Below are 115,111 nucleotides of genomic sequence, written 5' to 3'. Positions count from 1 at the left end.
GAGATCGGCTCCTTGGCGATCTTGAGGACTTTCCGCACCTTCTCCAGCGGCATGGCAAGCTTCTCGGCCAGCTCCTCCGGGGTCGGCTCGCGGCCGATCTCGTGCAGCATCTGGCGGCTGGTGCGGACGATCTTGTTGATCGTCTCGATCATGTGCACCGGGATGCGGATGGTGCGGGCCTGGTCGGCGATCGAACGGGTGATCGCCTGCCGGATCCACCAGGTCGCGTAGGTCGAGAACTTGTAGCCGCGGCGATACTCGAACTTGTCGACCGCCTTCATCAGGCCGATGTTGCCCTCCTGGATCAGGTCCAGGAACTGCAGGCCGCGGTTGGTGTATTTCTTGGCGATCGAGATCACGAGACGCAGGTTCGCCTCGACCATCTCCTTCTTCGCCTGCCGGGCCTCGCGCTCGCCCTTCTGCACCATCTGGACGATGCGGCGGAACTCCTGGATCTCGAGGCCCGTCTCGGTCGCGAGATTGTGGATCTCGCCGCGGATGTCGCGCACGAGGTCCTTTTCGGCGGCGACGACGTTCTTCCAGCCCTTCGAGCCGAGATTGGCGACGCGGCGGATCCAGTTCGGGTCGAGCTCGTAGCCCTGATACTGCTTCAGGAAATCCGAGCGCTCGACGCCGTAGGACTCGCAGAGCCGCATCAGCCGGCCTTCGAGGGCGACCAGCCGCTTGTTGATGTCGTAAAGCTGCTCGACAAGGTTGTCGATGCGGTGCTGATTGAGCGACAAGGATTTGACATTCGCGATGATGTCGTCCTTGAGCTTCTTGTACTTGCGGTCCTGCGCCGGGGATAACGTCTTGTTCTGAAGACGGTTCTCGACGTTCTGGTCCTGCAGGCGGCGAAGCTTCTTGTAGTCGTCGGCGACGGCGCCGAACGTCTCCAGAACCTTAGGCTTGAGCTCGCTCTCCATGGCCGAGAGCGAGACATTGTTCTCCATGTCGTCGTCGTCGAGGTCGCCCTCGGGCGCCGGCGTCTCCGCTTCGGGTTCGGCTTCCAGCTCGCCGGCCGCCTCCCCGCCCTCGGTCGCAGCGCCGTCGCTTGGCGCTGCGGCGCCGTTCTTGGCGTCGGGACCGGCGTAGGTCGCCTCGAGGTCGATGACCTCGCGCAGCAGAATCTTGGCGTCGTTGAGTTCGTCGCGCCAGATGATGATGGCCTGGAAGGTCAGCGGGCTCTCGCAGAGCCCCGCGATCATCGCCTCGCGGCCGGCCTCGATGCGCTTGGCGATCGCGATCTCGCCCTCGCGCGACAGCAGCTCGACCGAGCCCATCTCGCGCAGATACATGCGCACGGGGTCGTCGGTGCGGTCGGTCGGTTCGGACTTCTGCGTCACCGCGACGGCGGTCGGCCGCGCGGTCTCGACGAGATCGCCGCCCTCGGGCTCCTCGTCCTCGGTCGCGGCGCCCTCTTCGCGCTCGGTCTTCTCGGCCTCGTCCTCGCTGTCGATGACGTTGATGCCCATCTCGTTGAGCATCGCCATGATGTCCTCGATCTGGTCCGCCGTGTTCTGGTCGGACGGGAGGACGTCGTTCAGCTCGTCATTGGTGACGTAGCCGCGCTTCTTCGCGGCCTTGATCATGCGGCGGACGGCCTGGTCGTTCAGGTCGAGCAGCGGCCCGGCTTCCGTCTCCGGAGCCGCGGTCTCGGTTTCGTCCTTTGATTGCAACTTCGTCGCCATGTCGTCCAGTCTCCGAGCCGACCCGCCGTCCGGCTCCTGCAACCCATTACCTCAAACGCCGCCGAGACGGCGAATCAGCGCCAACCCACATAACGCGCCGCAGCTTTACGCCCACGTTAAGCATGCCCGGCGCCTCGGAGCGCCGCGGCGGCGCCATTCAGATGCGCCATCCTCGCCGAATTCGCCGGCCGCCGACGCCGCGTCACATCGAGCGGAGGGTTCGTCCGGACGCGCCGCCGAACCCGTCGATCGACGCCTCCGACCCCTCGACAGTGGAAAGCTGACGCTGGATTTCGACGATGCGACGAAAATTCTCGTCGGTGAAATCGCGTCCGAAATCCTGCTCCGCAGCACGGAGCTCTCTATGTAGCGCTCGCACCTTTGTGTGCAAGGCGGACGCGTGCCTCCAGCCTACCGCCGCGTCGGCCGGATCAGCTTCCATCACCCACCAGTTGCTGGAAAGCAACGCCTGATCCGCCCGTTCCAGCAGTTCGCCATGGCCAGACGCCGCGAGCGCCGCCCTCATCGCCTCGCGGTCGGCGGCGCCGTCGGCGTAGGCGTCGAGCGTCGCGCGCCGCAGGCGGTCGAGCTCGCGCGCGGTGAATTCGAGCTCCGCATAGGTCTCGGCGAGCTCGTCGAGCAGGTCGGGGTGGTTGACCATGGCGAGCGCCAGCGCCGTCTCGCGGCCGGGAAGGCGGCCGGCGCCCGTCCCCATCATCGGGCTCGCCCGGAGCGTGGCGGACGCCGCCAGCGACGGCGCCGGCGGCGTCCACGGTCCGCCGCGGCCCTGCCCGCCGCGGGGCGGCCGCGCGCCGCCGCGGGGCTGGCGCTCGCGCCGACCGCCGGACGCCGGGCGCCCGAAACTCGCGAGCCGGTTCTCTACGGCCGTCTGATAATGCCGCTTCACCGTCTCGTCCCGGATCGAGCCGAGCGCGTCCCGCAGCCGGCGCTCGAAGGCGGCGGCCCTCTCCGGCGTGTCGGTGGGGCCTGCGTCGAACTCGCGCGCCCACAGCATATCGACCAGCGGCGCCGCGCCGGCGAGCACGGCGTCGACCGCGCTCCGGCCTTCCGCGCGCACGAGGTCGTCCGGATCCTGCCCCTCCGGGAGGAAGGCGAAGCGCAGCGAGCGGCCGGGCTGCAGCAGCGGCAGGGCGGTCTCGATCGCGCGGAAGCCCGCCCGGCGGCCCGCCTTGTCGCCGTCGAAGCAGAGGATCGGCTCCGCCGCCATCTTCCACATCAGTTCGAGCTGGTCGGCGGTCAGCGCGGTGCCGAGCGGCGCCACGACATGGCCGATCCCGGCCGCCGCCAGCGCGATCACGTCGACATAGCCCTCCACCGCCACGACGGCGCCCGCCGCCTGCGCCGCGGCGCGCGCGCGGTGATGGTTGTAGAGCGTCGCGCCCTTGTGGAAGAGCGGCGTCTCCGGCGAATTCAGGTACTTCGCCTGCGCGTCGGCCGACATCGCGCGGCCGCCGAAGGCGATGATGCGGCCGCGCGCGTCCTGGATGGGGAACATCACCCGGTCGCGGAACCGGTCGAACGGCTCGGCCACGTCTTCGCCGGACACCAGAAGCCCGGCCTCGACCATGTCGGCGACCGGCACGCCCTGCTTGCGAAGATGGCCGCGCAACGCGCCGCGGTCGTTCGGCGCATAGCCCATGCGGAAGTCGGCCTGCGTCTGCGGGCTGATCGCGCGGCCTGCGAGATAGCCGCGCGCGGACGCCCCCGCCCGGCCCTGCAACTCGCCTTCGAAGAAACGCGCCGCCATCTCCATGATCTCGACCAGCCCGGCGCGCGCCTCCGCGCGGCGGGCCTCCTCCGGGCTTTCCTTGGGGATGGGCACGCCCGCCATGTCGGCGATCCGCTCGACCGCCTCGGGGAAGCTGACGCCCTCCGTCTCCATCAGGAACTTGAAGACGTCGCCATGCTTGCCGGAGGAGAAGCAGTGATAGAAGCCCTTCTGGTCGTTGACGAAGAAGGACGGCGTCTTCTCGGCGTTGAAGGGCGACAGGCCGGCATATTCGCGCCCCTGCCGCCTCAGCTTGACGCGCCGCCCCACCACCTCCGACACGGGGAGGCGTTCGCGAAGATCGTCGAGAAAGGCTGGCGTGAAGCGCATGGGGCGCGGAATCGGGCTCGAAAACGGCTGACGGACCGACCCTTATACACTAGGACCGTTCGCCGATTCCCGCCCGGCCTTTCGCGCCGCCCGCTATTCACAGCCCGCGCCTGTCCCCGATCCCCATGAAACTCAAGATTCTCGGCTGCGGCGACGCGTTCGGCTCCGGCGGCCGCTTCAACACCTGCTTCGACGTGACCGCGCGGGACATGCGCTTCCTAGTCGACTGCGGCGCCTCGTCCATGGTCGCGATGCGGCGGTTCGGCACGGCGCCGAACGACATCGACGCGATCATGCTCAGCCATCTCCACGGCGATCATTTCGCGGGCCTGCCGTTCTTCATCCTCGACGCCCAGTTCGTCAGCCGGCGCCAGCGCCCGCTGACGATCGCCGGGCCCGTGGGCCTCAAGGCGCGGCTTCCGGCGACGATGGAGGCGCTGTTTCCGGGCTCCAGCACGGTCGAGCGGCGCTTCGCGCTCGACATCGTCGAGATGGCGCAAGGGACGACCGCCGAGCTCGGCGCGGCGACCGTCACGCCCTTCGAGGTGCGCCACCCGTCCGGCGCGCCGTCGCACGCGCTGAGGATCGCCTGCGACGGCACGGTCCTGAGCTACAGCGGCGACACCGAATGGGTCGAGGCTCTGATTCCCGCCGGGCGCGACGCCGATCTCATGATCTGCGAGTGCTACCTCTACGACCGAAAGGCCCCCTACCATCTCGACTGGGGGACGCTGAAGACCAACCTGCCCCGGATCGGCGCGAAGCGGGTGCTGCTGACGCATTTGGGGCCGTCGATGCTGGCCCAGCCGGGCGCGACCTTCGACGGCGTGGAGCTCGCGGAAGACGGTCTGGAGCTTGATGTCTGAAGCCCCCAGCGCCGCCTTGATTGACAGCGCGGCCCTCGGCCTCTAGAGACCAGCCCGCGTCGTGCGGGACTTCGATGAGTCCCCTGCGCGCGTTTTAGCGCACCCGTGGCCCGGCGTTCTCGCGACGACCGGTCCTGTCGGCCCCGGCATGGGGCAGTAGGAGGGCGCGTTCCTCGACCTTGAACAGGAGGACGCGATGTCGAAGCGACACGCCTCGAAGTACAAAATCGATCGCCGTATGGGCGAGAACATCTGGGGTCGTCCGAAGAGCCCGGTCAACCGCCGCGAATACGGCCCCGGCCAGCACGGCCAGCGCCGCAAGGGCAAGCTCTCCGACTTCGGCGTGCAGCTGCGCGCCAAGCAGAAGCTCAAGGGCTATTACGCCAACATCACCGAGAAGCAGTTCCGCCGGATCTACGCCGAGGCCACCCGCCTCAAGGGCGACACGTCGGCCAATCTGATCGGCCTGCTCGAGCGCCGGCTCGACGCCGTCGTCTACCGCTCGAAGTTCGTGCCGACCCCCTTCGCGGCCCGTCAGTTCGTGAACCATGGCCACGTCACGGTGAACGGCCGTCGCGTCAACATCCCGAGCTACCTCGTCAAGGTCGACGACGTGGTCGAGGTGAAGGCCGCGTCGAAGCAGCTCGCGCTCGTGATCGAGGCCGCCGCCTCCGGCGAGCGCGACGTGCCGGACTATCTCGAGGTCGACCACAACAAGATGACCGCGAAATATGTCCGCGTGCCGGGCCTGACCGAAGTGCCCTACCCCGTGCACATGGAGCCGAACCTGGTCGTCGAGTACTACTCGCGCTGACCGGTCGCTTCGCGACATGCGACAAGGCCGCCTCCGGGCGGCCTTTTTCGTATCCGGCGGAGGATGCGGCGAAGCGGTCTCCGTCGACGAAGCCGTGGATACCGTTCTTGCGGCGCGTGATGGCGGTTCTTTTCGCGACGCCGCTTCTCTATGACGCTCCAGCCGAGCCCGGACGACGGAGGACATGACGTGACCGCAACCCCGCCAGCCCCGGCCCGCGACGTCCCGTCAAACATGGCCGACCGGTTGATCGTCGCGCTCGACGTGAAGACGCCGGAGGCCGCGAGCGATCTCGTCGACCGGCTCGACGGGACCGCGACCTTCTTCAAGATCGGCATGTGGCTGCTGTTCGCGAAGGGGACCGACGCGCTGATCGATCGTCTGGTCGACAAGGGAAATAACGTCTTCCTCGACTACAAGATGTACGACATCGGCCAGACCGTGAAGGAAGGCGTGGCGCGGGCGCGGGAGCGCGGCGCGAAGATCGTCACCATTCACGGCGACGACGCGATCATGAAGGCCGCGGTCGAGGGCAAGGGCGGCGACGCCAAGCTCAAGCTGTTCGCCATCACCGTGCTGACCAGCATGAATGACGACGATCTCGCGGGCATGGGCTATCGGCTGACCGTGCCGGAGCTCGTCGAGCTGCGCGTGAGGAAGGCCGCCGAATGCGGCGTCGACGGCGTGATCGCCTCGGCCGCCGACAATCCCGCGGAATTGCGCCGGCGCGCCGGAGCTCCCGGCCTGCTGATCGGCACGCCCGGCGTCCGCTCGCCCGGCGTCGCGGTCCATGATCAGAAGCGTGTCGCGACGCCGGAAGGCGCGATCCGCGCGGGCGCCGACTACATCGTCATGGGCCGCCAGATCACCGAAGCGGCCGACCCGGCGGCGGAGGCGCGCAAGGTGATCGCCGAAATGGAGCGCGGCGCGGCGCCGGCCGCCTGAGCTCCGCGTCTCGTCGCTGCGCCGGGCTCAGACCGCCGCGGACCGGCCGCCGAGCCGCACCCGCACGATCTCCGGCGGCACGCCGAAGCGCACGGGGACCGTGGACATGCCGATCCCACCCGAGACGATCATGTGCCGGCCGTCCTCGACGATGTGCCCGTAGCGGAATCGGTCGCCATAGGCGGACGGGATGAACGGGTTCGGCAATCCCGGGATATGGATCTGGCCGCCATGGGTGTGGCCGGCGAGCGTCAGCGAGACGCGTTGCGAGACGTTCACGAAGGCGTCCGGCTCGTGGATGAGCAGCAGCAGCGGATCGTCGGTCGTGACCTTGGCCATGGTTCCCGGCAGGTCGTCCACGCCGCGGAAGCCGCCACGCCCGATCCAGTGCGCGAGCTGGTCGCCCAGGCCCGCGAGCCAGAACCGGCGGCCGCGGTGCTCGATCAACTCCGCCTCGTTCTCCATGACGCGGATCCGGGCGCCGTCGAGGGCGCTGCGGATTTCGATCTCGTTGTGCCACCAGTCGTGGTTGCCGAGGATCGTGTAGAGCCCGAGCGGCGCCGACAGATCGGCGAGCGCCGCGGCCCACTCGGTCGACGGCACGCGCTTCTGCACGAAGCGGTGCGACGCCTCGTGATCGCCGAGATGGACGATCAGGTCGGGCTGCAATGCGTTGACGGTCTCGACGACGCGCGCCACGCGGGCGAGCGGGACATAGGGCTCGCAGGCGTGCACGTCGGTCACCACCGCGATGTCGAGCGGAAAGTCGGCCGGCCAGCCGGGCGGCGTGAGGTCGTAGGTCGTGACGCCGAGCAGCACTGTCGGCTCGATGTAGCCGGCGTAAGCCCCGCCCGAGAGCGAGGCCAGAAAGCCGGCGCCTGCGGCGGCGACCAGGCTGCGGCGGGTGATCAGCGTCATGCGGCTCTCGATTGCGGAATGCGGCCGCGACGTCCGCCGCGCGGAGGGGGCCGGGAGCGCCACGCTCCGTGCTCCCGTCATGACCTGTCGATGACGGCAGGATGATGATGACGCGCCCTTGAATGCGCGCGCTCGCCGGATTGTGAGGCTGACGCCTAAAAACGCGGCGAAACGGTAACCTTCGCCGGCGCTTTAATGTCGCAAGTCGGATCCCGGCGGCTCTGTCGACGTAGGACCGCATATGTCGCAACGCACCGTTCCTCAGGCGCTCAACCCGTCCGGCGTCGTCGTCTTCGGGACGCTCGTCCTCGCGACGACGTTCGCCCTGTCCTGTTGGTGGGAGTACGGGCTCGAACAGCTCATCTTCGAGAGCCTCAGCCTGCCGTATGAGCCTGGACATGAGGACGAGGCGCGGTTGCGCTTCATCCTCACCTCGACCGGCTTCGCCGCCATGTCCCTGATCTTGCCCTGCGTCGTGCTGGCGCTGCTGGTCCGTCGCTTGAACCGCGCCAATCACAAGCTGTTTTCGGCGCAAGCGGAAACCGCGGCGCTCGCCCGCTTCGATCCCCTGACCGGCCTCGTGAACCGCCGCGTGTTTTCCGATGAGCTGAAACGGCTGTGCGGGCCGGGCGGAACGGAATTCGCCCTGTTCCTGATCGACATGGACGACTTCAAGTCGGTGAACGACCTCTTCGGCCACGCCGCAGGCGATGCGGTGCTGTGCGCGACGGCGTCGCGGCTGACGCAGATCCTCCATGACGGAGGGATTGCGGCGCGCCTCGGCGGAGACGAATTCGCCGCCCTGCTGCCGTGCGACAGTTCCGGCCACGAAGTTCCTCTTCTGGCGGAGCGGCTGGCCCAGGAGCTCGCGAAGCCGATCGAGTTTGGCGGCGAGCCTATCGCGGTGTCCGCGAGCCTCGGCGTCGCGCTGCGGCGCGGCTCGGACAAGGACGATGAGGCCGTGCTGCGGTCGGCCGACATCGCGCTGTACCGCGCGAAGCGAGAGGGCCACGGAACGTTTCGGTTCTTCGAGCAGCGTATGGAGGCGGAGATCGAAGACCGGCGGCGGCTGGAGGACGACATCCGCAGCTCAGTCAGGGTCGGCCGGTTCAAGCCGTATTTCCAGCCCCTGATCCGCTTCTCCGATTCGAACCTGCACGGGTTTGAGGTGCTCGCGCGCTGGGACCATCCGGAGCGCGGGCTGCTGCCACCGGCCGCCTTCGTCGGCGTCGCGGAGGAGCTCGGCCTCATCAGCGACCTCACGCTCGGCGTGCTCCGGCAGGCCTGTCTCGCCGCCCGGGACTGGGCCGGCGCGCCGACGCTCTCGGTCAACGTCTCGCCGACCGAGTTGAAGGACCTCTCGCTCGCGCTGCGGATCATGACCGTGCTGAACGATACGGGATTCCCGCCCCGGCGGCTTGAGATCGAGATCACCGAAAGCGCGGTGATGACGAACGTGGACTGCGCCGAGAACTTCATCGCCGCGGTGCGCGCGGTCGGCATGAGCGTCGCGCTCGACGACTTCGGCACCGGCTATTCCAGCCTGTCGAAGCTGCAGCAGCTCAAATTCGACAAGATCAAGATCGACCGCTCGTTCGTCGCCGCGGCCGAACAGAGCCCCGACGGCCGCGCGCTCGTCAACATGATCGTCGCCCTTGGCCGAAGCCTGAACGTCGAGACGACGGCGGAGGGCATCGAAACCTCCGCCATCGCAGCCCGACTGGCCCGGAAGGGCTGCACCTACGGGCAAGGCTATTTCTTCGGTCGGCCTATGCCGGAAGGTGAGGCCCAGAGGTTTGCGCGCGACGGCGCCGCCGGGGGTCCCCCCGCGGCCGCCGTCAGCTGATCACGCCGTCTGCTTCACCGCGACGCCCGCCTCCTTGAGGTGGCTTTGCAGCTCGCCGGCCTGGAACATCTCGCGGACGATGTCGCAACCGCCGACGAACTCGCCCTTCACGTAGAGCTGGGGGATCGTCGGCCAGTTCGAGAACGCCTTGATGCCGTTCCGCATCTCGTCGCTCGCGAGCACGTTCACGCCCTGATACGGCACCCCGAGATAGTCGAGGATCTGGACGACCTGGCCGGAGAACCCGCATTGCGGGAACTGCGGCGTGCCCTTCATGAAGAGCACGACGTCGTTGCTCTGGATCGCCGAGGCGATGTCTTCCTGTGCGCTCATTGTCTCACATGCCTTTCGTGGCGTCTGTCTGGGCGACGGGACCGGCGCTGGTCTGCAGAGCGAGCGCGTGCAACGCGCCGCCCATCTGGCCCTTCAGGGCCTGATAGACGAGCTGGTGCTGCTGCACCCGGCTCTTGCCGCGAAACGCCTCGGAGACGACGGTCGCGGCGTAGTGGTCGCCGTCGCCGGCGAGGTCGCGGATCGTCACCTCGGCGTCGGGCAGCGCGGCGCGGATCAGCGTCTCGATCTCGCGGGCGTCCATCGGCATCGGTTGAGATCCTCTCGTCAGTCGGCGGGAGCGGCCTCGACCGCTGGCCCCGCCATGTAGCGCGGGAACCAGCCCTCGTGGAGCTCGCGCACCTCATTCAACAGGATGGGGGCTTCGGACCCCGGAATCAATCGGTCTCCGCCGACGGAGCCGATGCGCGACGCGGTGACGCCGACGCCGGAGGCGGCGTCGATCACCGTGCCGACGTCGGCCTCCGACACCGTCACGACATAGCGGGCCTGGTCTTCGCCGAACCAGTAGCCGTGCGGCGTCGCGCCGGAATAGGGCTCGTCGAGCCGCGCGCCGAGCCGGCCCGCGAGCGCCATCTCGGCGATCGCGACCAGCAGGCCGCCGTCGGAGACGTCGTGGACCGCGGTCGCGACGCCGGCCTGGATCAGGCTGCGCACGAAATCGCCGTTGCGCTTTTCGGCCGAAAGGTCGACCGGCGGGGGCGCGCCCTCCTCGCGGCCGGCGACGAGCCAGAGCCAGCAGGAGCGGCCGAGCCAGCCCTTGGCGTCGCCGATGACGAGGACGGCCTCGCCCTCGCGCTTGAAGGCGACGGTCGCGCTCTTCGCGACGTCGTCGAGCTTTCCGACCGCCCCGATCGTCGGCGTCGGCAGGATCGCGCGCCCCTGGGTCTCGTTGTAGAGCGACACGTTGCCGGACACGACGGGGAAGTCGAGCGCCCGGCAGGCCTCGCCGATGCCTTTTATGCAACCGACAAGCTGGCCCATGATCTCGGGCTTCTCGGGATTGCCGAAGTTCAGATTGTCGGTGACGGCGAGCGGCGCGGCGCCCACCGCCGTGAGATTGCGCCAGGCTTCCGCCACCGCCTGCTTGCCGCCTTCGAACGGGTCGGCCTCGCAATAGCGCGGCGTGACGTCGGCGGTGAGCGCAAGCCCCTTCGGGCCGCCCTCGACGCGGATGACGGCGGCGTCACCGCCGGGCTTCTGCACCGTCTCGCCGAGAATGATGTGGTCGTACTGCTCCCACACCCAACGCCGCGAGGAGAGCTCGGCCGAACCCATCAGGGTCAGCAGCGCGTCGCGGGTGGAGGCCGGCGCGTCGATGTTGGCGGCCGCGACCTGCTGCTGCTTCGGCGTGTCGACATAGGGCCGGTCATATTCCGGCGCCTCGTCGCCGAGCTCCTTGATCGGCAGGTCCGCCTTAAGCTCGCCGTGGAGATAGACCTTGAAGCGCAGATCGTCGGTGGTGCGGCCGACCACCGCGAAATCGAGCCCCCATTTCACGAAGATCGCCCGCGCGATATCCTCCTTGGCGGGGTCGAGCACCATGAGCATGCGCTCCTGGCTCTCCGACAGCATCATCTCGTAGGCCGTCATGCCCTCCTCGCGCACCGGCACGTTCTCGAGGTCGAGCCGGATGCCGAGGTCGCCCTTGGCGCCCATCTCGACCGCCGAACAGGTGAGGCCGGCCGCGCCCATGTCCTGGATCGCGACCACCGAGCCCGACGCCATCAGTTCGAGGCAGGCCTCCAGCAGCAGCTTTTCCGCGAAGGGATCCCCGACCTGCACGGTCGGGCGCTTCTCCTCGGAGGCGTCGTCGAACTCGGCGGAGGCCATGGTCGCGCCGTGGATGCCGTCGCGGCCGGTCTTGGAGCCGAGATAGACCACGGGCAGCCCGACGCCGGTCGCCTTGGCGTAGAAGATCGAATCGGCGCGGGCGAGGCCGACCGCCATGGCGTTGACGAGGATGTTGCCGTCGTAGCGCGAGTGGAAGCCGACGAGGCCGCCGACCGTCGGCACGCCGAAGGAGTTGCCGTAGCCGCCGACGCCCGCGACGACGCCCGAGACGAGATGGCGCGTGCGCGGATGTTCGGGCGCGCCGAAGCGCAGCGCGTTCAACGCCGCCACGGGACGCGCGCCCATGGTGAAGACGTCGCGCAGGATTCCGCCGACGCCGGTCGCGGCCCCCTGATAGGGCTCGATGAAGGACGGGTGGTTGTGGCTCTCCATCTTGAAGACCACGGCGTCGCCGTCGCCGATGTCGACCACGCCGGCGTTCTCGCCCGGCCCCTGGATGACGAGCGGCCCCGTGGTCGGCAGCGTCTTCAGCCAGCGCTTGGAGGATTTGTACGAGCAGTGCTCGTTCCACATCGCCGAAAAGATGCCGAGCTCGGTGAAGCTCGGGGTGCGGCCGATGAGCTTGAGGACGCGGTCGTATTCGTCGGGCTTCAGGCCATGGGAGGCGACGAGCTCGGGCGTGATGGCGGGTTCGGCTGAGGACATCGGACTCGGGCTGAAGGCGACGGTTCGGAGGCAGGGCCTTGCTACGCCAATGGACCCGGCCTTTCTAGTGCCCCAACAAGGATGATATTGACGATTGCATCAACCTATAGGAGCATAGCTTAGCTAGAATAGGTGCCATTTCAGTTCAGGAATGAAATGATATCCAATCACGAAGAGCTAAGTGCCGTTTTGGCCGACCTCAAGGCTGGGCGCACAGCGCAACCTGTAACAATACGGACCTTTTTATCATGGTTCGGTTTTCAACGCCGAACCCCCCTCAATGTTCAGTATATAAACTCTAAGTTAGAGCAAATAGGCATCAGAACCGTTCCAGATTACTTGAATATTTGGGTTGAAACACCTATTGCTTTTGAATTAATTGACTCAAAGAGAAGCAGGCAGAAAACGGCAATAATCAATCAAGTTCAATTAAATGAAGTGGTTGCTGAACCTAATGCAGACGACCCGTCGTTTAAAATAGAAAAAATCCGCTCCGCAAACACGCCTCCAACATTTGTAAAGCCTAATGATACACTATTGACCGCTGTTACGTTGATGATGACCAAAAATTTTTCACAGCTTCCGGTAATGACAAATGAGAGAGACGTAAAAGGCATTGTGAGCTGGAAATCAATAGGAACGAGATCAATCACGACTGCGTCAGGCGTAGATGTACAAAAATTTATGGAAGAGCATCAAGAAATACCTGCATCAGCCTCAATGTTCGACGCAATCCGCATTATTGAGGAATATGACTACGTATTGGTAAGAGCTACAGATAGACGAATTACTGGCATTGTTACAGCAACCGACATCGCCCTTCAGTTTGAACTAACAAGTACACCATTTTTGTTGATTAGTGAGATCGAAAATAGCGTGAGATCGCTAATATCGAATAAGCTGCCGATTGAGCAAATCAAAAAGACGCTTGACCCCAATCACACTCCTGAACACTTCACTCACGTATCACAATTGACATTTGGAAACTGCGTTCGTCTTATAGAACATAAAGAAAATTGGAGTGTCATAGGGTTCAATCTAGACCGGACCTCGTTCTGTAGCGCTCTAGACGAGATAAATTCGATCCGAAACGACGTCATGCACTTTGATCCCGACACTCCAGAGGGGGACGACATTATTAAACTCAAAAATATCGCAAAGATGTTTAGACACTTAAAGGAAATTCGCGCCTATTAGGATCGCGCGCTCAAGATTCCCACCCGCTCGATCATCGCCATGGCCGCGGCCGGATTGCGGACCTTCGCGCCGGAGATGAAGAAGGCGAAGACGTCGCGCGGATGCTTCTCCGGCTTGTCGCCCGAAAGCGTCGGCAGGTCGTCCGGAACGCCGCCGGCGGCGTAAGCCTTCAGCCGCTTCGCCCAGGCGTCGAGCTCATCGGCCGTGTAGCCGGTCTCGACGTTCTCCTGGCTGCGCTCGAGGCGGAGATAGACGAAGTCGGCGGTGACGTCGGCGATCGTCGGATGGTCGGGATCGTCGATCACCACCTGCGTGACCTCGGCATTGGCCTCCCGCAGAAGTTCGATGAAAGCAGGGTCGGCGAAGCTGTCGTGGGTCGCCTCGATCACATGGCGGAGCGTGACCCCGTCATGGCTCGCCGGCAGCAGCTTCAGGAAGGCGGCGATGTCGTCCTTCTCGAAGCGCTTGAAGGCGGGCAGCTGCCACAGGATCGGGCCGAGCTTGTCGCCCATCGCGGTGGGCTCGGTCGCGAAGAAGCGCTCGATCGACTCCGCGCCTTCGGCTAGCACGCGCCGGCTGGTCGTGTAGCGCGACGCCTTGAGCGGGAACTTGAATCCGTCCGGGGCCGCTTCCGCCCATTTCCGGAACGTCTCGGGCTTCTGGCCGCGGTAGAAGGTGCCGTTGACCTCGATCGCGGTCAGGCGCTCGGCCATGTAGGCGAGCTCCCGCGTCTTGGGCAGATCGTCGGGAAAGAAGGCGCCGCGCCAGGGCTCGAAGGTCCAGCCGCCGACGCCGACATAGATGCGGCCCGCGCCCGCCATCAGGCGGCCCGCGCCAGCCCTGCGAACAGCGCCGCGCCGTCCGTTCCGCCGACCGCCGCGTCCACGAGGTTCTCGGGGTGCGGCATCATGCCGAGGACGTTCAGCCCCTCGGAGTAGATTCCCGCGATGTCGTTGACCGAGCCGTTGGCGTTGGCGAGGCCGCCGACCTGGCCGGAGGCGTCGCAGTAGCGGAAGGCGACGCGTCCGTCGCCTTCGAGGCGCGCGACCGTCTCGGGGTCGGCGAAATAGTTGCCCTCTCCATGCGCGACGCAGACCTCGATGGTCTGGCCCGCCTCGTAGCCGCGCGTGAAGGCGGTGTCGGCGCGTTCGACCCTGAGATGCTGCGTCTTGCAGATGAAGCGCAGGTCCTTGTTGCGGGTGAGGATGCCCGGCAGCAGGCCGCTCTCGACCAGGATCTGGAAGCCGTTGCAGATGCCGAGCACGAGGCCGCCGCGCGCGGCGTGGGCGCGCACCGCGTCCATCACGGGCGCGCGCGCCGCGATCGCCCCGCAGCGGAGATAGTCGCCATAGGAGAAGCCGCCGGGCAGCACGACGAGGTCGGTGCCCTCGGGCAGCGCGGTTTCGGCGTGCCACACGATCGCCGGCGCCTGTCCGCTCGCCCGCTTCAGGGCGTTGGCGACGTCCCGCTCGCGGTTCGATCCGGGGAAGAGAATGACGGCGGCGTTCATCGGCGGCGTAGCTCTTTCGAGGGCGGCTAGCGGGGAATCTGCAGCGAGGCGAGCAGGGCGTCGATCTTGGGCTTGTGCGTCGCCCACGAGGCGCTCGGCGTCACGCAATTGAAGGCGATCTCATGGGCCTTGGCTTCGGCGAGGAACAGGCCGAATCGCAGCGAGCCCGGCTCGCCCTCGGCTTTGACCTCCGCCCAGCGGCCGGGATTGGCGCCGAAGCGCGCCTCGGCGAACGGCGCGACATACTCCGCCTTGAGCTCCTTCGGCGCGGTCTTCAGCACGCCGTCGCCGAACGCTTGGGCGCTCGCGGCCGACGGCGCGACGCCGGGAAGCGCGTCTTTCGCTGAGCGCGCCTGGATCATGCAGAACACCCGCTCGCCGCCGCAGGCCTTCTCGCTGCAGCGGACGCCGATCGCCCGCACGGTCTGGAACCGCTCCCAGTTTACCCCGTCCGGCTGCAGGCGGAACGCGCCCTCGGGACCCACGATCTCGGTGGTCGGCCCCGGCACTCGGGCGGCCGCGGGGCCGGAGGGCTGCTGCTGGCCGCCAGGGCCCGGCGTCTGCGGGGATGCGGCCGGGCCGTCCGGCGCGGGTCCCTGCGCGATCGCGGGAACGCCCGTCAGCGCAAGGAGCGCTGCGGCGGTCATGAGGATTCGGCGCATGGGGCCTCCCTGTCGTTTTCTTGGTCTTTCAGCCTGCGATCTCGTAGCGGTAGCTCTCGATCACGGTGTTGGCGAGCAGCTTGTCGCACATCGCCTTCAGCGTCGCTTCGGCCTCGGCGGGGTCGGAAGTCGCGAGTTCGACGTCGAACAGCTTGCCCTGCCGCACGCTCTCCACGCCGGCCACGCCGAGCGAGCCGAGCGCGCCCTCGATAGCCTTGCCCTGCGGGTCAAGGACGCCGGTCTTGAGGGTGACGGTGACGCGGGCTTTCATGGCATCTCCGGAGGCTTCAGGATCGCTGCACCGTTTAAGGCCTCGGACGGCGCGACGCCACCCGAAACGAGAACGCCCCGCTCAGGAGCGGGGCGTTGCAATCATGCGGCGTCGGCAGACGATCAGTCCTTCGACGCCACAAGCACCGGGCCGCGGCCGTTGGGCGTGTCGGATTCCGGCAGGATGCCGAGCCGGCGGGCGACTTCGGTGTAGGCCTCGACCAGGCCGCCCATGTCGCGGCGGAAGCGGTCCTTGTCGAGCTTGTCGTTCGACTTGATGTCCCACAGCCGGCACGAATCGGGGCTGATCTCGTCGGCGACGACGATGCGCACCGTGTCGTTCTCCCAGAGCCGCCCGGTCTCCATCTTGAAGTCGACGAGACGGATGCCGACGCCGAGGAACAGGCCGGACAGGAAGTCGTTGACGCGGATGGCGAGCGCCATGATGTCGTCGATCTCCTGCGGGCTCGCCCAGCCGAAGGCCGTGACATGCTCCTCCGACACCATCGGGTCGTTGAGCGCGTCGTTCTTGTAATAGAACTCGATGATCGAGCGCGGCAGCTGCGTGCCTTCCTCGAGACCGAGCTTGGTCGCGAGCGAGCCGGCGGCGACGTTGCGCACCACCACCTCGAGCGGGATGATCTCGACTTCGCGGATGAGCTGCTCGCGCATGTTCAGCCGACGGATGAAATGCGTCGGCACGCCGATGTCGTTCAGGTTCTGAAAGATGAACTCGGAGATGCGGTTGTTCAGCACGCCCTTGCCGTCAATCACCTCGTGCTTCTTCGCGTTGAACGCGGTCGCGTCGTCCTTGAAGTGCTGGATGAGGGTGCCGGGCTCGGGTCCTTCATAGAGGACCTTCGCCTTGCCTTCATAGATGCGGCGGCGGCGGTTCATCGGCGTATACCGTGGCTTGAGGAAATCCATGTCACCTGCCGGTTTTGTCGGGGCTGACCGGGACCGGTCGGTCGTGTCCGGCGCGCATGCGGATCGGATCGTCGTCGCATTGGGCGCGACGCCGCATGCGCGCGGAACCTATCCGATCGCGATCCCGAGCACAACGATGGGGCGTTTCCGCCAGAGGGGGCGCGGCGTCGCGCCCGGCCCGCGCGGAGGCGGCGGGTCTGGCCCGCCGGGCGGAGGGCGGACTAGAATCGGCCCCGGCGCGCCGATCGAAAGGCTTCGGTCGACGGCCGCATCGATGGCCTGAAGTCGCGAGGACGTCGCTCATGACGACGACACGTCTGCCTCTTTCCATGATCCTGTTTCTCGCCGGCGCGGCGCCCGCGCTCGCCGGCCCGCTTTGCCCCGGCGTCGCCGTCACCGGGGGCGCCGCGAGCCCGGCCGAAGCCGCGGCCGTCGGCCGTCAGATCGCCAAGGGCCCGCTGCCGATCGACCGCAAGCTCGCGGTCGGCGCCTGGAGCGTGTTCCACGTCTCGCCCAGGACGTCGGACCCTATCTACCTGTTCTTCAAAGGCGATCCGGCGCGCACCCAGCGCATCTATCTCTCGCCGGGCCAGGGGCGGCCCGATGAATATGCCGACATCAAATCCGAGGTGGAACAGAACGCGCCGGGCATTCCGCCGAGCCTCTCATCCTGCTTCGCGCATCTCGTCACCGGCGGCTGAGCGCGGCGCGGCCGGGCGCGCTTCCGGCCGTCGCCACCGGCGGCCTCGTGTCCCCGGCAGACCTACGCCGGGCGCTCCGCCCTCACATCAGCAGCAGCAGCGAGCGGGCGGCGACGTCGATCGGGTCGGCGCCGGTCTCCTCGCGCGGGTCGTCCTCCGGACGTTCGGTGTCTACGACGACCGACCAGGGTTTGCCGCCTTCGCGCTCCGGCAGGGTGAAGGGCACCGCCCCGTCATGGCTGTTGAAGACGATGATCGCCTCCTCCTCGCCATCCGCCGCCTTGAGATGCAGCCCGAGGCAGTCGGCGCCTTCGTCGGCCCACTGCTCGGGGGTCTGCTCGCCGCCGCCGGGGTTGAGCCAGGTGAGCCCCATGCCGTCGCGGAAGCTCGACCGCCGCAGGATCGGATGCGCGGCGCGCAGCGCGGTCACCTTGCGGGTGAAGGCGAGCAGCTTTTCGTCCTTCTCCGCCAGATCCCAGTTCACCCAGGAGATTTCGTTGTCCTGGCAGTAGCCGTTGTTGTTGCCGCCCTGGGTGCGGCCGAACTCGTCGCCGGCGAGGATCATCGGCGTGCCGTGGGAGAACAGCAGCGTCGCGAGGAAATTGCGCTTCTGGCGTTCGCGGGTCGCCGTGATCCCGGGATCGTCGGTCTCGCCCTCCACGCCGTAATTATAGCTGCGGTTGTCGCCGTGACCGTCCTTGTTGTCCTCGCCGTTCGCCTCGTTGTGCTTCTCATTGTACGAGACCGTGTCGTTCAGCGTGAAGCCGTCATGCGCCGTGATGAAGTTCACGCCGGCCCACGGGCGCCGGCCGCGCTGGTCGTAGACGTCGCCCGAACCGGTGACGCGGGCCGCGAAATCGCCGAGATGGCCGCCCGAGCCCTTCCAGTAGTCGCGCACCTGGTCGCGGTATTTGTCGTTCCATTCCGCCCAGCCGGGGGGAAAGCCGCCGACCTGGTAGCCGCCGGGGCCGATGTCCCAGGGCTCGCCGATCAGCTTCACCTGCCGCAGCGTCGGGTCCTGCCCCACCGCGTCGAAGAAGCCGCCGCGCGGATCGAAGCCCTCGGGCTCGCGGCCGAGAATCGTGCCGAGATCGAAGCGGAAGCCGTCGACATGGCATTCCTCGACCCAATAGCGCAGCGAATCCGTGATCATCTGCAACACCCGGGGGTGGCTGGTGTTCACGGTGTTCCCGGTGCCGGTGTCGTTGATATAATATCGATGGTTGTCCGGCATCGTCCGATAATAGCTGAGGTTGTCGATGCCCTTGAAAGAGAGCGTCGGGCCGAGCTCGTTGCCTTCGGCGGTGTGGTTGTAGACGACGTCCAGGATCACCTCGAGCCCGGCGTTGTGGAACTGCCGGACCATGTGCTTGAAGCTCGCGAGCCGCGCGCGCCCGGATTTGTTGGGACCGCCGGCGTAACGCGCCATCGGCGCGAAGAAGCCGATCGTGTTGTAGCCCCAGAAGTTCTTGAGCCCCTTCGACTCGAGATGCTGGTCGTCGAGGAAGGCGTGGATCGGCAGCAGCTCGACCGACGTCACGCCGAGCGACTTGATGTGGTCGATCACGGCCTTTTGCCCGAGGCCGTCGAAGGTGCCGCGCATGTCCTCGGGCACGTCCGGGTGCAGCATGGTGAAGCCGCGCACATGGGTCTCGTAGAACACGGTGCTGTCCCACGGGACGTTCGGCTTGGAGTCGCCCGACCAGTCGAAGGCGGTGTCCGGCACTTCGCATTTAGGGGTGAAGGGCGCGCTGTCGCGCTCGTCGAAGGACAGATCCTTGTCGTCCGCGTTCAGCGTGTAGCCGAAATGCGCGTCGTTCCAGGCGATCGAGCCGGTGATGGTCTTGGCGTAAGGATCAAGCAGCAGCTTGTTGGGGTTGAAGCGGTGCCCCTCTTCCGGCGCGTAGCGGCCGTGCACGCGATAGCCGTAGAGCTGGCCGGGCACGATTCCCGGCAGATAGCCGTGCCAGATTTCGTCGGAATACTCCGGAAGGGTGACGCGCTCGACCTCGTTCTGGTCGGCGTCGAAGAGACAGAGCTCGACGCGCTCGGCATAGGCCGAAAACAGAGCGAAGTTGGTGCCCTGACCGTCAAAGGTCGCGCCAAGCTGCGTCGGCCGCCCGGCCTCCGCCCGGCGGTCGGTCTTGATGTCGCTCATAAAGCTCTTGATCCCCCTCGTCAGACGCAGCCCAGACGGCGTCCCGTCCGCACCTAACGGGCGGACGGGCCCGCTCGTTCCGCGGGGCCCCCGCGGCCGAGCGCCGCTTAGCGTTTCGACTTGCTCTCGGCGGCCTTCCCGGACCCCGACTTGGCGGGACCGGACTTGACCCCGCCCGACTTGGCCGCATCGGCCTTCGGCTTGGCCTCGGGTTTGACGCCGGTCTTCGCCGCGGCCGCCTTGTCCTTCGGCTTCGCGCCGGCGGGACCCGGCGCGGGCGTCGATACGGCGGCCTCGCCTGAATCCTTTGTCCGCGCGGACTTGCCGCCCTTCGACGCGACGGCCTTGCCGGCGTCGGCCGACGCCATCGCCGCAGGGGACATCGCCGCGGCGGCTTCCTTCTTAGGCTTTTTCGGTCCCGCTCCGCCGGAAGGGGCCTTCGGGGCCTTGGCGGTCTGACCCGCTCCGACGCGACGCTCGGCCTCCAGCCAAAGAGCCTCGTCGCGCCCGGACGGTTCTCCGGCCTCCTTCCACAGCCGATAGGCCTCGTCTCGGATCAGACGCTCTCGTTCGCTCATGTTCGGGTCTCTTCGCCAGGTGAGGGGTTGTCCAGAAGAACCTTTGACCGATGTGTCGAGTTCCGAAAGTCGAACGCCTCCCGCCGAGCGCCCTGCCGAGGGTCGAGCAAAGAGCCTTATGACGCCCTATACGTCGAATCCCGAGAACCGCATGAGCCACCCCCCCCTCGACGCCGCGGAGGCCGCGCGGCTCCCGCGGATCGCGATCGAGGCCGTCGCGCCCACGGTCGACGGGGGCCGCTTTCCCGTCAAAACGATCGTCGGCCGCGTCGTCGCCGTCGAAGCGGACGTCTTCGCGGACGGCCACGAGGTGCTGAAGGCCGACATCGTCTGGCGGGGTCCCGGAGAGACCGGCTGGCGCCGCGCGCCGATGCGCTACCTCGTCAACGACCGCTGGTCGGGCGAATTCACGCCGGACGTCATCGGCCGCCACGAATTCGCGATCGAAGCCTGGTGGGACGATTTCGGCACCTTCCGGCGCGATCTCGGCAAGAAGCGCGCCGCCGGCCTCGACGTCGCGCTGGAGACCGACGAGGGGTTGCTGCTGCTCGAGGAGGCGGCGTCGAACGCCCCCGCCGACGCCGCGCGCGCGCTCGCCGACATCGTGCTCGCCGCTCGGGCGGAGGACACGAAGACGCGCGTCGAGACGCTGCTGTCGCCGGACACGCTGAAGGCCGCGGCCGCCGCGGATCCCAAGGCCTTCGCCACCCAGACCCAGGCCTATCCGCTCGACGTCGAGCGGGTCCTCGCGGAATTCGCGAGCTGGTACGAGCTGTTTCCGCGCTCGGAGAGCGGCGATCCGACGCGGCACGGCACGTTCCGCGACGTGATCAAGCGCCTGCCGCAGATTCGCGACATGGGATTCGACGTCCTCTATTTCCCGCCGATTCATCCGATCGGGACGACCAACCGCAAGGGTCCCAACAACACCCTGACGCCTGGGCCGGAGGATGTCGGATCGCCTTACGCGATCGGCGCGGACGACGGCGGCCACGACGCGCTTCACCAGGCGCTCGGCACGCTCGAGGATTTCCAGGCGCTGGTGCAGGCGGCGAAGGAGCACGATCTCGAACTCGCGCTCGACTTCGCGATCCAGTGCTCGCCGGATCACCCCTGGCTGAAGGAGCATCCCGGCTGGTTCAAATGGCGGCCGGACGGCTCGATGAAATACGCCGAGAACCCGCCGAAGAAGTATCAGGACATCGTCAATGTCGACTTCTACGGGCCGGACGCGATCCCAGGCCTGTGGGTGGCGCTGAGGGACGTCGTTCAGTTCTGGATCGACCAGGGCGTCTCGATCTTCCGGGTCGACAACCCGCACACCAAATCGCTGCCGTTCTGGGAATGGATGATCGGCGACATCCGGGGGCGGCATCCCGAGGCGATGTTCCTCTCCGAGGCGTTCACGCGCCCGAAGGTGATGTATCGCCTCGCCAAGGTCGGCTACTCGCAATCCTACACGTATTTCACGTGGCGCAACCATAAGGCGGAGATCGCGGAGTACCTGACGGAGCTCACCACCACCGCGCCCAAGGACTTCTTCCGGCCGAATTTCTTCGTTAACACGCCCGACATCAACCCGTTCTTCCTGCAGACGTCGGGCCGGCCGGGCTTCCTGATCCGCGCGGCGCTCGCGACGACCCTGTCCGGGCTCTGGGGCATGTATAACGGCTACGAGATCTGCGAATCCGCGCCCCTGCCCGGCAAGGAGGAGTATCTCGACAGCGAGAAATACGAGATCCGCATCCGCAACTGGAACCAGCCGGGCAACATCATAGCCGAGATCACCCGGCTGAACCGCATCCGCCGCGAAAACCCGGCGCTGCAGACCCATCTCGGCGTCCGTTTCTACAACTGCTTTGACGACAACATTCTCTGCTACGGCAAGCCCAGGCTCCGGGACGACGGCTCCGGGCTCGCCGACATGATCTTCTGCTTCGTGACGCTCGATCCGCATTCCGAGCGAAGCGCCGGCTACGAGCTTCCGCTCTGGGAGTTCGGCCTCCCCGACGACGGCACGGTGGCCGTCACCGACCTGATGCGCGGCAACAGCTTCACGCTGACCGGCAAGAGCCACGCGATCTATCTCAACCCGCACGAACTGCCGTTTCATATCTGGCGGCTCACCCCTTCCGCAGGAGCCTCCGCTTGATGAACGCGCCTCTCGCACATGCCGATCTCGCGAAGCCGCAGGGCACGCTCGTCGCCAAGGACGGCATGGACCCGGAGTGGTACAAGGACGCGATCATCTACCAACTGCACGTCAAGTCGTTCATGGACTCGAACGACGACGGCATCGGCGACTTCCCCGGCCTGATCTCGAAGCTCGACTACATCGCCGACCTCGGCGTCAACGTGATCTGGCTGCTGCCGTTCTATCCCTCGCCGCGGCTGGACGACGGCTACGACATCTCCGAATACACCGGCGTGTCGCCGGACTACGGCACGCTCGCGGACGTCAAGCGCTTCATCGCGGAGGCCCATAGGCGCGGCCTCAAGGTGATTTCCGAGCTGGTCATCAACCACACCTCGGACCAGCACCCGTGGTTCCAGCGGGCGCGGACCGCGAAGCCCGGTTCGGCGCACCGAAACTTCTACGTCTGGTCGGACAACGATCAGCTGTATTCCGGCACCCGGATCATCTTCCTCGACACCGAGCGGTCGAACTGGACCTGGGACCCGGTCGCTGGCGCCTATTTTTGGCATCGCTTCTACAGCCACCAGCCGGACCTCAACTTCGACAACCCGCAGGTGCTGAAGGCCGTCTTCAAGGTGATGAAGTTCTGGCTCGATCTCGGCATCGACGGGCTGCGCCTCGACGCCGTGCCCTATCTGATCGAGCGCGACGGGACCTCGAACGAGAACCTTCCCGAGACGCACGAGATCCTGAAGAAAATCCGCGCCGAACTGGACCGGACCTATCCGGACCGCATGCTGCTGGCGGAAGCCAATATGTGGCCGGAGGACACCAAGGACTATTTCGGCGACGGCGACGAATGCCACATGGCGTTCAACTTCCCGCTGATGCCGCGGATGTACATGGCGATCGCGCGCGAGGATCGCTTCCCGATCACCGACATCATGCGGCAGACGCCCGAGATCCCCGAAAACTGCCAATGGGCGATCTTCCTGCGCAACCATGACGAGCTCACGCTCGAGATGGTGACCGACAAGGAGCGTGACTACCTCTGGTCGACCTACGCGACCGACAAGCGGGCGCGCATCAATCTCGGCATCCGGCGCCGCCTCGCCCCGCTCATGGAGCGCGACCGCCGCCGCATCGAGCTGATGAACTTCCTGCTGCTCACCATGCCCGGGACGCCGGTGATCTATTACGGCGACGAGATCGGCATGGGCGACAACATCCATCTCGGCGACCGCGACGGCGTGCGCACGCCGATGCAGTGGTCGATCGACCGGAACGGCGGCTTTTCGCGGGCCGATTTCGCGTCGCTCGTGCTGCCGCCGATCATGGATCCGCTCTACGGCTATTACGCCATCAACGTCGAGGCGCAGGGGCGCGACCCGCATTCCCTGCTCAACTGGCAGCGCCGCATGCTGGCGACGCGCCGCCAGCATCCCGCCTTCGGGCGAGGGACGCAGCGCTTCCTGTTCCCGCAGAACCGGCGGGTGCTCGCCTATCTCCGCGAATATGACGGCGACACGATCCTGTGCGTCGCCAATATGGGCCGCAGCCCTCAGGCGGTGGAGCTGCTGCTCTCGGAGTTCCAGGGGCGCGTGCCCGTCGAGCTGACCGCCGGCTCGCTGTTCCCCCCGATCGGCCAGCTGCCTTATCTGCTGACCCTCCCGCCTTACGGATTCTACTGGTTCACCCTGGCGACCGAGCAGGCGGCGCCGGCTTGGCACGTCCCTGCCCCGGAGCCCATGGCCGATTACGAAACGCTCGTCCTTCGCGCAGGCGTCGACGACGCGATGCAGACGGAGGCCCGCAAGACGCTCGAAGCGGCGGTCCTGCCCAACTACCTCGCCAAGCGGCGGTGGTTCTCCGGCAAGGATCAGAAGAACATCGTGCCGCGCATCAAGGCGATGTCCCGCCTGCCCGGCGGCGCGCAGGACATCGGCCTGATCGAGGTCGAGGTCACCGGCGGAGTCGAGCCGACGCGCTGGCTCCTCCCGCTTGCGGTCGTCTCCGAGGACGAAGCGCTGACCGGACTTGCGAGCCGCCTTGCGCTCGCCCGCGTCCGCAAGGGCCGCGAGGTCCAGCTGCTGACCGACGCCTTCGCGATCCCGAGCTTCGCGTTCGCCATCGCGCACTCGCTCAAGGCGGCCGCGAAGCTGCCGAGCGGGAACGGCGGGTGGATCCAGTTCGAGCCGGCCGAGGGGGTCGAGGTGCCTGCGCTGCCGGAGGGCGCCGAGATCGTCTGGCTGTCGGCGGAGCAGTCGAACTCCTCGCTGATCGCCGGCGACCTGATGATGATCAAGCTTCTGCGCAAGATCGCCCCGGGCGCGCATCCCGAGGCGGAGATGGGTCGTCACCTCACCGGACAGGGCTACGGCAACGCCGCGCCCTTCCTCGGCGAGATGGTGCGCGTCTCGGCCGACGGCGAACGCGCCACGCTCGGCATCATCCAGGGGTTCATCCGCAATCAGGGCGACGCCTGGGGCTGGACGCTCGACCATCTGACCCGGGCGCTTGACGATTTCGGCGCCCGCGGCGGCGGCGACATGAGCGAACAGTATCGCTTCGACGAGTTCGTCAGCTTCGCCGGCGTGCTGGGAACACGGCTCGGCGAGCTCCACGCCGTGCTCGCCCGTCCGAGCGACGACCCCGGCTTCGCGCCGGCGCCCGCCGCGACCCGGGACGTCGAGGCCTGGAAGAAGCGCGCTCTGTCGCTGCTCGACGGAGCGATCCATTCGCTGCAGAGCAAGACATGGGACGCCGACCGCCAGGCCGGACAGGCCCAGTCGCTGATCGCGCGACGCGACCAGCTTCAGGCGGCGATCGGCCGGCTCGCCGACTCCGGGATCGGTTCGCCGATGACGCGCATCCATGGCGACCTGCATCTCGGGCAGATCCTGGTCGCGGGCGGCGACGCCGTGTTCATCGACTTCGAGGGGGAGCCGGCCCGGCCGCTCGAGGAGCGACGCGCAAAGGCGAGCCCGCTTCGCGACGTCGCCGGGGTGCTCCGCTCGTTCGACTATGCTGCGGCCATGGTCGGACGCAACGAGCAGGCCTCCTCGCACGTTTCAGGCAAGCGCCGCGAGGATTTCCTCGAACGGTTCCGCGCCGACGCGGCCGAGGCGTTCCTGAGCGCCTACCGCACCAGCGTGGAGGCCGCAGGCGGCGCCCTTTCGGAGGACCTGCTCGACATGTTCCTGATCGAGAAGGCGGCCTACGAAATCGCTTACGAGGCGGCCAACCGGCCGGCCTGGATCGACGTGCCGCTCGGAGGCCTGCACGCGCTCGCCGCCCGGCTGGCCCCGGATGAAGGAGGCCAGTCATGACGACCGCCCAGACCACGCTCGACCGCGCGACGCTCGACGCCCTCGCCCACGGAGTCCACAGCGACCCCTTTTCCGTCCTTGGTCGCCGCGACGACGGCGAAGGCCTGTTCATCCGCGCGGTGCTGCCGGGGGCGCAGGCCGTCGAGGCGATCGCGCGCGACGGCGGCGAGCGGATCGCCACTCTGACCGAGATCGACGGGACGGGCGTCTTCGAAGGGCCCGCGAAGGGCGTCGACCCCTATCTCCTGCGCATCACCTGGCCGGACGCGACGCAGGAGATCGAAGACCCCTACTCCTTCGGCCTGCTGCTCGGCGATCTCGACCTCCATCTCCTTGGCGAGAGCCGTCATTTCGAGCTGGCCTCGGCGCTTGGCGCCAATGTCGTGACCGTCGGCGGCGTGACCGGCGTGCGTTTCGCGGTGTGGGCGCCGAACGCCCGACGGGTGGCCGTGATCGGCGACTTCAACGCCTGGGACGCGCGGCGCCACCCGATGCGGCTGCGCCAGCCCGCAGGGGTGTGGGAGATCTTCATCCCGCGGATCGGTCCCGGCGAGCGCTACAAATTCGCGCTGATCGGCCCGGACGGCTCGCGGCTGCCCGACAAGGCCGACCCGGTGGCCCGCGCCGCCGAGAAAGCGCCCGCGACGGGCTCCATCGTCGCCTCGCCCGAGCCCTATCGCTGGACCGACGACGCGTGGATGGCGGCGAGGCAAGCCGCTCAGTCGCCGGACAAGCCGCTGTCCTTCTATGAGGTTCACCTCAGCTCCTGGCTCAAGCCGGAGGGACGCGAGGTCGACTGGAGCTTCGCGATCGAGAAGCTCGTCCCCTACGTCTCGGGAATGGGCTTCACGCATATCGAGCTTCTGCCGGTCTCGGAGTATCCGTTCGGCGGCTCCTGGGGCTACCAGCCGCTCGGCCTGTTCGCGCCGACCGGCCGCTACGGCGCCCCGGAGGATTTCGCCCGCTTCGTCGACGCGGCCCATGCGGCGGGCGTCGGGGTCGTGGTCGACTGGGTGCCGGCGCACTTCCCGACCGACAGCCACGGGCTCTATCGCTTCGACGGCACCGCGCTCTACGAGCACGCCGATCCGCGGGAAGGCTTCCACATCGACTGGAACACCGCGATCTACAATTTCGGCCGGCGCGAGGTGCAGAATTTCCTGATCGCGAGCGGACTGCACTGGCTCGAGCAGTTCCATGTCGACGGCCTGCGCGTCGACGCCGTCGCCTCGATGCTCTACCGCGACTACTCGCGGAAGGAGGGCGAGTGGGTGCCGAACCATCTGGGCGGCCGCGAGAACCTCGAGGCGGTCGGCTTCCTGCAGCACTTCAACGCCGTGGTGCGCGAGCGTTCGCCGGGCGCGATCACCATCGCCGAGGAATCGACGGCGTGGCCGGGCGTGACGCGACCGACCTCCGAGAACGGCCTCGGCTTCCACTACAAGTGGAACATGGGCTGGATGCACGACACGCTGCACTACATGGAGCAGGACCCGGTCTACCGGGCCTACAACCATGACGGCATAACCTTCGGGCTGGTCTACGCCTTCTCGGAAAAGTTCGTGCTGCCGCTCAGCCATGACGAGGTCGTGCACGGTAAGGGCTCGCTGCTCGGCAAGATGCCGGGCGACCAGTGGCAGAAGCTCGCAAATCTGCGCGCGCTGTTCGGGCTGATGTGGACCCATCCCGGCAAGAAGCTGCTGTTCATGGGCTGCGAGATCGCGCAGGCCGCGGAGTGGAACCACGACGGTCAGCTTGACTGGGCGGCGCTCGACGATCCCGGACATGCCGGCGTGCAGCGCATGATCCGGGACCTCAACCGCATCTATGCTTCGGAGCCCGCCCTGCACCGCCGGGACGCGGAGCCGTCCGGCTTCCGCTGGGTGATCGGCGACGACCGCGTCAATTCGGTGTTCGCTTTCCTGAGGATCGGCGAAGATGGCGACGCGCCCGTTCTGGTGGTCGCGAACATGACGCCGGTGCCGCGGCACGGATATCGCATCGGCGTGCCCCTCGGGGGGCACTGGACGGAGATCGTCAACACGGATGCGGGGATCTATGGGGGTTCGAACGTCGGGAACGGCGGCGGCTTGGCCGCCGGTGAAACGGAAAGTCACGGCGAGGCGCAGTCGCTCGACCTCACGCTGCCGCCGCTTGGGCTGGTGGCTCTGCGGGCGGGATAAGGCGGCGTCGGCGCGGCGGCTCGCATGAGCGGGCCGCTCGAGGAGGGCGCTCCCTACCCGCTGGGCGCGACCTGGGACGGGCTCGGCGTGAACTTCGCGGTGTTCTCCGCCCACGCCGAGCAGATCGATCTCTGCCTGTTCGATCCCTCCGGGCGCCGCGAGATCGCGCGGATGCCGCTGCCGGAGAAGACCGACGAGGTGTTCCACGGCTATCTGCCGGGCGCGCGCGCCGGCCTGCTCTACGGCTTCCGCGCCCACGGACCCTACGATCCGCAGCACGGCCAGCGCTTCAACCCGAACAAGCTGCTGCTCGACCCTTACGCCAAGCAGATCTCGGGCGAGGTGCGCTGGTCGGACGCGCTCCACGGCTACCGCCTGCACTCGCCGCGCGGCGACCTCTCCTTCGACCGGCGCGACAGCGCTCCCGGGATGCCGAAAGGCGTGGTGGTCGACGACGCCTTCAACTGGGGCGACGACCGGCCGCCGAACGTGCCCTGGCCCAAAACGGTCATCTATGAGGCGCATCTGCGCGGGCTGACGATGCTGCGCGACGACATCCGCGCCCATGAGCGCGGCACCTTCGCGGCGCTGGCGAGCCCGCCGATGATCGCCCACTACAAGCGCCTCGGCGTCACCGCCGTGGAGCTCCTGCCAATCCACGCCTTCGTGCAGGACCGCGTGCTGGTCGAGAAGGGCTTGAGAAACTACTGGGGCTACAACACGCTCGGCTTCTTCGCGCCGGAGCCGCGCTACCTCTCCGACGGTTCGCTCAACGAGGTGAAGGTGGCGATCCGCAGGCTGCACGCGGCCGGGATCGAGGTCATTCTCGACGTCGTCTACAACCACACCGCCGAAGGCAGCGAAGAGGGCCCGACGCTCTCGTTCCGCGGCCTCGACAATGTCAGCTACTACCGCCTGCAGCAGAACGATTGGCGGCTGTGCGTCAACGACACGGGCACCGGCAACACGCTCAACCTGTCGCATCCGCGGGTGCTGCAGATGGTCATGGACTCCCTGCGCTACTGGGTCGAGGCCTATCACGTCGACGGCTTCCGCTTCGACCTCTCCGTCACGCTCGGGCGCGAGGCGGACGGCTTCGATCCCGGCTCCGGCTTCTTCGACGCGTTGCGGCAAGACCCGACGCTATCCCGGGTGAAACTGATCGCGGAGCCCTGGGACATCGGCCCGGGAGGCTACCAGCTCGGCCATCATCCGCCTGGATTCGCCGAGTGGAACGACAGGTTCCGCGACAGCATAAGGCGGTTCTGGCGGGGCGACGAAGGCCAGCGGCCGGAACTTGCCGCCCGTCTCGCCGGCTCGTCCGACCTGTTCGACCGGCGATCCCGCAAGCCCTGGGCGTCGGTGAACTACGCCGCATCCCACGACGGCTTCACGCTGGCCGACGTCACGGCCTATGTGCAGCGCCACAACCTCGCCAATGGCGAGGACAATCGCGACGGCCATGGCGAGAACTACACGTCGAACTGGGGCGTAGAGGGCCCCAGCGACGATCCGGCGATCATCGAGACCCGCCGTCGCGTCGCGCGCGCGCTCCTCGCCACGGTGTTCTTCGCGCAGGGGACGCCGATGCTGCTCGCCGGCGACGAGTTCGGCCGCACCCAGAACGGGAACAACAACGCCTACGCGCAGGACAACCACATCTCTTGGATCGACTGGAGTCTTGCGGCGACGGGCGAGGGAGCGGCGCTGACCGCCTTCGTCGCCCGGCTGATCGCGCTACGCGCGGCGCATCCCGTCCTGCGCTGCAAGCACTTCCTCCATGGCCGCGAGCAGCCGGCGCCGGGCGTGCTGGACATCGCATGGTTCGACGAACGCGGCCGGCCGATCAGCGCGTCCGCCTGGAACGACCCGGGCGAGCGGACGTTAACGCTGCGACGCGCCGCAAAGCGGGACGACGGCGCGGTCCCGATCCTGACGTTGATGCTCAATCCCACAGCCGAAGACCGCATGTTCAAGCTGCCGCCGCCGGCTCTGCCGACGCGGCTGCTGATCGACAGCGCCGACCCGGACGCCCCGGAACGGCCGATCGACGGCGACGTCGTTCGGATCGCGGCGCGCGGGGCTGCGCTGACGATGTCGCTTTATCCCGCGCCGCGCGCGCCTTCGCCTTCGCCCTCGCCATCGAACCTGTCAGGAGCCTGACCGCTTGACCGCATCCTTCGAACGCCGGCTGCCCTTCGGCGCGACGCTCGACCAGACCCGCGTCAGCTTCCGCTTCTGGGCGCCGGCTCATCCCGAGGTGCGGCTCGAGATCCGCGACCGCGATCCCGTCAAGATGGCGCGCGGCGCCGACGGCTGGTTCTCGGCGACCGTGGAGGCGGAGGCCGGAGCGCGCTATCGCTTCCATCTGCCGGACGGGCTCACGGTGCCCGACCCCGCCTCCCGCTTTCAGGACGGGGACATCCACGGCTGGAGCGTGCTGGTCGACCCGAAGGCCTATCAATGGCGGACGGCGGACTGGAAGGGGCGCCCCTGGCATGAGGCGGTCGTCTACGAGCTGCACGCCGGTTGCTTCGGCGGCTTCAAGGGCGTCATGCAGGCGCTGCCGCTGCTGGCCGAGCTCGGGATCACCGCGGTTGAACTGATGCCGATCGCCGATTTTCCCGGCGCCCGGAACTGGGGCTATGACGGCGTGCTGCCCTACGCCCCCGACGCCGCCTATGGCACGCCGGACGAGCTCAAGGCGCTGATCGACCGGGCGCACGAGCTCGGGCTGATGATGCTCCTCGACGTCGTCTACAACCACTTCGGGCCGGACGGAAACTACATCGGGGCCTATGCGCCGAAGGCCTTCCGCGACGATCTGGAGACGCCCTGGGGCGGCGCGATCGATTTCCGCCTGCCAGAGGTGCGGTCGTTCTTCGCCGAGAACGCGCTCTACTGGCTGATGGAGTACCGCTTCGACGGCCTGCGCTTCGACGCCGTGCACGCGATCTCCGAGCAGGACTTCATCGACGACATGGCCGCCCAGATCCGCGCCGCGGAGGAAGAGGGCTTCCAGCGCCATCTGATCCTCGAAAACGAGTTCAACGAGCAGAGCCACCTCGCCAAGGACGTCGACGCGCAGTGGAACGACGACTTCCACCACGTGTTTCACGTCGCTCTGACGAGCGAGAAGGAAGGCTATTACGAGGACTTCGCCGACGATCTCGCGGGCAAGCTCGCCCGCGCTCTCAGCGAGGGTTTCGTCTATCAGGGCGATCCGTCCCCGCATCAGGACGGCAAGCCGCGCGGCACCCCCTCGGCCCATCTCCCCCCGACCGCCTTCGTCAGCTTCATCCAGAACCACGACCAGATCGGCAACCGGGCCTTTGGCGACCGGCTGACGACGCTTGCGCCGCCCGAAGGCGTGGAGGCCGCGACCGCGGCGCTGCTGCTCTGCCCGCACATCCCGATGCTGTTCATGGGCGAGGAGGTCGCGAGCGAGACGCCGTTCCTGTTCTTCACCGACCACAATGACGAACTCGCGCAGGCGGTGCGCGACGGGCGGCGCAAGGAGTTCGCCAAATTCGCGGCCTTCGCCGGCGCGGAGATTCCAGACCCCAACGATCCCGCGACCTTCGACATGTCGATCCCCGAGCCGCATCCGACGCGCGCCGAGGGACGGACCGCGCTGATCCGCCGGCTGCTGGCCATCCGAGCGGCGGAGATCGCGCCCCGCATCCCGGGCGCGAGCTCCCTCGGCGCCGAGCCGGTCGGTCCCAAGGCCGCGATCGCGCGCTGGCGGATGGGCGACGGAGCGATGCTGACGCTCGCCGTCAATCTCGCGGAGCAGCCGACGCCTCTCGCAGACGCGCTTGCCGGGCCCGTTCTGTTCGAGACTACGCCCGGCGCGGCGGACGCCGCGCGCGCCGGAGAGCTTCCGGGCTTCACGGTCGTCGCGCTGATGGAGCGCGCCGCGTGAGCCACGACGAACTCGTCCGTGAGCTCGCGACCAAGGCGGGATTCGCCGTCGACTGGACCGATCAGTCCGGCGCGCGCCAGACGGTGACGCCGGAGACGCTGCGGCCGCTGCTCTCGGCGCTCGGCTTCCCATGCGACAGCGAGGACGCGGCGCGGGAGGCGTTGAAGAGCCTCGACGCGAGCGGCCGCACGACGGATCCGCTCGTGACGGCGACGGTGCGCACGCCGTTCGCCGTCGACGCCAAGCCGGGCGCCGCCGCGCGGCTGACGCGCGAGGACGGCGCGGCGTTCGATCTCACGATCGGCGAAGGCCATGACGGTCGCGGCCAGATGCGGCCGATCCTCGAACCCGGCTACCACCGTCTCGCCGTAGGAGACGCGGAGTTCACGGTGGCGGTCGCGCCGCAGCGCGGGCGCACGATCCTCGACGCCGGGCGCGGCCGAAGGATGTGGGGGCTCGCCGCCCAGGTCTACGGTCTCACCCGCCAAGGCGACGGAGGCGTCGGCGACATGGGAAGCGTCGCGCAGCTCGCCGAGGCGGTCGCGCGCGCCGGAGGCGACGCGCTCGCGCTGTCCCCTCTCCATGCCGGCTTTTCTGCCGACCCCCATCACTTCGGGCCTTATTCGCCCTCGAGCCGGCTGTTCCTGAACCCGCTCAACGCCGATCCCGACTTCCTGTTCGGAGAGGAGCGGGTGCTGGAGGCCATGAGGGTCGCAGGCGTGGCCGACGACCGGGCGCGGCTCGAGCGCGACGCGTTGATCGACTGGCCGGAAGCGGCGAAGGCGAAGCTCGTGACGCTGCGGCGGCTGTTCGACAGTTTCCGCGAGGTCGAGCTCGGAGAGGCCGAGCCCTGCCGTCTGGCGTCGGACTTCGCGGCCTTTCGCGACGAAGGCGGCCAGCTGCTCGAGGAGCACGCGCGCTTCGAGGCGCTGCACGCGGCCCGCTTCGGCGCCGACATGGGCCAGTGGGATTGGCGGAGCTGGCCCGAGCCGCTCCGCGACCCGAACGGGGCCGAGGTCGCCGCATTCGCCGCGAGCCACGCCGAAGAGGTCGATTTTCACGTCTTCCTGCAATGGATCGCGGACCGCTCCTTCGCCGCGGCCCAGTCGGTCGCGAAGCGCGCCGGCATGGAGATCGGCCTGATCTCCGACCTCGCGGTGGGCATGGACGCCGGCGGCAGCCACGCCTGGAGCCGGCAGGAGGACGTGCTGGTCGGCCTCTCCGTCGGCGCGCCGCCGGACCTGTTCAACGCCGAGGGCCAGGCGTGGGGGCTTGCGACCTTCTCGCCGATCGCCCTCAAGCGGCGCGGCTACGGCTCCTTCATCGCCACGCTGCGCGCCTGCATGAAGAACGCCGGCGGCGTGCGGATCGACCACGCGATGGGTCTGACGCGGCTGTGGCTGGTGCCGGAAGGCGGCAGCGCCAAGAACGGCGCCTATCTGAGCTTCCCCGCAGACGACATGCTGCGGCTGATCGCGCTCGAATCCGAACGCAACGCCTGCGTCGTCGTCGGCGAGGACCTGGGCACGGTGCCGGACGGGTTCCGCGAGCGCCTCGCCTCGGCCGGGATCGCCGGCATGCGCGTGCTGCAGTTCGAGCGCGACAAGGACCGCTTCTTCCCCCCTGAGTATTATGCGCCCGACGCGCTCGCCATGACGACCACCCACGACCTTCCGACCATGGCCGGCTGGTGGTCCGGCAGCGACATCGAACTGCGTGGCCGGATCGCCGGCGAGCAGTTCGGCGAGACCGCCGACGACGATCGCGCGCAGGAGCGCGTCGATCTCTGGGAGGCGTTCCGGCTGGCGAAGGTCGCTGAGGGCGATCCGCCGCCGCTGGACGACCCCGAGCCCGCCGTGAACGCCGCCGTGCGGTTTCTGAGCGCGACGCCCTCGAAGCTCGCGCTTCTGCCGCTCGAGGACGCGCTGGCGCTCGTCGAACAGCCGAACCTCCCGGGCACCGGCGACGACGTCCATCCGAACTGGCGGCGTCGCATGCCGCGCCCCGCGCATGAGATGATCGCGGAGCCGGCCGCCGCCGCCCGCCTTGCAAGCCTCGACAGGAGACGAAACGCGTGACGCAAGCGCCTGCGATCGCCGCCCCGCCGCGCGCCACGATGCGCCTGCAATTTCACAAGGACTTTCCGTTCGCCTCCGCGATTCCGCTCGTCCCCTATCTGAAGCGCCTCGGGATCAGCCATCTCTATTCCTCGCCGATCCTGACGGCGCGCGCGGGGTCCAACCACGGTTACGACGTCATCGACCCGACCACGGTGAATCCCGAGCTCGGCGGCGAGGAGGGATTCCGCGCGCTGGTCGCGACGCTCCGGGCGGAGGGGCTCGGCGTCGTGGTCGACATCGTGCCGAACCACATGGCGGTCGGCGGCGACGACAATGAATGGTGGCTCGACGTCCTGACCTACGGCCGGGGCAGCCGCTTCGCGCATTTCTTCGACATCGACTGGGAGCCGGCGGACCCCGCGCTTCACGGCAAGATCCTGCTGCCGACGCTCGGCATGAGCTATGGCGAGGCGCTGGCCTCTGGCGATCTCAAGCTCACCCGGGAAGGCAAGCGCGGCGGGCTCGCGCTGCGCTACGCCGACCATCTGTTTCCTCTCCGCCCCATGGACCGGCAGGCGATTGAGGAGGTCGGCGTCGACGCCTATGACGGGACGACGGAGGACGGTCGCGCCAGGCTCCACGAGCTGCTGGAGAAGCAGAACTGGCGGCTGGCGCACTGGATGGTCGCCGGCGACGAGATCAACTGGCGGCGCTTCTTCGACGTCAACGAGCTCGCGGGGCTCAGGATCGGCGACATCGCCGTGTTCGAGGCGACCCACGAGAAGCTGCTCGGTCTCTACGCCGAAGGGCTGATCGATGGGTTCCGCGTCGATCACATCGACGGTCTCGCCGACCCCGCGCTCTACGCCCGCCGGCTGCGCGAACATCTCGATCGCCTTCAGCCCGAACGCCCCGGAGGGCTTGCGACGCAGAAAGCTTATCTCGTCGTCGAAAAGATTCTGGGCCCCGGCGAAGAGCTCGCCGCCGATTGGGGCGTCGACGGCGCCAGCGGCTACGACTTCATGGACGATGTCAGCCAGCTTCTGCATGACGCTGACGGCGAAGAGAAACTTGGCGCTCTGTGGGCGGAGCTCAGCGGCCGCCCGGCGGATTTCCACGCCGAGGAGGAAATCGCGCGGCGGGAGATCCTGGACCGCTCCTTCTCCGCGCAGCTCGACCAGGCGACCACCGCGCTGCATGCGCTCGCCCGGCTCGACTACCACACGCGCGACACGCCGAAGGCCGCGATCCGGCGCGCTTTGACCGAGCTGCTCGCGCATTTCCCCGCCTACCGCACCTACGCGTCCGGAGGGAGCGGGCGCACCGACTCCGACAAGGCGCTGTTCAGCCGCGCGCTCGCCAAGGCGCGTCAATCGATCATGCCATCCGACGCCCCGGTGCTCGATCTGCTCGACGGCTGGCTCGGAGGCGAGGTCGGGCCGGCCGACCAGCAGGCCCTTCGCGATCGCGCGATCCAGCGCTTTCAGCAGCTCTCGGCCCCCGTCGCCGCCAAGGCGGTGGAGGACACCGCCTTCTACCGCCACGGCAAGCTGCTCTCGCGCACCGACGTCGGCTTCGACGTCGCGACCTTCGCGATCGACGTCGCGACCTTCCACAAGAAGACCGCGGCGCGCCAGGCGCGCTTCCCAAACGCGATGCTCACAACCGCGACCCACGACCACAAGCGCGGAGAGGACGTGCGCGCCCGGCTCGCGGTGCTGAGCGAAATCCCCGACGAGTGGGCGGCCGCCGTCCGGCGCTGGCGCGAAGCCGCGGCGCCGCTGCGCGCGGAGAACGCGCCATCTCCCGGCGACGAGGCGATCCTCTACCAGACGCTGGTCGGCGCGTGGCCGCTCGACCTGTCGCCGGACGATCTCGACGGCTGCAAGGCCTTCGCCGAGCGCGTCGCTGGCTGGCAGGAGAAGGCGCTGCGCGAGGCGAAGCTCGCGACCGACTGGAGCGCGCCGAACGAGCCCTACGAGGCCGCGGCTCGGACGCTTCTTATGACGCTTCTGACCGAGCCCGGGTCGGCGCTGCGGGCCGACGTCGCGGCCTTCGCCCGCCGCATCGGCGCCGCGGGGGCCGCGAACGGGCTCATCCAGACGCTTCTTCGCCTCACCGCTCCCGGCGTGCCGGACAGCTATCAGGGCACCGAGTTCTGGGACCAGTCGCTGGTCGACCCCGACAACCGGCGGCCCGTCGACTACGCCGCCAGGCAGGCCGCGCTTAAGGACGGCGAGACCGTGGCGGACGCGGCGTCGCATTGGCGCGACGGCGCCGTGAAGCAGGCGGTGATGGCGGCCGTTCTCGCCGAGCGCGCGAAGCGCCCCAGGCTGTTTGCGGAAGGCGCCTACACGCCGCTGGTCGCGGAAGGCCCGAACGCCTCCGACGTCGTGGCCTTCGCCCGCACGCTCGGCGACGAATCCGTCGTGATCGTCGCGCTCCGCAACGTCTCCGCGCGGCTGAACGACGGCGACAGCCTCTGGCTGCCGCCCACTCTGTTGCGCGACGACCACATCGCGCCGCCATCGAACCTCTCGGGACGACGCCTGATCGACCGGTTCTCCAAGCGCGCGATCGACCTCCAGGCCAAGACGCCCTTGGGAGAAGCGCTCGCGCTGCCGATCGCTTTCCTCGCCGACCCCGAGTAACCCTAAGTCGTCATGCGTATGTCATTTGCCGCAGTTCGTGGTCCAATGGCGGCGTCGGCGTCGTCGCGCCGGCGTGGACACGAGCCTTCGCTTCCCGGACGTGGGTGAAGCGGGGCGCGAAAGGCAACCGGTGGCGCCGCTTATGGACACGCTGAACCTCTCTTTGTCCCGACATGACGCGGACCTCATCGGACAGGCGCTCGACGTCTATGCGGCGACGCTGGTCTGCGCTCCGCTCGGTCTCGGCATCGACCTGATGATCGCCGCGCGCGCCTTGCGCGACAGGCTCGACGCCGTCGCGCTTCAGGAGGAGACGACGCGCGAGGCCGTCGAGTCTCCGAACGGCAAGGTGGTCCGCTTCGCCCGCGGCTGACGCCGCCACGGATCTCCGCCCGCTCCAATTGTTCCGGCGTCGCCAGGCGCCCCGCCTTGTCAAATGACGCTTGGGACGAAACAATCCCGCATCGCAGCAATCGCCATCGCGGCGGCGCCATGATTGATTGAGCGCGGTCGCGTGTCGACGAGGCCGCATAGGGAGACCGCGCGATGACCGAAGCCGCAGCAGCGACCGCCGAGCCTGCCCGCCGCCCTGTCCGGGCCGCGGCTCCCGCCGGCGCGCCAGAGGCTGGGGTGGACGCCGCGAAGCTTCAGAAGGAAATCCTCGCCGAACTGACCTATTCGGTCGGCCGCACGCCGGAGACCGCGAGCACCCGAGACTGGTTCGTCGCGACCGCGCTCGCCGTCCGCGACCGCATCGTCGATCGCTGGATCGCCGAGCACTCGGGGCCCATCCCCCAGAAGCGCGTCTACTATCTCTCGCTCGAATTCCTGATCGGGCGGATGCTGTTCGACGCGATGAACAATCTCGGCCTCATCGAGACCGCGCGCGAAGCCCTCGACGGTCTCGGCGTCGACATCGACGCGGTGCGGGAGGCGGAGCCCGACGCGGCGCTCGGCAATGGCGGACTGGGCCGCCTCGCCGCCTGCTTCATGGATTCCATGGCCTCGATCGGCGTGCCGGCCTACGGCTACGGCATCCGCTACGACCACGGCCTGTTCCGCCAGGGCATGCGCGACGGCTGGCAGCAGGAATATCCGGAGGACTGGCTGTCCTTCGGCAATCCCTGGGAGTTCGCGCATCCGGAAGTCGACTACCCCATCGGCTTCGGCGGGTTCGTCGAGCAGATCAACGAGGGCGGCAAGCCGAAGCAGATCTGGCGCCCGGCTGAGCGGGTCGAGGCGGTCGCGATCGACACGCCCGTGGTCGGCTGGCGCGGCCGCCACGTCAACACGCTCCGGCTCTGGTCGGCGCGGGCGCCGGACCCGATCAGCCTCGACGCCTTCAACCGCGGCGACTATGTCGGCGCGCTCGCCGACCGGGTGCGGATCGAGTCGATCTCGAAGGTGCTCTACCCGTCCGACGAGACGCCGGCCGGTCAGGAGCTGCGGCTGCGGCAGGAGTTCTTCTTCGCCTCCGCCTCGCTGCAGGACCTGCTGCGCCGGCACATCGAGGAGCGCGGCGACGTCCGCAGCCTGCCCGACCACGTCGCGATCCAGCTGAACGACACCCACCCCGCGATCGCCGTGCCCGAGCTGATGCGCCAACTGTTGGACATCCACGGGCTCGGCTGGGAGGAGAGCTGGGACATCACCGTCCGCACCTTCTCCTACACCAACCACACGCTGCTGCCAGAGGCGCTCGAAAGCTGGCCGGTGCCGCTGATGGAGCGGCTGCTGCCGCGCCACATGCAGATCATCTACCTCATCAACGCCTACGCGCTCGAAGCCGCGCGGGCGAAGAAGCCCTCCGACGACGCGCTGCTCGCCTCGATCTCGCTGATCGACGAGGGCAACGGCCGGCGCGTGCGCATGGGGCATCTCGCCTTCACCGGTTCGCACAAGGTCAACGGCGTGTCCGCGCTGCACACCGACCTCATGAAGCAGACGGTGTTCCGCGATCTGCACAGCCTGCATCCGGACCGCATCGTCAACAAGACCAACGGCATCACCTTCCGGCGCTGGCTCTCCCAGGCCAATCCGGAGATGACCAAGATCCTGATCGACGCGATCGGTCCGGAGCTCCTGGACGACCCCTTCCGCCTCGAGAAGCTCGTGCCGCTCGCCGACGACACCGCGCTGCATGAGCGCCTCGTCGCGGCGCGCCGGCGGAACAAGGAGACGCTCGCGAAGATCATCGCCGAGCGCAACGACGTCTGGGTCGATCCCGACGCGCTGTTCGACGTGCAGATCAAGCGCATCCACGAATACAAGCGCCAGCTGCTCAACCTGCTGGAGACGGTGGCGATCTACAACGCGATGCGCGCCCAGCCGATGCGGCCCTGGATGCCCCGCGTCAAGATCTTCGCCGGCAAGGCGGCTGCGAGCTACCGGCAGGCGAAGCTGACCATCAAGCTCGCGAACGACATCGCGCGGGTGGTCAACTCCGACCCGACGGTGCGCGGCCTGCTCAAGGTCGCCTTCCTGCCGAACTACAACGTCTCGCTCGCCGAGCGGATCATCCCGGCCGCCGACCTGTCCGAGCAGATCTCGACCGCCGGCATGGAGGCGTCGGGCACGGGCAACATGAAGCTCGCGCTGAACGGCGCGCTGACGATCGGCACGCTCGACGGCGCCAATGTCGAGATCAAGGAGCATGTCGGCGACGACAACATCTTCATCTTCGGCCTGACGGCGCAGGAGGTCGAGGCCCGCAAGCGCCGCGGCTTCGACGCGCGCGCGGCCGTCGAAAGCTCGGCCATGCTGCGCGAGGTCCTCGATTCGATCCGCTCAGGCGTGTTTTCGCCCGACGAGCCAGGCCGCTACCGCGACTTCGTCGAGGGGCTTCTCAACAACGACACCTTCCTGGTGACGGCCGATTTCGACGCCTATTTCGCGGCGCAGCGGCGCGTCTACAAGCTGTGGCGGGATCGCGCCGCCTGGATGCGCGCCTCCGTGCTCAACACGGCGAATGTCGGCTGGTTCTCGTCCGACCGGACCATAGGTGAGTACGCCAAAGACATCTGGAACGTGACGCCGGCGGAGGGCTGATATCTTCTCGCAGGGGGCGCGGAACCAGATTCGCGCAGCGCCCGAGGAGACGCATCCATGCCCCCGAAACCCACGCTCGGCCCGCCCTACGCCCGCAGCGCGATGGCGTTCGTGCTCGCGGGCGGGCGCGGCTCCCGTCTGATGGAGCTGACCGACCGGCGCGCCAAGCCCGCAGTCCATTTCGGCGGAAAGGCCCGGATCATCGACTTCGCGCTGTCGAACGCGATGAATTCCGGCATCAGGCGGATCGGCGTCGCGACCCAGTACAAGGCCCACAGCCTGATCCGGCACCTGCAGCGCGGCTGGAATTTCTTCCGCACCGAGCGCAAGGAGAGCTTCGACATCCTCCCCGCGAGCCAGCGCGTGTCGGAGGACGCCTGGTATCTCGGCACGGCGGACGCCGTCTATCAGAACATCGACATCGTCGAGGACTACGCGCCCCGCTACATGGTCATTCTCGCGGGCGACCACGTCTACAAGATGGACTACGAGCAGATGCTCGCCCAGCACGTCGAGAGCGGCGCCGACGTCACCGTCGGCTGCCTCGAGGTCGCGCGCAAGGAGGCCTCGGCCTTCGGCGTGATGCATGTCGACGCGAACGACCGGATCGTCGCCTTCCTGGAGAAGCCGGCCGATCCCCCGGCGATGCCCGGCCGGCCCGACCTGGCGCTGGCCTCGATGGGGATCTACGTCTTCGACACGCCGTTCCTGTTCGACCTGCTGCGCAAGGACGCCGCCGACCCGAACTCGTCGCGCGACTTCGGCCGCGACATCATCCCGGCGATCGTGACGGGCGGCAAAGCGGTCGCCCACCACTTCTCGCGCTCCTGCGTGCGGTCGAAGACCGAGGAGGAGCCCTATTGGCGCGACGTGGGCACGGTCGACGCCTATTTCGAGGCCAATATCGACCTCACCGACTTCGTGCCGGCGCTCGATCTCTACGACAAGGACTGGCCGATCTGGTCGTTCTCCGAGATCACGCCTCCGGCGAAGTTCATCCATGACCGCGACGATCGCCGCGGCCGCGCGATCTCATCGCTCGTCTCCGGCGGCTGCATCGTCTCGGGCGCCGCAGTGAAGGAAGCGCTGCTGTTCACCGGCGTGCGGGTCAACTCCTACTCCGACGTCGAACGCGCCGTGATCCTGCCCGACGCCGACATCGGCCGCTCCGTGCGGCTGAAGAACGTGGTGATCGACAGCCGCGTGAAGATCCCGGAAGGGCTCGTCGTGGGCGAGGACCCCGTCCTTGACGCGCAACGCTTCCGGCGGACCGACAAGGGCGTCTGCCTGATCACCCAGGCGATGATCGATCGGCTGTGAAGGTCGAGAGTCGCCCTCCCAAGGCCGGGCTCGTGCGACGCCGGCCGGAGCGTTAAGAACGGGACGCGGCCGACCGTGGCCGCGCTCGAACCGCTGTCGCGCCCCATGCCCCTCCCCGTCCTCGCCGTCGCCTCCGAATGCTATCCGCTGATCAAGACCGGCGGCCTCGCCGACGTGGTCGGGGCGCTGCCGCGCGCGCTGGCGGCGCATGACGTCGCCGTGACCACGCTGCTGCCGGGCTATCCGCAGGTCATGGCGCAGGCCGGCGCCGGCGAAACGGTCGCGCGGTTCGACGAGCTGTTCGGCGGCCCGGCGACGGTGGTCGCCGCCGAAGCGCACGGGCTCGACCTCCTCATCCTGGACGCGCCGCATCTCTACGACCGTCCGGGCAACCCTTATGTCGGTCCGGACGGCAAGGACTGGCCGGACAACGCGTTCCGGTTCGCGGCTCTCGGCAAGGTCGCGGCGGAGATCGCGCGCGGCGCGGCGGGACTTCCGACGCCTCAAATCGTGCATATGCACGATTGGCAGGCAGGTCTCGCCGCCGCCTATCTCGCTTTCGGTCCCGAACCGCGGCCGAAGACCGTCGCCACCATCCACAACATCGCGTTCCAGGGCTGGTTTCCGCCCTCCCTCGCGGCGCAGCTCGGGCTCCCGGACGCGGCCATGACCATCGACGGCGTCGAATATTACGGCGGCGTCGGCTACCTCAAATCGGCGCTCTATTTCGCCGACCGGATCACCACGGTGTCGCCGACCTACGCCTGCGAGATCCTCGAGCCGGACGGCGGAATCGGCCTCGACGGTCTGCTGAGCGGCCGGGCGGCCACGGTCTCGGGGATCCTCAACGGGATCGACGTCGATGTCTGGAATCCCGCGACCGATCCACGGTTGCCCGCGCGCTACCAGGCGGGGGACCTGGCCGGCCGCAGCGCCTGCAAGCGCGCCCTCAGGGAGCGCTTCGGCCTCGATCCGACCGCCGACCGGCTGACCTTCGGCGTCGTCAGCCGGCTGTCGAGCCAGAAGGGGCTGGACCTGCTCGCCGAGGTCATGCCGACGCTGCTGGGGCTCGACGCGGATCTTGCGCTGATCGGCGCGGGCGAACTCTGGCTCGAGAGCCGCTTCCGCGCGCTCGCGCTCGAAAAGCCCGGCCGCGTGGGCTGCGTCATCGGCTATGACGAGGACCTCGCGCATCTCCTGCAGGCCGGCGCCGACGCGATCCTCGTGCCCTCCCGCTTCGAGCCCTGCGGGCTGACGCAGCTCTGCGCGCTGCGCTACGGCGCCGTGCCCGTGGTCGCCCGTGTGGGCGGCCTCGCCGACACGGTGATCGACGCCAACCCGATGGCGCTCGCGGCCGGATGCGCGACCGGCGTTCAGTTCTCGCCCGTGGCCGCGCCCGCGCTCGAAGCGGCGCTGCGCCGGGCGGCGGCGCTCTATGCCGACAAGACCGCCTGGGCCGCGCTGCAGCGCAACGGCATGGCGACCGACGTGTCGTGGGAAGCCTCGGCCGGGGTTTACGCCGGGCTGTACCGCCAGCTTGCCGGAAACTGAGCGTCAGGTCCGCCAGCGGCAGGAGTAGCGCGCGCGATACCATCCCGGCTCCGACAGCGCGTCGCCCGCGCTGCTCTGGACGCACGCCGTCATGGCGCCGGGATGCCGTTCCCGGCTGATCCGGCAGGAGGACGGCTCGGCCTGAAGGCACAGCGCCACCACGATTTCGATCATGCCCATGCGATGCTCCGATCCGTTGGCCCCGGATGGGGATTGCCACGCAATGCCCATGCCGGCGGGACGCCCCCTGAAGCATAGCGGCCCGCGCATTCTGGAATGGCTCCAATCCGCCGGGCCGAAGGCGACGCGCCACGCGCTTTCGCATTCCGGCGCGGCGCGATAGAACCCCGCGGACCCCAACGCGATCCTCCCTGACGCCATGCTCCCGCCCGTCGACCTCAACCTGTCCGGCCCGCCCTCCGCCACGCGCGTCGTGGTGGCCATGTCGGGCGGCGTGGATTCCTCGGTCGTCGCCGGGCTGCTCGCCCGCGCCGGCTACGACGTCGTCGGCGTCACGCTCCAGCTCTACGACCACGGGGCCGCGACGGCGCGGAAGGGCGCCTGCTGCGCCGGCCGCGACATCCACGACGCGCGCGACGTCGCCGACCGGCTGGGGATTCCGCATTACGTGCTCGACTACGAGGCGCGCTTCCGGAAGGCGGTGATCGAGCCCTTCGCCGACGCCTATCTTAAGGGTGAGACGCCGATCCCTTGCGTCGCCTGCAACCAGACGGTCAAGTTCCTCGACCTGCTCGACATGGCGAAGGATCTGGGCGCCGCGGCGCTCGCGACCGGGCATTACGTCGCCTCGCGGGCGCTTCCTGGCGGCGGTCGCGGCCTCTACCGCGCCGCGGATCCCGAGCGCGACCAGAGCTATTTCCTCTACGGCACGACGCCCGAGCAGCTCGCCATGCTGCGCTTCCCGCTCGGCGACCTCACGAAGCCCGAGGTGCGCGACCTCGCCCGCGAGCTCGGCCTCGCGGTGGCGGACAAGGCCGACAGCCAGGACATCTGCTTCGTCCCCAACGGCTCCTACGCCCAGTTGATCGAAAAGCTGAAGCCCGGCGCCGCCGAGCCCGGCCCGATCGTCGATCTCTCCGGCCGCGAGCTCGGCCGCCATGAGGGCGTGCTCCGCTACACGGTCGGCCAGCGCAAGGGACTGGGAATCGCCGCCGGCGAGCCGCTCTACGTCGTGCGCATCGACGCCGCGGCGAAGACCGTGGTGGTCGGCCCGCGGGAGGCGCTCGCCGTGCGACGGGTCGCCTTGCGCGACCTCAACTGGCTGGGCGACGCCGCGCTGTCCGATCTGCCGGCGGACGGGCTGCCCCTCCTGGCCAAGGTGCGCTCGACGCGTCCCCCGGCGCCCGCGCGGCTGTTCGCGGGGGAGGACGGCGCGGCCGAGGTCGAGCTGGTGGACGGCGAGATGGGCGTCGCGCCAGGCCAGGCCTGCGCGCTCTACGACGAGGCCGGCGAGCGCGTGCTCGGCGGCGGGATCATCCGGGCGTCCTCGGGCGTTTCAGCGCCGGCGAGGCGCATCAGCGAGGCGGCGGCGTGAGCGTTCAGTACGATCTGGAAGGCCAGAAGCGCGCCTATGAGAAATGGGCGCCGATCTACGACAAGGTCTATGTCCGGTTCCTGGCCGACGGCCAGCGCAAGGCGGCGGCGGCGGCCGCGGCCTGCGGGCCGGACATCCTCGAGGTCGGCGTCGGCACCGGGCTGGTGCTGCGCTACTACCCCAAGGGCTCGCGCGTGGTGGGCGTCGACCTGTCCGAGCACATGCTGGCCAAGGCGCGCGAGAAGGTGATCGACCAGGGCCTGACCCAGGTGCGCGGCCTCTGCGCGATGGACGCCTGCCGGCTCGGCCTGCCCGACGCCTCGTTCGACGCCGTCACCGTTCCGTTCGTGATCACGCTGGTGCCGGACCCCGAAGGCGCGCTCGACGAGATGCGCCGCGTTCTGAAGCCCGGCGGCGAAATCGTGATCGCCTCCAAGATGGGCGCGGGCGGGGGCGCGATGGCGGCGGTCGAGGCCGCGGTCGCGCCGCTGGTCGCCAAGATGGGCTGGTCGAGCGACTTCAAGGTCAGTCGTCTGAGCGCCTGGGCCGCCAAGGCCGGCGACATGGCCGTGATCGACGTCGCCCCGGTGTTTCCCGCCGGGTTCTTCAAGATCGTCCGGATCAAGAAGGCGGGCTGAGCTCGCGTCGTCCTTTCCCCGCCCGCGGGCCTCGCATGCGCGGCCCGGGAGGACGATATGTCGTCGGCCCCCGCCGGAACCGACCGGCGCGCTCCGACGTAAAGCCCACATGCCCCCAGACGACATCGAACGAAACCGCTTCTCCGCCCGCGCGGCCCGCTACGCCCGCGTCGGCGTCAATGTCGGCGGGGTCGCCGCGCGGATCGCGCAGGCGCAACTGCTCGGCCGCGCGGCCGGACGCGCCGATCGCGCCGCCGACCTGAGGGCTGCGCTCGGCGGGCTGAAAGGCCCGGTCATGAAGGTCGCGCAGCTGCTCGCGACGATCCCCGACGCGCTGCCGCCGGAATACGCCGAGGAGCTGGCGCAGCTTCAGTCCGACGCCCCAGCGATGGGCTACGGCTTCGTCCGCCGGCGGATGGCTGCGGAGCTCGGGCCGGACTGGATGGCGAGGTTCGGCTCGTTCGAGAAAGAGCCGGCGGCGGCGGCCTCGCTCGGCCAGGTGCACCGCGCGACGGCGCTCGATGGCGCACCGCTCGCGGTCAAGCTGCAATACCCGGACATGGCGTCGGCGGTCGAGGCGGACCTTGGCCAGCTGCGCTTCCTGTTCGACATCCGCCGGCGGTTCGACGCCTCGATCGACACCAGCCAGATCGTCGAGGAGATCGGGGCGCGCATCCGCGAGGAGCTCGACTACCGCCGCGAAGCCAAGCACGCGGCGCTCTACGCGCGGATGCTCGGCCAGACGCCGGAGGTCCGCGTGCCGGGCGTCTGGCCCGATCTCTCGACCGGCCGGCTGCTGACGCTCGACTGGCTCGAAGGCGTCAAGCTGCTCGCCTATAAGGAGGCGCCGCTCGCGGTCCGCAACCGGATCGCGGTCGCCATGTTCAAGGCGTGGTGGGGGCCGTTCTCAAGCCATGGCGTCATTCACGGCGATCCGCATCTCGGCAACTACGCCGCCTTTTCGGAAGACGGAGAGCCACAGGGCATCAACCTGCTCGACTATGGCTGCATCCGGGTGTTTCCGGCGAGCTTCGTCGGCGGCGTGGTCGATCTCTACGAAGGGCTGCGCGACGGCGACGAGTCGCGCGTGGTCCACGCCTATGAGGTCTGGGGCTTCAAGGGACTGAAGCGCGAGCTGATCGACGTGCTCAACATCTGGGCGCGCTTCATCTACGGGCCCTTGCTGGACGACCGCGTTCGCACCATCGCCGACGGCGTCTCGCCCGGCGAATATGGCCGACGCCAAGCGTTCCAGGTGGCGCAGGAGCTGAAGCGCAAAGGCCCCATCACGGTGCCGCGCGAATTCGTCTTCATGGACCGGGCCGCGATCGGGCTCGGCGGCGTGTTCCTGCACCTCGCGGCGGAGCTGAACTTCGCGCAGCTGTTCCGGGACACGATGGCGGATTTCTCGGTTTCGGCGGTGGCCGCGCGCCAGCGGGAAGCGCTTCTCGCGGTCGGCCTCGAGCCGCTCGGCGGCGATCCCGGATCCAGGGGGTAATCGCCTCAATTTTCAGATGATGGAACGCCTCTGTGAATCTGGCATGCCAGACCTTTGGGGGAATTGCCGGGACTGATTCTTTCGGCTACATGGCGAAGGAAGACGCCCACAAGACGCCACTCCGAGGGAACGCCAGAATGGCCGAGCACGTCCACGAATACGCCACCGCGACCGGCAACGACTACGCCGAGCACGAGCGCACTTATGCGATGGTCATGAAGCTCTCGAAGGTCGCGACCGCGGTGCTCGTCGTGATCATGATTTCGCTCGCGATCGGCGGCGTTGCCGGTTCCTGGGGATTGTGCGGACTCGGCATCGTGCTCGCGCTCGTCACCGGCGTCATCGGCGCCATGAGCGAGAAGGGCACGATCGTTCCGGTGATCATCGCGGGCGTCGTCGTGACCGGCCTCTGGGCCGTGCTCGGCTGAGCTGATGCGGATCGCCGTCGCGAAAGAGGTTTTCCCGGGTGAGACGCGCGTCGCGCTCACGCCGGACGTCATCAAGAAGCTGATCGGCCTCGGGGCCGACGTGGCGATCGAATCCGGCGCCGGGCTGACCGCGGGCGTGACCGACGCCGCCTATTCCGAAGCCGGCGCGAAGGTCGCCGGCTCCCGCGCCGACGCCCTGAACGGCGCCGACGTGCTGCTGACGGTGCGCCGGCCGGCGCCGGACGCGCTTCAGGGGCTGAAGCCCGGCGCGCTCGTGATCGGCGTCATGGATCCTTACGGCAAGGCCGCCGAGATCGAGGCCTTGGCGAAGACCGGCGTCACGGCCTTCGCCATGGAGCTGATGCCGCGCATCACGCGCGCGCAGGTGATGGACGTGCTGTCGTCACAGGCGAACCTCGCGGGCTACCGCGCGGTGATCGACGCCGCCGCGGAATATGGCCGCGCGCTGCCGATGATGATGACCGCCGCCGGCACCGTGCCGGCCGCCCGCGCCTTCGTCATGGGCGCCGGCGTCGCCGGCCTTCAGGCGATCGCGACCGCCCGCAGGCTCGGCGCCGTGGTCACCGCGACCGACGTTCGCCCCGCGGCGAAGGAGCAGGTCGAAAGCCTCGGCGCGAAGTTCATCGCGGTCGAGGACGAGGAGTTCAAGCAGGCCGAGACGGCGGCGGGGTACGCCAAGGCGATGTCGGCCGAGTATCAGGCCAAGCAGGCCGAACTCACCGCAAGTCACATCGCCAAGCAGGACATCGTCATCACGACGGCGCTGATCCCCGGACGCCCCGCTCCGCGGCTGGTGACGACGGCGATGGTGAAGTCGATGAAGCCGGGTTCGGTGGTCATCGACCTCGCGGTCGAGCGCGGCGGCAATGTCGAAGGCGCGAAGCCCGACGAGGTCGTCGACGTCGATGGCGTCAAGATCGTCGGCTACGTTAACTGGGCCGGGCGTCTCGCCGCCTCGACCTCCGCGCTCTACGCCAAGAACCTCTCGGCGTTTCTCGAGACGCTGTTCGACAAGGAGACCAAGCAGCTCGCCGTCAAATGGGACGACGAGCTGGTCAAGGCGACCGCGCTCACGCGCGACGGCGCCGTGATCCACCCGGTCGCCAAATCGCCCGACGCGCCGAAGCCGGCGGCTCCCTCGCCTGACGCCGACACGCCGTCCGACACACCGCCTCCGCAGGAAGCCAGCTGATGGCCGAGCTGACCCCCGACCAGGCGCTCGAACGCGCCCGCGCCGCCGCCGACGCCGCACGCGCGTCCGCTGAAGCGGCGCAGTCCTACGTCGACCAGATCGCCGACGCCGCCGGGATGGCGGCGCACGGCGCGACGGGCGGCGTGATCGACCCCTTCGTGTTCCGCCTCGCGATCTTCGTGCTGGCGGTGTTCGTCGGCTATTACGTGGTGTGGAGCGTGACGCCCGCGCTGCACACGCCGCTGATGGCGGTGACCAACGCGATCTCCTCGGTGATCGTGGTCGGCGCGCTGCTCGCGGTCGGCGTCGAGCTCGCCGGCCATCCCGGCGCCGGCTGGGCGCGGGCCTTCGGCTTCGTCGCTCTGATCCTCGCCTCGATCAACATCTTCGGCGGCTTCCTCGTCACCCAGCGCATGCTCGGCATGTACAAGAAGAAGGGCTGACGGCGCCGTGACCGACATCGTCCAGATCCTTTATCTCGTCTCCGGCGTCCTCTTCATCCTTGCGCTGCAAGGCCTGTCGAGCCCCGCCTCTTCGCGTCGCGGCAACCAGATGGGCATCGCGGGCATGACGCTCGCGGTGGTGACGACGCTGTTCGTCTCGCCTCCGACCGACGCCTTCGGCTGGGTCCTCGTGATCGCGGGCCTCGGCATCGGCGGCGCGATCGGCGGCGTGACCGCGAAGCGCATCGCGATGACCGCGATGCCGCAGCTCGTCGCGGCCTTCCACTCGCTCGTCGGCCTCGCCGCCGTGCTGGTGGCGGCGGCCGCGCTCTACGCGCCGGACGCCTTCGGCATCGGCCAGAGCGGCTCGATCCACGGCCAGAGCCTGGTCGAGATGGCGCTCGGCGTCGCGATCGGCGCGATCACCTTCTCGGGCTCGATCATCGCCTTCGCCAAGCTCGACGGACGCATGTCCGGCAAGCCGATCCTGCTGCCGATGCGGCACGTCATCAATATCGGCCTCGCGGCCCTTCTGGTGGTGCTGGTCGTGCTGTTCGTGATGACCGAGAGCCACGTCGTGTTCTGGCTCATCACGCTGGTCGCGCTCGTCTTCGGCTTCCTGCTGATCGTGCCGATCGGCGGCGCGGACATGCCGGTCGTCGTGTCGATGCTCAACTCCTATTCGGGTTGGGCCGCGGCCGGCATCGGCTTCACGCTCGGCAATCTCGCGCTGATCATCACCGGCGCGCTGGTCGGCTCTTCGGGCGCGATCCTCAGCTACATCATGTGCAAGGGCATGAACCGCTCCTTCGTCTCCGTCATCCTCGGCGGCTTCGGCGGGGAGACGGCCGGCGGACCCGCAGGCGCGGTCGAGCAGCGTCCGGTGAAGCAGGGCTCGGCGGAAGACGCCGCCTTCATCATGAAGAACGCGTCCAAGGTCATCATCGTGCCGGGCTACGGCATGGCGGTGGCGCAAGCGCAGCACGCGCTGCGCGAAATGTGCGACAAGCTCAAGGAGGAAGGCGTCGAGATCAAATACGCCATCCACCCGGTCGCAGGCCGCATGCCCGGCCACATGAACGTGCTGCTCGCCGAAGCCCAGGTGCCCTATGACGAGGTGTTCGAGCTCGAGGACATCAATTCGGAGTTCGCCGGCGCTGACGTCGCCTTCGTGATCGGCGCGAACGACGTCACCAACCCGGCCGCCAAGACCGACAAGACCTCGGCGATCTACGGCATGCCGATCCTCGACGTCGAGAAGGCGGGCACGGTGCTGTTCATCAAGCGCGGCATGGGCTCGGGCTATGCGGGCGTCGAGAACGAGCTGTTCTTCCGCGACAACACGATGATGCTGTTCGGCGACGCGAAGAAGATGACGGAGCAGATCGTCAAGGCGCTGTGAGCGACGCGTCCGACAGTCTGACGGCGGACGGCGCTTGCGTCGTCCGCCGCGTTGTTTCCGCAGCCGACGTCGCGGCTGTCGCCGCTGAATTCTTAGACGACTTCAGGGCTGAAGCGGGCGTCCGCGGCGTGGACCGCCAGTCGCGCGCCGGCCGTCTGATCGCAAGCGACGGCGCGCTCGGCCGCCTTGCGAACGCGCTGTCGGGCCGGCCCATGCGCCCGATCCGCGTGGTCCGCTTCGACAAGACCGCCGCGACCAACTGGATGGTCCCCTGGCATCAGGATCGCACGATCGCGGTCACGCGGCGGATCGACGTCGAGGGTTTCGGCCCGTGGACCGTCAAGGACGGCGTCGCCCATGTGGAGCCGCCGGTCGCGCTGCTTGCCGAGATGCTGACGCTGCGTCTGTTCGTCGACGCCTGCGGCGCCGGTCAGGGCCCAGTCAAGGTCGCGCTTGGTTCGCATCGCCTCGGCCGTGTCTCCGCCGCGGAGGCCGCGGCTAAGGCGCGGGCGGCGCCCGTCCTGACCGCGACGGGCGAGGCGGGCGACGTGCTCGCGATGCGTCTGCTCGCGCTCCACGCATCGGCGCGCTCGGCCTCGGACGCGCCTCGACGGGTGCTTCATGTCGACTACGCCGGGGCGGACCTTCCTCCGCCGCTGACATGGGCGGCGTGCTGAGACCCTTTTTTCTGAGCCGCGCGCCGGGGACGCCCTTGTGACACAAAGGGAAAATGCAAACCGGATTTGCACACAGCGCCGTGATTTTGGACTCGCGTAAACTTTCTCCACAATTAACAATCTTTCGTGAGGCCGCCTTGCGGGAGGCGCGCCTTCTACGGAGGCGATCATGGAGAAAGTGCTTGCGCGCATCTTTGCGCGTCTGATCCGGCGCGGCGATCTCGTCGTCACTTTCGCGTCGGGGCGGACGGCGCGTTTCGGCGACGGCTCAGGACGGCGCGTCGCCATTCGACTGACGGACCGGGCGGCGCAATGGGGGCTGGCGCTGGCCCCCGACCTGAAGCTCGGCGAGCTCTACATGGACGGCCGCCTGCTCATGGAGCAGGGCGACATCGCGGAGTTCCTCGACCTCGCGCTCGGCCAGACTCCGAGCGCGCCCGACCCCTGGCCGATACGCGCGCTCGAATGGTTCAGGCTGCGCTGGCGCAGGGTCGCGCAGGCGAACGGGCTCGTCCGGTCGCGCCGCAACGTCGCGCATCATTACGATCTCGACGCCAGGCTCTACTCGCTGTTTCTCGATCCGGACCGGCAGTATTCCTGCGCCTATTACGACAGCCCCGACGCGCCGCTCGACGACGCCCAGCTCGCCAAGCGGCGGCACATCGCGGCGAAGCTTGCGATCCGGCCGGGCGACCGCGTGCTCGACATCGGCTGCGGCTGGGGCGGGCTCGGGCTCTATCTCGCGGGCGTGGCGGGCGCCGGCAATACGCTCGGAATTACGCTCTCTACGGAACAACTGGCGATCGCCCGGCGCCGGGCGGCGGAGTCCGGCCTGCAGAACCAGGTCGACTTCCAGCTCAAGGATTACCGCAAGCTCGACGGCGCCTTTGACCGCATCGTCTCGGTCGGCATGTTCGAGCATGTCGGGATCGGCAACTACCGGACCTTCTTCGAGACCTGCCGCGACCGGCTGACCGAAGACGGCGTGATGCTGCTGCACACGATCGGCCTCTCCGACGGGCCGCATTCGACCAATCCGTTCATCGACAAGTACATCTTCCCCGGCGGGGCGCTGCCCTCGCTGTCGGAGCTGCTGCCGATCATCGAGAAGACGGGGCTCGTCCTCACCGACGTCGAGGTGCTCCGGCTGCATTACGCCTTCACGCTGCGCGACTGGCGGGCGAGCTTCATGGCGCGTCGCGACGAAGCCGTGGCGCTCTACGACGAGCGCTTCTGCCGGATGTGGGAGTACTACCTGGCGGCCTGCGAGGCGGCGTTCCGCTACCGCGGCGTGGTGGTGTTCCAGCTGCAGCTGGCGCGCCGGCAGGACGCCGTGCCGCTGACGCGCGACTACATCCACGAGGCCGAGGCGGCGCTGAAGCGCGCCGAGCAGGCGATGACGGCGCCCGCCGCTCTGGCGGCGGAATAGCCGCGGCCTGAAGTCGTCGACGCTCCGGCGCCCTCGGCGCCGGAGCGTTCAACCTTTCGCCAACCCGCTCGACAAGCTGTTCGACCGCTTCTAACGTCGGCCTCGGTCCGAGGGGCGTCCCGCTGCGATGCGGGGCTGAGATGGCGCTACGCCGATCCCTTAGAACCTGATCCGGGTCATGCCGGCGAAGGGACGGGAACCAGCGAGCGGCTCGCCTATCGAAACGCGTTCGCCCCAGACGTCGTCGAACTCCCGGATCTCCTGAATTCGAGTCTCTCGAGGAGGAGATCCCCCATGAACGTCTATGTTCCGCCGCGCGACGCGAAAGCGGCCCCCGACAGCGTGACGACCGGCCCGATCATGGGCTCGCGCAAGGTCTACGCCGAGCCGAAGGCGCATCCGGGCCTGCGGGTGCCATTCCGCGAGATCCAGCTGACCGACCCGAACGAGCCGCCGGTCCGTGTCTACGACCCGTCCGGCCCCTACACCGAGACCGACGCCCCGATCGATCTGGCGCGCGGCCTGCGCCAAGTGCGCGGAGACTGGATCGCCCGGCGCGGGCTTTCGACCGTCTCCGGCCGCGCGGTGAAGCCGGAGGACAACGGCAACGTCTCCGCCGACCGGCTCGTCGCCCCCTGCCCCGCCGAGCGCGCAATCTTCGAGGCGCCCTCGGGCACGATGGTCACGCAGTACGAATTCGCGCGCGCCGGGATCGTGACGGAGGAGATGGCCTATGTCGCCTTCCGCGAGAATCTCGCCCGCGAGGCGGCGGTCGAGGGCGCCGAGCTTCGCCATGCCGACGGCGACAGCTTCGGCGCGGCGATCCCCGACTTCGTGACGCCCGAGTTCGTGCGCGAGGAGATCGCCCGCGGCCGGGCGATCATTCCGGCGAACGTCAACCATCCCGAGCTCGAGCCGATGGCGATCGGGCGGAATTTCCTCGTCAAGGTCAACGCCAACATCGGCAACTCCGCCGTCACCTCCGGCGCGGCCGAGGAGGTCGAAAAGCTGGTCTGGGCGATCCGCTGGGGCGCGGACACCGTCATGGACCTGTCGACGGGCCGCAACATCCACAACATCCGCTCCTGGATCATCCGCAACTCGCCCGTGCCGATCGGGACGGTGCCGATTTACCAGGCGCTGGAAAAGGTCGACGGCGACCCGCTGAAGCTCGACTGGGAGGTGTTCAAGGACACGCTGATCGAGCAGGCCGAGCAGGGCGTCGACTACTTCACCATCCACGCCGGCGTGAGGCTGCGCCACGTGCCGCTGACCGCCAACCGGGTAACGGGGATTGTCTCCCGCGGCGGCTCGATCATGGCGCGCTGGTGCCTCGCGGGGCACCGCGAGAGCTTCCTCTACGAGCGCTTCGGCGACATCTGCGACATCATGCGGAAATACGACGTGTCGTTCTCGCTCGGCGACGGCCTGCGCCCCGGCTCGATCGCCGACGCCAACGACGCCGCGCAGTTCGCCGAGCTCGACACTCTGGGCGAGCTCACGAAGGTCGCTTGGGGACGGGGCTGCCAGGTCATGATCGAGGGCCCCGGCCATGTGCCGATGCACAAGATCAAGGCCAACATGGACAAGCAGCTCGCCGTCTGCGGCGAGGCGCCCTTCTACACGCTCGGACCGCTCACCACCGACATCGCGCCGGGCTACGACCACATCACCTCGGGCATCGGCGCCGCGATGATCGGCTGGTTCGGCACCGCGATGCTCTGCTACGTCACGCCGAAGGAGCATCTCGGCCTGCCGAACCGCGACGACGTCAAGACCGGCGTCATCACCTACCGGATCGCGGCCCACGCCGCCGATCTCGCCAAGGGCCATCCCGCGGCGAAGATCCGCGACGACGCGGTCAGCCGCGCGCGCTTCGACTTCCGCTGGGAGGACCAGTTCAACCTCTCGCTCGATCCCGACACCGCCCGCGCCTTCCACGACGAGACGCTGCCCAAGGACGCCCACAAGGTCGCGCATTTCTGCTCGATGTGCGGGCCGAAATTCTGCTCCATGCAGATCACCCGCGAGTTGCGCGAGGAAGCCAAGGCCATGGGCGACAACGAGCGCACAGCGCTCGAGGCCGAAGCCGGCATGCAGGCGAAGACGCAGGAGTTTCTGGAGGGCGGCGGGAAGCTCTACGTCGCGGCGGAGTAGGTTCGAGCAGCGAGACCCGGATCGCCGCCGGGCGGGACGGGCGTCCGAGGGTCCCTCTAGCGCGGGATCGGCCGCCCGGACTCGTTCGCCCGCTCGCCCAGTCGTCGTTCCGGGCTCGTCCCGGAACCCATTCCGCCGGGCATCACTACTATGCCTCCGCCCGCGGAAATGGATCCCGGGACGAGCCCGGGATGACAGTCGAGGACATCCGCTTCAAAGCGGGCCGGTCACGCGCTACTCCGCGACCGTGTCCGCCATCCTCGCGCCCCGCAGCCCCATCGGCTTCGGGGCGCCGCGGGTGGAGTCCTTCGCGGTCTGGTGCTCCATCTCCGCGTTGAGCTCGCCGCCGAGCAGCACGACGATCACCGACATCCACATCCACAGCATGAAGCCGATGGCGGCGCCGAGCGGGCCGTAGGTTTTGTCGAAATTCGCGAGATTTTCCGCATACCAGGAAAAGCCGACCGAACCCGCGACCCAGAGCGCCCCGGCGGCGAGCGAGCCCGGCGCCGCCCAGCGCCATTTCGGGCTGCGACGGCTTGGCCCGAACCGGTAGAGCAGCGTCAGGCCGAACAGGACCGAAAGGAACAGCACGGGCCAGCGGCCGAGGCTGATGAGCGTTTCGGCGAAGTCGCCGAGCCAGACGAAGCGCAGCGCGATCGGCAGCACGACGACGGCGTTGAACGCCAGCAGCACGAACAGGATCGCGCCGAGCGTGAACGCCAGCGAGCTCAGGTTCAGCATGATGAAGGAGCGCTTCTCGCGCTCTTCGTAGACGACGTTGAGCGCGTCGAACATCGCCTTCACGCCGGCGTTGGAGCTCCAGAGCGCGGTCGCGAGGCCGAACACGAAGGCGAAGCCCAGCTGGCCGTCGCTCTTGGTGACGATGCGCGCGACCTGTTCGCCGACGAAGTCGATCGCGGCTTTCGGCGCCACCCCGCGGAACGTGTCGAGATGGTCGCGCAGGCTGCCGAGGTCGGCCGTCAGCCCGTAGAGCGAGACCAAGGCGACGATCGCCGGGAACAGCGCGAGCAGGGCGTAGAAGGTGACGCCGGCGGCGACCGCGAGCAGCCGGTCGGAGGCGATTTCGCCATAGACCCTGAGCGCGATGTCCTTCCAGCCCCGCGCCGGTATCTCGACCGGCGTCTCGGCCGCGCGACCCTTGGCTTCGGCGCCGCTCCGCGTCTCCGGGAGGTCCGCCTCCGTCGACGGGAAGCGCGACGCCGCCCCTTTTACCCGGGGCGGAGCGATGGGGCGTCTCGACTGGAGGCCGGCCGCGGCGACCACTGCGAGAGCGACGAGCGCCGATGCGGTCGCGATCAGATCTGGAGATGCGGCGCGCTTCCGCCGCACGGCTGCCGACATGCGCGCCCGTCCCTTGCGATCGATGGATCGGGAGCAGAACGCGCTCAGGGGAAAGTCGTTGCGGCGAAAACAGGGCGCGGCTGCGTTTTCGCCTCAGGGCGCGCGCGGACGCCTGCGCGAAAGATCAGCGCTCGGTGTAGGTCTCGCCCGCCCGGCCGCCGACGCGCTCAAATCCTTCGACGGCGCGCTTGTCGCGGCCGTTCAGGTTCAGCGCCTGCGCGAAGGAGGCGCGCGCATTGCCGAGTTCGTTGCGCTTCTCGAAGGCGAGGCCGCGCCCGATCCAGGCGTCGATGTTCTTCGGCGCAAGCGTGCGGGCGGTGTTGAAATCGTCGATCGCGGCCGCTGCGTCGTTCTGCGCGAGATAGCTGTAGCCGCGGCCGATGTAAGGCTCGGCCGCCGTGACGGAGATCGCGGTCGCCTTGGTGAAGTCATCGATCGCGTCGGCCTGGCGCCCCTGGGCCTGGTGGATCAGGCCACGATTGTGCCAGGCCTGCGCATTGTTCGGATCGAGCTGGATCGCCTGGTCGAAATCGGCGAGCGCGGCGTCGGTGCGGCCCGTCTGGCGGTAGAGATTGCCGCGTCCGACATAGGCCGCGCTGTAGTTCGGGTCGACAGAGATCGCCTGATTGTAGTCCGCGAGCGCCGCGCCGTTGTTGTTCATCGAGCGGTAGGCCAGCGCGCGGTTGGCGTAGGCCTTGGCGAGGCTGGGATTGAGGCGGATCGCCTGGTTGAAGTCCGCGACCGCCTTGTCGTACTGCGTCAGCCGGGCGTAAGCCGAGCCGCGCATGTTCCAGGCTTCCGGATCGTTCGGGTTCCTCTGGACGACCTGAGAGAGCGACCCCAGGTCGGAGGTGCGGGCGGCGTAGACGTCCGGATCGACGGTGCTCGTGGCGCCGCCGACGGATTCGCAGGCCGCGAGCGACAGCGCCAGCGCAGCCACGACGCCTGCGCGCATCATCAGACCCCGGCCCTGCGTCATCGCCTCACCACCTTACCGCTCACCATGCGACGCCCAGAGAGGGGCGGATTGCGGCGAGATTGCGGAGCCGACCGCCCCGTTCGCTACGCCGGAGACCGACCGTGGCGCCGCGGACGCGAAAACGCCCGCCGGCGGACCGTGGCGGGCGTTCCCTTCGTTTCAGTCCGTGGCCGGAACGCCTTCGCGCAGGGTCGCGGGGACCCGAATCAGCAGGCCTTTTCAGGCCTTCTTCTTCATCGGGATCAGGCCTTCGCGCTGGGCGCGCTTGCGAGCGAGCTTGCGGGCGCGGCGGACGGCCTCGGCCTTCTCGCGGGCGCGCTTCTCGGACGGCTTCTCGTAATGGCCGCGGAGCTTCATCTCGCGGAAGATGCCCTCGCGCTGCATCTTCTTCTTGAGGGCCTTGAGGGCCTGGTCGACATTGTTGTCTCGGACGAGAACCTGCACGTGGAGCCTCGCGCTCGGGTTTGGCGGTTTGATCGGATCGGGATTTCGCACCCCGCGAAACCCCTGAAAATGCAAAACGACGACGCCCGCTGGAGCGCGCGCCGCCATCGTCGGCAGGCGGTTTACCAGAGCGTCGGAGGCTTGTCCACGTGCGAAGGAAGCCGAAACGGCGTCGAGGCGGTTCAGCCGCGCCCGTCGAAACGGGAGAGCGCGAAGGGCGCCAGATCCATCTTGCTTCGGCCCGTGGCGGCCCTCTCCGCGAGCGCAAAGCCGATGCCCGCGGAATGCTTGAAGCCATGGCCGGAACAGGCTGAGACGACCGTCACCCGGTCCATCGCCGGATGGTCGTCGATGACGAAGTTAAAGTCCGGGGTCATGACGTACATGCAGGCTGCAGCCTTCACCGCCCGGCTCGTAACGCCGGCGAGCCGTCCGCGCAGGTGCGCCTCGTACATGGCCGCCGATTCGGCGGGCGAGACCGCGCGCTCCACCGCATTGGCCTCGGTCGAAGCCTCGAACTGCTCGGTCGCGACCTTCATGCTTCGGGCGCCGGGCTGGGGCGGAAAGCCATAGAGATAATCGGCGTCGCCGGCCCCATGCATCCAGATGAACACCGGCGAGCCTTCAGGGGCTTCGACCCCCTCCTCCAGCGCGAACCAGTGCAGGACCTGCCGCTTGACCGTCAGCAGTCGGTCGAACGGCGCGCCGAGTAGCGGGCCCGCCCATGCGCCGGCCGCGACGATCGCCCGATCGCAGGCGACGACGCCGTCCGCCGTCTCGATTTCAACGCCCGCGCCGGTCTGGCGGATCGCCCTCGCCGCCGCGCCGGGGACCACCCTGGCGCCGAGCCGGACGGCTTCGCCGAGCTGCGCCGCGATGCAGCGCTCCGGCGCGACGTAGCCGCCCTCCGGCTCGAAATAGGCCTGGACGTCGTCCGCCGCCACGAAATGCGGGAAGCGCCGCCGCACCTCGGCGCCGCCGCACGCCTCGTGAGCGATGCCGAACTCCTCGGCGACCGCGATCGAGCGCGCGACGAAATCCGGCTTGCCGTGATGCGAACTCGGCGCGCCGCCCGGCGCCATCACCAGCGCGCCGCACTGGGTCAGCAGCGTCTCGCCGGTCGCGGCCTCGAGCTCGCGCCAGATCTCGTGCGACCTGCGGACGAAGGGCGCCAGCGCGCCGCCCTCCCCGACCGCAAGGCGGGTGATGCGGGTCTCGCCATGGCTGGACCCGAGGTCATGGGGCGGAGCGAAGCGGTCGATCCCGACACAGGACACCCCGCGTTTCGCGAGCTGGTAGAGCGTCGCGGCGCCCATGGCGCCGAGGCCGACGACGGCGACGTCGGTATGAAGCGCATTCGGCATGGCGGGTGTCCCAAGTTCTGGATAAGCGTCACCTTCATATCTAAATTCGATATGCCATGCCGATTATCAGAGCTGTATATAAGTAATTCATATTCTAAGCTCCTCCCGGCTGCGAGTCGGAAGGCCAGTCCCCGACCAAGCCGCGCCCCTAGGCGGGCGTCGGGCGCCTCCCGGCATGGTTCGACGTTCGCGGCTGGACGCGCGGCGTCGCGTTGGCGGTCCCGGCGACTCTCGAGGGCGCCTGTCGTGCGCGCCCGGTCTCAGACGATCCGGATGTCGGAGGCCGAGAGATCCGGCGCGCCGTTCAGCGCGGCGATCTTGATCGCGGCGTCGCCGCCCGCGCCGTCAAGGTCGAGAGACAGCGTTCCGTCCGTCCGGTCATAGAGGAACTGCGGCTTCGCGCCCGTCGCCTCAGGCGCGTTTCCGGCGCGGAACGAGGCGGCCGCGAGTTCGCCGACGCGCAGATCAAGGTCGAAGGCCGCGGCGTCGACGGCGATCTGGTCGCCCGGCCGGAAGTCGACGATCGTGTCGAAGCTCGACGGATCGTCGAACACGAAGACGTCGTCGCCCGCGCCGCCCGTCAGCCTGTCCCGGCCTCCGCCGCCGACCAGCCGGTCGTCGCCGGCGCCGCCGTCGAGCGTGTCGTTCGCGCCGCCGCCCGTGAGCGTGTCGCGGCCGCCGAAGCCGCGGATCTGGTCGAGCCCGTCCCCGCCGTCCAGCGCATCCTCGCCCTCGGTGCCCTGAAGGGTGTCGGAGCCGCCGCCGCCGCCGACCGTGACGCCTTCCTTGTCCTTCCGGTCACCGACGATCTCGTCGCCGTCGGCGGAGCCAAGAAACTTCTCGATCGAAATCAGCACGTCGGCCTGCGCGCCGCTCGCCGTGTCGATGATCGTGTAGGCGTTCTCGGCCTGGGCGTCGGTCTTGATCTGGATGCGGAGGACAGAGTCGAAGGTCACGACGTCGAAGCCGTCGCCCCCGTCGATCGTGTCCGCGCCGGCCGAGCCGAAGATGGAATCGTTCCCGCCGCCGGCGACGATGCTGTCATTGCCCTTCATGCCGAAGAAGGCTTCGTCCTCGTTCGAACCGGCCAGCACGTCGTTGAAGTTCGTGCCCCGCACGCCCTCCACGGACGTCAGGCGGTCGTTCCCGCCTCCGCCCGTCGCCCGCCCGGCCGCGAGATCGACCTCGACCGCGGACTTCGCCGACTGATAGCTGACGAGGTCGGCGCCCTCGCCGCCGTCGATGACGTCGTTTCCGGCGAGGTCGCCGACGAAGGATTCGATCACGCTCCCGGTCTTCGGGTCGATGACGTCGTAGCCTTCGAAGGCGTCGGCGCCGGCGCCGCCGATCAGCGTGTCGTTTCCGGCGCCGCCGAGCAGGCCGTCCCCGTCACCGCCGCCGGTGAGGCGATCGTCGTCCTTACCGCCGTCCATGCGGTCGGAGCCGGAGCCGCCGGTCAGCGTGTCCTCGCCGGCCTCGCCCTTCATGATGTTGACGCCCTCGACCTCCTGGATCAGGTCGTTCCCGGCGCTGCCCAGCAGGGAGTCGTTTCCGGCGCCGCCGCGGATCGTGTCTTCGCCGGCGCCGCCATACAGCGTGTCGACGCCGCCGAGCCCCTCAAGCACATCGTCGCCCGCTCGGCCCTCGATCTTGTTCGCGACGGACGAGCCGGCGAGCTTGTCGGCGAAGGACGAGCCGGCGAGGTCCTCGAAGCCCGCGATCTTATCGGCGCCCTCGCCGGTCGCTTTGTTCGCGCTGAGCGAGACGGTGACCTTCGTTTCGGAATCGACGTAGCTCAGCTGGTCGCGGCCGTCGCCGCCCTGCAAATCGTCGTCGCCATTGCCGCCGGCGAGCGTGTCGTCGCCGTCGCGTCCGAGGAGTTCATTGTCTCCGTCGCCGCCCGTGATGATGTCGCCACGTTTGGTCCCGCCGACATTCTCGATGGATTTCAGCGTGTCGAGCGCGTCGCCGAGCCGGCCGTCCTCCCGGGCGAGATCGACGACCGCTCCGAGCTTTCCGGCCGGCAGCGGGGCGGCGCCATAGTCGACGCTGTCGGCGCCCTTGCCGCCGTCGAGTTCGCTCTTGCCGCCGCCGCCGGCGAGCGTGTCGTCGCCGTCGCCGCCCCGCAGCGTGTCGTCGGCCGTGGCGAAGCCCGTCAGCGTGTCGGCCTTGGCCGTGCCCACGACGATCTCGACATTGGCGAGCGTGTCCTTGCCGTCGCCGCCTTCGGCCGCGCCCTTGAGCAGCGAGACGACGACCGCCGTCTTGGACTTGGCGAAGGTGACCGTGTCCTCGCCCTGGCCGCCGTCGAATGCGTCGGCGCCGAGGCCGCCGATGAGGGTGTCGTCGCCGGCGCGCCCGGCGAGCGTGTCCGCGCCGAGGCCGCCGGACAATCCGTTGCCCTCGGCGTCGCCTTCCAGGCGATCGGCCTTGTCGGAGCCGACCACGTCTTCGAAATTCCTGAGAGTGTCGGCCCCCTCGCCGGTCGCCTTGCCTGTGGCGAGCGAGACGCGCACGCCGGTCTTCGACGCGGCGTAGCTCACGACGTCGGACTTCAGGCCGCCGTCGAGATCGTCGTCGCCGAGACCGCCGGAGACGACGTCCCTGCCGTCGCCGCCGATCACCGTGTCGTCGTCGCCGCCGCCCGACAATGCGTCGTCGCCCGCCCCGCCGTCGATGCGGTCGTCGTCGTCCCCGCCGGTCGCCTGGTCGGCGTCGCCGCCGCCCGCGATCGAATCCTCGCCTTCGCCGCCTTCGAGCGTGTCCTCGCCCTTGTCGCCGATCAGCGTGTCGTCGCCGCCGCCGGCCTCGATGGCGTCGCCGCCGAACCTGCCGTCGAGCCTGTTCGCGCTGTCGTCGCCCTTGATCTCGTCGCCGAATGTCGAGCCGATCGCGTCGTCTGTGAAGGCGATGCGGTCGGGAAAGTCGTTGTCGTCGTCCTTGGCCTCGCCTGCGGCGATGTCGATGACCACCTTCTGCGCGGCGTCGGAGTAATCGACGGTGATCTTGCGGGCGTCGTCGGGCTCGTCGTCGAGGTCGTAAGAGAGCTGGACGCCGTTGAGCTGGTGCTCGAGCCGTCCGACGAGGATGACGTCGTCGCCGGCGCCCGGCTTGAAGACGTAGGTTCCATAGGTGATGGGGGCGAGAACGTCGGAGCCGTCGCCGCCCTCGATGACATAGTCGACAGGCGTGGAGACGCCGTTGGCGAAATCGCTGCGGAAGCTGTCGGCGCCGTCGCCGAGCTTCACCACGCCGGATGAGCCGGTGAAGCCCTTGACCTGGTCGTCGCCGGCCCCGGCGTCGATGTCGTCGCGGCCCGCGACGTTCTCGACATAGTCGTTGCCGGCGCGCGCGAAGACCTTGTCGTCGCCGGCGCCCGTGGCGATGGCGTCGTCGGTGTAGAAAAAGCCGTTGAGGGCGCCGTTCGCGCCGAGCCCGCCGGTGATGGTGTCGTTTCCGTCGCCGGTTCGAACGGTCACGGGCGCGTCGTCGTTCGCGTAGTTCGCGAGCGTGATTTTGTCGGCGCCCGAGCCGGTGGACAGGGTGCGCACGACCTCCACGCCGCTCAGCCGGACCCCGCCGATGTTGCTGCTTCCGCCCGAGGCGCTGGCGACGAAGGTGACGGCCTTCGAGCCGTAATAATAGATCTCGGCCTCGTCGTAGTCGCCGCCGCCGTCGACGGCGATCGTCCCGCCCTTGTCTTCGAAATAGGACAGCCGGATCCGGTCGTCGCCGGCGCCAGCCTCGACGCGGTCGCCGTTGCGGATCGCCGAGATGCGGTCGGCGCCGCCGCCGCCGATGACGGTGTCGGCCTTGTCCGCCTCGCCGATCTGGTCGTCGAAGCCGATGGCGTCGGCGGCCAGCGTGTCGTCGGCGGCTCCGCCCACGAGGCTGTCGGCGCCGGTCCAGCCCGTGATGTCGTCGTGGCCGTCGCCGCCGAGAATCGTGTCGTCGCCCTCGCCGCCATTGGCGCGGTCGTCGTCGCCGCCGAGGTCGATCCTGTCGTCGCCGCCCTCGCCGGCCGCGTAGTCGTCGCCGGCGCCCGTCGAGATCGTGTCGGCGCCGGTCCCGGTCCTGTAAAGCGTTCCGGATATGTACTGATAGCGATCGCCGTAGACGACGTCGTCCTGGCCCGCCGTCGTGATCCTGTCGGCTCCGCCTCCGGCCCAGACGTCGACCCCGAGCAGCGCGTTCCGCACGGTGATGACGTCGTTCGAGACGGCGTTCTCGTCCTCGTCGCCATACGCCCAGATCAGTTCGTCGCCGTCGCCGTCGCCGGTGAGCGTGACGTCGATCGTCCAGCCGCCTTTGATTGGGCGGTAGATGATGGTGGAGCCGGATCCCGAGCTGCCGTCGGGACGCTCGTCCTCGTCGGTGATCGTCGGCATGGGCGTGGTCTCCCGGCGCGCGCGGCGCGCGCGGAGACTAACGCGTCGGCAGCTCCGACGCGTTCGTAGTTCCCCTTACGGAGCGTGCGTTTTTCTCAGGCGAGACGGGTGACGTGGCCCATCTTCCGGCCGGGCTTCGGTTCGCCCTTGCCGTAGAGGTGCAGCGACGCGCCCGGCTCGGCGAGCAGGTCGCGCCAGCGATCGGCCTCGGCGCCGAGCAGATTCGTCATGGTCACCGTCCCGCGCGTCGCGGTCGAGCCGAGCGGCCAGCCGGCGATCGCCCGCACATGCTGCTCGAACTGGCTGGTGGCCGCGCCCTCGATCGTCCAGTGGCCGGAATTGTGGACCCGCGGGGCGATCTCGTTGACCATCACGCGCTCGCCGGTCGGCCCGTCCACGAGGAAGAGCTCGAGGCCGAGCACGCCGACATATTTGAGCTCGTCGGCGATCTTCTTCGCCATCGCGACCGCGGACGCCGCGGTCTCCGGCCGGATCGAAGCGGGGACGTGGCTGGAGCGCAGGATGTGATTCTCGTGGCGGTTCTCGACCACGTCGTAAGCCGCGAACTCGCCGGACCGACCCCGCGCCGCGATCACAGAGACTTCGGCGCGGAAATGCACGAAAGCCTCAAGGATAGCGGGCTGGCCGCCCATCATGGCGAGCGCGTCGTCGAGAGCGAGCCCCTCGCGCACTAGGCCCTGCCCCTTTCCGTCATAGCCGAAACGGCGGGTCTTCAGCACCGACGGCCGGCCGACGGCCGCGACCGCCGCGACCAGCGTGGCGCGGTCGTCGACATGGGCGAAATTCGGCGTCGGCAGGCCGAGATTGCGCAGAAACGTCTTCTCGTAGAAGCGGTCCTGCGTCGTGGAGAGGGCGCGCGCGTCGGGAAAGAGCGGCTTCCGCCCGGCGACCAGCTTCGCGGTCTCCGCGGGCACGTTCTCGAACTCGTAGGTCACGACGTCGACCGAAGCGGCGAAGCGCGCAAGCGCGGCCTCATCGTCATAGGCGGCGATCGTATGGTCGGCGGCGACGTCGAAGGCCGGACTGTCCGGGTCGGGGCAGTAGACGTGGGTCTTCAGGCCGAGAGGGGCGGCCGCGAGCGCGAGCATGCGGCCGAGCTGGCCGCCGCCGAGCACGCCGATGACGCCGCCGGGCGCGAGGGGCTGGATCGCCATGGGCTTTACGGCTCCTTCACCGGCGTCTCGGCGACGCCGTCGGTCTGCGCCGCGCGGAACGCCTCCAGACGCGCCGCCAGGGCCTCGTCGGAGAGAGCGAGCACGGCGGCGGCGAGCAGAGCGGCGTTGACGGCTCCGGCCTTGCCGATCGCAAGCGTGCCGACCGGAACGCCGGCGGGCATCTGGACGATCGACAGCAGGCTGTCGAGGCCGGACAGCGTGTGGCTCTGGACGGGCACGCCGAACACCGGCAGCGGCGTCATCGCGGCGACCATCCCGGGAAGATGGGCTGCGCCGCCGGCGCCGGCGATCACGACCTTCACGCCGTCGGCCTTCGCGGCCTTTGCGAAGGCGACCAGCCGGTCGGGCGTGCGGTGGGCGGAGACGATGCGCGCCGCATGCGGCACGCCGAGCTTGGTCAGCGTGTCCGCGGCGTGGCTCATGGTCGCCCAGTCGGACTGGCTGCCCATGACGATGGCGACGGGCGTCGTCTCGGCGCGGTCGTCCGCGACCATCTCAGGCGTTCTCCGGAAGGGTCATGAGGTGAGGCCGACCATAGGCGCCGGGCCTGGCGGCCGCAAGCGGACCTCGAGAAATGGCTCGGGCGGAGACGATCCGAGGCGCTGGCGCCGGAACCGTCCCCGCCCGAAAGCGGCGTCCGCCGTCCTCTCCCGTCGCCGGGAGAGGACGATGCGGATCAGTCGTCGGACTCTTCGTTCCGCTTCTTGAGCGCGGCGCCGAGGATGTCGCCGAGGGAGGCGCCGGAGTCGGACGAGCCGTACTGCGCGACGGCCTCCTTCTCTTCGGCGATCTCGAGCGCCTTGATCGACACGTTGACCTTGTGGGCCTTCTTGTCGAACAGCGTGATGCGGGCGTCGAACTTCTCGCCGACGGCGAAGCGCTCGGGGCGCTGGTCGGCGCGGTCGCGGGCGAGATCAGCGCGGCGGATGAAGGCGCTGAGATCGCTGTCGGCGATCTTCACCTCGAGCCCGCCGTCCTTCACCTCGATCACCTCGCAGGTCACGACAGAGCCCTTGCGGATCTCGCCGCTGTCGACGAACGGATCGCCGCCGAGCTGCTTCACGCCGAGCGAGATGCGCTCCTTCTCGACGTCGACGTCGAGCACCTGCGCGCGGACGATGTCGCCCTTCTTGAAGTCCTCGATGACCTGCTCGCCCGGACGGTTCCAGTCGAGGTCGGACAGGTGGACCATGCCGTCGACGTCGCCGTCGAGCCCAAGGAACAGACCGAACTCGGTCTTGTTCTTGACCTCGCCCTCGACCTCGGAGCCGATGGGATGGTTCTCGACGAACTGCTCCCAGGGGTTCTGCATGATCTGCTTGAGGCCGAGCGAGATGCGGCGCTTCACCGGGTCGACCTCGAGCACCATCACGTCGACCTCCTGCGAGGTGGCGACGATCTTGCCCGGATGGACGTTCTTCTTGGTCCAGGACATCTCGGAGACGTGGATCAGGCCTTCGATGCCCGGCTCCAGCTCCACGAACGCGCCGTAGTCGGTGATGTTGGTGACGCGGCCGGTGAACTTGGCGTTCGCCGGATACTTCGCCTCGATGCCCTGCCACGGATCGGCCAGCAGCTGCTTCATGCCGAGCGAGATGCGGTGGGTCTCGTGGTTGATCTTGATGATCTTCACCTTCACCTGCTGCCCGATCTGGAGCAGTTCGGTCGGGTGATTGACGCGACGCCAGGCGATGTCGGTGACGTGCAGCAGGCCGTCGATGCCGCCGAGGTCCACGAACGCGCCGTAGTCGGTGATGTTCTTGACGACGCCCTCGATGACCTGGCCCTCTTCGAGGTTCTGGACCAGCTCCTGGCGCATCTCCGCGCGGCTCTCTTCGAGCACGGTGCGGCGCGACACGACGATGTTGCCGCGGCGGCGATCCATCTTCAGGATCTGGAACGGCTGGGGCGTGCCCATCAGCGGGCCGACGTCGCGCACCGGGCGGATGTCGACCTGGCTGCGCGGCAGGAAGGCGGTCGCGCCTTCGAGGTCAACGGTGAAGCCGCCCTTGACCTGATTGAAGATGACGCCTTCGACCTTCTGATTGTCGTTGAAGGCGACCTCGAGCTTGACCCAGCTCTCCTCGCGGCGCGCCTTGTCGCGCGACAGCACGGCTTCGCCGAGGGCGTTCTCGACGCGCTCGAGATAAACCTCGACGACGTCGCCCACCTTCAGCGGGTTCTCGCGGTTGTGGCCGAACTCCTTGACCGCGACGCGGCCCTCGGTCTTCAGGCCGACGTCGATGACGGCCATGTCCTTCTCGATCGCGGTGATCGTCCCCTGGACGACCGTACCTTCGGCGACGTCGTGCTTTTCGAAGGACTCTTCCAGCATCGCGGCGAAATCGTCGCGCGACGGGGCGGCAGCTACGGCAGTGGCGTTCATAAAGTCTCCTGCCCTCTCATGGGGCCTCAGGCGCCGGCGTTCGTGTTGACGAAAAGGCCATGGTCGCCGCCGTCCGGTGCGCGCCTCCCTGGGGAAGCGGGCCGGCGCCGGGGACGCGGGACGCGACCATGGGCCTTGACCGGAAAAGTCTTGGCTTGAGCGGCTGGCGGACGGACGACATTCGGCCGAACCCGTCTCAGCGCATGCAAGCGAACCGCTTTACCGGACGCGGCTCGTTATCAGATCAGGGGCGAAGGCGCAACGCACGGGCGCGGCGTTCAGCCGCCAATGGCGCGCTGGGGGCGGCGGGTGCGCGCCTCGACGATCGCCACGGCTTCGGCGAAAGCCGCCTCCGCGTCGAGGTCCGTCGTGTCGAGCAGCACCGCGTCGTCGGCCGCCTTCAGCGGAGCGGCGGCGCGGTTGCGGTCGCGCGCGTCGCGGGCCTCGATGTCGGCGAGCACGGCGGCCTCGTCGACCGGCTCGCCCCGCGCGCCGAGTTCGAGCGCACGGCGGCGCGCCCTCTCCTGCGCGGAGGCGGTCACGAAGATCTTCACGTCCGCGTCGGGGCAGATCACCGTGCCGATGTCGCGGCCGTCGATCACCGCGCCGCGCGGCGTCGCGGCGAAGGCGCGCTGGAAGTCGAGCAGCGCCGCGCGCACCTCCGGGTGGACCGAGACGATCGAGGCCCCCTCCCCCGCGTGGCGGCCGCGCAGCGCCGGGTCGTCGAGGTGCTTCGGCTCGATCCCGCGGGCGACCGCGAGCGCCGCCGCGGCGTCGCCGAGATCTTCGCCGCGGATCAGCAGCCGCTGCGCGACCGCGCGATAGAGCAGTCCGGAATCGAGATGCGGCAGCCCGTAATGCCGCGCGATGCGGCGCGCCAGCGTGCCCTTGCCGGAGGCCGCCGGCCCGTCGATCGCGACGATCATGCGTCGGCGCCTCTCATGCTGCGTCGCCCATGTCGATGTCGGCGCCGAGCCCGCGCATCAGCGGCCCGAACGCAGGAAAGCTCGTGGCGATCATCGCGCCGTCGTCGATCGCGACCGGCGCCTCCGCCCCCAGGCCGAGCACGAGGAAGCTCATCGCGATGCGGTGGTCAAGATGGGTCTTCACCGGCGCGCCGCCGCCCGGCGCCCCGCCGCGACCGACCACGATCAGGTCGTCGCCCTCGATTCTCGCCTCGACGCCGGATCGCACGAGCCCGTCATGCACCGCAGCGAGCCGGTCGCTCTCCTTGACCCTCAGTTCATGCAGCCCGCGCATCCGCGTCTCGCCCTCGGCGAAGGCCGCCGCGACGGCGAGCACGGGATACTCGTCGATCATCGAGGGCGCCCTCTCGGGCGGCACGTCGACGCCGACGAGCGGCCCCGCCCGCACGACGAGATCGGAGATCTCCTCCCCGCCCTCTTCGCGGATATTCGTCAGCGTCACGTCGGCGCCCATCTCCTTGAGGGTGGTCAGCAGCCCGGTCCGCAGCGGGTTGGTCATGACGCTGTCGAGCGTCACCTCCGACCCTGCCGCGATCAGCGCCGCGACCAGCGGAAAGGCGGCGGAGGACGGGTCGGCGGGGATCGAAAGGGAGGCGGGCCTCAGTTCGGGCTGGCCGACCAGTCGGATCGTCCGTCCATGCGCGCCGAACGGTTCCACCGTCACGTCCGCGCCGAACGCCCTCAGCATCTTTTCGGTGTGGTCGCGCGTCGCCTCGCGCTCGATCACGGTGGTCGCCCCCGGCGCGTTCAACCCCGCGAGCAGGACCGCGGACTTCACCTGCGCCGACGGCACCGGCGTCTCGTAGGCGATCGGCAGCGTGCGCTCGGGCCCCTGCAGGGTGAGCGGCAGCCGGCCGCCCTCCGCCGACGACAGGACGCTCGCCCCCATCAGCGCGAGAGGATCGAGGATGCGGCGCATGGGGCGGGAGCGCAGCGAGGCGTCGCCGTCGAAGGTCGCCGTGATCGGATGACCGCCCACGACGCCCATCATCAGCCGCGAGCCGGTGCCGGCGTTGCCGAAGTCGAGCGTCTCCGCAGGGCGCTTCAGGCCGCCGACGCCGACGCCGCGGACCCGCCAGCGTCCTTCGCCCAGCCGCTCGATCTCGGCGCCGAGCGCCCGGCAGGCGCGGGCGGTCGCCAGCACGTCCTCGCCCTCGAGGAGCCCTTCGATTCGGGTCTCGCCGACGGCGAGCAGGCCGAAGATCAGCGCGCGGTGCGACATCGACTTGTCGCCGGGCGCGCGCACGCGACCCCGGAGCGGGCCGGATCTCCGCGCGCGGGCCGGGCGGCCGGGGCCGCCATGAGCGGACGGCGAAAGGACTGGGACGGCGGTCGACATGACGCGGACGGCGGGCTCCTGCTGTCGACGAGCCCTGCGCGCGAGCGGCGTCGTCGGGGCGCGGAAAAGGCGGGACGGCGGCGCCGAAGTCCGCTGCAGGCGGCCGGCGCGGACGCATTGGCTCTTGACAGCCGGGCGCCTCCACGTCAATCCGTCGCCTCGCTTCTCCACCTCGGAATGATCGAATTGGCCAAGCCCGAACTCGGCGTCAAGCGGACCTGCCAGGCCTGCGGCGCGAAATATTACGACCTGATGCGCGACCCGATCGTGTGCCCGAAATGCGGGGCGACCTTCGTGGCGACCGTCATTCTGTCGAGCGCCGCGGCCGCCCGCGCCGCCAAGGCCGACGCCGCGCGCGCCCGCAAGGCGGCGGCCGAGGAAGAAGACGACGTCGAAGAGAAGGTCGAGGTCGACGAAGACGTCGAGGCGATCTCGCTCGAGGACGCCGACGAGGAAGTCGCGCCGGAGAAGTCGGTGGTCCGCGTCGTGCGGCCCGACGCCGACGAGGACGAAGACGACGTGGTCGTGGATGACGACGACGACGATGATGACGACGCCGATGAGACGTTTCTCGAGCCGGACGAGGATTCCGACGACGACGTGACGGACATCATCGGCGACCGCGAGAAAGACGACGACACTTGAACCCACGGCGGAATCGTGGTTCTAGCATGCGCCGCGCCGGCCCAGAGTCGGCCGGCCGCTTCGCCTGACGGCGAAGCCGACGTCCGGTCCGACGGCCTTCCCAACGCCGCCTTCGGACCGCACCCCCGGTGGGGCCATAGCTCAGTTGGGAGAGCGCTTGAATGGCATTCAAGAGGTCGGCGGTTCGATTCCGCCTGGCTCCACCAAACACTTTCCGCGAACTCGGTATTTGACCTGCCGCACGGATTGTTACGCTGTGTCCGTGACTTAGCGGGCGGACTGAGCGGCTTTTCCGTCTCTGGCTGACGTTGGACGGCGTAATAGGCCGCGAAACGGCCCCCGTCTCCGCTCTCAAGATGCCATGTCGTACGGGCTCGCGATGTGCTCGCGGAGCGCCGTCTGGGCCGGCCGCGCGAAGAAGCTGATCGATAGCGTGAGAGAAGAATCGTCGAGCGTCAGCTTGCCAGCTGCTCGACCCCGATCATCCGCCATTGCGCCGACCAGAGCATCGGGGCCTCGGCGAGCGCTTTGGCAGAAACGCCACGAGGCAGCCGGCCCTCGGCGATCGCCTTCACGAGGTCCGGAGCGATGAAGGCGTAGTCGATCATTCGCTCGACGTGCCGCCGGCTGCAGCCATGCCGTTCGGCGAACTGATCGAGGTCGACGGATCGTCCACGCTCGAGCTCTGCGACGCACCGCCTGCCGAGCGCGATCCACCTCAGCAGAACGGCGCGAGCCTCCGCCTTCATCGGAAGCGCGGATGCGTCGTTCAGGCCGAGGATGCTTCTGGCGCTCGATCGCCGGGAATGCGAGACGCGAATCACATCGCCGTCAGTCAGGATGAGTTCGACGCCGCCCGTGGAGAGGATCGCCCGGTCCAGATGCGCGGCGATGAGCGTCCGGTCGTCATCATCGCCGCCCAGCTTTGAGCGAAGCGCATCGATCACGCCGATCTCGATCTCCGGCGCGGAGATGCGCTTCACCGATCCCGAATCGCCCCCTGCCCTGCGCGACGACGCTGGAGACATAATAGCGATAGCGGACGCCCTTTTTGTTGGTGACGCTCGGTGTCATCGGGTTGCCGCGGTCGTCGAACAGCCGGCCAAGGAGCAGCGCGCCAGAGGTCGACCGCTTCGTGCGGACGCCGTTGCGGTTCTCCGCGATCTTGGCGGCCACGGCGTCGAACAGCTCTGGCGCCACGATCGCCGGATGCTCGCCCGGATAGCTCAGTCCCTTGTGGTTGATCTCGCCGAGATAGACGCGGTTCGCCAGCAGATAGGCGAGCGGCCCGTTGGTCAGCGGAACTCCGCCGGTGGCCCCGCCGGATGCGAGAGTCCGCGCGCGAGTGACGACGCCTCGCTCTCGCAGTTCCTTCTGCAGGGCCGACAGTGATCCCAGCGCGAGATAGCGCTCGAAAATCTGTCGGACGATCGGGGCCTCCTGTTCATCCACGACCAGCTTCTTGGCTTCGACGCGATAGCCCAGCGGCACGACGCCGCCGACCCACATGCCGCGCTTCTTCGACGCCGCGATCTTGTCCCTTATGCGCTCGCCCGTCACCTCGCGTTCGAACTGCGCGATGGACATGCGAACTTCTCCTTTGCGACTTGCGGCGATCGGCCGTCACTGACGCAACGCAGACGATCGTTTGCTGCGAAGCGTGGGCCCCTTTGCAGCCGGCGGTGCGCCGAATGGCGATATCTCAGCAACCTGGAGCCGCTTCCAACCCGCAGATGCGGCCCACAAAATCGAGGAAGGCGCGCACCTTCGCCGGCGTCTGACGCCGGGAGGGATAGAAGGCATAAAGCGGAGAGCGCTCGTCGACCCAATCCGTCAGTACCTGAGTAAGACGCCCATCGCGAAGCCACGGTGCAAGACCCGATCTAAGCTCTGAAAGAGGCCGGCTCCGGGCGGCCTAAGCTGGCGCGGTTCCTGAAACGTCGCGTCAGGCGCTCGCTGAACCTGACGGCCCGGTGAGGGAACCAAGCGCACTCGGGGCAGAGCTTACGGGCGACACGCAGGACCGGGCCGGGGAAAGCACGCCGCGGTGATCAGGCGTCATATGGCCCTCTGCAGCTTGGCCTGTTCCGACAGCAGCCGCGCGAACAGGGGAGCACCGACGGCTTTTCCGTAGCGGTAGCCTTGGCCTTGCTCGCAACCCAGCAACAGGAGCATGGCTTCCTGTTCTTTGGGCGCGATGGATCATACCCTCTCTGAGGCATCAAATCCGCAAGAGCGCATCGCGTCCACGGCATCCGCCGCACGGAACGGAAACTGCGGGGGTGATCGCCGCAAGCGAGCCTGGCACGAGGCGCTCGTGGCGTTGGGCTACGTCCCGCAGAAGGTGCGGTAGCCTGGCCCGGCCGGCGGCAATCCGTAAAACATTGGATCGCTTGGTCCGTCCTCGAAGGGCTTCATCAACGCCTCAAGGACTTGTTCGAAGACGAGGAAATCCTGCCGATCCACGGCAGCCTCGATGGCCGCCTCGACGAGATGGTTGCGGGGGACCAGCGCGGGATTGACGCGTCGCATCGCGGCTCCACGCGCGGCGGCCTCCCGGCCTTCGACATGGAGCCGGGCGCGCCAGCGGACCGCCCATTCGTCATAGGAGCGCGGATCATCGAACAGAACACGCAGCTCCGCGTCCGCCCGATCATCCTGGGCCGCTGCGCAGAGGCCCCGGAACGTCAGTGTGAAGTCCGCGCGGTTCGCCGACATTCGGTCCAGCAGGTCCTGGGCCAGTCCAAGGTCATCGTCACGCATGTCCGCAAGCCCGAGCTTGGCTCTCACGCCGGCGACATAGGCGTCTTTGAACGCCCGCGGGAATTTCCCGATCTCGTCTTGCGCGATCGTCACGGCCGCCTCCCCGTCTCCCGCCAGGAGAGGCAGCAGAGACTCGGCGAGGCGCGTCAGGTTCCAGTGCGCGATCGCCGGCTGATTGCCATAGGCGTAGCGGCCGTGCGCGTCGATCGAGCTGAAGACCGTCGCCGGATCATAGGCGTCCATGAAGGCGCATGGCCCGTAGTCAATGGTCTCGCCCGCGATCGACATGTTGTCGGTGTTCATGACGCCGTGGATGAAGCCGACCAGCAGCCATTGCGACACGACGCCCGCTTGGCGCCCGATGATCTGCTCCAGCAGCGCCCGGTAAGGTTCGGCGGCGCCGGCCGCCTCCGGATAGTGCCGCGCGATCACGTGATCGGCGAGCGCCCGCAGGTTCTCGACCTCGCCGCGCGCCGCGAAAAACTGGAACGTGCCGACCCGGATGTGGCTTTTCGCGACGCGCGCGAGCACCGCGCCCGGCAGCGCCCGCTCACGAAACACCGTCTCGCCGGTCGTGACCGCCGCGAGCGCGCGCGTCGTCGGAACGCCGAGCGCCGCCATCGCCTCGCTCACGAGATATTCCCGCAGTACCGGGCCAAGCGCGGCGCGGCCGTCGCCGTTCCGCGAGAACGGCGTGCGACCGGACCCCTTCAACTGCAGGTCGCGCCGCGCGCCGTCGCGGCCGATCACCTCGCCAAGCAGGATCGCCCTGCCGTCCCCGAGCCGCGGCACGAAATGGCCGAATTGGTGACCGGCATAGGCTGTGGCGATCGGCTCCGCGCCCCGCGGCACGACGTTGCCTGCGAGCGCCGCGATCCCCTCGGGCGTGGCGAGCGTGTCTGGATCGATCCGGAGCTCCTCCGCAAGCGCGCGGTTCAGCTTGACGAGTTGGGGGCGCGGCGCCGGAGCGGGCAGAACTCTTGCATAAAACGAGCTCGGCAGCCGCACGTAGCTGTTGTCGAACGGGATTGCAGCGGTCATCGGCGCTTTCAGAGTGGTCGGACACCTTAGGTGGGCCGGGAAGGCTGTTCCGGAAAGTGCGCCGTCTTCGGAATGCGCGGTTATGGTCCTCCGAGCTCTCGGGGCCGTGACCAGAGGGCCCTTTCGTCCGGTCCGTCATCAGCCGAAGCCGGGCTCGCATCCTGCACGCAGCACATGCGCGTTCCGAGGGCTGAGCGTGATCGTTCGCCCCGGCTCCGCGCAGCATGACCGTCGGTGACCCGCTGCAGACCTCAATCGAGTCCGCTTTGAGGTGTTCTGTTCATGGCGCGAAGCGGCGGACACGGCTTAAAAGTTTCGGGCGCATGGCGGGGCTGCGCGAGCTTGCAGATCTCGCCTGTCAGCATCCTGAAGAACACCGCGGCCGTGGCTTTCTTATTGCAATGATGTCTATCGAGCTAACCGAGGCGTCATCCACCCAATGGAACGCCTTCGCGTCCTAGTATCGGAGTTGGATTTCTCCGCCTACGAAATGGACAGTCTTGCCCGACCCGGTCTCGCGAAGGAATCGGCCGGGCTCGAACAGGGCGTAGGACGTCTCGAGCGTGACGTTTGGCGTCGCCTCCCACCCCAGGACGACCTCGCCCTGCGTCCCCACATAGCGCGCGCGGCTGCCGGCAGAGGGGCGGACGAGGTTTCCGGGATTGCCGTAGACGCCATCCTCGAGCGACTGCCGCCAATAGAAGACGGCCGCGCCCGACAGCGACCAGCCACTGCCGAGCGACACACCGATAACCGGGTGCAGATTGACGAGGTTCGCCGGGCCGATCAGCCCGATCTCGCCGAAATATTTGCCCTTGGGGAACAGCGCGTTGAACGTGCCGAGACGCCCGCCGGGCTCTCCGTCGCCGCTGATGGCGTTGGCCCTGAGCTCGGCGAAGGGCCGCAGCGGGACGCCCGGGAAGGTGTAGCGCGTTTCGGTCGCGACCGACCATGCAAGGATTCCTTCGCGCCCGAAGGAGCCGAGCTGGAGCATCGCCTCGTGGTTCCAACTCCACCCGTCGAGCGAGCCGAAGAAGCGCGTCCCGAATGTGTGCCGGCGCTCATCCGCAACGCCGCTGTCGAAGCGCGCGTCATCCCGGCCATAGCCAATCCAGTAAAGATCGAGGCCTGACTTCGGGCCGATTTCCGGCAGGGCCCGGGTGGCGTAGAGGCCGAAAGCTTTGCGGCTGCGGTCCGAGCGATCGTTGAAGTCGCCCAGCTCATTGGCGACCGGCCGGTACGCGAAGGCGTCCGCGGTCCACCCGCCGATCTCGAGCCGCGCCCGCGCGCCGTCGAAGGAGAGCGGCACGTTCGGCCCGAAGCGCAGCCCGATGAGCCGCTCGGAGCCATAGGCGACCATCTGCCGGCCCCCACGGATCGACAGTTCGCCCGTTACGATCGGCGCGCTCGCCTCCGCGAAGCCTTGCAGCAGTTCGACGCCGGTCTCGTCGACCGGCCCCTCGGTGAGCGCGCTGCGGTCAGCCCAGGCACCAAGAATCTGGCCGAAGACGCGGATGTTCGGCCCAAGATGCAGATCCGCATACGGCATGACGCGCGACCAGCCATAGGTCTCGTTGGGCTTGGGGCTGTCGAAGTTGTGGGCGTAGCGCTCGAATCTAAGGCGCAGATCCGTACCGAGCGTCAGGTAGCTCTTCCCTGCGGCGTCGAGCGGAATGAACTTGAACGGCTCCCAAGCGGCGCCCGTGCGGTTGGCGGGATCGCGGAGGGCGCTCCAGTCCTCGTCCGCCCGATTGTTTGAGAAGGACGGCTGTTCAGCGACCGCCGCGCCAGCCGTGGCGGTAGCGAGAAGGGAAATGGCGGCCATTCTGAGGTGGCGGAGCATTTTGCCGTCAGCCGCGACCAGCCGTCTTCAGGTCAAGTCCGAGCAGGTGGCGGACCACCGGCGCGTCGGGCCCGGCATGAAAGCGGCGGGTTGCCTGCTGCAGATCCGCGTCGGCGTGGGAGACGCGCTTGTGCTGGCGCAGGTGCTCGGCCCAGCTCTCGACCATGAACCATTCGACGATGCGTTCCGGGTCGCTTGCGTCTTCCGTCACCCCGGACGCGAAGGCCCCGTCGCGTCGCCGTTCTTCGGCGAGCGGCGCGATGGCGTCGAGGAAGGCGGCGCGGTCCTCGCGGCGCACGCGGTACTCGATCTGGATCATCACCGGGCCGCGATCATGCTCCACGGGGTCCGCGGTGAGCGGCTCGGGCCAGTGGTTGGAGGGCGTAAGGTCGGTCTCGCCTTTCGGAAGCGCGCGGCGCCTCAGCAGGAGGCCCGCCACGGCGAGGCAGGCGCTTGCGACCAGCAGGGTCGCGGCGACGCCGAGATGATGCGCGACGAGGCCCCACAGCAGGCTGCCGCCGGTCATCGCGCCGTTGAAAACGGTAAGGTAGACGGCGAGTCCGCGGCCTCGAACCCAGTTCGGCAGGATCGCCTGAGCTGCGCCGTTCAGCGTCGTCAGCGCAACGATCCACGCGACGCCGAGAAGAAGGAGGCCGGCGAGCGCCACCGGCTTCGGCGGCGCAAAGGACAGGCCCGCCATCACGAGCGCGGCGACGATCGCGGCGAACAGCAGAAGGCCGTCGGTTCCGAGCCGCGCGCGCAACCTCGGCATGACCAGCGCGCCAAGGATCGCGCCGAGCCCGACCGCCCCTAGAAGCAGGCCGTAGAAGCTCGCCGTGCCGCTGAGCAGGTCGCGGGCGACGAGCGGAAGCAGAGCCCAGACGGCGCTCGCGCAGGCGAAGAACACGCCCGCATGGAACAGCACGCGGTGCAGCTCGCGGCTTGCTTTGGCGTAGCGCAGTCCGGCCCGGAAGGCGCCCGAGAAGCGCTCGGCCAGCGCGTCATCGGCCGCCTTCGGCCGCTGCCACCAGACAAGAGCTGCGATGACGATCAGGTAGGACGCGACGTCGACGCCGTAAGTCGCAGCCGCTCCAACAGCGCCGAGCAGAAGACCGCCGGCGGCGGGACCGATGGAGCGGGCGATGTTGATGCCGAGCGAGTTCAGCGCGACCGCGTCGCGTAGCTCGCTTCTCGGAACGAGCTCTGGCACGATCGACTGCCAGGTCGGCCCCATCAGGGCGGCGCCGACGCCGCCGACGAAGGTCAGCGCGACGAGCGAATAGACCGTCAGCCCCCCGGTAGCGGCGAGGGCTGCGAGCGTCAGGCTGGTGAGGCCGAGCAGCACCTGAATGGCGATGAGGAGCTTGCGGCGGTCGAGGATGTCGGACAGCACGCCCGCGGGGATCGCCAACAGGAAGATCGGCAGGGTGGCGGCGGCCTGCACCATCGCGACCGCGGCGGGCGACGTGGCGAGGTCCGTCACGAGCCATGCGCTCGCGACGTCCCGCATGAACGAGCCCACATTGCCGACCACGGTCGCGGCCCAGAGCACGGCGAACAGCGGCCGGCGCAGCGGCGCGAAGGCGCTTGGGGCGGGATCGGTCTGGGTCATGTCCGATGCATCTCGTGCGTTGACCGGCCGCCATCCGCGGCTGACGCGCATGGCGGCCGGCGCGTCCTGCAGCGTCAGCTCTGGAGGAAGGCGAGCAGGTCGGCGTTGAGCACGTCCGCGTTGACCGTCAGCATGCCGTGGGAGAAGCCCGGATAGGTCTTCAGCGAGCCGTTCTTCAGCAGCTTGACCGACAGATGAGCGCTGTTGTCGATCGGCACGATCTGATCGTCCTCACCGTGCATCACGAGCGTCGGAACCGAGATAGCCTTCAGGTCCTCGGTCTGGTCGGTCTCCGAGAAGGCCTTGATCCCGTCGTAATGCGCTTTGGCGGATCCCATCATCCCCTGCCGCCACCAGTTCCAGATCGTGCCCTGATGGATCGTCGCTCCGGGCCGATTGAAGCCGTAAAACGGGCCGGTGGGCACGTCGAGGAAGAACTGCGCACGGTTGTCCGCAAGCGCCTTGCGGAACCCGTCAAAAACCTCGATCGGCAGCCCGTTGGGATAGGCCGAGGTTTTGACCATGATCGGCGGTATGGCGCTGACCAGCACGGCCTTGGCGACCCTGCCCTGCGGCTCGCCGTGCTTGGCCACATAGCGGGCCACCTCGCCGCCGCCCGTCGAATGACCAATGTGTATGGCGTTCTTCAGATCGAGGTGCTGAACGACGGCCGCGGCGTCCGCCGCGTAGTTGTCGATCGTATGGCCGTCCGAAACCTGCGAGGACCGGCCGTGGCCGCGCCTGTCATGAGCGACGACGCGAAACCCTTTGGACACGAAGAACAGCATCTGCGCGTCCCAGTCGTCCGACGACAAAGGCCAGCCATGATGAAACACGATCGGCTGAGCGTCTTTCGGTCCCCAGTCCTTGAAGAATATCTCTACGCCATCGTTGGTTTTCACAAATTCGCTCGTCATGAGATCGTCTCCGCGGGTGGATGTTCTGGGGCTGGTTTGATTGGAGTTCGCTGACGTCGGGAGCGCGACAAACGTCGCGGCGCCCGCGGCCGCAACGATGACGGCCCGTCTTGTCGGGCCGACGCACTCGGGCGGCGGAAGATGTGTCACGCGCGTCATCCTTTTGGGTGCTGCCGTGACGTCCACTGGTGCTTTCCGCCCGACGACCATGAAGCTTCGTTCGCCTAGACTGCCCAGCAAGCGCAGCCGAGCGCGCCCCAGAAGGCCTTGAGATCGGCGACAGGGAGTTTGTCGGACGCCGCGCGGGCGTGCTCGTGGCCATGTACGCCGCAGGCGTTGGCGCAGCCGCAGGGGACCGCCTGGAGGCGCAACGCATCGTGTTTTTTCACCTCGGCCCTCCAAGCCCCGTAGCCTCCGAAGGCGCGCACTGGCGACCAGTCCGGCATGGCGGGCGGAACCTCGGTGTCGTCAAGCTTTTGAAAGTCAGCCTTGGCGAAGACGACCTTGCCGCCTACCACCGTAAGGTCTGAGGTGATGGACGAGATCTCGTCGGGCGCGCAGGTGAAGAAGTCGCGATCCGGCACGATAAGGTCGGCCAGCATGCCGGGCGCGATCCGACCCTTCTTGCCGTCCTCGTTCGAGAACCAGGTGACGTTCTCGGTCCACATGCGGAGCGCCGTCTCGCGATCGAGACGAGCGCGCGAGGGATAGAGTTGGAGGCCGCCGACGGTGCGGCCGGTGACGAGCCACGACAGCGAGACCCAAGGATTGTAGGAGGCGACGCGGGTGGCGTCGGTGCCGGCTGAGACCTTCACGCCCTTCTCGAGCATCCGCGCGAAGGGCGGCGTCTCCTCCGCTGCGCCCGCGCCGTAGCGCTCGACGAAATATTCGCCCTGATAGGCCATGCGGTGCTGCACCGCGACGCCGCCGCCAAGCGCCGCCACGCGGTCGATCGAGCGCTCCGAGATCGTCTCGGCGTGGTCGAAGAACCAGTTGAGGCCCTTGAGCGGGATCTCCTGGTCGACCTTCTCAAAGACGTCAAGCGCACGGGAGATGGTCTCGTCATAGGTGGCGTGCAGTCGCCAAGGCCAGCGGTTCTCTGCAAGCACCCGCACCACGCCCTCGAGGTCGCCCTCCATCTCGGACGGCATGTCGGGCCTCGGTTCGCGAAAATCTTCGAAGTCCGCAGCCGAAAACACCAGCATTTCGCCGGCGCCGTTGTGGCGGAAATAGTCGTCGCCCTGCTTGTACTTGGACGTCGCGGTCCAGTTGAGGAAGTCCTCGCGCTCGGCCTTCGGCTTCTGCGTGAAGAGGTTGTAGGCGAGCCTGATGGTGAGCTGCCCCTCGTCGGCGAGCTTCTGCACAACGGCGTAGTCGTCCGGGTAGTTCTGGAAGCCGCCGCCGGCGTCGATGGCTCCGGTGACGCCGAGCCGATTCAGGTCGCGCATGAAGTGGCGCGTGGAGTTGACCTGATATTCGAAGGGCAGCTTGGGGCCCTTCGACAGCGTCGAATAGAGAATGCCGGCGTTGGGTTTGGCGAGAAGGAGGCCGGTCGGTTCGCCCTTGGCGTCCCGGGTGATCTCGCCGCCCGGCGGGTTCGGCGTGTCCTTCGTGTAGCCCACCGCCCGCAGCGCCGCGCCGTTCAGCAGCGCGCGGTCGTAGAGATGAAGGATGAACACCGGCGTCTCGGGGGCGACCTGGTTGAGCTCGTCGATCGTGGGGAGGCGCTTCTCGGAAAACTGGTTCTCGGTGAAGCCGCCGACGACGCGCACCCATTGCGGCGGCGGGGTGATCTCCACCTGGCGACGCAGCATCTCCATGGCCTGGCCGAGCGACGGCACGCCGTCCCACCGAAGCTCCATGTTGAAGTTCAGCCCGCCGCGGATGATGTGCAGGTGGTTGTCGATCAGCCCCGGCAGCACGCGCCGGCCTTTCAAGTCGACGATCCTGGTCTCGGGTCCGCGATGGATCATGACCTCGTTCTCGCGGCCGACGGCGAGGAAGCGGCCGTCTGTGATCGCGACGGCCTCGGCGGTCGGATTGCTGCGGTCGAGGGTCGTGAACAGGCCCTTGATGAAGATCAGGTCGGCGCTCATGGCGTCTGTCCTTTGGCTGTCGGCGCGCGCGCCTGAAGGCAGCGCCGCGGCGAGCGCGGCTGCGGCCGCCGCGAGCGTCGTTTCCCGCCGGGTTGGGCTCATGAGCGAGGATCCTTCCGCTCGGGCTTCGCCGCGTCGTTCAAAGCTGCATGCCGGCCCGGGAGCGCGCCGAAGAGATGCGGCGCGCACTTCGCTTGCGCCCATGCGGCGGCGGGGTTCAGGCCGGCCAGCATCTGCCTGCCCATCGGCACGATCTGCTCGCCCACGAGGATGCCGAGCAGCCCGACCAACGCCACCACCGGCGGCGCCGGCGAACGAATCTGCAGCAGGCTGTAGATGACGCCGACGAGGAGGCCGGCGCCTGCAGCCGCAAGGTACATCTTCATGGGAGCCGCTCCCGCTCGGACCGTCAGTGGCCGCCTTCGGAGGCGCCGAACATGGTCTTTGCGTAAGTCACGCCGAGGCCGTACGCGCCGCCGTACTGCTTCGCGAGCCCGGTCGTGAACTCGTAGGTCTCGGAGCGGGCCCAGTCGCGCTGCAGTTCGAGCACGTATTGCAGCGACGTCATCGGGCGCACGCCGGCCTGGATCATGCGCTCCATGGCGCGCTCATGCGCCTCGTCCGAGACGTCGCCGCAAGCGTCGGCGATCGCGTAGCATTCGAACCCCTGGTCGAGCGCGGACAGCGTCGGACCGACGATGCACACCGACGTCCAGAGTCCGGCGAACACCAGCCGGTTCTTGCCGATCCGGTTGACCTCATCGATGACGGCCGCGTCCTCCCAAGTGTTCATCGACGTGCGGTCGAGCAGCTTCTGGCCGGGGAACGCGTCAGTGATCTCGGAGAACATCGGACCCGAGAAGCTCTTCTCCGCGACCGTCGTCAGGATGGTCGGCACGCCGAAGCCCTTGGCCGCGCGGCTGATCAGCGCCGCGTTGTTGCGCAGCGTTATGGCGTCGATCGATTTCGTGGCGAAGGACATCTGCGACTGAAAGTCGATCAGAACCAACGCGTGGTCAGTGGGGGAGACAAGCAGCTTTCCGGGAGTGGGAGTGGCCGAGATGGGCATGGGAGAGGTCCTTGGGTGGCGTTGAGGGGTGACTGCCCTGCTCAGCTGGCGGACGGGCCGTCCCGACACGCGGAAACGCAGGAGGCGAGATCGTCTCGCGAGACCGGCTTCGCGAGAAAGAACATGACGCCGGCGTTCAAAGCCTGCTGACGGCTGGCGTCGGTCGGGTATGCGGTCATCATCGCGGTCGGGACAGCGACGCCGGACGCCACGAGATGGCGGTGAAGCTCGAGCCCGTTCATTCCGGGCATGCGGTGGTCCGCGATCAACAGCGCTGTCCTTCCCAGACCATCCGACGCAAGAAAGTCGGCGGCGCTGGCGAACGCCACGACGTCGTGACCCATCGAACGAAGCAGACCCGAAACGGCGTCCCGCGAGGCGTCGTCGTCGTCCACGACAGAGATCAGCAAAGCCACGCGCGTCACGCCTCGACCGCCGGCCGGTTCGTCTCCGGCGTGGAGAGGATCGGGCTGTCGAAGGAAAGCGGAGTCAGGAGGTTGGGATCAATTATACAGTGGCGCCGGGGAACCCAACCGCTGCAGCGGCGACGTCCGGAGCCGCGCAATGCGGTCGACCGTTACGTCGGCGCGCTCAGCCTGTCCCACATGCGAACCAGGTCGGGCAGCGTCCCGGCGTTCATCTTCCGCATGAGGTGGCCGCGATGAACCTTGACGGTGATCTCGCTCAACTGAAGATCCGCCGCGATCTGCTTGTTGAGCCGGCCGGCCGCGACCATGCCCATGATCTCGCGCTCGCGCTGCGTTAGGGCGTCGAAACGCTCCTCCAGCGCCTGCAGCTCAGCCGCCGTCGCCCGCCGGACTCGATCGATCTCGAGGGCGCGGTGAACGGCGTCGAGCAGATCCTGATGCCGGAAGGGCTTCGTTAGGAACTCGACCGCGCCGGCCTTCATCGCTGCGACCGACATCGGGATATCGCCATGGCCGCTGATGAAGACGATCGGCAGCCCGGCGCCGGCCAAGGCCAGCTCGCGCTGAAACTCGATGCCGCTCTGGCCCGGCAGCCGCACGTCGAGCACCAGGCAGGCGGACGCGACCGGCGGGTCGGCCAACACGAACGTCTTCGTCGACGCGAAGGTCCGCACGTCTTGTCCCACAGACTTCAGCAGGCTCTCGAGCGAGGCGCGGACCGCCGCGTCGTCGTCGATGACATAGACGACGGATCCAGGCTCCGTCATCGATCCGCCGGGCTCCGCGGCGTCGCGAGGTCGGCGACAGGGAGCGCGACGCTGAACACCGACCCGAACGGTTCATTGGGCACCGCCGATATCCGCCCGCCATGCGCCTCGACGATCGAGCGGCAGATCATCAGGCCCATGCCAAGCCCCGATGGCTTCGATGTGACGAACGGCTCGAACAGCCCTTCTGCATCCTTCGCGCCAAGCCCCTTGCCGGTGTCCGCCACCGAAAGCAGCACATCGCCGGACCCGTGCGCGGCCGTACGGATCATAAGCGTCGCCGGCCGATCCGCCACGTCGCTCATCGCCTCCAAAGCGTTTGCGGCCAGATTTGCCACCACCTGCCGGAGCTGGATGTCGTTCCCGACGACTTCGGGCGGATCCTCGGCGAGGTCCACCTGCACTACGGCGCCGCTGAGGCGCGCGTAACGACGGATTTCAGGCAGCACGCCGGTAACGATGTCGTTCATGTTCACGGCGACGCGCTCGCGTGCGTCCTTGCGGAACAGGGTTCGGACGCTCTCGATCACGTCGCCGGCCCGATGCCCCTCTGCGACGATGCGCGCGAGCGCCCCCCTGCATTCGTCCAGCTCCGGCTGCGCCCTGTCCAGCCACAGAAGACCTGCGTCGGCGTTCGTCACCATGCTGGCGAGCGGCTGATTGAGCTCATGCGCGATCGAAGCCGAGAGCGCCTCGAGGCTGGTCAGGCGCACCTCGTTGGCGCGCCGCTCCACGTCGAGGGAGCGCGCGAGATGGGCGTAGAGGGCGGTGGTTTCCCACAACATCTGCAACAGCACGATGCTGGCGGCCGCGAGGCCGAAACCCCGTCCCGCCCACCATCCAAGGCTCAGGCGCCCGGAACTGATGAAGGACAGGAGCACGATCTCGATCAGCAGCGCGAACAGGACGACGAGAAGCCAAAGATCAAGAACCGAACGGGGCCGGCGCAGCAACGCGACGCCTGCGGCGACATACAGCGCCACCGAGCCCCCGGCCACATAGTTCCAGAGGCTGGAGGCCTCCATTCGCCCCGCCATCAGCTTCGGCATGTCCTGATCGCGGGCGACGATGAGGGCTGTTGCGGCGATCACGACGACGCAGACGGCGACCGCTGTGCCTGCGATGGCCCTCCGGCTCGACCAGAACGGCAGGATCGGCTGGGGAAAAGGAGCGCCGCGGAGCAGCGCGTAGGCCAATACGAAGAGCGGGAAGCCGCACCGCCGGATCGCGGCGATCACCGCGGTGGTCTGTTCACCGGCGTCGAGAAGGCCGCGCTCGGCGAATACGCCCGGAAACGTCAGGACCCAAGGGACGGCGAGCAGGCCGACCACGAGATATCCGATCGCCAGAAACAGCACCCCAAGCGTCGGTTGGGCGGAGAAAACCGCGAGCAGAAGCACCGCCGTCAGCACGTCGTTGATGAAGATGGCTGCAGCGTAAGCCGGCAAGGCAGCCTCGGTGCCCAGCAACTGGACCCGCGCAAAAGGCAGCGCGGCTGCGAACGCCAGGAGCAGGACGGCCGCGATCGCCCAAGCGAGCCGGACCTGCGCGCGGGTCGGCCGCCGATCTGTCAGCAGACACTGCGACACCGCGATCCTGTCGGCGTCGAGAGGATGTCCAACTGCCGCAATCAATCGCGTCCCCGAGGTCGGAGGACAAGCGACGATATGGTGCCCATGCCGTGCGCCCCAGCTGAAGTCGACGGAAAGAGACCTACGGCGCCGGTCGGGATCAGCTCGTACTCGACATTCCCGCGAATTTCCGCGCACCGCCAGTCCGCACCCGCTAACCACAGTGCTTTAAGTGGTTGTGTCCTCCCATTGTCGGCGAAGGCCGGTGGCGGCGCCGATAGGAAGAAGGCTTCGGCCACGACGGCGGCCGCCAGAAGCGTGCCCACCCCGGCGCGCCCATAGCGAACGAACCGCTCGATGCTGGTGCGGTAGATGCTCATGTCCGAGAGGCCGCGGTCGTTTGATCCACCTAGGGCTCAGCCGGCCGCGAGAATGTGCTCGAGGTCCTTGAGCGCGGCCGCAGCAGTCGCGCCGGGCTCCGCTGCGTGGCTGGTCGCGACGATTTCGCCCATCGCGTCGGTGACGATCCGGATCGCCTTGGTCGTGCCCCGCACGAGCGCGAACGGGTCGGTCGCCGGATAGGTCCTGAGCTCAACGCCCGCACGGAGCGTTCCATCGGTCCACGCCACATGGGCGACGAGCCGCGGCGACAGTCCGGCCGCCCGCCACCCGTGGATGTCCGCCGGAGTGACGTGCTGGATGCCGCCGACCGACAGATCGGCCATGGTCAGGGACGCGCCTAGCCCGAAATTCAAAAGGATGAGCAGCTTGCTGGCCGCGTCCCAGCCCTCGACGTCGAGCCTCGGATCAAATTCGGCGAAGCCGGCGTCCTGCGCCCTGGTGAGCGCGTCCGCGAGATTGACGTCGCGGTCCATCATCTCGGTCAGGAGGTGGTTGCTGGTCGCGTTGAGGACGCCTTCGATCGACAGGATATGGCAGCCAGCCAGATTGTGCTGGATGAGATCGATCGTCGGCAACGCGGCCCCGGCGGCGCCGCTGATCTTGAGCCGTGCGCCGTGGCGAGCGGCAAGCGCCCTAAGGCCCGGCCCGTCGTGGACGAGCGCGCCCTTCGAGATCGCCACGACATGCAGGCCGGCGGACAGCGCGGCCTTCATGTAACCATAGCCCGGCCCGCCGGTGCGGAAGTCCGACGGACCGGCCTCGATCAGGACATGCGCCTGCGCAGTATCGAGAAAGTCGTCGCCCGCAGGGACGCCGGCGTCCCAGTCGCCCGGCGCGAGCCCATTCGGATCGACGGACGCCGTGCGCGAGCGTCGGACGCCCGTCAGCCTGATGTCCGCGCCGTAGCGCTCGGCGTAGCGGGCCCTGCGGGCGAGCATCAGGTCCGCGACGGCCCGGCCGACCCCGCCAAAGCCAGTGATTGCGACGTTCCAGCGTTTCACGCCAACATCCCCTCCTCACCAACGGCCGCCTTTGGATCAGGTGCTGATGACGTCGAGCGCCTCGGCGTTGAAGCGGTCGGCGTCGACCTGCGCGAGCCCATGGCCCCCCTCGTAGACCTTGAGCGTCGCCCCTCGGACCAGCTCCGCGGCCTTGACCGCCGACGCCTTGATCGGAACGATCTGGTCGTCGTCGCCGTGGATGATCAAAGCAGGCTTGTCATCGCCTTACCTTGCCAAAGCCGGCGATTGCGACGTTCCGGCGTTTCGCCGAAGGCTCCCTGGTTGACCGAAAGCGCCTTGCGCCTCACGACATCGCCGGCGCGGATGGCGCCGGCTCCTCCGGCAGCGGAATGAACTCCGCGTCGTCGGCGTCGGGCAGTTTCATCCGTCCCGCCTTCCAGTCCGCCGCCGCCTGCGCGAGCCGGTCCTTCGATGAGGACACGAAGTTCCAGTGGATAAACCGCTCGCCGATGGGCTCGCCGCCAAGGACCATCACCGCAGAGCGTTCCAAGGCCCGCACGCGCGAAGCGGCCGAGCCGAGCACCAGCATCTTGCCCGCGTCGTAGCGTGGGCCGTCCAACTCCACAGCTCCGGTCGCGACATAGACCGCGCGCTCGGCATATCCGCCCGGGATCTCCGCGGTCGCGCCCGGCTCCATGTCGAGATGGGCATAGAACAACGGCGAATGCGTCTCGGCGCCGGCGGTCAGGCCATAGGCGCTGCCGGCGATGAGCTGACCGTGGACGCCCACGTCGCTCCATTGCGGCAGATCGCTTCCGGCATGATGCGAGAAGGACGGGGCGATCTCCTCGTGCTCGGTCGGAAGCGCCACCCAGGCCTGGATGCCGTGAAGATGGTCGCCTTGCATCCGCGCGCGCTCGAAACGCTCGCTGTGAGTGATGCCGCGCCCTGCGGTCATCCAGTTCACCTCCTGAGGCCGGATCGCTTGTTCCGAGCCAAGGCTGTCGCGATGCATCACCTCGCCGGAAAACAGGTAAGTGACGGTCGAGAGGCCGATATGGGGATGCGGGCGGACGTCAAGGTTGCGATCGACGCCGGGCGCGAGATCGAGCGGACCCATGTGGTCGAAGAAGATGAAGGGGCCGACCATCCGCCGCTTTGCGAACGGCAGCACACGGCCGACTTCGATTCCGCCGCCGAGGTTTCGCCGGCGCTGTTCGATGACCAGCTCGATCATTGTGTTCCTCCTGCTTCTTCGACGTCGAACATCGAGACCCCTGCCGGGGACCGCCGGCGCCTCGTCTTGCAACACGTCCCCGTGCTCGGCCAGTCTGCCGCCTGCGATCCCGAAGAGATCAACCACCACCTGCGGCGCGTCGGACCAGCCGCGGATGCGGCCATGGATGGCGACCAGATCGCCCTCGGCGACGATGAGGCCTAGTTCGTAATGGACGTCCTTCGACAGCCGGAAGCCGTCGGCGACGCCCGACCGGCGCGGTGGCGACGAGCGGCTAAAAGACCCGTCATCTCGCTTCGGTCAGCGCACGGCTTTCGTCGGGACCGGGGTGTTGAGCAACTGCTGCTCCCACAGGAAGGCGATGCCGGTCGCGCCGGCGTGCTGCTTCAGCACCTCTCCCACCGCAGGGACCGTTTCCGTTCGGGCCCAGTCCCGCTGCCACTCGGCCATCACCGCCAGCCACGTCATCATGTTCACGCCCGCCGCGATCATGCGCTGGATCGCCACCTGATGAGCCTCGACCGAGATGCCGCCCGAGGCGTCGGTGACCACCGTCGTGTCCCATCCTTCGCCGATAGCCTGGATCGCGGGCATCGCCACGCAGACTTCGGTCCAGAGGCCCGCGATGATGAGCTGCTTGCGGCCCGTCGCCTTGACCACGTCAACGACTTTCTGGTCCTCCCACGTGTTGACGAAGGTGCGGTCGATCACCTCCTGGCCGGGGAACACGTCGGTGATCTGCGGAAAAAGGAGCCCGCCCTGAGCCGCGATGACGCTGGTCAAAATGACGGGGACGTCGAACGCCTTGGCGGCCTTCGCCAGAGCAACCGTATTGTTGATCACCATCTGCGGATCGTGGCTATTCAGGTTCGTCAGCTGGAAAGGCTGGTGGTCAATCAGGACGACGACGGAGTCTTCAGGACGAAGAAGCGAAGCAAGGCCGTTACGAAAAGTCACGATGACATCCTCTGCTGCCGATGCGGGTTATCTGCTGGCGCCTACGGCGTTTGCGCCGCCGCCTTGATCGGCACCTTGTCAGTTCCACTTTCTGCGCGGTAGCTCGACTTCGCGCTAAACTGTGTTGCTGAAGGGGGAACGCCAAATGGACGTCGAAGACCTCCGGACATTCGTGGAAGTGGCCGATGCCGGGGGCGTGACGCCCGCCGCACGACGGCTCGGCGTCTCGAAGTCGATCGTCAGCCGGCGGCTCGTTCGGCTCGAGGCGGAGCTCGGCGTTCAGCTTCTGGCGCGTACCACCCGCGGCGCCGCTCTCACGGAGGCCGGCGTCACGTTCCGCGACCACGCGGCCAGGGTCTGCGACGAGATCGATGTGGCGAAGGAAACGATCCTGCCAGCCGGCGAGCTTCGCGGGCGCTTGCGCATTTCCGCGCCGCTGTCGTTCGGGCCGACCCACTTTGCTCCGGTGATCGCGGAAATGGGGCGACTTCATCCCCAACTCCACATCAACAGCTCCTACAGCGACCGCTTCGTCGATCTCATCAGCGAGGGGTTCGATTGCGCTATCCGGGTCGGCAACCTCCAGCCCTCCAGGCTCATCGCAAAGCGCATCGGACCGATGCACGGCCACCTCGTCGCGAGCCCGGACTACATCGAGGCGCACGGTTCACCGGAGACGCCGGAGGAACTCACCCGGCATCAGGCCGTCATGCAGGGCACGGAGGCGTGGCGGCTAATGGACGGCGACCAGATCGTCACGGTGAACCCAAACGGGCGCTTCAAGGCGGACAACGGCGTGGCGCTAGTCTCAGCCGCCGCGGCGGGCCTGGGCGTCGCCGCGCTGCCCGAGTGCCTCGTCGAGGAGCATCTGCGCACCGGCGCGCTCGTTCGCGTCATGACGCGTTATCCGGTGGCCGAAGCCGGCATCTACGTCGTGCGGCCGCCTGGCCTGCACCCAGCGCGGAAGGTGCGTGTTCTCACCGAACTGCTGACCGCGTATTTCGGGCAGCCCCCTCATCTGGCTCAAGAGGTCGCAACATCGACGACGGCGCGCAGCCACATCTCGACCACCCGAACGCAAAGGCGGTCAAAGATTTAAGATCAGGCCAGCGCGGACGAGGCGAGGAAAAGGTCGCGTCTCTCGCCGAGGCGCTCGGTGTCGGGCATCGGATCTTCGCCCTCGACGACGTTGACGCAGTGCGACGGGGACTTGAGGGGATGGACGCGGTCCTAAACTGCGCGGGCCCGTTCGCGCGGACCCGCGAGGCCGCTCTTGGAGGCCTGCATCGCCCTCGGAGCCCACTATCTCGACATCACCGCGGAGTTCCGCGTCTACGAACTCGCCGAGAAGCTCTCAGACCAGGCTGCCGCCCAGGGTGTCATGCTCCTGCCCGGCGTCGGCTGGGACGTCGCCCCGAGCGATTGCCTCGTCCTTCACGTCGCGGGGAAGGTCCGGGAGCCAGTGCGCCTACGCGTCGCGCTGCAGGTCGCGGGGACGATGTCGCGCGGCTCGGCGGCGAGCGCCGGGGAAATCGTCGCCGTGGGACTGCGTGTGCGCACCGACGGCAAGATTGTCTCCGCCCCGGCGGCGCAGCCGGCCACGTTCGACTTCGGCGACGGTCCCGTCGACTGCGCGCCGCTGTCCTTTGGCGACCTCGTAACCGCATGGCGATCGACGGGCATCCCGAACATCGAGATGTTCGTGCACGTCGCCGGGATGGCGTTCCCGGAAGGCGACCTCTCGGCCCTGCCGGACGGACCGACCGCCGAGGAGCGAGCTGCCCACCGCGCCGAAGGTCGTGGCGGAAGTCACCGGAGCAGACGGCTCGACCGCACGCGCCCTGATCGACACCGTGAACGGCTACTCCTACACACCGCTCGCCGCGGTCGAGGCCGCACGCCGCATTCTCGAGGGGGCGGGTCGGCCTGGCTTCCAGACCCCGGCGACCCTGTTCGGAGCCGTGTTTGCCTCCTCGATCTCCGACACCGCCATCATCGACCTATGATGTTGTACGCGTGACCGGCGGGCTAATGGCCGCGCTGGGGCCGGAAGACGGCGCTACCGGTAGTAGCGCGGCCGAGACCGAGGGACGTGCTCCGAGGGTCCAAGCGACCCGATAGATGGGCCAATGATCTGTTCGCCATCGCGGCCCGCCCGGATCGACTCGCCCATGAGCAAGAGCGAGGACGTCCGACGCGTCGGACGCGTCACATCCTCGACCGATCGACCGGCGCGACGTGGTGGCGGAGATCTCCCAACATCCGCGCTTTCACCAGCCGATGCGCGAAACGCCACTCGCCATCGTGCTTCTCGAAGCGATCGAGGTAGCGGCCCGTGCAGATCGGCTGTAGCGGGAACCCGTCCAGCTCCTGGTGGACCGTGAAGTAGGAAGCGGACGTGGCTTTCTCGCCCGACGGATCGAGGTCGATGAGCACGTTCGACACCGAGTGCCAGGTCCGGGGCGTTACGTCCCCATGGCGTTTGACGCCGTTCACGAGGTACTGCTCGATGGCCTCTCGGGTCTCGGCGAATTCGCCCAAGACCTCCAGCGTCGCGTGCTTCAGGAGCTCAGCCGTCTCCGCGAACTTCCCGTCGTCGAGACTGTGGACGTATGACGCGAGCAGGCGGTTGATCGCGCTCTCGGCCTCGAGCCTTGCAAGGGCGTCGGGTGCGGTGATGGTCGAATTCGTCGTCATCTGGTGTTCTTTCGAGGTCGTTCTTGCTCCTCAAGGGAGCGATGGCGTTGACCAGTGTTGGGCGGTCTGAACGGTGGCGTGGTGGCTGTCAGCGAGGGCTGTGGGCCCGGACAGCCCGCGGTGAGATAAGGCCCGCGAGGCCCGCGATCGCGACCGCGGTCGAAGGACGCTCGGCGTCGTTCGGGCCACGCCGTGTGGACGTTGAGACCCGCGAGCACCGCACTGCGCCCTGACGGACACGGGCTGCCATAACCACGAGCGCCCTCCATCAATGGTCGCCATCTCGGCTACCCGTTTCATCGAGCAAGTATGAAGAGGGAGCCGCAGTTACCGCGATGGCGCCCAGGCGGGAGGTCAGGCCTGGGAGGCGCCGCCGTCTGCGAACAGCTCGACGCCGTTGATGTAGCCCGAGGCGGCGCTGGCGAGGAACGCCACCGCCTTCGCGATGTCCTCGGTTTCTCCGAGCCGCCCTACGGTGCTGAGGGACTCAAGGTGAGCAAGGATGTCCTCCGCCTGGTCCGCGGGAAAGACGTCGAGGAGAGACTGCGTCCGCACCGGCCCCGGGCTGACCACGTTGACGCGGATGCCCGAACCCTTGATGTCGAGGATCCAGCTCCGGACGAGGTTGCGGAGAGCGGCCTTGCTGGCGCCATAGACGCTCAGGCCAGGCCCTGGGTTCATGGACGCAGTCGAGCCGACCAGGATCACGGAGCCGCCGGGTCCCATCAGCGGTAGCGCTTTCTGTACCGTGAACACGACCCCTTTGACGTTGGTCGCGAACGTGCGGTCGTATTGGTCCTCGGTGATGGACCCAAGCGGCGCGATCACCCCGCCGCCCGCGTTCGCCACAAGCACGTCGATCTTCCCGTGCCGCGTCTTCACCGCTTCGTAGAACTTGTCGAGCTGCGCCAGGTCGGAGACATCCGCCTGGATCGCGACCCCGTTCGGTCCGATTTCTTGCAGCGCGCCGTCGAGCTTCGCCTGCTGGCGACCTGTGATGATGACGGTCGCGCCCTGGGAGGCGAGTTCCTTGGCGATGCCAAGTCCGATCCCTGATGAACCCCCGGTGACGACTGCCGTCTTGCCCTGAAAAGACATCCGCTTCTTCCTTTTCCCGCGCCACGGCCTGCAGCCGCATATGTAGCGATCACTATATATCGACCACTACAAGCGATGGATCAGCGGCGCAATGCGTTTTTAGCGTTCGATATATAAATCGCGGATTCGCTTGAGCCGCCTTGTAGCGCCCGCTATAAAGCGGCAGAGGTGGCGGGATGGACGAGAAGGTTCGCAAGAGGCGCGCGGCGTTCGACCGCCAGGAGGGAGTGGCGATCGCCCAGTCCCTGTTCCACGCGCGTGGCTACGACGCCGTGAGCGTGGCGGACCTCACCGCTGCGCTCGGGATCAGCCCGCCAAGCCTTTATGCGGCATACGGCAGCAAGGCCGAGTTGTTCGAGCGTGCGATGAAGCGCTACGCGCAGACGGAGGCGCTTTCCCTCGACAAGATCCTGGCTCCGGGCCGCCCTCCGGCCGAGGCGCTGACTTCGCTCTTCATCGCCGCGACCAAACAGTACACGCGCGACAATACATGCCGCGGCTGCATGGTCACTGAGGGGATGCGAGCCGACGATGAGAAGGCGCGCGAAATGGCGGCGGAGATCGCCAGGGGCTCAAGCGAAGCGATCATCCGCTACGTCAAGGAGCACAATCCAAAGAACGCCACGCGAATCTCGGACTACGTGCTCCTGACGCTGCGCGGGATCTCCTCCTACGCCTGCCTTGGCTACTCGCAGAAGCGCCTGATCGAGTGCGCAAAGATGGCCGGCCGAACGCTGGACCAAGAGTTTGGCGACGCCGGCTCAGCATGAAAGAAGGACCGTTGTTTCGATGGACATCATCAACCACGTAGAAATTCCGGTGGTTGATGTCGAAGCGTCGCGGCGCTTCTATGAAGCTGTCCTGGCGCCGCTCGGCATGGGCTTGATCGTCACCATCGATCCGGCTCGCACCGCCCATGGGGGCTACCGACACGGCTTCGGCCGTGACGGATACCCAAGCCTTTGGATCCACGAGCGGCCCGGAGCAAAACTCCCAGTCCACATCGCGTTCACGGTTGCGGACAAGATGAAGGTCGACGCGTTTCACCAAGCGGCGCTGACCGCAGGCGGAACCGATAACGGCGGGCCGGGCGTCCGGGAGCGCTACCATCCGAGCTACTATGCGGCTTACGTGCTCGATCCCGACGGCAATAACGTCGAGGCCGTCTGTCAGACCGAATAGCACTGCCGAGTAAGTTCTCCCTTCGCACTTATCGCGTTCCACAACGCACTCTCGTCCTTCAGACCGCATGGCATGGTGCGAATGTCGAAGGGTGCGGTTGCCGATCGGAGCGCAATGTCCGCCCTTGGCGCCGAGCGGCTGCGGATTTTTGTCCGCAGGCGACCCGAAGTCGACCGACGGGTGACTGCTTTCGGCAAATCAAAGCGGCCGCGCTAAGCCTGCTTTGGACCGAAAAAAGCTAACCCCTCATGGTTTCAGAACGTCTGATCAGGTTGCATCTCTAGTGTCCTCCGCCAACAGTGGCGCCGGGCCGGGAACTCTTCGCGAGCACCACTGCGATCGCCGCCGCCGCCAGCAGGATGCCGACCACGGCGAATGCGTCGCCGAAGCCGAGGATAAGGGACTGTCGACGGACGATCTGGCCGATCTGGGCGATCGCCTTGTGAGTCGCGAGCGCCGGGTCCGTAACGCCGTGTGACATGAAGTAGCCGGTCATCTGGTCGATGCGCTGGCGGACCTCGTCGCGGCCGAGGTTCACCGACTGGCCGATGATGTTGGAGTGGTACTGCTCGCGCTTGGTGATGACGGTTGCAAGCGTCGCCGTGCCGACCGCGCCGCCAAGATTGCGCATCATGTTCGACAGACCCGAGGCAGAGCCGGCATCTTTCGGTGCGATGCCGCTGGTCGTGATCGCGCTGATCGGCGTGATGACCAGGGCCTGTCCGATGGCGCGCACGACGTTCGGGATGAAGAACTGGTCGCCTGAGTTGTCGGCCGAGAGCTGAACATTCATGAAGCAGCTCAGGGCGAACAGCGCGAGGCCGACGAAGCCGATCAGTCGGACGTCGAAGCGCTTCATCAGCATCGGCACGAACGGGATCAAGATGAGCTGCGGCAGGCCGGTCCAGGCGAGCACGGAGCCGATCTGCTCGGCGTTGTAGCGCTGCACCTGGCCAAGATACTGCGGAAGTAAGTAAACGGAGCCGAACAGCGCAAAGCCGAGCAACGAGTTGGCAGCGACGCCGATCATGAAGTTCCGCTCTTTTAAGAGCCTAAGATTTACGAGCGGCTTGGCGGCGGTGAGTTCGATCCAAACAAAAGCGATCAAGAACAGCGCCGCCACGACGCCCAGCCGCAGAATAAGCGGCGAAGCGAACCAATCGCTCTTGTTGCCCTCCTCAAGCACGGTCTGGAACGCCGCAAGCCCGATCGCCATGCACACGATGCCGGCCCAGTCGCCCTCTTTCAGGAGTTCCAGACGCATCGGACTTGTTTCGAGCGTGGCGGCGAGCGCGACGATCATGACGGCGCTAGGAATGACGTTAATATAGAAGATCGATCGCCAACCGTAGTTCTCGGTCATGTATCCGCCGATGGTCGGGCCGATCGCCGGAGCGAAGGTGACCACAAGTGCGAACATTGCGAGCCCGATCGGCTGCTGCGGTTTTGGCAGCTTGGTCAAGATCATCGTGAATGCCATCGGGATCAGCACGCCGCCCGCGAAGCCCTGAAGTCCCCGCATCGCGATCATCGAACCGAGATCGTGGGTGAAGGCGCAGGCGATTGAGAAAGCAGGAAATAGGATCGCGTTCGCCAGCATGTAACGGCGGAAAGAGAACACCCGACTGAGGTAGTCGGTGAGCGGGATCACGATGATCTCGCCAATAAGATATGAGGTCGAGATCCAAGCGCCGTTGTCGACGCCTGTGCCGATGCCGCCCTCGATGTCGAGCAGAGAGGCATTGGTGAGCTGGATGTTGAGGATCGCCATAAAGGCGCCGATCATCGCAGCCGAGACTGCGATCCAGCTCGTCAGACTCGCGCCCTCGGGCGCGGGCGCCGCTCCAGTCGTAGCTGTCACCGCGGACATGATCGGCTCTTGCTCATCGGGCTGCGACGGTCGGCGCCGGCGCCGGTGCTGTGAGCGTGTCTATGCTGGGCACAACCGACATGCCGGGACGTAACTCGGCCGCTTCGACGTCGCCGACGAGCGCGATCCGCACGGGGATGCGTTGGACGACCTTCGTGAAATTGCCGGTGGCGTTGTCGGGAGGCAGCAGCGAGAAGGTCTGGCCGCTCGACGGCGCCAGGCTGTCGACATGGCCGTGAAAGATCCGGCCAGGGAACATGTCGACCTCGATCTCGACGGACTGGCCCGCCTTCACGTCGGTCAGCTGCGTCTCCTTGTAATTCGCGACGATGTAGGCGGCTTTCAGAGGCACGACCGACATCAGCTGCGTGCCGGCCTGGACGTATTGGCCGACACGCAGCGTCCGATTGCCGACCACGCCGTCGGAGGGCGCGACGATCGTTGCGTAGCTCAAGTTGAGCTCCGCCTGGTGCTCGACCGCCCGGTCGTGAAGAAGCTTCGCTTCAGCTTGCGCGAGGTCGGCCTTGAGCTGGTCGACCTGCTTGACGGATGACGCCAGCGCAGCGTCGTCGCGCTGTACGGCGGCTCTCGCGATCGACGTCCGAGACGCCGCGTTCTGGGCGTTTTGGACCGAGCCGTAACCGGACTTCGCTAGCGCGCCGTAGCGTCTGTTTTCCTGCTCGGCAAAGGTAAAGTTCGCCTGGTCGAGCACCAGCGTCGCCCTAGCGGAGTCGACCATCGACCTTTGCGTCTCGATCGCGGCCTTCCTGCTGGCGATGACCGCTTCGGAGACCGCCACATTGGCGCGGGCCTGATCGAGAGCGGTCTGGTAGTCGCGGTCGTCGATCTTGGCGAGCGCCTGGCCGGCATTGACCGACTGGTTATCGCGAACGAGCACCTGAGCGAGGTAGCCGGCGATCTTCGGGGCGATGGTGACGTTGTCGGCCTGGACGTAAGCGTTGTCGGTAGAGATCTGAAAGCGTCCAACCGTCCAGTACCTGTAGCCATAGGAGCCGATGCCGAGCGCTGCGATCGCCGCGCTCGCCATCAGAAGGTTCCTGACCAGTCCGCCGCCCTTCTTTTGGACGGGCGTCTGCTCCTCGACTTGCACCTCCTGCGTCAGGGTCCGCCCGACTTTGCCGTGCGGATCGCTCACGGCCTCGGAGACATCTTCCGCGCGTTTGGCCATGAACTTAGCTTGGTTCGTCGTCATCCCCGTCTCTCTTGGCCTCGAACGCGTCTGCACCTGAATGGGAGACTACGCAGGTCGCGCGATTGCTTTGCCGCCTCCGGCGGATGGCGGAGGTTGGCGGCGCAAGCCGCGCCTGTGGTTAAAAAGGGTTGGGGCTTATTTTCGAGAGCGTGCGTTTTGGGGGGACGCTAGTCGAGCTTTTCCGGGCGCACCTCGCGCCGTCGTTAGTCATGCGTCGGCTTAGGGCGCGAACTCGATCTGCTTGAGCACGCGCCCCCTTACCGGCCCTATCTTCAATAGTCCCAGAAAGCCGGAACCCACCGGAAGGCGTCGCCATCGATCGCCACCCGGCCGACGGACGGGAACGGCAGATGTGTCGCCACCAGCTGTTCTCCCGTCGCAGCCAGTTCACGCAAAAGGCGAAGCCGGACGCGGGCAGCCTCATCGGGGTCGTGCTCGAAGCCGTTGAACCAGTCCGGGTGTTCGAAACCGACCGTGAATACGGCGTCGCCGGCGAATGTCAGGCGGTCGTCGCCGGACGCCACACGAACCACGCTATGCCCAGGGGTATGGCCGCCGGTGCGCTGGACGACTACCCCCGGCGCGACGTCGTGCTCGTCCTCGAACAGACGCAGATGGCGGTGGTACTCCTTCGCAAACCGCGTCGCTGTCGATCGAAGCGCGTCCGGGAACCCATCCGGCATGGCGGTGTGGGTGAAATCGGGCGACTCCCAAAACTTGGCTTCTGCGGCGGCGACGTGGATCCGCAGGTCCTTGCGCAGTTGGTCCCTGACCCCGTCGACGAGCAGCCCCCCCACATGGTCCATGTGCATGTGGGTCAGCACCACGTCGGTCACGGAGGCGAGGTCGATGCCGGCGGCTTCCAGCCGTTTGATCAACTGCCCGGCCCGCGGCAGGTTTAGGTTCGGGTCCAACCCGAGACCAGCGTCGATGAGGATCGTCTGGGCGCCGCTCCTCACCAGGACCACGTTCAGCGACCAGTCGAACGCGTCCCGCGGCAGAAACATGTCGTCCAGCCAGGCCGCGCGGACGGCCGGGTCGGCGTTGTGACCAAGCATCTTGGTGGGGAGCGGCAGGACCCCATCGCTGATGATAAGCACTTCGATTTCGCCGACCCGCACCGCGTAACGCGACGGGACCAATTCGCTGGGACTCGGCCGAGCGGGGCGCGAGGCGTTCTGGATGTTCATGCCTGTCTCCTTCTGAACTCGGCGCTGTTCAAATTTGTAAACTGGCCACCGAAGCAATATTCGTCGTCCTGCGGATGTATCTTTCGGATCTGTACTGTTGTGCAGGTGGACTGGTTTCGTCAGCGCCCGCTCGTGTCGGAAGCGCGGGCGGGCCATGCCGACGCGTGGCCGCTCGAGCGGGCGCGGATGTCCGTCGGCCGGCGCCGATCGGAACGCTGCGGATTGAAGTCAAGGACGGAAGCTCGTGCCGGGGCTCGGAGCGTCGTCAGCTCTCGATGAAGGCCAGCAGGTCAGCGTTGATTGTTTCCGCGTGCGTCGTGCACATGCCGTGCGGAAATCCTTTGTAGACCTTCAGGGAGCTGTTCTTCAGCAGCTTGGCCGAAAGCAACGCCGAATCCGCGATAGGCACGATCTGGTCGTCGTCGCCGTGCATGACGAGGACGGGGACCTCGATCGCCTTCAGGTCTTCGGTGAAGTCGGTCTCCGAAAAGGCCTTGATGGAGTCGTATTGCGCTTTCGCGCCGCCCATCATGCCCTGACGCCACCAGTTGGCGCGGAGCGCCTCGTCGACCGAGGCGCCGTCGCGATTGAAGCCGTAGAATGGGATCGGCACCTGCCGATAGAAGGCGGAGCGGTTGGCCGCGAGCTGGGCGCGGAAGCCGTCGAACACCTCGATCGGCAGACCGCCGGGGTTCTTAAGCGTCTTCACCATGATCGGCGGCACTGCGCCGATCAGCACGGCCTTGGCGACCCGTCCCTTGCCGTACTTCGCCACGTAGCGCGTCAGCTCGCCGCCGCCGGTCGAGTGGCCGACGTGGATCGCGTCGCGCAGGTCGAGCGCCTCGACCAGCGCCGCGACGTCGGCCGCGTAGCCATCCATGTCGTTGCGGGAGGCGGTCTGGGTCGAGCGACCGTGTCCTCGGCGATCATGCGCGATGACCCGAAAACCCTTGTTGAGAAAGAACAACATCTGGGCGTCCCAGTCGTCAGCGCTGAGCGGCCAGCCGTGGTGGAAGACGATCGGTCGCCCGGCGCCCCAATCCTTGTAGAAGATGTCGACGCCGTCCTTGGTTCTGACCGTGCTCATGCTATGCGCTCCATTCATGGCTTCAGAGGGGTTTTTCGGGTGACTTGAGATGTTGGCTGTCACGTCGATCGTCAGCGCGAGCCCTGCAGCGACAGCGCCGCCGGTGAGCAAGACAGCGCGTCGGCTGGGTTGGCTTTGGGGGACGTCCTGGCGTGTCACGTCGTTGCTCCAAGAAGGCGCGGGGATGGGTTTCCGATGGCGGAGAGGCGTGGCGCTCGTGGCTCGGCTAGGCCGCGCCTGGGGCATCACGCCCAGAGGCGGACGTGCCTACGAGTTTCTGGTTCTGGCGCTCTTGCGGCCCGCCTAGCCCAGGAGGCCCAGCAGGTGATGGCCGTCCCAAGAAGGGCTGGAAGCGTCACGGCGGGGAAATCGCGGGCCAGCACGAAGGGCTCGCAGATACCGGCCGCAACCTCCCAGAAATGGAACAGCGCGTGGCACCACAGCCAAAGCGTGGCCGCCGCCCACAGCGCGACGCGCAGCTTCGGCCGCGCGACCCCGAGCAGGAACGCTGTTCCGATGAACAGGAAGATCAGGCCGATGTCGCGGATGAAATGCTGGTTGAACGCGCCCGTGGTGGTCACGCCCGGCACGGCGAAATACCAGTCCGTGGGCGCGACGAGCATGAAGACCCCGTTGGCCTCCGCCGCGACGCCGAGCGTCAGAGCCGTCCCTATGGCCAGTCTGCCGAGCATGTCCGTTTCCTTCGATTGAGGGCGCGCGTCGCCGCTGGGCGCGAAGAGACGCGCCTAGGCCGGGGACGAAGAGGTGCGACGGTTGCGGTTAGCGCTGCGGAGGCGGCGGCGCGTTGGCGAGCCACCAGTCCAGGCGAGTGGAGCCGAGCCGGGGCCTTGGACCCGGGATTAGAGACTGCTCCGTCAGCTCGATGCCGAAATAGCGCGCGGCCGGATCCGCCACGACCCTGCGGGGATCTCTGTCGTGCTTCAGGACCCGTGCGACCAGCTCGTCGAGGAAGAAGGCCTCGGGCCCGGCGATTTCCGCCATGCCGTTCGTGGGCCCGGCGAGCGCCGCTTCGGCCACGGCTGAGGCCACGTCCTCCGCCGCCATCGGCTGGATCGGCGCATGCGGCAGACGGACCAGATCACCCTCGGTCGCGGACTGGGCGATCGCGCGCACGAATTCGAAGAACTGCGTCGCGCGGACCAGCGTGTAGGGGACTGGTGAGCTCCTGACGATGTCTTCCTGGGCGAGCTTGGCCTTGAAGTAGCCCATCGCGGTCAGGCGCTCGGAGCCGACGACCGAGAGCGCCACATGGTGCTGGACGCCCGCGGCGACTTCCGCCTCGATGAGGTTCTTGCCCGCCGCCTGGAAGAACGCCATCGCGGCCCCTTCCTCGAAGGTCGGCGAGTTCGCCACGTCGACCACGACCGCCGCGCCCGACAGCGCCTCCGCGAGCCCTTCGCCCGTGACGGTGTTGACGCCGGTGTTCGGAGCGGCGGCGACCGCCTCATGGCCTCGGGCGCGGAGTTTCGCCGCCACCTTCGATCCAATGAGGCCCGTTCCGCCGATGACGACAATCTTCATGACCTGACCTCTAGTTGAATCTGCCGTTACAGTGGCGCTCAGCACCTTTGGCAGGTTCGGTCTAGCTGTCGTGGTCTAGGGGCGCGAGAACCGAGATCTTCGAAACCCGCTGTACCAAGCCGAAGATCAGGTCTTCGCCGGGCGCCGCCGGCCTGTCTTCACGGCCGCCACACGCGACGCCTCCCGCGCCGCCGTCCGCTCTCCGAACCATCGGGCCGCATCCTCGCCGAACGGCTTTGGGAAGCCGACGGCGTTGACGAGATCGAGAAGCGTCGTGCGGGCAAGTTCCTTGCGCATGCTGTTCTCGGCCCGCAGCATGACCGCGTGGATGGTGCAGGTCCGTCCGGCGGACCATTCCGGCAGATGGCCGTTGAACAGAACGCAACCAGCGCGGATCTCCTTGCAGTCGAAGAGCCGCTTGTCGCGGTCGATCGCCGTGACGACGTCCAGCACCGTGATCTCGTCTGCGCCGCGCGCCAGTCGGTAGCCGCCGTTGATCCCGCCGGACGACGCTACGAGCCCGGCCTTCTCAAGCTTCGGCATGACCTTGGCGAGGAGGCTCGCAGAGATGCCCTGGAACTCCGCCAGGTTGCGGCTGCTGAGAGGCGGCTCGCGGGGCTCGATCAGCCAGAGAAGGCTGTGCAGCGCGTATTCTACCGAGGCCCCGTATAGACCTGTCTTCGACCCCAAGCTGTGCCCTTGCGCCATCCATTCTTCTCGTTTTACCCGGCCGGCTAGATCAACCTACATCTAGGTATAGGAACGTCCATTCTCGACGTGGCGGAGAGCCTTCAGACATAAAGCGCCCACAGGCGTCCGAATTAGGGATGGCTGAACCAACGGGTGTCAACATGCTCCTGTCCCCACAGCGCCAGCCGATCGACATTTCTCTGCAGCGCACCAATGCGGGGCCGCTGGTGGAGCAGATCCGCGGCGCGCTGAGATCCGCGATCGTCGATGGGCGGCTGCAGCCGGGCGATCGGCTGCCGAGCTGGCTCGATCTTGCCAGCCAACTCGGCGTCGCCAGGGGCACGGTCAAATCTGCGTATGATAAACTCGCAGACGAGGCGCTCGTGGTGTCCGCCGGCGCTGCGGGAACCCGGGTGGCGGAGGCGTTAGCCAGGCCGCCCCAACCGCCGGCTATCGTCATTCGGCGACCTCTGGAAGGCTGGACCCACGGCTACGACCTGCGTCCGCTACCGTTCCAGATGGGCGTTCCAGCGCAGGACGCGTTTCCGGCAAAGCAATGGTCTCGGCTTCGCACCCGCATCGTGCGCGACCATGCCCTATCAGTCGGTCAACCCGATCCGAGGGGAGCCCTTAGGCTGCGCGCCAAGATCGCCGGTTATCTGGCCCTCACCCGCGGCATCCGCTGCCTGCCCGACCAGATCATCGTGACGAGCGGCTATCGGAATGGGCTCGCGCTCGCGATCCGCACCCTCGGCCTCAGAGGTCAGTCAGTCTGGATGGAGGAGCCAGGCTACCCGGTCACACGGAAAGGACTCGAGCTTGACGGCATGGTTGTCATTCGGGCGCCCGTGGATAGCGAAGGAATCGACGTGAACCGCGCGATCGAGCTCTGCCCCGATGCGGCGCTTGCGGTTGTGACCCCCGGACAGCAGGCGCCGACCGGCGTCATGCTCTCGTCCGAGCGACGCCGCGCGCTGCTGGACTGGGCGCACGCTAACGGGTCGTGGATCATCGAGGACGACTATCTGAGCGACCTCCAGCTCTCGGGCCGAGCGGCCCCGGCTTTGGCCGCGGAGGACGCCCAAGGCCGGGTCATCCACATCGGCAGCTTCGGGAAGACGCTCAGCCCGTCCCTCGGCCTCGGCTTTCTGGTCGCGCCGCTCGCTCTGGCGGAGCGCTTCGGCGAGGTCACCGCCTGCCTCCAGCCGGCCCCGGACGCCGCCACCCAGATGGCGCTCGCCGAGTTCATGGGCGACGGCTGCTACTTCCGTCACCTGCGGCAGATGAAGCGCCTGTATGGCGAACGCCGCGAGGTTCTGCTCGCCTGCCTGGGCTCCGACGCCTTCGCTCTCCGCAAGTCCGGCGTCGCCCTGATCGTCGACCTTCCCGATGGCGCGGACGACGTCGCGATCGCGCGCCATGCGCTCGATCTCGGGGTGGCCCCGACGCCGCTGTCGGTCTGGTACGGCGACCCGAAGGCCGCGTCGCGGGGGCTGCTCCTCAACGTCACCAACCTGCGCAGCGGCGTGACCGCGAAGGCCTGCGACGCCTTGCGGACAGCCATCCGAGCCGGCCTCTGACGGTCGGACGCAACACGCGCACTTCCCGTCAGCTCGTCTCGAAAAGAGCAAGATATGTCTGAACTGAACGACAAGGTCGTCATCGTCACCGGCGGGAGCTCGGGCATCGGCCGGGCCGCCGCTCTGCGCTGCGCCCGACAGGGCGCGAAGGTGCTTGTGACCGCGCGCCGAAGCGGTCCTCTCGAGGCGGCGGCCTCTGAACACCCGAACATCGTCGGCCTGGTCGCCGATGTGGCTGCGCCCGACGCAGCCCGCCGGATCATCGCGGAGGCGATGGACCGATGGGGCCGGCTGGACGCGCTGGTGAACAACGCCGGCGCGGGCGCGATCTTGCCTCTCGGGGACGCCACCGCGGACCGGATCGAAGCGATCTTCGCCGTGAATTTGGTTGGCCCGAGCCTGCTCGCCGCAGCCGCGATCCCTCATCTGGCGAGCGTGCAGGGAGCGATCGTCAACGTCTCCAGCACGTTCGGCCAGAAGGCCGCCGCCGAGCTTTCTCACTACGCCGCCAGCAAGGCGGCGCTGGACCACCTGACCCGTTGCTGGGCGCTGGAGCTCGCGCCTTTGGGGGTTCGGGTGAACGCCGTCGCCGCCGGTCCGACCGAGTCCGGGGCGCTGACAGGGATGATGGGCCTGTCGCAGGATCAGGCCGACGCGATCAAGCGTGAGGAACGCGAGCAAATCCCGCTCAAACGGCGTGGCGACCCGGACGATGTCGCCCGCTGGATCGTGAGGCTTGTCGAGCCGGAAGCTGCGTGGGTGACGGGGCAGGTCATCGCCGTGGACGGCGGACTGGCGATTGCGTGACCGATCTTGCCGAAGCGCCTCACACGACGCCAATCCCGTCAGATTTCTAACCCGGACGTTGTCGTCTCTGTTATAGATTGGCGCGCCCTTACCAGAGGCCGTGGAGGCGGCGTTGACGCAGCCGGAAGCCATCCGCACGCCGACCGGCTCGAGTTTCGAGGACGCGGCGGCCTCCGACCGACCACTCATCATCGTGGTCGATGACGACCCCGACATCTGCGACGCGCTTTACGAGCTGCTCCGATCCGTCGATCTCGACGCGGTGCGCTTCGGCTCTACGCAGGAGCTGCTCCGCGCGCCGCTGCCGGACCGTCCCGGCTGCTTCATTCTCGATGTTCGCATGCCCGGCCTGAGCGGCCTCGAGCTGCAGAGCCGGCTCGCCGGGAAGGGCGATGGCAAGCCCATCATCTTCCTCACCGGCTATGGCGACGTGCCGATGACCGTTCAGGCCATGAAGGCGGGGGCGGTGGATTTCCTGATCAAGCCCGTCCGGGACCAGGCCTTGCTCGACGCCGTCGCGGCGGCGATCGACGTCGATCGGGCGCGCCGGGCCAGCGCCGCCGTGGCGGCGAGGGCCACCGAACAGTTCGACGCGCTGACACGACGCGAACAACAGGTCTTGCGCGCGGCCGCCGCGGGCATGCTGAACAAGCAGATCGCGTTCGAACTCGGCATCAGCGAGGTCACGGTCAAGCTTCACCGCGGCAGCATGATGAAGAAGATTGGAGCAAGGACCATCGCCGATCTCGTCCGCGCCTGGGAGTCGCTGCCGGCGCCCGTGCGTGATCGCGTAGCAATCTAGACCACGGGATAGCTATCTGGCTCGCACGTTCCGTCCGAGACATAGACCCGAACGAGGCTGGTGGGTCGTGCTGGAATACGCGTGTGTCTGAGACGCCAACTGTTGCGATCGTCGACGACGACATGGCCGTCCGCGAAGCTCTCGCTGATCTGATGGAGGTCATCGATCTGCAGTGCCGGACGTTCGAGGGGTGCGACGACTTTTTTGGGGCATTCGCGCCGGGAGCGTTCGCCTGCGTGATTACCGACGTCAAGCTGATCGGCCCCAGCGGTTTCGAGCTGCAGGCCAGACTGCGCGTCCTCGATCCCGATCTGCCGGTCATCGTTATCACCTCGTTCTCAGACCCGGCGACGAGAGCCCGCGCCCTTCACCTTGGAGCGCTGGCCTTTCTGACGAAACCGGTCAATGACGAGGAGTTGCATCGCTGGCTGACGGCGGCCTTGGGGCAAGGCCGGGCGTCGACATGACCGAGCGGCCGCATCGCGCGCGCGCCCTCGGACCGGACGACGCGCTTGCTGAGTTCGCCTCGGAAAGCATCCTCGTATGCGCCCCGGACGGCACGGTCTCATATTGGAACCGGGCTGCCGAGACCTTGTTCGGCTGGCCGGCCTCCGAGATTGTCGGCCGCAAGATCGATGGCATCGCGATCGCGCCCAAGGGTCAACCGCACGTTCAATTTCTTGCTCACGGCGAATGGCGCGGGCGGGTAGTCCGACGATCGCCGGACGGGCGCGAGATCGCAGCGATGGTGAGGGCGGTGGCGCGCAGAGACGCCGCCGGGACGCTGCTCGAGATCATCGAGTACGCCGTGCTCGACAGCCATCCTCTCGCCGAGTTGCAGGCCAGCGAAGATCGCCTTCGGCGGCTGATCCACCACCTGCCCATCGCCCTTCTGTATGTCGACGCCCGGATCATGGGCGAGACGCTCCAGAAGATAGAGGCCGACGGCGTCACGGACGTCGCGGCCCATCTCGACGCTCATCCCGAGCTTGTGGAGTTTGGAAAGGACGTCGTTCTGATCACAGGCGCGAACAGGCAAGCGGTCGCCCTGTTTGGCTGCGAGGCGCCCGAGGCGTTGATCCGCCCGGTGCGTTTCCTGTTCGAAGCTTCTCCCGCCACGGCAAATCGGGTGATGAGCGCGCACTTCAGGGGCCAGCGAAACTACATCGAAGAGATGAAGATTCGCTCCCTCGACGGCCGGCTTCTCGATGTCCTTCTGCTGGTGACGTACCCGACGCCTTCCGAGGGCCTCGAGACCACGTTCCTCTGCATGCTGGACATCACCGACCGGCTGCGGACCGAGGCCCAACTCCGCCAGCTGCAGGCCGACTTCGCGCACGCCGCCCGCATCTCCACGCTCGGCGAACTTGCGACCTCGATCGCGCACGAAGTCAGGCAGCCGCTCGCGGCGATCATCACGAATGGCGAGACGGGCCTGCGCTGGCTCGCGCGCGACGAGCCGAACCTGCCTAAGCTGAAGCATCTCACCGGCCGGATCGTCGCGAGCGCGACGCGGGCCAACGAAATCATCCAGCGTATCCAGGACATGACGCGGAAGCGCGGCTCGGCGCGCGAGCTCTTGGATTTGAACGAGCTGGTGGAAGAGGCCCTTCTCTTTGTCAGGCACGAAACCGAGAAAAAGGCGCTGACGCTGCGGCTGGATCTGGCGCCCGACCTTCCGGCGCTCGTCGGCGATCGGGTGCAGCTTCAGCAAGTGGTCGTCAATCTGGTGCTGAACGGCATCCAGTCGATCGGCAACGCCGGAAGCGGCGACAACCAGATCATCCTACGCACCGTTCGCGACCCCATGGGCGTCGTCCTTTCAATCAGGGACACCGGCCCTGGCATCGCGGAGGAAAGTCTGGCGGATATCTTCTCCAGCTTCTTCACCACTAAGGAGACGGGGATGGGCATCGGACTGACGATCTGCCAATCGATCATCGCGGCCCATGGCGGCCGCATCGAAGCCGCCAACGACCCCAACGGCGGGGCGATCATCACCGTCGTGCTGCCCGTGGCAGGGGCGATCGGCTGAAAGCCGATTTGGGCCAGTCGCTTTCGCAGGTCTTGGTTCTGACGGCTTTCGGCCCCGTCGCCTAATCTTCGCCGCGTCATACGATATTGCCGCTAGGGATCCGGCGACGCAGGCGGGGCGGACCAAGGCGTCGCCGCCTGCTGAAGAAAACAGCCGGACCCAAATCCCGAGATCCTCAGCGTCTACCTGCAAAGACAATTAGAGCGCCACCCTGGGGGGCGCATTCGCTCCGGCCCTGTCTCCAACACGCAGACCGACTATGGATGCAGGCTACATCTCGGCGATCTCGGCCCTAGCGGGCTCCGCGATCGGCGGGCTTGCCTCCTTCGCGACCACCTGGATCACGCACCATTCGCAAATCCGCGCCGCCCAGCTCGTGCAGGATCGCGCCCGCCGCGAAGCACTCTACGGCGAATTCATCCGCGAAGCGTCCAAGCTCTTTGGCGATGCGTTCGAACATGACCTCGAAGACCCCGCCAAGATGGTCGAGCTCTACGCGATCGTCAGCAAGATCCGGCTTTTTGGCGATGAGCGCACGCTCGAAGAGGCCGAGAAGGTGATGAGGGTAATCGGCGCGACCTATTTTGCGCCGAACAAGGAACTGCGCCAGTTCGCCGACATCGCGCGAGAGGGGGAGCTCGATCCGCTCTATGCCTTCAGCGTCGCGTGTCGCGCCGAACTGAAGCTCGCCCGGCGATGAACCGGTTTCACGCTAAGGCGCGCTTCGTCTTGGTCGCAGCGGCAGCCGTAGCGCTCGCCGCCTGCGCCTCGCGCCCAGGACCCGAGACGGTGAGGCCTCATCCACACGCGCTCGGCGTCGGCAAGGTGGTCACGGTCTTCGTCGCGACGCTGAGAGCGCCCGCGGCCGGGAAGGATGCATCGTTCACCACCGAGCAATCGCAAAAGCTGAGCTATGCGCGCTATGCGATCTCGATCCCGCCGTGCCATCGCCCGGACGTGATCGAATGGCCGAAGGGGCCGCCGGATCCATCGACCGACTTTGTCACTCTCGAGGCGCGGCGCCTCTCGGAGAACGAATTCCGTGCGGAGGTAGGTCGTGGCAAGCCTGTTCGGCTTTTCGTCCACGGCTTTAACAACAGCTTCGAAGAGTCCCTCTATCGCAACGCGCAGCTGGCCGCCGACGTCAGAGACGGGCGGATCTCGGTGTTGTTCGCATGGCCGTCCAAGGGGGACCCCCTGAGCTACGGCGCGGACAGGGCGGCGGCCGCGGCGTCTGTCGATGGTCTTGCCAAGACCATCGACATTCTGGCCGCGAGGCCTCGCGCTCGTCCGCTGCTGCTGGCGCACAGCATGGGAGGATGGCTCACGATCGAAGCGCTAGCGAAACTCAGCCAGGAGCGAGGGCGGGCGGTCTTCGGCAGCCTCTCAGATGTAGTGCTTGCCGCTCCCGACATCGGGGTCGACGAGATGGTCCGTCGCCTCGAGATCATCGGCCCATTTCCGCGCCCGCTGACCGTGCTTGTCGCGGGCGACGACGGCGCGCTCAACCTGTCGCGCATCATTTCGGGCCACCGCCGCGTCGGCTCCGACGACGTGCGAGACCCGCAGGTCCAGGCGGCCGCCAAGCGCTACCACGTCCGCATCATCGACATCTCGGAAGTCAAAGCATCCGACGGGTTTAGGCATGGACGGTTCACCGCGATGGCGGCGCACTACCGGCGGTTTCATGCGCAACTCGAGGATTCGGCCAGCCTGCATTACGCCAAGCCTGGGGTGTTCGTGTTCAAGACCTTGCGCTCGACGTTCGTGCCGCTTGAGCTCGCAGAAAGGTGAAAGAACTTGTGCGAGCTTGCACGCCCTTGTGCATCCTGGTCGTTCGGTCCGTCGAAGTCCAAGGCTCGATTTTTCCGTCGCCTTGAAGGAGGCAGGGTCAGTCGGCAGCAAATCCCCGTCTTGGGCCGCCAAGCTGCGTCTATCGAATGGCTGCTTTTTGCCACCAGCCCAATGGCTTCTTCTGGCGCGACCCCGCAATCGTGGGGCAGGAGAAGATGCGGATAGGCTAGCGCCATCGGTCGCTAGGCTGACTCAGCCTTCCTGCTCTACTTGGATTCCCTATCGGCATGCCGGAGGAGGCTAGCGCTCTGCATGAGATGGTTCGCCTCGTAAAGCAGCGGCTCGATTTCGTGTCGATGTCCATCGCCTCATCGAAGCGTCCGAGCTTCAACAGCTCCTGCGCACCGCGCGCCCGCTCGCCGCTCTCAACCACGCGGTGCATCATTGCCCTCAGACAGACCTTCCCGAGCTTCTTCGACGACACGCCCATACCTCCCTTGCGACGTCGACACTGACGCTCCGTTCGGAAGGCAAGTGAAGTCCTTTCTGGCAGCGGCGAGGAATATTCGAAATGTCCGTCGCTGACCCGTAGCAGCCAGTCGGAAACACTGCTTCTTGGCGTTTGCCCGCTTCAAGCATCAGCCGCTGCCTGCGACGATGCCTAATCGAAGCGGAGGCGCATCGGGGCGACGGGGCGCCCGAACGTTTTTCATATGCGCTGAGCGGTCCGTTCCATCATGACCCGCAGGTTTTGGGCGCTGCTGTATCCCAGCGTGGCCGCAGCCGTGTTCAAAGGGACGCCTTCCGCCTGCTTGATAAGGGCGCGCGCCACTCGAAGGCGTCGACGCCATTCGGCGAAGCTCAATGAGGTCTCTTCCCGGAAGCGGCGCGTGAGCGTCCTTCGGCTAAGCCCGCCCTCGGCCGCCCAATCATCCAGCCCATATTCCAACGCCGGATTGTCAACCAGCGCATCACAGATCTTCCTCAGGCGTGGATCGGAAGGCATTGGCAGCGCGAACGCCGCGTCCTCGGCACGCTCCACCTCATGCACAATGACGCGCGTCAGCAGCCCCGTGCGGCCGTCTTGTTCGAACGCTCCCCGCTCCTCCGCCAAAGCGCGCAGCGCCGAGTCGAGAAGCGACGAGACCCGGACCAACCGGCATCCCTTCGCCGGAAAGACCAGGGCCTCAGGCGTCGATGGATCGACGAAGGCCGTGCACAGACCAAGTGGTCCCTGGCAAGCCGCGTCATGCGGCATGTTCGAGGCGATGAGCAGCGCGTGGCCGGTTGGCACCATCCAGACCTCGCGCTCTGTGGTCACCACCATCAAGCCTTTGGTGGCGTAGAGAAGCTGACTGCGCCGGTGCCGGTGCCAGCCGGTGCGGCCAGCGGCCAGGATCGGGTGCCGAAGCATGTAGATCGGCCCGGGACTTTCGAACCGCTCGTCCATCTGCTCGATGTCGCCCACGGGACGTCGTGTGCTCGCCATGAAGTTTGGCCCGTTCGCATATCACAATGGCCCAACACCATACGGGCCGGACAGTAAAATTACATCAAGAATTCAATAGTTTAGAAGAAATCTAAACGGCTGGATCAAAATGGCGGGGGCCATTTGATCGGGCCTCCTTTGATGGAGCGGATGGTCCGAAATGTCATTGCGTTCGGGGGACTTTGGGCGGCCGGCTGGTATGAGAAAGGCGGCGCTCGTCGCCGCCGCCATCGGCGCCGCGACATATTCCATGGGGTCCGCCGCGGCCCAGCAGGCCGACGGACCGGCCAGTGACCAACCCATCCAGCTCGAGCCGATTAACGTTGAAGGCCGGGGCGCCGGCGTCGACGTGGGCTACGTGGCGCGCCAGGGCAGCGCCGCAACCAAGACCGATACTCCGCTGCTCGAAACCCCGCAGTCCATTTCCGTCATCACCCGAACGCAATTAGACCAGCAGGGCGCGCAGAGCGTGAAGCAGGCGTTGGGCTACACGGCGGGCGTCGCCTCGAACACCCGTGCAGGGTTCGACGGCTTCGACATCATGTATTCGCGCGGCTTTATCCTCGACCGCTATCTCGACGGAACGCGGCTGCTCGGAGGGGCGAACTACACCGCCCCGCAGATCGAAGCCTACGGAGTGCAGCAGTATGAGGTGTTCCGAGGGCCGGCCTCGGTGCTCTACGGCCAGTCCTCGCCAGGTGGCCTCGTCAACGCCGTGACCAAGCGGCCGACCGATTACGCCTTCGGCGAAATCCAAGGGAGTGTCGGCATCGTCGATCGTTGGCAAGGCGCCTTCGACTTCGGCGGTCCGGTGAACGAGGACAAGACGCTGCTCTACCGCTTCACCGGCCTCGCCCGGACCGCGGATTCGCAGGTCGACTTCACCAAACAGGAGCGCTTTTTCTTTGCGCCCGCGGTAACGTGGCGGCCAAACGACTACACGTCGCTGACCGTGATGGCGAACGTCCAGCACGATCCCCATGTCGGTCTCTACAGCGTGCTGCCGGCAGCCGGGACGCTGTTCTCCGACCCCAACGGCAAGATTCCGCGCAGCCGCTATCTGGGCGATCCGGACTACAACTCCTACAGCCGTGACCAGCAGTCGATTTCATACGCCTTCGAGCATCGCTTCGACGACGTTTGGACTGTCCGGCAAAATTTCCGCTACATGCATGTCGAGGGCGAAACCGAGCAGGTCCTGCCGCTGCTAAGGCTCAGCCCGACCTCGATCCTCCGCTACGCGCTTTACGACAAGGTCGACATCGACGCGTTGACGATCGACAATCAGGTTCAGGCGAAGTTCGACACTGGGCCGATGCGCCACACATTCCTCGCGGGGCTCGACTATCAGCGGCTGGCTGAGGGCGACAAGCTCGGCCAGGCCCTCGCCAGCCCAATCGACGTGTTCAACCCGATCTACGGCCCGGGAAGTCCGCGTCCGCCAATCGTGTCCAGCACGATGCAGAAGACGAACCAGGTCGGCCTCTACGCCCAAGACCAAATGAAGTTCGATCGTTTCGCCCTGACCCTGAGCGGCCGGCAGGATTGGGTGGACATCGACACGCGGGACCGGCTCGCGAACACGACCACCAAGGGCGACGAACAGGCCTTCACGTGGCGCGCCGGCTTCGCCTATGTCTTCGACAGCGGTCTTGCGCCCTATGTCAGCTACGCCAAGTCGTTTCAGCCAGCACCAGGCGTGAGCGCCTCCGGCGCGGCGTTCAAGCCGACCACGGGCGAGCAGTACGAGGCTGGCGTGAAATTCGAGCCCGTCGGGATCAACGCCTCGCTGACGCTCGCGGCGTTCCACCTGACGCAGCAGAACGTCGTGACGTCCGATCCAGCGACGCCTGCGCTTCGCACGCAAGTTGGCGAGATCCGCTCGCGGGGCTTCGAGGCCGAAGCGAAGGCCCGGCTGTTCGACGGGCTCGACCTGCTCGCCTCCTACACCCATGCCGATGTCGAGGTGACCAAGAGCCTCAACCCGCTGGAAAAGGGCGGGCGCCCGGTCAATGTCCCGCAGGACATGGCCTCGGTCTGGGCGTTCTACACGCTGAGCGCCGGCGCGATGGACGGCCTCGGCTTCGGTGGCGGCGTGCGCTATGTCGGCAAGACCGCTGGCGATGTGGCCAACACCTTCTTTACAAAGAGCAACACGCTCGTCGACGCCGCGCTGAAATATGATTTCGGCCGCCGCTGGCGTCAGCTCAACGGGGTCAGCCTCGACGTCAACGTCTGGAACCTGTTCGACAAGCGGTACGTGTCCGAGTGCACCAACCTGCTCAACTGCGTGTACGGACCCGGCCGCACGGCGATGGCGACGCTGAAATACCGCTGGTGAGGTCTTGCGGGTTGCTAGTTTCGCGCCGCGCCGTCCTCGCAGCGGGCGCCGCGGCGATCGCTTTGGCGGAGCGACCGGCGCGCGCGTCGTCCCCGGGTCGCGTCGTGGCTCTCGACTGGGGACTGGCCGCGACCGCGACCAACCTCGGGCGCCCGCCGATCTCCGTTCCAGCTCCGGACTGGTATCGCCGCCAGATGGTCGATCCCGCCTTGCCCGCGGGCACGATCGACGCTGGTCTCCTGTTCACGCCGAACATGGAGGTGATTTTCGACCTCAAACCCGATCTGATCCTCATTACGTCCGGACTTCGCGTGGCCCAAAGTTCGCTGGGACGGATCGCCCGCACGGAAGTCGTCGACCTCGCGAAACCTGGGCGGAACGCGCTCGATCAAGCGCGGCAAGGCGCGCGTGAGGTGGCGGCGCTTCTGGAGGTGGATGCCGAACCGGTCATCTCGCGGTTCGCGACCGCCGTGGAAGGGGCGGCGGAAGCCGTCCTGGCCGTCGGCGATCCCGGGCCCGTCCTGCTCGCAAGCCCGATCGACGACCGCCATCTCACCGTCTTTCAACCGGCTAGCCTGCTCGTGGCGACGCTCGAGGCCGTAGGACTCAGGAGCGCGCCCGGGAAATCTGGCCAAGAGTTTAAGATTGTCGGCATCGAGACGCTGGACGCCTTCAGCGGATGCACCGCGCTGCTGATCGACAACGGCGCGCCGGGCCTGGCCGCTCGCGTCAGCCGAAGTCGGCTTTGGTCTGCCTTCGACTTTGTTCGCGACGGCCGTATCGCCGTGTTGCCGCCGATCCTCGGCTCGGGCGGTCTCGCCTCCGCCGATCGGCTCCTGGGCCTGCTTCCCGACGCGCTGAAGGCGGCGCGCCGTGACTGAGACGTCAAGGCGGCCGGGTCCGGCCGCGCTTTTCGTTCTGCTTCTCGGCGTCGGAGCGCTCTCTTTCGCGTGGCGGCTTAACGGGCTGCTCCCAACTGACCAATGGGAAGCGGCGCTGTTCGCGCCGGGGGCGACCTACGCCGAGCTCCTCGTCCATGAAAGCCTCTTTCCGCGCGCGCTGATCGCGCTGATCTGCGGCGCGGCGCTTGCGGTCGCGGGGGCGCTTCTCCAGCAGGCTCTCGCCAATCCGCTGGCCGAGCCTGCGACGCTCGGCGTGTCCTCGGGCGCGTTTCTCGCGCTTGCGCTCGTCGGGGTCTGGGCGCCGGAGCTTGCGGTTTCAGCTCGCGAGATCGTCAGCCTGTGCGGAGCTGGCCTCGCGGCCGCGCTCGTGTTCGTGGCCGCGAGGCCCCAGCGATATTCGCCGCTCTCGCTCGTGCTTTCGGGTCTCGTGATCTCGATGGGATGCGGGGCCGCCGCGGCCGCCGTCGCGTTGTTCTACCAGACCGGGATGCTGTCGCTGTTCGTCTGGGGAAGCGGATCGCTCGCTCAGAACGATTGGACGGCGGTCACGTTTCTTGGGCCGCGGCTTGCGATTCTCATCCCCGTCGCGGCGATCCTTGCTCGGCCGCTCGGCCTGCTTTCTCTTGGCGAGAGCGCCGCGCGATCGCTCGGCCTCTCGCCTCGCGCGCTCCAAATCGCCGCGGTAATGACCGCAACTGCGATAGCGGCCTTGACCGTCAGCGCCGTCGGCGTCGTAGGCTTCATTGGCCTAGCCGCGCCGATGCTCGCAGGGCTGGCCGGGGCGCGGCGATATCCAACGCGCCTCTGCTGGTCTGCGCTCCTCGGCGCCGCGCTCCTTTTCTGCGCCGACGAGGTCGTGCAGCAGATATCGGCGTTCGCCGGCGAGGACATTCCGACCGGTGGCGTCACGGCTGTGCTGGGAGCGCCCTTGCTTCTCGTCATGGCGAGACGCCTTCGACCTGCGGGCATCCCTTCCACTCAAGATGGGCGCCAGCTGGCTCTCGGCCGACCGGGTCTTGTTCTTGGACTGGGAGCCGCGGCGCTCGCTGCCGTGGCGTGGCTGTCGCTCTCGCTCGGTCCTCATCCGGACGGGTGGCGCCTCGTCAGCCTCATGGAGATTAATCCGTACCTGCCGTGGCGCGCAGCTCGTCTTGGCGTCGCGGCCGGAGCTGGCGCGCTGCTCGGATTATCCGGCGTGATCATCCAACGCCTGACCGCTAACCCGATGGCGTCCCCGGAGCTTCTCGGCGTAAGCGCCGGATCGGCCTTTGGTGTGATGGCGATGACGGTCGTGATCGCGTCTCCCGACGCGCTGGCCTGGGCTGGCTCCGCCGGCCTTGGCGCACTCGTCGCCTTCGTGATCGTCGCCGTCATCGCGCGTCGATCGGCCTTCTCGCCGGAGCTTGTCATTCTCGCCGGCGTCGCCATCAACACGCTGCTCGCAGCAGTCATGACGACCTGGCTCGCGACAGGCGACCCCCGGGTCTTCGCGGTTGCGCGCTGGATGTCTGGTTCGACCTATTTCGCAACGTCGGGCGACGCCTTAACAGCGCTGGCGGCCGGCGCCGCGGCTGTTGCCTGCGTCCCACTGGTAGCCCGCTGGCTCGACATCCTTCCGCTAGGAATGCCCTCGGCGCAGGCCCTGGGGGTTGATCCGGCGGCGAGCCGATCGATCCTCATGGTTGCGACCGCGGTCTCCGCCGCGGCAGCCTCAGTGTTCGTCGGACCACTGACCTTTGTGGGGCTGATCGCCCCCCATGTCGCGCGCAGCCTCGGATGCCGCAGGGCGATGACGCATCTTTTCGGTTCCGCGCTGGTCGGTTCGCTCGTGCTCGCGTCCGGAGACTGGATCGCGCGCGTCGCCTTCTATCCGAACCAGCTCCCGCTTGGCGTCGTCGGGACGCTTCTGGGTGGGCTGTATTTCATCGGCCTCGCGATGACGAGGCGCTGAAACCCAGGGAGACCCTCGGATCGAGGCGCAGGTCCGTTTTCGGCTAGCTAATCCGCATCCGGTATTGGCGGGGCCGAGCGGCACTCGGTTGGCTTCGCAATTTCACCCGTTGCGGTCGTCATATGAGGGTCTGGTCCGCGCGCCGCGGCCCCACCCGGAGCATGCTTTGAAGATTCATCTGCCCGCTGAGGGCGCTCGTCGCTTATGAGCTCCCTGCGCCTCGGCGTGTGATCCGGCGTGGAATTTTGACCCCGTAAGTCGGGGGATCGGCGTCCAATTTTGACCCCCTGAGGCGCGCGTTGCGCATGCTGCCTGTCTTTGTCGAGGACGGGCGGCCGGGGGATGAAGGGCGTGGACACGATCGCGCGGATCCGCCGCGAGCATTTTGTGCGCGGCAAGACGATCAAGGAGATCGTGCGCGAGCTGCACGTGTCGCGGAACACGGTGCGGAAGGTGCTGCGGTCTGGGGCGACGGCGTTCGAGTACGAGCGCGAGGTGCAACCGCTCCCGAAGCTCGGGCCCTGGCGAGAGGACCTCGTCGACCGGCTGCTGATGGAGAACGAGGGACGGGCGGCGCGCGAGCGACTGACGCTGATCCGGATCTTCGAGGCGTTGCGGGCGCTGGGCTACGAGGGCGGCTACGACGCGGTCCGGCGTTACGCGCGCGGTCGGCAGCGTGAGCGGTCGTCATCGTCGGCGGCGTTCGTGCCGCTGAGCTTCGATCCGGGCGGCCTACCAGTTCGACTGGAGCCACGAGATCGTCCTGATCAACGGCGTGACCACAACCGTGAAAGTCGCGCACGTCCGGCTCTGTCATTCACGGATGCTGTTCGTGCGGGCTTATCCCCGTGAGAGCCAAGAGATGGTGTTTGACGCCCACGACCGGGCGTTCGCCTTCTTCAAGGGAACCTGCACGCGCGGGATCTACGACAACATGAAGACCGCGGTGGAGACGATCCTCGTCGGCCGCGCTCGCGCCTACAATCGACGCTTCCTGCAGATGTGCAGCCATTACCTGATCGACCCTGTGGCCTGTACGCCGGCGTCAGGCTGGGAGAAGGGTCAGGTCGAGAACCAGGTCGGGCTGGTGCGCGATCGGTTCTTTACGCCGCGCGTCCGGGCGAAGAGCTATGACGAGCTAAACGCCTGGCTGCTCGACCAGGTGATCGCCTACGCCAAGGCGCATCGTCATCCTGAGCTCGCGGATCGGACCGTGTGGGAGGCGTTCGAGGCGGAGCGCCCGAGCTTCGTTCCCTATGCCGGGCGGTTCGACGGCTTCCATGCCGTCCCGGCGTCGGTGTCCAAGACCTGCCTGGTCCGGTTCGACAACAACAAGTACTCCGTCGCCGCGAGCGCGATCGGCCGTCCCGTAGAGATCCGCGCCTACGCCGACCGGATCGAACTGCGCCAGGACGGCCGGATCGTCGGCGACCACCCGCGCTGCTTTGGCCGCGGCCAGACGGTGTTCGATCCCTGGCACTACGTGCCTGTGCTGGCGCGCAAGCCCGGCGCGCTCAGGAACGGAGCGCCGTTCAAGGACTGGGTTCTGCCGGCCGGGCTCGAGAAGGTCCGACGCAAGCTCGCGAGCGTCGAGGACGGCGACCGTCAGATGGTCGCGATCCTGGCCGCGGTGCTGAGCGACGGCCTGTCCGCGGTCGAGGCCGCCTGCGCCGAGACGCTGCGTGAAGGCGTCTGCTCGGCCGACGTCGTCCTGAACAACCTCGCCCGGCGTCGGGACCCCGCGCCGCCGATCACGATCATGACGCCCGAAGCGTTGCGGCTCGCCGTCGAGCCGACCGCCGACTGCGCCCGATACGACGCCCTCAGGAGAGCCGTGTGATGGAGCGCTCCGCGATACTGACCACCATGGGCGAGCTCAAGCTCTACGGCATGAAGGCCGCCTTCGACGAGATCATCGCGACCGCGGTGAAGCGCCAGCACGAACCTCGACGCATCGTCGGCGATCTGCTCACCGCCGAGATCAGCGAGAAGCAGGCGCGCCCGATCAAGTACCAGATCACCATCGCCAAGCTGCCGCTCGCCCGCGACGTCGAGGACTTCGCCTTCGACGGCACGCCGATCAACGACACGCTGATCCGCGCCCTCGCCAGCGGCGAGTTCCTGGCTCACCAGCGCAACGTCGTGCTGGTCGGCGGCACCGGGACCGGCAAGACCCCGCCGACGCTGCGCAACCCCAACCAGCTCCGCGCCGGCGGGATCGACACCGCTCACCAAGCTTCAGGGGGTCAACATTGGACGCCGATATGGAGTGGGCCCTTCGAGGTGGACGGATTGAGCTTTTGGAATTGACCGTAGGCCGGGCTTTCAGAGGATGAGAGCCCATGACACGCCATCGATCCCACAGCATCGCGTTCAAGCGCCAGATCG

The 115,111-nt window shown here is 67.5% G+C and carries 95 protein-coding genes, 1 tRNA gene, 3 pseudogenes and 1 riboswitch (1 of these 100 cut by a window edge); of the genes and pseudogenes, 47 read left to right on the top strand and 52 right to left on the bottom strand.

Annotated elements, in window-relative coordinates; all coding sequences use genetic code 11:
- On the bottom strand, positions 1–1,691 hold the 5' portion of the coding sequence (rpoD, locus tag ACO2RJ_RS00495; RefSeq protein ID WP_423266050.1) for an RNA polymerase sigma factor RpoD. 325 nt of this gene lie to the left of the window's left edge; only the first 1,691 of its 2,016 coding nucleotides appear in the window; its start codon is at positions 1,689–1,691; its stop codon lies beyond the left edge, outside the window.
- A gap of 202 nt (positions 1,692–1,893) precedes the next feature.
- Positions 1,894–3,810 (bottom strand): DNA primase, encoded by a 1,917-nt coding sequence (dnaG, locus tag ACO2RJ_RS00490; protein ID WP_423266049.1) that lies wholly within the window; start codon positions 3,808–3,810, stop codon positions 1,894–1,896.
- Between the two features lie 125 nt (positions 3,811–3,935).
- Between dnaG and ACO2RJ_RS00485 the strand changes: the two genes are divergently transcribed.
- The 3 genes from ACO2RJ_RS00485 (at position 3,936) to pyrF (ending at position 6,435) form a co-directional block, all read left to right on the top strand.
- On the top strand, positions 3,936–4,676 hold the full coding sequence (locus ACO2RJ_RS00485; protein ID WP_423266048.1) for an MBL fold metallo-hydrolase: 741 nt from the start codon (positions 3,936–3,938) through the stop codon (positions 4,674–4,676).
- Positions 4,677–4,872: 196 nt separating this feature from the next.
- Positions 4,873–5,490 carry a 30S ribosomal protein S4 gene (gene rpsD, locus ACO2RJ_RS00480; protein WP_423266047.1) on the top strand — a complete coding sequence of 206 codons (618 nt, stop codon included), beginning with the start codon at positions 4,873–4,875 and terminating at the stop codon, positions 5,488–5,490.
- 189 nt (positions 5,491–5,679) lie between these two features.
- On the top strand, positions 5,680–6,435 hold the full coding sequence (gene pyrF / locus ACO2RJ_RS00475) for an orotidine-5'-phosphate decarboxylase (RefSeq protein WP_423266046.1): 756 nt from the start codon (positions 5,680–5,682) through the stop codon (positions 6,433–6,435).
- A 27-nt stretch (positions 6,436–6,462) separates the two neighbouring features.
- Here the strand turns inward: pyrF and ACO2RJ_RS00470 are convergent, their stop codons facing one another.
- Positions 6,463–7,353, bottom strand: a complete 891-nt coding sequence (locus ACO2RJ_RS00470) for a metallophosphoesterase (RefSeq protein ID WP_423266045.1) — start codon at positions 7,351–7,353, stop codon at positions 6,463–6,465.
- Positions 7,354–7,594: 241 nt separating this feature from the next.
- On the opposite strand from ACO2RJ_RS00470, the gene ACO2RJ_RS00465 reads away from it, so the two are divergent.
- Positions 7,595–9,199: a putative bifunctional diguanylate cyclase/phosphodiesterase gene (locus tag ACO2RJ_RS00465; RefSeq protein WP_423266044.1), complete on the top strand. Its 1,605-nt coding sequence runs from the start codon at positions 7,595–7,597 to the stop codon at positions 9,197–9,199.
- On the opposite strand, the gene grxD is transcribed toward ACO2RJ_RS00465, so the two are convergent.
- The 3 genes from grxD to purL are packed head-to-tail and all read right to left on the bottom strand — an operon-like array spanning position 9,200 to position 12,049.
- On the bottom strand, positions 9,200–9,532 hold the full coding sequence (grxD, locus tag ACO2RJ_RS00460; RefSeq protein ID WP_423266043.1) for a Grx4 family monothiol glutaredoxin: 333 nt from the start codon (positions 9,530–9,532) through the stop codon (positions 9,200–9,202).
- A 4-nt stretch (positions 9,533–9,536) separates the two neighbouring features.
- Positions 9,537–9,800 carry a BolA family protein gene (locus ACO2RJ_RS00455; protein ID WP_423266042.1) on the bottom strand — a complete coding sequence of 88 codons (264 nt, stop codon included), beginning with the start codon at positions 9,798–9,800 and terminating at the stop codon, positions 9,537–9,539.
- A gap of 17 nt (positions 9,801–9,817) precedes the next feature.
- Complete coding sequence (gene purL, locus ACO2RJ_RS00450) at positions 9,818–12,049, bottom strand: phosphoribosylformylglycinamidine synthase subunit PurL (protein ID WP_423266041.1); 2,232 nt, start codon at positions 12,047–12,049, stop codon at positions 9,818–9,820.
- Between the two features lie 156 nt (positions 12,050–12,205).
- Here purL and ACO2RJ_RS00445 point away from each other — a divergent pair, with 156 nt between their 5' ends.
- The gene (locus ACO2RJ_RS00445) at positions 12,206–13,246 is read left to right on the top strand and encodes a CBS domain-containing protein (RefSeq protein WP_423266040.1); all 1,041 of its coding nucleotides are present in this window, start codon (positions 12,206–12,208) and stop codon (positions 13,244–13,246) included.
- On the opposite strand, the gene ACO2RJ_RS00440 is transcribed toward ACO2RJ_RS00445, so the two are convergent.
- From ACO2RJ_RS00440 to purC, 5 genes are all read right to left on the bottom strand, one after another.
- On the bottom strand, positions 13,243–14,067 hold the full coding sequence (locus ACO2RJ_RS00440; protein ID WP_423266039.1) for a DUF72 domain-containing protein: 825 nt from the start codon (positions 14,065–14,067) through the stop codon (positions 13,243–13,245). The two genes, ACO2RJ_RS00445 and ACO2RJ_RS00440, sit on opposite strands and share 4 nt — an antisense overlap.
- On the bottom strand, positions 14,067–14,756 hold the full coding sequence (gene purQ, locus ACO2RJ_RS00435) for a phosphoribosylformylglycinamidine synthase subunit PurQ (protein WP_423266038.1): 690 nt from the start codon (positions 14,754–14,756) through the stop codon (positions 14,067–14,069). The genes ACO2RJ_RS00440 and purQ overlap by 1 nt, the downstream gene beginning before the upstream one ends.
- 26 nt (positions 14,757–14,782) lie before the next feature.
- Complete coding sequence (locus ACO2RJ_RS00430) at positions 14,783–15,418, bottom strand: hypothetical protein (protein ID WP_423266037.1); 636 nt, start codon at positions 15,416–15,418, stop codon at positions 14,783–14,785.
- Between the two features lie 28 nt (positions 15,419–15,446).
- Positions 15,447–15,689, bottom strand: coding sequence for a phosphoribosylformylglycinamidine synthase subunit PurS (purS, locus tag ACO2RJ_RS00425; protein ID WP_423266036.1), 243 nt, complete (start codon positions 15,687–15,689; stop codon positions 15,447–15,449).
- 122 nt (positions 15,690–15,811) lie between these two features.
- Positions 15,812–16,615 carry a phosphoribosylaminoimidazolesuccinocarboxamide synthase gene (gene purC / locus ACO2RJ_RS00420; RefSeq protein ID WP_423266035.1) on the bottom strand — a complete coding sequence of 268 codons (804 nt, stop codon included), beginning with the start codon at positions 16,613–16,615 and terminating at the stop codon, positions 15,812–15,814.
- Between the two features lie 302 nt (positions 16,616–16,917).
- On the opposite strand from purC, the gene ACO2RJ_RS00415 reads away from it, so the two are divergent.
- A complete protein-coding gene (locus ACO2RJ_RS00415) occupies positions 16,918–17,316 on the top strand; it encodes a hypothetical protein (protein WP_423266034.1) in 399 nt (132 codons plus the stop codon).
- An 82-nt stretch (positions 17,317–17,398) separates the two neighbouring features.
- On the opposite strand, the gene glgX (ACO2RJ_RS00410) is transcribed toward ACO2RJ_RS00415, so the two are convergent.
- Both glgX (ACO2RJ_RS00410) and ACO2RJ_RS00405 read right to left on the bottom strand, forming a co-directional pair.
- Positions 17,399–19,474, bottom strand: a complete 2,076-nt coding sequence (glgX, locus tag ACO2RJ_RS00410; protein WP_423266033.1) for a glycogen debranching protein GlgX — start codon at positions 19,472–19,474, stop codon at positions 17,399–17,401.
- A gap of 107 nt (positions 19,475–19,581) precedes the next feature.
- A complete protein-coding gene (locus tag ACO2RJ_RS00405; RefSeq protein ID WP_423266032.1) occupies positions 19,582–20,052 on the bottom strand; it encodes a DUF2934 domain-containing protein in 471 nt (156 codons plus the stop codon).
- A gap of 151 nt (positions 20,053–20,203) precedes the next feature.
- On the opposite strand from ACO2RJ_RS00405, the gene ACO2RJ_RS00400 reads away from it, so the two are divergent.
- The 11 genes from ACO2RJ_RS00400 (at position 20,204) to glgA (ending at position 42,256) form a co-directional block, all read left to right on the top strand.
- On the top strand, positions 20,204–22,204 hold the full coding sequence (locus ACO2RJ_RS00400) for an alpha-1,4-glucan--maltose-1-phosphate maltosyltransferase (protein ID WP_423266031.1): 2,001 nt from the start codon (positions 20,204–20,206) through the stop codon (positions 22,202–22,204).
- On the top strand, positions 22,204–25,518 hold the full coding sequence (gene treS / locus ACO2RJ_RS00395; protein WP_423266030.1) for a maltose alpha-D-glucosyltransferase: 3,315 nt from the start codon (positions 22,204–22,206) through the stop codon (positions 25,516–25,518). Before ACO2RJ_RS00400 ends, treS begins: the two co-directional genes overlap by 1 nt.
- Complete coding sequence (gene glgB, locus ACO2RJ_RS00390; protein ID WP_423266029.1) at positions 25,515–27,701, top strand: 1,4-alpha-glucan branching protein GlgB; 2,187 nt, start codon at positions 25,515–25,517, stop codon at positions 27,699–27,701. The genes treS and glgB overlap by 4 nt, the downstream gene beginning before the upstream one ends.
- Positions 27,702–27,725: 24 nt before the next feature.
- The gene (gene glgX, locus ACO2RJ_RS00385) at positions 27,726–29,864 is read left to right on the top strand and encodes a glycogen debranching protein GlgX (protein ID WP_423266028.1); all 2,139 of its coding nucleotides are present in this window, start codon (positions 27,726–27,728) and stop codon (positions 29,862–29,864) included.
- Positions 29,865–29,868: 4 nt separating this feature from the next.
- Entirely contained in the window at positions 29,869–31,626 is a 1,758-nt protein-coding gene (gene treZ, locus ACO2RJ_RS00380; RefSeq protein ID WP_423266027.1) for a malto-oligosyltrehalose trehalohydrolase, read from the top strand.
- On the top strand, positions 31,623–33,704 hold the full coding sequence (malQ, locus tag ACO2RJ_RS00375; protein ID WP_423266026.1) for a 4-alpha-glucanotransferase: 2,082 nt from the start codon (positions 31,623–31,625) through the stop codon (positions 33,702–33,704). The genes treZ and malQ overlap by 4 nt, the downstream gene beginning before the upstream one ends.
- Positions 33,701–36,337, top strand: a complete 2,637-nt coding sequence (gene treY / locus ACO2RJ_RS00370) for a malto-oligosyltrehalose synthase (RefSeq protein WP_423266025.1) — start codon at positions 33,701–33,703, stop codon at positions 36,335–36,337. The genes malQ and treY overlap by 4 nt, the downstream gene beginning before the upstream one ends.
- A 142-nt stretch (positions 36,338–36,479) precedes the next feature.
- Positions 36,480–36,710, top strand: a complete 231-nt coding sequence (locus ACO2RJ_RS00365) for a hypothetical protein (RefSeq protein WP_423266024.1) — start codon at positions 36,480–36,482, stop codon at positions 36,708–36,710.
- A gap of 173 nt (positions 36,711–36,883) precedes the next feature.
- Positions 36,884–39,385 carry a glycogen/starch/alpha-glucan phosphorylase gene (locus ACO2RJ_RS00360; protein WP_423266023.1) on the top strand — a complete coding sequence of 834 codons (2,502 nt, stop codon included), beginning with the start codon at positions 36,884–36,886 and terminating at the stop codon, positions 39,383–39,385.
- Positions 39,386–39,442: 57 nt separating this feature from the next.
- A complete protein-coding gene (gene glgC / locus ACO2RJ_RS00355) occupies positions 39,443–40,705 on the top strand; it encodes a glucose-1-phosphate adenylyltransferase (RefSeq protein ID WP_423266022.1) in 1,263 nt (420 codons plus the stop codon).
- Between the two features lie 105 nt (positions 40,706–40,810).
- On the top strand, positions 40,811–42,256 hold the full coding sequence (gene glgA, locus ACO2RJ_RS00350) for a glycogen synthase GlgA (protein WP_423266021.1): 1,446 nt from the start codon (positions 40,811–40,813) through the stop codon (positions 42,254–42,256).
- A gap of 3 nt (positions 42,257–42,259) precedes the next feature.
- Here glgA and ACO2RJ_RS00345 read toward each other — a convergent pair whose 3' ends face one another.
- Entirely contained in the window at positions 42,260–42,436 is a 177-nt protein-coding gene (locus tag ACO2RJ_RS00345) for a hypothetical protein (RefSeq protein ID WP_423266020.1), read from the bottom strand.
- Between the two features lie 199 nt (positions 42,437–42,635).
- On the opposite strand from ACO2RJ_RS00345, the gene mnmA reads away from it, so the two are divergent.
- From mnmA to thiC, 10 genes are all read left to right on the top strand, one after another.
- Positions 42,636–43,811, top strand: coding sequence for a tRNA 2-thiouridine(34) synthase MnmA (gene mnmA / locus ACO2RJ_RS00340; protein WP_423266019.1), 1,176 nt, complete (start codon positions 42,636–42,638; stop codon positions 43,809–43,811).
- Positions 43,808–44,449: a class I SAM-dependent methyltransferase gene (locus ACO2RJ_RS00335; protein WP_423266018.1), complete on the top strand. Its 642-nt coding sequence runs from the start codon at positions 43,808–43,810 to the stop codon at positions 44,447–44,449. The genes mnmA and ACO2RJ_RS00335 overlap by 4 nt, the downstream gene beginning before the upstream one ends.
- Before the next feature lie 109 nt (positions 44,450–44,558).
- Complete coding sequence (locus ACO2RJ_RS00330) at positions 44,559–45,947, top strand: ABC1 kinase family protein (protein ID WP_423266017.1); 1,389 nt, start codon at positions 44,559–44,561, stop codon at positions 45,945–45,947.
- Positions 45,948–46,084: 137 nt separating this feature from the next.
- Positions 46,085–46,375, top strand: coding sequence for an aa3-type cytochrome c oxidase subunit IV (locus ACO2RJ_RS00325; protein ID WP_423266016.1), 291 nt, complete (start codon positions 46,085–46,087; stop codon positions 46,373–46,375).
- Positions 46,376–46,379: 4 nt separating this feature from the next.
- Entirely contained in the window at positions 46,380–47,588 is a 1,209-nt protein-coding gene (locus ACO2RJ_RS00320; protein ID WP_423266015.1) for a Re/Si-specific NAD(P)(+) transhydrogenase subunit alpha, read from the top strand.
- The gene (locus ACO2RJ_RS00315) at positions 47,588–48,031 is read left to right on the top strand and encodes a proton-translocating transhydrogenase family protein (RefSeq protein WP_423266014.1); all 444 of its coding nucleotides are present in this window, start codon (positions 47,588–47,590) and stop codon (positions 48,029–48,031) included. Before ACO2RJ_RS00320 ends, ACO2RJ_RS00315 begins: the two co-directional genes overlap by 1 nt.
- A gap of 7 nt (positions 48,032–48,038) precedes the next feature.
- A complete protein-coding gene (locus ACO2RJ_RS00310; RefSeq protein ID WP_423266013.1) occupies positions 48,039–49,433 on the top strand; it encodes an NAD(P)(+) transhydrogenase (Re/Si-specific) subunit beta in 1,395 nt (464 codons plus the stop codon).
- Positions 49,430–50,110: a phytanoyl-CoA dioxygenase family protein gene (locus tag ACO2RJ_RS00305; RefSeq protein WP_423266012.1), complete on the top strand. Its 681-nt coding sequence runs from the start codon at positions 49,430–49,432 to the stop codon at positions 50,108–50,110. The genes ACO2RJ_RS00310 and ACO2RJ_RS00305 overlap by 4 nt, the downstream gene beginning before the upstream one ends.
- 169 nt (positions 50,111–50,279) lie before the next feature.
- On the top strand, positions 50,280–51,539 hold the full coding sequence (locus tag ACO2RJ_RS00300; protein WP_423266011.1) for a class I SAM-dependent methyltransferase: 1,260 nt from the start codon (positions 50,280–50,282) through the stop codon (positions 51,537–51,539).
- Positions 51,540–51,639: 100 nt separating this feature from the next.
- Positions 51,640–51,749: riboswitch (TPP riboswitch) on the top strand.
- 84 nt (positions 51,750–51,833) lie between these two features.
- Positions 51,834–53,696 (top strand): phosphomethylpyrimidine synthase ThiC, encoded by a 1,863-nt coding sequence (gene thiC / locus ACO2RJ_RS00295; protein ID WP_423266010.1) that lies wholly within the window; start codon positions 51,834–51,836, stop codon positions 53,694–53,696.
- A 234-nt stretch (positions 53,697–53,930) separates the two neighbouring features.
- Here thiC and ACO2RJ_RS00290 read toward each other — a convergent pair whose 3' ends face one another.
- From ACO2RJ_RS00290 to aroA, 10 genes are all read right to left on the bottom strand, one after another.
- Positions 53,931–55,061, bottom strand: a complete 1,131-nt coding sequence (locus tag ACO2RJ_RS00290; RefSeq protein ID WP_423266009.1) for a YihY/virulence factor BrkB family protein — start codon at positions 55,059–55,061, stop codon at positions 53,931–53,933.
- 124 nt (positions 55,062–55,185) lie between these two features.
- Entirely contained in the window at positions 55,186–56,040 is an 855-nt protein-coding gene (locus ACO2RJ_RS00285) for a tetratricopeptide repeat protein (protein ID WP_423266008.1), read from the bottom strand.
- A 219-nt stretch (positions 56,041–56,259) separates the two neighbouring features.
- Positions 56,260–56,484, bottom strand: coding sequence for a 30S ribosomal protein S21 (gene rpsU / locus ACO2RJ_RS00280; RefSeq protein ID WP_423266007.1), 225 nt, complete (start codon positions 56,482–56,484; stop codon positions 56,260–56,262).
- A gap of 182 nt (positions 56,485–56,666) precedes the next feature.
- Positions 56,667–57,848, bottom strand: coding sequence for an N-methyl-L-tryptophan oxidase (gene solA / locus ACO2RJ_RS00275; RefSeq protein ID WP_423266006.1), 1,182 nt, complete (start codon positions 57,846–57,848; stop codon positions 56,667–56,669).
- A gap of 260 nt (positions 57,849–58,108) precedes the next feature.
- Entirely contained in the window at positions 58,109–62,236 is a 4,128-nt protein-coding gene (locus tag ACO2RJ_RS00270; RefSeq protein ID WP_423266005.1) for a calcium-binding protein, read from the bottom strand.
- A 95-nt stretch (positions 62,237–62,331) separates the two neighbouring features.
- A complete protein-coding gene (locus ACO2RJ_RS00265; RefSeq protein ID WP_423266004.1) occupies positions 62,332–63,411 on the bottom strand; it encodes a 5-(carboxyamino)imidazole ribonucleotide synthase in 1,080 nt (359 codons plus the stop codon).
- A gap of 5 nt (positions 63,412–63,416) precedes the next feature.
- Positions 63,417–63,926, bottom strand: a complete 510-nt coding sequence (gene purE, locus ACO2RJ_RS00260) for a 5-(carboxyamino)imidazole ribonucleotide mutase (RefSeq protein WP_423266003.1) — start codon at positions 63,924–63,926, stop codon at positions 63,417–63,419.
- 182 nt (positions 63,927–64,108) lie between these two features.
- The gene (gene rpsA / locus ACO2RJ_RS00255; RefSeq protein ID WP_423266002.1) at positions 64,109–65,818 is read right to left on the bottom strand and encodes a 30S ribosomal protein S1; all 1,710 of its coding nucleotides are present in this window, start codon (positions 65,816–65,818) and stop codon (positions 64,109–64,111) included.
- Between the two features lie 278 nt (positions 65,819–66,096).
- Complete coding sequence (gene cmk / locus ACO2RJ_RS00250; RefSeq protein ID WP_423266001.1) at positions 66,097–66,744, bottom strand: (d)CMP kinase; 648 nt, start codon at positions 66,742–66,744, stop codon at positions 66,097–66,099.
- A gap of 13 nt (positions 66,745–66,757) precedes the next feature.
- Entirely contained in the window at positions 66,758–68,143 is a 1,386-nt protein-coding gene (aroA, locus tag ACO2RJ_RS00245) for a 3-phosphoshikimate 1-carboxyvinyltransferase (protein ID WP_423266000.1), read from the bottom strand.
- Positions 68,144–68,320: 177 nt separating this feature from the next.
- Here aroA and ACO2RJ_RS00240 point away from each other — a divergent pair, with 177 nt between their 5' ends.
- Complete coding sequence (locus ACO2RJ_RS00240) at positions 68,321–68,788, top strand: TIGR02300 family protein (protein WP_423265999.1); 468 nt, start codon at positions 68,321–68,323, stop codon at positions 68,786–68,788.
- 130 nt (positions 68,789–68,918) lie between these two features.
- Positions 68,919–68,994: transfer RNA gene (locus tag ACO2RJ_RS00235), tRNA-Ala, on the top strand.
- A gap of 249 nt (positions 68,995–69,243) precedes the next feature.
- Here ACO2RJ_RS00235 and ACO2RJ_RS00230 read toward each other — a convergent pair.
- The 4 genes from ACO2RJ_RS00230 to ACO2RJ_RS00215 form a co-directional block, all read right to left on the bottom strand.
- A complete protein-coding gene (locus ACO2RJ_RS00230; RefSeq protein ID WP_423265998.1) occupies positions 69,244–69,735 on the bottom strand; it encodes a hypothetical protein in 492 nt (163 codons plus the stop codon).
- The gene (locus ACO2RJ_RS00225) at positions 69,698–70,375 is read right to left on the bottom strand and encodes a recombinase family protein (RefSeq protein ID WP_423265997.1); all 678 of its coding nucleotides are present in this window, start codon (positions 70,373–70,375) and stop codon (positions 69,698–69,700) included. Before ACO2RJ_RS00225 ends, ACO2RJ_RS00230 begins: the two co-directional genes overlap by 38 nt.
- A 115-nt stretch (positions 70,376–70,490) precedes the next feature.
- A complete protein-coding gene (locus ACO2RJ_RS00220; RefSeq protein WP_423268879.1) occupies positions 70,491–70,625 on the bottom strand; it encodes a hypothetical protein in 135 nt (44 codons plus the stop codon).
- Between the two features lie 491 nt (positions 70,626–71,116).
- Positions 71,117–72,592 (bottom strand): protein adenylyltransferase SelO, encoded by a 1,476-nt coding sequence (locus tag ACO2RJ_RS00215; RefSeq protein WP_423265996.1) that lies wholly within the window; start codon positions 72,590–72,592, stop codon positions 71,117–71,119.
- 224 nt (positions 72,593–72,816) lie between these two features.
- Between ACO2RJ_RS00215 and ACO2RJ_RS00210 the strand changes: the two genes are divergently transcribed.
- Positions 72,817–73,053: a hypothetical protein gene (locus tag ACO2RJ_RS00210; RefSeq protein WP_423265995.1), complete on the top strand. Its 237-nt coding sequence runs from the start codon at positions 72,817–72,819 to the stop codon at positions 73,051–73,053.
- Here the strand turns inward: ACO2RJ_RS00210 and ACO2RJ_RS00205 are convergent.
- The 13 genes and pseudogenes from ACO2RJ_RS00205 to ACO2RJ_RS00145 form a co-directional block, all read right to left on the bottom strand.
- Positions 73,050–74,417, bottom strand: a complete 1,368-nt coding sequence (locus ACO2RJ_RS00205) for an alginate export family protein (RefSeq protein ID WP_423265994.1) — start codon at positions 74,415–74,417, stop codon at positions 73,050–73,052. The two genes, ACO2RJ_RS00210 and ACO2RJ_RS00205, sit on opposite strands and share 4 nt — an antisense overlap.
- A gap of 25 nt (positions 74,418–74,442) precedes the next feature.
- On the bottom strand, positions 74,443–76,047 hold the full coding sequence (locus ACO2RJ_RS00200) for an MFS transporter (RefSeq protein ID WP_423265993.1): 1,605 nt from the start codon (positions 76,045–76,047) through the stop codon (positions 74,443–74,445).
- A gap of 74 nt (positions 76,048–76,121) precedes the next feature.
- Positions 76,122–76,964: an alpha/beta fold hydrolase gene (locus ACO2RJ_RS00195; protein WP_423268878.1), complete on the bottom strand. Its 843-nt coding sequence runs from the start codon at positions 76,962–76,964 to the stop codon at positions 76,122–76,124.
- Between the two features lie 224 nt (positions 76,965–77,188).
- Positions 77,189–79,162, bottom strand: a complete 1,974-nt coding sequence (locus ACO2RJ_RS00190) for an amidohydrolase (RefSeq protein WP_423265992.1) — start codon at positions 79,160–79,162, stop codon at positions 77,189–77,191.
- Positions 79,159–79,446, bottom strand: a complete 288-nt coding sequence (locus ACO2RJ_RS00185) for a XapX domain-containing protein (RefSeq protein ID WP_423265991.1) — start codon at positions 79,444–79,446, stop codon at positions 79,159–79,161. Before ACO2RJ_RS00185 ends, ACO2RJ_RS00190 begins: the two co-directional genes overlap by 4 nt.
- A 23-nt stretch (positions 79,447–79,469) precedes the next feature.
- A complete protein-coding gene (locus ACO2RJ_RS00180) occupies positions 79,470–80,123 on the bottom strand; it encodes a hydrolase (protein WP_423268877.1) in 654 nt (217 codons plus the stop codon).
- Positions 80,124–80,170: 47 nt separating this feature from the next.
- Positions 80,171–80,545, bottom strand: coding sequence for a response regulator transcription factor (locus ACO2RJ_RS00175; protein WP_423265990.1), 375 nt, complete (start codon positions 80,543–80,545; stop codon positions 80,171–80,173).
- A gap of 161 nt (positions 80,546–80,706) precedes the next feature.
- Positions 80,707–81,324, bottom strand: coding sequence for a response regulator transcription factor (locus ACO2RJ_RS00170; RefSeq protein ID WP_423265989.1), 618 nt, complete (start codon positions 81,322–81,324; stop codon positions 80,707–80,709).
- Positions 81,321–82,913 carry an MASE4 domain-containing protein gene (locus ACO2RJ_RS00165; RefSeq protein ID WP_423265988.1) on the bottom strand — a complete coding sequence of 531 codons (1,593 nt, stop codon included), beginning with the start codon at positions 82,911–82,913 and terminating at the stop codon, positions 81,321–81,323. The genes ACO2RJ_RS00170 and ACO2RJ_RS00165 overlap by 4 nt, the downstream gene beginning before the upstream one ends.
- A gap of 41 nt (positions 82,914–82,954) precedes the next feature.
- Positions 82,955–83,275 carry a hypothetical protein gene (locus ACO2RJ_RS00160; protein ID WP_423265987.1) on the bottom strand — a complete coding sequence of 107 codons (321 nt, stop codon included), beginning with the start codon at positions 83,273–83,275 and terminating at the stop codon, positions 82,955–82,957.
- A gap of 36 nt (positions 83,276–83,311) precedes the next feature.
- On the bottom strand, positions 83,312–84,298 hold the full coding sequence (locus ACO2RJ_RS00155; RefSeq protein WP_423265986.1) for a homoserine dehydrogenase: 987 nt from the start codon (positions 84,296–84,298) through the stop codon (positions 83,312–83,314).
- A 36-nt stretch (positions 84,299–84,334) separates the two neighbouring features.
- A pseudogene (locus ACO2RJ_RS00150) lies at positions 84,335–84,517 on the bottom strand (alpha/beta fold hydrolase); the annotation flags it as partial.
- 85 nt (positions 84,518–84,602) lie between these two features.
- Complete coding sequence (locus ACO2RJ_RS00145; protein WP_423265985.1) at positions 84,603–85,496, bottom strand: pirin family protein; 894 nt, start codon at positions 85,494–85,496, stop codon at positions 84,603–84,605.
- 66 nt (positions 85,497–85,562) lie between these two features.
- On the opposite strand from ACO2RJ_RS00145, the gene ACO2RJ_RS00140 reads away from it, so the two are divergent.
- The gene (locus ACO2RJ_RS00140) at positions 85,563–85,700 is read left to right on the top strand and encodes a hypothetical protein (protein WP_423265984.1); all 138 of its coding nucleotides are present in this window, start codon (positions 85,563–85,565) and stop codon (positions 85,698–85,700) included.
- A gap of 96 nt (positions 85,701–85,796) precedes the next feature.
- On the opposite strand, the gene ACO2RJ_RS00135 is transcribed toward ACO2RJ_RS00140, so the two are convergent.
- Positions 85,797–86,453, bottom strand: coding sequence for a hydrolase (locus ACO2RJ_RS00135; RefSeq protein WP_423265983.1), 657 nt, complete (start codon positions 86,451–86,453; stop codon positions 85,797–85,799).
- Between the two features lie 145 nt (positions 86,454–86,598).
- Between ACO2RJ_RS00135 and ACO2RJ_RS00130 the strand changes: the two genes are divergently transcribed.
- Positions 86,599–87,552, top strand: a complete 954-nt coding sequence (locus ACO2RJ_RS00130) for a LysR family transcriptional regulator (RefSeq protein ID WP_423265982.1) — start codon at positions 86,599–86,601, stop codon at positions 87,550–87,552.
- A 174-nt stretch (positions 87,553–87,726) separates the two neighbouring features.
- Entirely contained in the window at positions 87,727–88,473 is a 747-nt protein-coding gene (locus ACO2RJ_RS00125) for a hypothetical protein (protein WP_423265981.1), read from the top strand.
- A 188-nt stretch (positions 88,474–88,661) separates the two neighbouring features.
- Here the strand turns inward: ACO2RJ_RS00125 and ACO2RJ_RS00120 are convergent, their stop codons facing one another.
- Positions 88,662–89,150, bottom strand: a complete 489-nt coding sequence (locus tag ACO2RJ_RS00120; RefSeq protein ID WP_423265980.1) for a nuclear transport factor 2 family protein — start codon at positions 89,148–89,150, stop codon at positions 88,662–88,664.
- 354 nt (positions 89,151–89,504) lie between these two features.
- Positions 89,505–90,248, bottom strand: coding sequence for an SDR family NAD(P)-dependent oxidoreductase (locus ACO2RJ_RS00115; protein WP_423265979.1), 744 nt, complete (start codon positions 90,246–90,248; stop codon positions 89,505–89,507).
- 176 nt (positions 90,249–90,424) lie between these two features.
- On the opposite strand from ACO2RJ_RS00115, the gene ACO2RJ_RS00110 reads away from it, so the two are divergent.
- Together ACO2RJ_RS00110 and ACO2RJ_RS00105 are read left to right on the top strand one after the other, a co-directional pair.
- Positions 90,425–91,018, top strand: coding sequence for a TetR/AcrR family transcriptional regulator (locus ACO2RJ_RS00110; protein WP_423265978.1), 594 nt, complete (start codon positions 90,425–90,427; stop codon positions 91,016–91,018).
- 19 nt (positions 91,019–91,037) lie between these two features.
- Positions 91,038–91,430, top strand: coding sequence for a VOC family protein (locus tag ACO2RJ_RS00105; RefSeq protein WP_423265977.1), 393 nt, complete (start codon positions 91,038–91,040; stop codon positions 91,428–91,430).
- Positions 91,431–91,710: 280 nt separating this feature from the next.
- Here ACO2RJ_RS00105 and ACO2RJ_RS00100 read toward each other — a convergent pair whose 3' ends face one another.
- The 7 genes from ACO2RJ_RS00100 to ACO2RJ_RS00070 form a co-directional block, all read right to left on the bottom strand.
- The gene (locus ACO2RJ_RS00100; protein WP_423265976.1) at positions 91,711–93,300 is read right to left on the bottom strand and encodes a DHA2 family efflux MFS transporter permease subunit; all 1,590 of its coding nucleotides are present in this window, start codon (positions 93,298–93,300) and stop codon (positions 91,711–91,713) included.
- A 13-nt stretch (positions 93,301–93,313) separates the two neighbouring features.
- Entirely contained in the window at positions 93,314–94,513 is a 1,200-nt protein-coding gene (locus ACO2RJ_RS00095; RefSeq protein WP_423265975.1) for an HlyD family secretion protein, read from the bottom strand.
- Between the two features lie 272 nt (positions 94,514–94,785).
- Positions 94,786–95,703 carry an MBL fold metallo-hydrolase gene (locus tag ACO2RJ_RS00090; protein WP_423265974.1) on the bottom strand — a complete coding sequence of 306 codons (918 nt, stop codon included), beginning with the start codon at positions 95,701–95,703 and terminating at the stop codon, positions 94,786–94,788.
- A gap of 265 nt (positions 95,704–95,968) precedes the next feature.
- Complete coding sequence (locus ACO2RJ_RS00085) at positions 95,969–96,790, bottom strand: alpha/beta fold hydrolase (protein WP_423265973.1); 822 nt, start codon at positions 96,788–96,790, stop codon at positions 95,969–95,971.
- A 245-nt stretch (positions 96,791–97,035) separates the two neighbouring features.
- Positions 97,036–97,482, bottom strand: a complete 447-nt coding sequence (locus ACO2RJ_RS00080; RefSeq protein WP_423265972.1) for a hypothetical protein — start codon at positions 97,480–97,482, stop codon at positions 97,036–97,038.
- A gap of 88 nt (positions 97,483–97,570) precedes the next feature.
- Positions 97,571–98,332 carry an SDR family oxidoreductase gene (locus ACO2RJ_RS00075; RefSeq protein WP_423265971.1) on the bottom strand — a complete coding sequence of 254 codons (762 nt, stop codon included), beginning with the start codon at positions 98,330–98,332 and terminating at the stop codon, positions 97,571–97,573.
- A 126-nt stretch (positions 98,333–98,458) separates the two neighbouring features.
- The gene (locus ACO2RJ_RS00070) at positions 98,459–99,040 is read right to left on the bottom strand and encodes an RrF2 family transcriptional regulator (RefSeq protein ID WP_423265970.1); all 582 of its coding nucleotides are present in this window, start codon (positions 99,038–99,040) and stop codon (positions 98,459–98,461) included.
- Positions 99,041–99,183: 143 nt separating this feature from the next.
- On the opposite strand from ACO2RJ_RS00070, the gene ACO2RJ_RS00065 reads away from it, so the two are divergent.
- The 7 genes from ACO2RJ_RS00065 to ACO2RJ_RS00035 all read left to right on the top strand — a co-directional run bounded on the left by ACO2RJ_RS00065 (position 99,184) and on the right by ACO2RJ_RS00035 (position 106,040).
- A complete protein-coding gene (locus ACO2RJ_RS00065; protein ID WP_423265969.1) occupies positions 99,184–100,602 on the top strand; it encodes a PLP-dependent aminotransferase family protein in 1,419 nt (472 codons plus the stop codon).
- A gap of 54 nt (positions 100,603–100,656) precedes the next feature.
- Positions 100,657–101,409: an SDR family NAD(P)-dependent oxidoreductase gene (locus ACO2RJ_RS00060; RefSeq protein WP_423265968.1), complete on the top strand. Its 753-nt coding sequence runs from the start codon at positions 100,657–100,659 to the stop codon at positions 101,407–101,409.
- A gap of 130 nt (positions 101,410–101,539) precedes the next feature.
- Complete coding sequence (locus ACO2RJ_RS00055; RefSeq protein ID WP_423268876.1) at positions 101,540–102,211, top strand: response regulator transcription factor; 672 nt, start codon at positions 101,540–101,542, stop codon at positions 102,209–102,211.
- Between the two features lie 83 nt (positions 102,212–102,294).
- Positions 102,295–102,678 (top strand): response regulator transcription factor, encoded by a 384-nt coding sequence (locus ACO2RJ_RS00050; protein WP_423265967.1) that lies wholly within the window; start codon positions 102,295–102,297, stop codon positions 102,676–102,678.
- Positions 102,675–104,246 carry a PAS domain-containing sensor histidine kinase gene (locus ACO2RJ_RS00045; protein ID WP_423265966.1) on the top strand — a complete coding sequence of 524 codons (1,572 nt, stop codon included), beginning with the start codon at positions 102,675–102,677 and terminating at the stop codon, positions 104,244–104,246. Before ACO2RJ_RS00050 ends, ACO2RJ_RS00045 begins: the two co-directional genes overlap by 4 nt.
- 259 nt (positions 104,247–104,505) lie before the next feature.
- A complete protein-coding gene (locus ACO2RJ_RS00040; protein ID WP_423265965.1) occupies positions 104,506–104,946 on the top strand; it encodes a hypothetical protein in 441 nt (146 codons plus the stop codon).
- Positions 104,943–106,040, top strand: a complete 1,098-nt coding sequence (locus ACO2RJ_RS00035; protein ID WP_423265964.1) for an alpha/beta hydrolase — start codon at positions 104,943–104,945, stop codon at positions 106,038–106,040. The genes ACO2RJ_RS00040 and ACO2RJ_RS00035 overlap by 4 nt, the downstream gene beginning before the upstream one ends.
- Before the next feature lie 709 nt (positions 106,041–106,749).
- Here the strand turns inward: ACO2RJ_RS00035 and ACO2RJ_RS00030 are convergent.
- Complete coding sequence (locus ACO2RJ_RS00030) at positions 106,750–107,508, bottom strand: helix-turn-helix domain-containing protein (RefSeq protein ID WP_423265963.1); 759 nt, start codon at positions 107,506–107,508, stop codon at positions 106,750–106,752.
- A gap of 271 nt (positions 107,509–107,779) precedes the next feature.
- On the opposite strand from ACO2RJ_RS00030, the gene ACO2RJ_RS00025 reads away from it, so the two are divergent.
- The 5 genes and pseudogenes from ACO2RJ_RS00025 to ACO2RJ_RS00005 form a co-directional block, all read left to right on the top strand.
- Positions 107,780–109,870, top strand: coding sequence for a TonB-dependent siderophore receptor (locus ACO2RJ_RS00025; RefSeq protein ID WP_423265962.1), 2,091 nt, complete (start codon positions 107,780–107,782; stop codon positions 109,868–109,870).
- A complete protein-coding gene (locus ACO2RJ_RS00020) occupies positions 109,798–110,751 on the top strand; it encodes an ABC transporter substrate-binding protein (RefSeq protein ID WP_423265961.1) in 954 nt (317 codons plus the stop codon). The genes ACO2RJ_RS00025 and ACO2RJ_RS00020 overlap by 73 nt, the downstream gene beginning before the upstream one ends.
- On the top strand, positions 110,744–112,723 hold the full coding sequence (fhuB, locus tag ACO2RJ_RS00015) for a Fe(3+)-hydroxamate ABC transporter permease FhuB (protein WP_423265960.1): 1,980 nt from the start codon (positions 110,744–110,746) through the stop codon (positions 112,721–112,723). The genes ACO2RJ_RS00020 and fhuB overlap by 8 nt, the downstream gene beginning before the upstream one ends.
- A 342-nt stretch (positions 112,724–113,065) precedes the next feature.
- Positions 113,066–114,563, top strand: a pseudogene (gene istA / locus ACO2RJ_RS00010) (IS21 family transposase).
- Positions 114,563–114,898 (top strand): annotated as a pseudogene (locus ACO2RJ_RS00005) (ATP-binding protein); the annotation flags it as partial. The pseudogenes istA and ACO2RJ_RS00005, both read left to right, overlap by 1 nt.
- Between the last annotated feature and the right edge of the window lie 213 nt (positions 114,899–115,111).

Source organism: Hansschlegelia sp. KR7-227 (assembly GCF_049446035.1).
Classification (GTDB): domain Bacteria; phylum Pseudomonadota; class Alphaproteobacteria; order Rhizobiales; family Methylopilaceae; genus Methylopila.
This window is presented reverse-complemented; position numbering and strand designations above follow the sequence as displayed.

Bases quoted from the DNA above. Each gene is read 5' to 3' on its own strand.
- dnaG (WP_423266049.1), bottom strand. From the start codon at position 3,810: ATGCGCTTCACGCCAGCCTTTCTCGACGATCTTCGCGAACGCCTCCCC.
- ACO2RJ_RS00485 (WP_423266048.1), top strand. From the start codon at position 3,936: ATGAAACTCAAGATTCTCGGCTGCGGCGACGCGTTCGGCTCCGGCGGC.
- rpsD (WP_423266047.1), top strand. From the start codon at position 4,873: ATGTCGAAGCGACACGCCTCGAAGTACAAAATCGATCGCCGTATGGGC.
- ACO2RJ_RS00470 (WP_423266045.1), bottom strand. From the start codon at position 7,353: ATGACGCTGATCACCCGCCGCAGCCTGGTCGCCGCCGCAGGCGCCGGC.
- ACO2RJ_RS00465 (WP_423266044.1), top strand. From the start codon at position 7,595: ATGTCGCAACGCACCGTTCCTCAGGCGCTCAACCCGTCCGGCGTCGTC.
- grxD (WP_423266043.1), bottom strand. From the start codon at position 9,532: ATGAGCGCACAGGAAGACATCGCCTCGGCGATCCAGAGCAACGACGTC.
- ACO2RJ_RS00455 (WP_423266042.1), bottom strand. From the start codon at position 9,800: ATGCCGATGGACGCCCGCGAGATCGAGACGCTGATCCGCGCCGCGCTG.
- purL (WP_423266041.1), bottom strand. From the start codon at position 12,049: ATGTCCTCAGCCGAACCCGCCATCACGCCCGAGCTCGTCGCCTCCCAT.
- ACO2RJ_RS00445 (WP_423266040.1), top strand. From the start codon at position 12,206: ATGATATCCAATCACGAAGAGCTAAGTGCCGTTTTGGCCGACCTCAAG.
- ACO2RJ_RS00440 (WP_423266039.1), bottom strand. From the start codon at position 14,067: ATGGCGGGCGCGGGCCGCATCTATGTCGGCGTCGGCGGCTGGACCTTC.
- purQ (WP_423266038.1), bottom strand. From the start codon at position 14,756: ATGAACGCCGCCGTCATTCTCTTCCCCGGATCGAACCGCGAGCGGGAC.
- ACO2RJ_RS00430 (WP_423266037.1), bottom strand. From the start codon at position 15,418: ATGCGCCGAATCCTCATGACCGCCGCAGCGCTCCTTGCGCTGACGGGC.
- purS (WP_423266036.1), bottom strand. From the start codon at position 15,689: ATGAAAGCCCGCGTCACCGTCACCCTCAAGACCGGCGTCCTTGACCCG.
- purC (WP_423266035.1), bottom strand. From the start codon at position 16,615: ATGGATTTCCTCAAGCCACGGTATACGCCGATGAACCGCCGCCGCCGC.
- ACO2RJ_RS00415 (WP_423266034.1), top strand. From the start codon at position 16,918: ATGACGACGACACGTCTGCCTCTTTCCATGATCCTGTTTCTCGCCGGC.
- glgX (WP_423266033.1), bottom strand. From the start codon at position 19,474: ATGAGCGACATCAAGACCGACCGCCGGGCGGAGGCCGGGCGGCCGACG.
- ACO2RJ_RS00405 (WP_423266032.1), bottom strand. From the start codon at position 20,052: ATGAGCGAACGAGAGCGTCTGATCCGAGACGAGGCCTATCGGCTGTGG.
- ACO2RJ_RS00400 (WP_423266031.1), top strand. From the start codon at position 20,204: ATGAGCCACCCCCCCCTCGACGCCGCGGAGGCCGCGCGGCTCCCGCGG.
- treS (WP_423266030.1), top strand. From the start codon at position 22,204: ATGAACGCGCCTCTCGCACATGCCGATCTCGCGAAGCCGCAGGGCACG.
- glgB (WP_423266029.1), top strand. From the start codon at position 25,515: ATGACGACCGCCCAGACCACGCTCGACCGCGCGACGCTCGACGCCCTC.
- glgX (WP_423266028.1), top strand. From the start codon at position 27,726: ATGAGCGGGCCGCTCGAGGAGGGCGCTCCCTACCCGCTGGGCGCGACC.
- ACO2RJ_RS00365 (WP_423266024.1), top strand. From the start codon at position 36,480: ATGGACACGCTGAACCTCTCTTTGTCCCGACATGACGCGGACCTCATC.
- ACO2RJ_RS00360 (WP_423266023.1), top strand. From the start codon at position 36,884: ATGACCGAAGCCGCAGCAGCGACCGCCGAGCCTGCCCGCCGCCCTGTC.
- glgC (WP_423266022.1), top strand. From the start codon at position 39,443: ATGCCCCCGAAACCCACGCTCGGCCCGCCCTACGCCCGCAGCGCGATG.
- glgA (WP_423266021.1), top strand. From the start codon at position 40,811: ATGCCCCTCCCCGTCCTCGCCGTCGCCTCCGAATGCTATCCGCTGATC.
- ACO2RJ_RS00345 (WP_423266020.1), bottom strand. From the start codon at position 42,436: ATGGGCATGATCGAAATCGTGGTGGCGCTGTGCCTTCAGGCCGAGCCG.
- mnmA (WP_423266019.1), top strand. From the start codon at position 42,636: ATGCTCCCGCCCGTCGACCTCAACCTGTCCGGCCCGCCCTCCGCCACG.
- ACO2RJ_RS00330 (WP_423266017.1), top strand. From the start codon at position 44,559: ATGCCCCCAGACGACATCGAACGAAACCGCTTCTCCGCCCGCGCGGCC.
- ACO2RJ_RS00325 (WP_423266016.1), top strand. From the start codon at position 46,085: ATGGCCGAGCACGTCCACGAATACGCCACCGCGACCGGCAACGACTAC.
- ACO2RJ_RS00320 (WP_423266015.1), top strand. From the start codon at position 46,380: ATGCGGATCGCCGTCGCGAAAGAGGTTTTCCCGGGTGAGACGCGCGTC.
- ACO2RJ_RS00315 (WP_423266014.1), top strand. From the start codon at position 47,588: ATGGCCGAGCTGACCCCCGACCAGGCGCTCGAACGCGCCCGCGCCGCC.
- ACO2RJ_RS00300 (WP_423266011.1), top strand. From the start codon at position 50,280: ATGGAGAAAGTGCTTGCGCGCATCTTTGCGCGTCTGATCCGGCGCGGC.
- thiC (WP_423266010.1), top strand. From the start codon at position 51,834: ATGAACGTCTATGTTCCGCCGCGCGACGCGAAAGCGGCCCCCGACAGC.
- ACO2RJ_RS00290 (WP_423266009.1), bottom strand. From the start codon at position 55,061: ATGTCGGCAGCCGTGCGGCGGAAGCGCGCCGCATCTCCAGATCTGATC.
- ACO2RJ_RS00285 (WP_423266008.1), bottom strand. From the start codon at position 56,040: ATGACGCAGGGCCGGGGTCTGATGATGCGCGCAGGCGTCGTGGCTGCG.
- solA (WP_423266006.1), bottom strand. From the start codon at position 57,848: ATGCCGAATGCGCTTCATACCGACGTCGCCGTCGTCGGCCTCGGCGCC.
- ACO2RJ_RS00270 (WP_423266005.1), bottom strand. From the start codon at position 62,236: ATGCCGACGATCACCGACGAGGACGAGCGTCCCGACGGCAGCTCGGGA.
- ACO2RJ_RS00265 (WP_423266004.1), bottom strand. From the start codon at position 63,411: ATGGCGATCCAGCCCCTCGCGCCCGGCGGCGTCATCGGCGTGCTCGGC.
- purE (WP_423266003.1), bottom strand. From the start codon at position 63,926: ATGGTCGCGGACGACCGCGCCGAGACGACGCCCGTCGCCATCGTCATG.
- rpsA (WP_423266002.1), bottom strand. From the start codon at position 65,818: ATGAACGCCACTGCCGTAGCTGCCGCCCCGTCGCGCGACGATTTCGCC.
- cmk (WP_423266001.1), bottom strand. From the start codon at position 66,744: ATGATCGTCGCGATCGACGGGCCGGCGGCCTCCGGCAAGGGCACGCTG.
- aroA (WP_423266000.1), bottom strand. From the start codon at position 68,143: ATGTCGACCGCCGTCCCAGTCCTTTCGCCGTCCGCTCATGGCGGCCCC.
- ACO2RJ_RS00240 (WP_423265999.1), top strand. From the start codon at position 68,321: ATGATCGAATTGGCCAAGCCCGAACTCGGCGTCAAGCGGACCTGCCAG.
- ACO2RJ_RS00225 (WP_423265997.1), bottom strand. From the start codon at position 70,375: ATGTCCATCGCGCAGTTCGAACGCGAGGTGACGGGCGAGCGCATAAGG.
- ACO2RJ_RS00215 (WP_423265996.1), bottom strand. From the start codon at position 72,592: ATGACCGCTGCAATCCCGTTCGACAACAGCTACGTGCGGCTGCCGAGC.
- ACO2RJ_RS00210 (WP_423265995.1), top strand. From the start codon at position 72,817: ATGACCGTCGGTGACCCGCTGCAGACCTCAATCGAGTCCGCTTTGAGG.
- ACO2RJ_RS00205 (WP_423265994.1), bottom strand. From the start codon at position 74,417: ATGGCCGCCATTTCCCTTCTCGCTACCGCCACGGCTGGCGCGGCGGTC.
- ACO2RJ_RS00200 (WP_423265993.1), bottom strand. From the start codon at position 76,047: ATGACCCAGACCGATCCCGCCCCAAGCGCCTTCGCGCCGCTGCGCCGG.
- ACO2RJ_RS00195 (WP_423268878.1), bottom strand. From the start codon at position 76,964: ATGACGAGCGAATTTGTGAAAACCAACGATGGCGTAGAGATATTCTTC.
- ACO2RJ_RS00190 (WP_423265992.1), bottom strand. From the start codon at position 79,162: ATGAGCCCAACCCGGCGGGAAACGACGCTCGCGGCGGCCGCAGCCGCG.
- ACO2RJ_RS00185 (WP_423265991.1), bottom strand. From the start codon at position 79,446: ATGAAGATGTACCTTGCGGCTGCAGGCGCCGGCCTCCTCGTCGGCGTC.
- ACO2RJ_RS00170 (WP_423265989.1), bottom strand. From the start codon at position 81,324: ATGACGGAGCCTGGATCCGTCGTCTATGTCATCGACGACGACGCGGCG.
- ACO2RJ_RS00160 (WP_423265987.1), bottom strand. From the start codon at position 83,275: ATGAGCATCTACCGCACCAGCATCGAGCGGTTCGTTCGCTATGGGCGC.
- ACO2RJ_RS00145 (WP_423265985.1), bottom strand. From the start codon at position 85,496: ATGATCGAGCTGGTCATCGAACAGCGCCGGCGAAACCTCGGCGGCGGA.
- ACO2RJ_RS00130 (WP_423265982.1), top strand. From the start codon at position 86,599: ATGGACGTCGAAGACCTCCGGACATTCGTGGAAGTGGCCGATGCCGGG.
- ACO2RJ_RS00120 (WP_423265980.1), bottom strand. From the start codon at position 89,150: ATGACGACGAATTCGACCATCACCGCACCCGACGCCCTTGCAAGGCTC.
- ACO2RJ_RS00115 (WP_423265979.1), bottom strand. From the start codon at position 90,248: ATGTCTTTTCAGGGCAAGACGGCAGTCGTCACCGGGGGTTCATCAGGG.
- ACO2RJ_RS00110 (WP_423265978.1), top strand. From the start codon at position 90,425: ATGGACGAGAAGGTTCGCAAGAGGCGCGCGGCGTTCGACCGCCAGGAG.
- ACO2RJ_RS00105 (WP_423265977.1), top strand. From the start codon at position 91,038: ATGGACATCATCAACCACGTAGAAATTCCGGTGGTTGATGTCGAAGCG.
- ACO2RJ_RS00100 (WP_423265976.1), bottom strand. From the start codon at position 93,300: ATGTCCGCGGTGACAGCTACGACTGGAGCGGCGCCCGCGCCCGAGGGC.
- ACO2RJ_RS00095 (WP_423265975.1), bottom strand. From the start codon at position 94,513: ATGACGACGAACCAAGCTAAGTTCATGGCCAAACGCGCGGAAGATGTC.
- ACO2RJ_RS00090 (WP_423265974.1), bottom strand. From the start codon at position 95,703: ATGAACATCCAGAACGCCTCGCGCCCCGCTCGGCCGAGTCCCAGCGAA.
- ACO2RJ_RS00085 (WP_423265973.1), bottom strand. From the start codon at position 96,790: ATGAGCACGGTCAGAACCAAGGACGGCGTCGACATCTTCTACAAGGAT.
- ACO2RJ_RS00080 (WP_423265972.1), bottom strand. From the start codon at position 97,482: ATGCTCGGCAGACTGGCCATAGGGACGGCTCTGACGCTCGGCGTCGCG.
- ACO2RJ_RS00075 (WP_423265971.1), bottom strand. From the start codon at position 98,332: ATGAAGATTGTCGTCATCGGCGGAACGGGCCTCATTGGATCGAAGGTG.
- ACO2RJ_RS00070 (WP_423265970.1), bottom strand. From the start codon at position 99,040: ATGGCGCAAGGGCACAGCTTGGGGTCGAAGACAGGTCTATACGGGGCC.
- ACO2RJ_RS00065 (WP_423265969.1), top strand. From the start codon at position 99,184: ATGCTCCTGTCCCCACAGCGCCAGCCGATCGACATTTCTCTGCAGCGC.
- ACO2RJ_RS00060 (WP_423265968.1), top strand. From the start codon at position 100,657: ATGTCTGAACTGAACGACAAGGTCGTCATCGTCACCGGCGGGAGCTCG.
- ACO2RJ_RS00045 (WP_423265966.1), top strand. From the start codon at position 102,675: ATGACCGAGCGGCCGCATCGCGCGCGCGCCCTCGGACCGGACGACGCG.
- ACO2RJ_RS00040 (WP_423265965.1), top strand. From the start codon at position 104,506: ATGGATGCAGGCTACATCTCGGCGATCTCGGCCCTAGCGGGCTCCGCG.
- ACO2RJ_RS00035 (WP_423265964.1), top strand. From the start codon at position 104,943: ATGAACCGGTTTCACGCTAAGGCGCGCTTCGTCTTGGTCGCAGCGGCA.
- ACO2RJ_RS00025 (WP_423265962.1), top strand. From the start codon at position 107,780: ATGGGGTCCGCCGCGGCCCAGCAGGCCGACGGACCGGCCAGTGACCAA.